Source organism: Marinobacterium iners DSM 11526 (genome assembly GCF_900107855.1).
In the GTDB taxonomy this organism is placed as follows: Bacteria; Pseudomonadota; Gammaproteobacteria; order Pseudomonadales; family Balneatricaceae; genus Marinobacterium; species Marinobacterium iners.
The window spans coordinates 1-115,343 of sequence record NZ_FNRJ01000010.1; the positions used below are offsets into that span (position 1 = coordinate 1).

The 115,343-nt window shown below is 55.0% G+C and carries 103 protein-coding genes and 1 pseudogene (1 of these 104 running past the window's edge); 66 read left to right on the forward strand and 38 right to left on the reverse strand.

The features are described from left to right. The 16 genes and pseudogenes from BLV48_RS19210 to BLV48_RS11415 form a co-directional block, all read left to right on the forward strand. A pseudogene (locus BLV48_RS19210) lies at positions 1-279 on the forward strand (IS91 family transposase); the annotation flags it as partial. A gap of 569 nt (positions 280-848) precedes the next feature. After that, positions 849-1,760 carry a restriction endonuclease gene (locus tag BLV48_RS11345; protein ID WP_091826906.1) on the forward strand — a complete coding sequence of 304 codons (912 nt, stop codon included), beginning with the start codon at positions 849-851 and terminating at the stop codon, positions 1,758-1,760. 77 nt (positions 1,761-1,837) lie between these two features. After that, positions 1,838-2,206, forward strand: a complete 369-nt coding sequence (locus BLV48_RS11350) for a hypothetical protein (RefSeq protein ID WP_091826907.1) — start codon at positions 1,838-1,840, stop codon at positions 2,204-2,206. A gap of 105 nt (positions 2,207-2,311) precedes the next feature. After that, complete coding sequence (locus BLV48_RS11355) at positions 2,312-2,797, forward strand: hypothetical protein (RefSeq protein ID WP_091826908.1); 486 nt, start codon at positions 2,312-2,314, stop codon at positions 2,795-2,797. Between the two features lie 87 nt (positions 2,798-2,884). Next, entirely contained in the window at positions 2,885-3,442 is a 558-nt protein-coding gene (locus tag BLV48_RS11360) for a potassium channel family protein (protein WP_091826909.1), read from the forward strand. Between the two features lie 92 nt (positions 3,443-3,534). Further along, a complete protein-coding gene (locus BLV48_RS11365) occupies positions 3,535-4,080 on the forward strand; it encodes a PIN domain-containing protein (RefSeq protein ID WP_091826910.1) in 546 nt (181 codons plus the stop codon). 101 nt (positions 4,081-4,181) lie between these two features. Then, on the forward strand, positions 4,182-4,613 hold the full coding sequence (locus BLV48_RS11370) for an acetyltransferase (RefSeq protein ID WP_091826911.1): 432 nt from the start codon (positions 4,182-4,184) through the stop codon (positions 4,611-4,613). A gap of 95 nt (positions 4,614-4,708) precedes the next feature. Then, positions 4,709-5,182, forward strand: a complete 474-nt coding sequence (locus BLV48_RS11375) for a L,D-transpeptidase family protein (RefSeq protein ID WP_091826912.1) — start codon at positions 4,709-4,711, stop codon at positions 5,180-5,182. A 100-nt stretch (positions 5,183-5,282) separates the two neighbouring features. Beyond that, positions 5,283-5,648, forward strand: coding sequence for a hypothetical protein (locus BLV48_RS11380; RefSeq protein ID WP_091826913.1), 366 nt, complete (start codon positions 5,283-5,285; stop codon positions 5,646-5,648). A 130-nt stretch (positions 5,649-5,778) separates the two neighbouring features. Further along, positions 5,779-6,060, forward strand: a complete 282-nt coding sequence (locus BLV48_RS11385) for a hypothetical protein (RefSeq protein ID WP_091826914.1) — start codon at positions 5,779-5,781, stop codon at positions 6,058-6,060. Between the two features lie 92 nt (positions 6,061-6,152). Beyond that, positions 6,153-6,632 carry a DUF3916 domain-containing protein gene (locus tag BLV48_RS11390; protein ID WP_175527651.1) on the forward strand — a complete coding sequence of 160 codons (480 nt, stop codon included), beginning with the start codon at positions 6,153-6,155 and terminating at the stop codon, positions 6,630-6,632. 64 nt (positions 6,633-6,696) lie between these two features. After that, positions 6,697-6,993: a hypothetical protein gene (locus BLV48_RS11395; RefSeq protein ID WP_091826916.1), complete on the forward strand. Its 297-nt coding sequence runs from the start codon at positions 6,697-6,699 to the stop codon at positions 6,991-6,993. A 651-nt stretch (positions 6,994-7,644) separates the two neighbouring features. Continuing rightward, positions 7,645-8,427: a class I SAM-dependent methyltransferase gene (locus BLV48_RS11400; protein WP_254775025.1), complete on the forward strand. Its 783-nt coding sequence runs from the start codon at positions 7,645-7,647 to the stop codon at positions 8,425-8,427. A 148-nt stretch (positions 8,428-8,575) separates the two neighbouring features. After that, positions 8,576-9,193 carry a hypothetical protein gene (locus BLV48_RS11405; protein WP_091826918.1) on the forward strand — a complete coding sequence of 206 codons (618 nt, stop codon included), beginning with the start codon at positions 8,576-8,578 and terminating at the stop codon, positions 9,191-9,193. 94 nt (positions 9,194-9,287) lie between these two features. After that, complete coding sequence (locus BLV48_RS11410) at positions 9,288-9,644, forward strand: hypothetical protein (RefSeq protein ID WP_091826919.1); 357 nt, start codon at positions 9,288-9,290, stop codon at positions 9,642-9,644. Between the two features lie 178 nt (positions 9,645-9,822). Next, the gene (locus BLV48_RS11415; protein ID WP_139253911.1) at positions 9,823-10,302 is read left to right on the forward strand and encodes a hypothetical protein; all 480 of its coding nucleotides are present in this window, start codon (positions 9,823-9,825) and stop codon (positions 10,300-10,302) included. 366 nt (positions 10,303-10,668) lie between these two features. On the opposite strand, the gene BLV48_RS19590 is transcribed toward BLV48_RS11415, so the two are convergent. Next, positions 10,669-10,998, reverse strand: a complete 330-nt coding sequence (locus tag BLV48_RS19590; protein WP_139253914.1) for a midcut-by-XrtH protein — start codon at positions 10,996-10,998, stop codon at positions 10,669-10,671. 235 nt (positions 10,999-11,233) lie between these two features. Between BLV48_RS19590 and BLV48_RS11420 the strand changes: the two genes are divergently transcribed. Genes BLV48_RS11420 through BLV48_RS11435 form a run of 4 tightly spaced genes read left to right on the forward strand, consistent with a single transcriptional unit; the run spans position 11,234 to position 14,989 of the window. Further along, the gene (locus tag BLV48_RS11420; protein WP_091826921.1) at positions 11,234-12,883 is read left to right on the forward strand and encodes an ABC-F family ATP-binding cassette domain-containing protein; all 1,650 of its coding nucleotides are present in this window, start codon (positions 11,234-11,236) and stop codon (positions 12,881-12,883) included. Between the two features lie 24 nt (positions 12,884-12,907). Then, complete coding sequence (locus BLV48_RS11425; RefSeq protein WP_091826922.1) at positions 12,908-13,540, forward strand: LysE family translocator; 633 nt, start codon at positions 12,908-12,910, stop codon at positions 13,538-13,540. A 40-nt stretch (positions 13,541-13,580) separates the two neighbouring features. Next, on the forward strand, positions 13,581-14,072 hold the full coding sequence (locus BLV48_RS11430) for a GNAT family N-acetyltransferase (protein WP_091826923.1): 492 nt from the start codon (positions 13,581-13,583) through the stop codon (positions 14,070-14,072). Positions 14,073-14,128: 56 nt separating this feature from the next. Further along, positions 14,129-14,989, forward strand: coding sequence for an AraC family transcriptional regulator (locus tag BLV48_RS11435; RefSeq protein ID WP_091826924.1), 861 nt, complete (start codon positions 14,129-14,131; stop codon positions 14,987-14,989). On the opposite strand, the gene BLV48_RS11440 is transcribed toward BLV48_RS11435, so the two are convergent. Then, positions 14,951-15,544: a LysE family translocator gene (locus tag BLV48_RS11440; protein WP_091826925.1), complete on the reverse strand. Its 594-nt coding sequence runs from the start codon at positions 15,542-15,544 to the stop codon at positions 14,951-14,953. The genes BLV48_RS11435 and BLV48_RS11440 overlap by 39 nt on opposite strands. Before the next feature lie 184 nt (positions 15,545-15,728). On the opposite strand from BLV48_RS11440, the gene rimO reads away from it, so the two are divergent. Both rimO and BLV48_RS11450 read left to right on the forward strand, forming a co-directional pair. After that, complete coding sequence (gene rimO, locus BLV48_RS11445; protein WP_091826926.1) at positions 15,729-17,060, forward strand: 30S ribosomal protein S12 methylthiotransferase RimO; 1,332 nt, start codon at positions 15,729-15,731, stop codon at positions 17,058-17,060. 101 nt (positions 17,061-17,161) lie between these two features. Beyond that, positions 17,162-18,379, forward strand: a complete 1,218-nt coding sequence (locus tag BLV48_RS11450; RefSeq protein WP_091827029.1) for an EAL domain-containing protein — start codon at positions 17,162-17,164, stop codon at positions 18,377-18,379. On the opposite strand, the gene BLV48_RS11455 is transcribed toward BLV48_RS11450, so the two are convergent. The 4 genes from BLV48_RS11455 to purM are packed head-to-tail and all read right to left on the reverse strand — an operon-like array spanning position 18,307 to position 21,015. Beyond that, a complete protein-coding gene (locus BLV48_RS11455; RefSeq protein WP_091826927.1) occupies positions 18,307-18,588 on the reverse strand; it encodes a YfcL family protein in 282 nt (93 codons plus the stop codon). The genes BLV48_RS11450 and BLV48_RS11455 overlap by 73 nt on opposite strands. After that, a complete protein-coding gene (locus tag BLV48_RS11460; RefSeq protein WP_091826928.1) occupies positions 18,585-19,295 on the reverse strand; it encodes a DUF3108 domain-containing protein in 711 nt (236 codons plus the stop codon). Before BLV48_RS11460 ends, BLV48_RS11455 begins: the two co-directional genes overlap by 4 nt. 14 nt (positions 19,296-19,309) lie before the next feature. After that, the gene (gene purN, locus BLV48_RS11465; protein WP_091826929.1) at positions 19,310-19,957 is read right to left on the reverse strand and encodes a phosphoribosylglycinamide formyltransferase; all 648 of its coding nucleotides are present in this window, start codon (positions 19,955-19,957) and stop codon (positions 19,310-19,312) included. 2 nt (positions 19,958-19,959) lie between these two features. Continuing rightward, positions 19,960-21,015, reverse strand: coding sequence for a phosphoribosylformylglycinamidine cyclo-ligase (gene purM, locus BLV48_RS11470; protein WP_091826930.1), 1,056 nt, complete (start codon positions 21,013-21,015; stop codon positions 19,960-19,962). A 183-nt stretch (positions 21,016-21,198) separates the two neighbouring features. On the opposite strand from purM, the gene hda reads away from it, so the two are divergent. The 4 genes from hda to tcdA are packed head-to-tail and all read left to right on the forward strand — an operon-like array spanning position 21,199 to position 23,663. Further along, entirely contained in the window at positions 21,199-21,885 is a 687-nt protein-coding gene (gene hda, locus BLV48_RS11475; protein WP_254775026.1) for a DnaA regulatory inactivator Hda, read from the forward strand. Further along, positions 21,882-22,613, forward strand: coding sequence for a TIGR01621 family pseudouridine synthase (locus tag BLV48_RS11480; protein ID WP_254775027.1), 732 nt, complete (start codon positions 21,882-21,884; stop codon positions 22,611-22,613). Before hda ends, BLV48_RS11480 begins: the two co-directional genes overlap by 4 nt. Positions 22,614-22,648: 35 nt before the next feature. Next, complete coding sequence (locus BLV48_RS11485) at positions 22,649-22,873, forward strand: hypothetical protein (RefSeq protein WP_242530158.1); 225 nt, start codon at positions 22,649-22,651, stop codon at positions 22,871-22,873. Then, positions 22,866-23,663, forward strand: coding sequence for a tRNA cyclic N6-threonylcarbamoyladenosine(37) synthase TcdA (tcdA, locus tag BLV48_RS11490; protein ID WP_175527653.1), 798 nt, complete (start codon positions 22,866-22,868; stop codon positions 23,661-23,663). The genes BLV48_RS11485 and tcdA overlap by 8 nt, the downstream gene beginning before the upstream one ends. A gap of 321 nt (positions 23,664-23,984) precedes the next feature. Here the strand turns inward: tcdA and BLV48_RS11495 are convergent, their stop codons facing one another. After that, on the reverse strand, positions 23,985-24,812 hold the full coding sequence (locus tag BLV48_RS11495; RefSeq protein WP_091826934.1) for a helix-turn-helix transcriptional regulator: 828 nt from the start codon (positions 24,810-24,812) through the stop codon (positions 23,985-23,987). 177 nt (positions 24,813-24,989) lie between these two features. On the opposite strand from BLV48_RS11495, the gene BLV48_RS11500 reads away from it, so the two are divergent. From BLV48_RS11500 to BLV48_RS11510, 3 genes are all read left to right on the forward strand, one after another. Then, positions 24,990-26,459 carry an alanine/glycine:cation symporter family protein gene (locus BLV48_RS11500; protein WP_091826935.1) on the forward strand — a complete coding sequence of 490 codons (1,470 nt, stop codon included), beginning with the start codon at positions 24,990-24,992 and terminating at the stop codon, positions 26,457-26,459. Between the two features lie 77 nt (positions 26,460-26,536). Continuing rightward, positions 26,537-27,940 carry an aspartate ammonia-lyase gene (locus BLV48_RS11505; protein WP_091826936.1) on the forward strand — a complete coding sequence of 468 codons (1,404 nt, stop codon included), beginning with the start codon at positions 26,537-26,539 and terminating at the stop codon, positions 27,938-27,940. Further along, positions 27,937-28,944, forward strand: a complete 1,008-nt coding sequence (locus BLV48_RS11510) for an asparaginase domain-containing protein (RefSeq protein WP_091826937.1) — start codon at positions 27,937-27,939, stop codon at positions 28,942-28,944. Before BLV48_RS11505 ends, BLV48_RS11510 begins: the two co-directional genes overlap by 4 nt. Positions 28,945-28,952: 8 nt before the next feature. Here BLV48_RS11510 and BLV48_RS11515 read toward each other — a convergent pair whose 3' ends face one another. Beyond that, positions 28,953-29,816: a prephenate dehydratase gene (locus BLV48_RS11515; protein ID WP_091827031.1), complete on the reverse strand. Its 864-nt coding sequence runs from the start codon at positions 29,814-29,816 to the stop codon at positions 28,953-28,955. A gap of 113 nt (positions 29,817-29,929) precedes the next feature. Between BLV48_RS11515 and BLV48_RS11520 the strand changes: the two genes are divergently transcribed. From BLV48_RS11520 to BLV48_RS11550, 7 genes are all read left to right on the forward strand, one after another. After that, the gene (locus BLV48_RS11520) at positions 29,930-32,002 is read left to right on the forward strand and encodes a sensor histidine kinase (protein ID WP_091826938.1); all 2,073 of its coding nucleotides are present in this window, start codon (positions 29,930-29,932) and stop codon (positions 32,000-32,002) included. Then, entirely contained in the window at positions 32,002-33,369 is a 1,368-nt protein-coding gene (locus BLV48_RS11525) for a sigma-54-dependent transcriptional regulator (protein ID WP_091826939.1), read from the forward strand. Before BLV48_RS11520 ends, BLV48_RS11525 begins: the two co-directional genes overlap by 1 nt. Before the next feature lie 184 nt (positions 33,370-33,553). After that, positions 33,554-34,582, forward strand: a complete 1,029-nt coding sequence (locus tag BLV48_RS11530) for a TAXI family TRAP transporter solute-binding subunit (RefSeq protein ID WP_091826940.1) — start codon at positions 33,554-33,556, stop codon at positions 34,580-34,582. A gap of 92 nt (positions 34,583-34,674) precedes the next feature. Further along, the gene (locus BLV48_RS11535) at positions 34,675-36,831 is read left to right on the forward strand and encodes a TRAP transporter permease (protein ID WP_091826941.1); all 2,157 of its coding nucleotides are present in this window, start codon (positions 34,675-34,677) and stop codon (positions 36,829-36,831) included. After that, on the forward strand, positions 36,824-38,023 hold the full coding sequence (gene lhgO / locus BLV48_RS11540; RefSeq protein WP_091826942.1) for an L-2-hydroxyglutarate oxidase: 1,200 nt from the start codon (positions 36,824-36,826) through the stop codon (positions 38,021-38,023). Before BLV48_RS11535 ends, lhgO begins: the two co-directional genes overlap by 8 nt. 129 nt (positions 38,024-38,152) lie before the next feature. After that, entirely contained in the window at positions 38,153-39,382 is a 1,230-nt protein-coding gene (gene alaC, locus BLV48_RS11545; protein WP_091827032.1) for an alanine transaminase, read from the forward strand. A gap of 340 nt (positions 39,383-39,722) precedes the next feature. Continuing rightward, positions 39,723-43,463: a GGDEF and EAL domain-containing protein gene (locus BLV48_RS11550; RefSeq protein ID WP_091826943.1), complete on the forward strand. Its 3,741-nt coding sequence runs from the start codon at positions 39,723-39,725 to the stop codon at positions 43,461-43,463. Between the two features lie 11 nt (positions 43,464-43,474). On the opposite strand, the gene BLV48_RS11555 is transcribed toward BLV48_RS11550, so the two are convergent. The 4 genes from BLV48_RS11555 to BLV48_RS11570 are packed head-to-tail and all read right to left on the reverse strand — an operon-like array spanning position 43,475 to position 50,587. Further along, positions 43,475-46,696 (reverse strand): efflux RND transporter permease subunit, encoded by a 3,222-nt coding sequence (locus tag BLV48_RS11555; RefSeq protein ID WP_091826944.1) that lies wholly within the window; start codon positions 46,694-46,696, stop codon positions 43,475-43,477. Continuing rightward, positions 46,693-47,742, reverse strand: a complete 1,050-nt coding sequence (locus tag BLV48_RS11560; protein ID WP_091826945.1) for an efflux RND transporter periplasmic adaptor subunit — start codon at positions 47,740-47,742, stop codon at positions 46,693-46,695. Before BLV48_RS11560 ends, BLV48_RS11555 begins: the two co-directional genes overlap by 4 nt. A 53-nt stretch (positions 47,743-47,795) precedes the next feature. Beyond that, a complete protein-coding gene (locus BLV48_RS11565) occupies positions 47,796-49,949 on the reverse strand; it encodes a putative bifunctional diguanylate cyclase/phosphodiesterase (RefSeq protein WP_091826946.1) in 2,154 nt (717 codons plus the stop codon). Positions 49,950-49,954: 5 nt separating this feature from the next. Continuing rightward, complete coding sequence (locus BLV48_RS11570; protein ID WP_091826947.1) at positions 49,955-50,587, reverse strand: histidine phosphatase family protein; 633 nt, start codon at positions 50,585-50,587, stop codon at positions 49,955-49,957. A gap of 132 nt (positions 50,588-50,719) precedes the next feature. Between BLV48_RS11570 and BLV48_RS11575 the strand changes: the two genes are divergently transcribed. From BLV48_RS11575 to BLV48_RS11585, 3 genes are all read left to right on the forward strand, one after another. Beyond that, a complete protein-coding gene (locus BLV48_RS11575) occupies positions 50,720-51,295 on the forward strand; it encodes a uracil-DNA glycosylase family protein (protein WP_091826948.1) in 576 nt (191 codons plus the stop codon). A gap of 78 nt (positions 51,296-51,373) precedes the next feature. After that, complete coding sequence (gene rapA, locus BLV48_RS11580; RefSeq protein ID WP_091826949.1) at positions 51,374-54,235, forward strand: RNA polymerase-associated protein RapA; 2,862 nt, start codon at positions 51,374-51,376, stop codon at positions 54,233-54,235. Between the two features lie 89 nt (positions 54,236-54,324). After that, positions 54,325-54,522 carry a putative motility protein gene (locus BLV48_RS11585; protein WP_091826950.1) on the forward strand — a complete coding sequence of 66 codons (198 nt, stop codon included), beginning with the start codon at positions 54,325-54,327 and terminating at the stop codon, positions 54,520-54,522. A 78-nt stretch (positions 54,523-54,600) separates the two neighbouring features. Here BLV48_RS11585 and hmpA read toward each other — a convergent pair whose 3' ends face one another. From hmpA to BLV48_RS11600, 3 genes are all read right to left on the reverse strand, one after another. Next, complete coding sequence (gene hmpA, locus BLV48_RS11590; RefSeq protein ID WP_091826951.1) at positions 54,601-55,785, reverse strand: NO-inducible flavohemoprotein; 1,185 nt, start codon at positions 55,783-55,785, stop codon at positions 54,601-54,603. Positions 55,786-55,869: 84 nt separating this feature from the next. Next, complete coding sequence (locus BLV48_RS11595; protein ID WP_091826952.1) at positions 55,870-58,800, reverse strand: transporter substrate-binding domain-containing diguanylate cyclase; 2,931 nt, start codon at positions 58,798-58,800, stop codon at positions 55,870-55,872. 91 nt (positions 58,801-58,891) lie between these two features. Next, entirely contained in the window at positions 58,892-60,082 is a 1,191-nt protein-coding gene (locus BLV48_RS11600) for an MFS transporter (RefSeq protein ID WP_091826953.1), read from the reverse strand. Between the two features lie 147 nt (positions 60,083-60,229). Between BLV48_RS11600 and BLV48_RS11605 the strand changes: the two genes are divergently transcribed. Then, positions 60,230-61,108, forward strand: coding sequence for a DMT family transporter (locus BLV48_RS11605; RefSeq protein ID WP_091826954.1), 879 nt, complete (start codon positions 60,230-60,232; stop codon positions 61,106-61,108). A gap of 73 nt (positions 61,109-61,181) precedes the next feature. Here BLV48_RS11605 and leuA read toward each other — a convergent pair whose 3' ends face one another. Then, entirely contained in the window at positions 61,182-62,918 is a 1,737-nt protein-coding gene (gene leuA / locus BLV48_RS11610) for a 2-isopropylmalate synthase (RefSeq protein WP_422730697.1), read from the reverse strand. Positions 62,919-63,104: 186 nt separating this feature from the next. Between leuA and BLV48_RS11615 the strand changes: the two genes are divergently transcribed. Together BLV48_RS11615 and BLV48_RS11620 are read left to right on the forward strand one after the other, a co-directional pair. Further along, positions 63,105-63,584: an Lrp/AsnC family transcriptional regulator gene (locus BLV48_RS11615; protein ID WP_091826955.1), complete on the forward strand. Its 480-nt coding sequence runs from the start codon at positions 63,105-63,107 to the stop codon at positions 63,582-63,584. Positions 63,585-63,662: 78 nt separating this feature from the next. After that, a complete protein-coding gene (locus tag BLV48_RS11620) occupies positions 63,663-66,167 on the forward strand; it encodes an APC family permease (protein WP_091826956.1) in 2,505 nt (834 codons plus the stop codon). Between the two features lies 1 nt (position 66,168). Here BLV48_RS11620 and BLV48_RS11625 read toward each other — a convergent pair whose 3' ends face one another. Both BLV48_RS11625 and BLV48_RS11630 read right to left on the reverse strand, forming a co-directional pair. Continuing rightward, complete coding sequence (locus BLV48_RS11625; RefSeq protein WP_091826957.1) at positions 66,169-67,029, reverse strand: LysR substrate-binding domain-containing protein; 861 nt, start codon at positions 67,027-67,029, stop codon at positions 66,169-66,171. 393 nt (positions 67,030-67,422) lie between these two features. Beyond that, positions 67,423-68,214 (reverse strand): AraC family transcriptional regulator, encoded by a 792-nt coding sequence (locus BLV48_RS11630; RefSeq protein WP_091826958.1) that lies wholly within the window; start codon positions 68,212-68,214, stop codon positions 67,423-67,425. A 161-nt stretch (positions 68,215-68,375) separates the two neighbouring features. On the opposite strand from BLV48_RS11630, the gene BLV48_RS11635 reads away from it, so the two are divergent. Then, positions 68,376-69,596: a YbfB/YjiJ family MFS transporter gene (locus BLV48_RS11635; RefSeq protein ID WP_091826959.1), complete on the forward strand. Its 1,221-nt coding sequence runs from the start codon at positions 68,376-68,378 to the stop codon at positions 69,594-69,596. 53 nt (positions 69,597-69,649) lie between these two features. Here BLV48_RS11635 and wrbA (BLV48_RS11640) read toward each other — a convergent pair whose 3' ends face one another. From wrbA (BLV48_RS11640) to BLV48_RS11650, 3 genes are all read right to left on the reverse strand, one after another. Beyond that, a complete protein-coding gene (gene wrbA, locus BLV48_RS11640) occupies positions 69,650-70,249 on the reverse strand; it encodes an NAD(P)H:quinone oxidoreductase (protein ID WP_091826960.1) in 600 nt (199 codons plus the stop codon). 18 nt (positions 70,250-70,267) lie between these two features. Further along, positions 70,268-71,251 carry a glutathione S-transferase family protein gene (locus BLV48_RS11645; RefSeq protein ID WP_091826961.1) on the reverse strand — a complete coding sequence of 328 codons (984 nt, stop codon included), beginning with the start codon at positions 71,249-71,251 and terminating at the stop codon, positions 70,268-70,270. A gap of 64 nt (positions 71,252-71,315) precedes the next feature. Next, positions 71,316-71,762: a DoxX family protein gene (locus BLV48_RS11650; protein ID WP_091826962.1), complete on the reverse strand. Its 447-nt coding sequence runs from the start codon at positions 71,760-71,762 to the stop codon at positions 71,316-71,318. 227 nt (positions 71,763-71,989) lie between these two features. On the opposite strand from BLV48_RS11650, the gene BLV48_RS11655 reads away from it, so the two are divergent. Beyond that, positions 71,990-73,939: a DNA topoisomerase III gene (locus BLV48_RS11655; RefSeq protein ID WP_091827034.1), complete on the forward strand. Its 1,950-nt coding sequence runs from the start codon at positions 71,990-71,992 to the stop codon at positions 73,937-73,939. Positions 73,940-74,031: 92 nt separating this feature from the next. Next, positions 74,032-75,465 (forward strand): aldehyde dehydrogenase family protein, encoded by a 1,434-nt coding sequence (locus BLV48_RS11660; RefSeq protein ID WP_091826963.1) that lies wholly within the window; start codon positions 74,032-74,034, stop codon positions 75,463-75,465. Positions 75,466-75,528: 63 nt separating this feature from the next. Here BLV48_RS11660 and BLV48_RS11665 read toward each other — a convergent pair whose 3' ends face one another. From BLV48_RS11665 to arsC, 5 genes are read right to left on the reverse strand one after another with little or no spacing between them, the layout of a single operon-like run. Continuing rightward, positions 75,529-76,443, reverse strand: a complete 915-nt coding sequence (locus BLV48_RS11665) for a LysR family transcriptional regulator (RefSeq protein WP_091826964.1) — start codon at positions 76,441-76,443, stop codon at positions 75,529-75,531. A 32-nt stretch (positions 76,444-76,475) separates the two neighbouring features. Next, positions 76,476-78,143, reverse strand: coding sequence for a SufS family cysteine desulfurase (locus BLV48_RS11670; protein WP_254775028.1), 1,668 nt, complete (start codon positions 78,141-78,143; stop codon positions 76,476-76,478). Beyond that, positions 78,140-78,526: a DUF2069 domain-containing protein gene (locus BLV48_RS11675; RefSeq protein WP_175527654.1), complete on the reverse strand. Its 387-nt coding sequence runs from the start codon at positions 78,524-78,526 to the stop codon at positions 78,140-78,142. The genes BLV48_RS11670 and BLV48_RS11675 overlap by 4 nt, the downstream gene beginning before the upstream one ends. After that, positions 78,526-79,128 (reverse strand): NAD(P)H:quinone oxidoreductase, encoded by a 603-nt coding sequence (wrbA, locus tag BLV48_RS11680; protein WP_091826966.1) that lies wholly within the window; start codon positions 79,126-79,128, stop codon positions 78,526-78,528. The genes BLV48_RS11675 and wrbA (BLV48_RS11680) overlap by 1 nt, the downstream gene beginning before the upstream one ends. Beyond that, a complete protein-coding gene (arsC, locus tag BLV48_RS11685) occupies positions 79,125-79,475 on the reverse strand; it encodes an arsenate reductase (glutaredoxin) (RefSeq protein WP_091826967.1) in 351 nt (116 codons plus the stop codon). Before arsC ends, wrbA (BLV48_RS11680) begins: the two co-directional genes overlap by 4 nt. An 82-nt stretch (positions 79,476-79,557) precedes the next feature. On the opposite strand from arsC, the gene BLV48_RS11690 reads away from it, so the two are divergent. Beyond that, positions 79,558-80,799 carry a YihY family inner membrane protein gene (locus tag BLV48_RS11690; RefSeq protein WP_091826968.1) on the forward strand — a complete coding sequence of 414 codons (1,242 nt, stop codon included), beginning with the start codon at positions 79,558-79,560 and terminating at the stop codon, positions 80,797-80,799. 2 nt (positions 80,800-80,801) lie between these two features. Next, the gene (locus tag BLV48_RS11695; RefSeq protein ID WP_091826969.1) at positions 80,802-81,080 is read left to right on the forward strand and encodes an acylphosphatase; all 279 of its coding nucleotides are present in this window, start codon (positions 80,802-80,804) and stop codon (positions 81,078-81,080) included. Here BLV48_RS11695 and BLV48_RS11700 read toward each other — a convergent pair. After that, positions 81,070-81,957: a LysR family transcriptional regulator gene (locus BLV48_RS11700; RefSeq protein ID WP_091826970.1), complete on the reverse strand. Its 888-nt coding sequence runs from the start codon at positions 81,955-81,957 to the stop codon at positions 81,070-81,072. The genes BLV48_RS11695 and BLV48_RS11700 overlap by 11 nt on opposite strands. A gap of 106 nt (positions 81,958-82,063) precedes the next feature. On the opposite strand from BLV48_RS11700, the gene trpB reads away from it, so the two are divergent. Next, entirely contained in the window at positions 82,064-83,278 is a 1,215-nt protein-coding gene (trpB, locus tag BLV48_RS11705; RefSeq protein ID WP_091826971.1) for a tryptophan synthase subunit beta, read from the forward strand. Positions 83,279-83,288: 10 nt separating this feature from the next. Next, positions 83,289-84,116, forward strand: a complete 828-nt coding sequence (trpA, locus tag BLV48_RS11710) for a tryptophan synthase subunit alpha (protein WP_091826972.1) — start codon at positions 83,289-83,291, stop codon at positions 84,114-84,116. Between the two features lie 70 nt (positions 84,117-84,186). On the opposite strand, the gene BLV48_RS11715 is transcribed toward trpA, so the two are convergent. Beyond that, complete coding sequence (locus BLV48_RS11715) at positions 84,187-84,828, reverse strand: glutathione S-transferase family protein (RefSeq protein WP_091826973.1); 642 nt, start codon at positions 84,826-84,828, stop codon at positions 84,187-84,189. Between the two features lie 114 nt (positions 84,829-84,942). On the opposite strand from BLV48_RS11715, the gene BLV48_RS11720 reads away from it, so the two are divergent. Then, positions 84,943-85,494, forward strand: a complete 552-nt coding sequence (locus tag BLV48_RS11720) for a TetR/AcrR family transcriptional regulator (protein WP_091826974.1) — start codon at positions 84,943-84,945, stop codon at positions 85,492-85,494. Positions 85,495-85,546: 52 nt separating this feature from the next. On the opposite strand, the gene dmeF is transcribed toward BLV48_RS11720, so the two are convergent. The 5 genes from dmeF to BLV48_RS11745 form a co-directional block, all read right to left on the reverse strand. Next, positions 85,547-86,515 (reverse strand): CDF family Co(II)/Ni(II) efflux transporter DmeF, encoded by a 969-nt coding sequence (gene dmeF / locus BLV48_RS11725; protein ID WP_091826975.1) that lies wholly within the window; start codon positions 86,513-86,515, stop codon positions 85,547-85,549. A gap of 123 nt (positions 86,516-86,638) precedes the next feature. Then, the gene (locus BLV48_RS11730) at positions 86,639-88,351 is read right to left on the reverse strand and encodes a proline--tRNA ligase (RefSeq protein WP_091826976.1); all 1,713 of its coding nucleotides are present in this window, start codon (positions 88,349-88,351) and stop codon (positions 86,639-86,641) included. A 76-nt stretch (positions 88,352-88,427) separates the two neighbouring features. Beyond that, on the reverse strand, positions 88,428-88,904 hold the full coding sequence (locus tag BLV48_RS11735; RefSeq protein WP_091826977.1) for a 2-thiouracil desulfurase family protein: 477 nt from the start codon (positions 88,902-88,904) through the stop codon (positions 88,428-88,430). A gap of 84 nt (positions 88,905-88,988) precedes the next feature. Beyond that, the gene (locus BLV48_RS11740; protein WP_139253912.1) at positions 88,989-89,222 is read right to left on the reverse strand and encodes a hypothetical protein; all 234 of its coding nucleotides are present in this window, start codon (positions 89,220-89,222) and stop codon (positions 88,989-88,991) included. Beyond that, positions 89,198-90,544, reverse strand: a complete 1,347-nt coding sequence (locus BLV48_RS11745; RefSeq protein ID WP_091826979.1) for a methyl-accepting chemotaxis protein — start codon at positions 90,542-90,544, stop codon at positions 89,198-89,200. Before BLV48_RS11745 ends, BLV48_RS11740 begins: the two co-directional genes overlap by 25 nt. A gap of 265 nt (positions 90,545-90,809) precedes the next feature. Between BLV48_RS11745 and BLV48_RS11750 the strand changes: the two genes are divergently transcribed. Genes BLV48_RS11750 through BLV48_RS11760 form a run of 3 tightly spaced genes read left to right on the forward strand, consistent with a single transcriptional unit; the run spans position 90,810 to position 93,698 of the window. Beyond that, positions 90,810-92,456, forward strand: coding sequence for an AMP-binding protein (locus BLV48_RS11750; protein WP_091826980.1), 1,647 nt, complete (start codon positions 90,810-90,812; stop codon positions 92,454-92,456). A 22-nt stretch (positions 92,457-92,478) separates the two neighbouring features. Next, complete coding sequence (locus BLV48_RS11755; protein WP_091826981.1) at positions 92,479-92,898, forward strand: PaaI family thioesterase; 420 nt, start codon at positions 92,479-92,481, stop codon at positions 92,896-92,898. After that, on the forward strand, positions 92,895-93,698 hold the full coding sequence (locus BLV48_RS11760; protein WP_175527655.1) for an alpha/beta fold hydrolase: 804 nt from the start codon (positions 92,895-92,897) through the stop codon (positions 93,696-93,698). The genes BLV48_RS11755 and BLV48_RS11760 overlap by 4 nt, the downstream gene beginning before the upstream one ends. Before the next feature lie 3 nt (positions 93,699-93,701). Here BLV48_RS11760 and BLV48_RS11765 read toward each other — a convergent pair whose 3' ends face one another. Together BLV48_RS11765 and BLV48_RS11770 are read right to left on the reverse strand one after the other, a co-directional pair. Next, on the reverse strand, positions 93,702-94,310 hold the full coding sequence (locus BLV48_RS11765; protein ID WP_091826982.1) for a response regulator transcription factor: 609 nt from the start codon (positions 94,308-94,310) through the stop codon (positions 93,702-93,704). Beyond that, positions 94,307-95,824, reverse strand: a complete 1,518-nt coding sequence (locus BLV48_RS11770) for a PAS domain-containing sensor histidine kinase (RefSeq protein ID WP_091826983.1) — start codon at positions 95,822-95,824, stop codon at positions 94,307-94,309. The genes BLV48_RS11765 and BLV48_RS11770 overlap by 4 nt, the downstream gene beginning before the upstream one ends. A gap of 155 nt (positions 95,825-95,979) precedes the next feature. On the opposite strand from BLV48_RS11770, the gene BLV48_RS11775 reads away from it, so the two are divergent. Continuing rightward, positions 95,980-97,617 (forward strand): acyl-CoA synthetase, encoded by a 1,638-nt coding sequence (locus BLV48_RS11775; RefSeq protein WP_091826984.1) that lies wholly within the window; start codon positions 95,980-95,982, stop codon positions 97,615-97,617. A gap of 136 nt (positions 97,618-97,753) precedes the next feature. Next, positions 97,754-98,113, forward strand: a complete 360-nt coding sequence (locus BLV48_RS11780; protein WP_091826985.1) for a hypothetical protein — start codon at positions 97,754-97,756, stop codon at positions 98,111-98,113. A gap of 37 nt (positions 98,114-98,150) precedes the next feature. Here the strand turns inward: BLV48_RS11780 and BLV48_RS11785 are convergent, their stop codons facing one another. Beyond that, the gene (locus BLV48_RS11785; protein ID WP_091826986.1) at positions 98,151-98,582 is read right to left on the reverse strand and encodes a MaoC family dehydratase; all 432 of its coding nucleotides are present in this window, start codon (positions 98,580-98,582) and stop codon (positions 98,151-98,153) included. 203 nt (positions 98,583-98,785) lie between these two features. Here BLV48_RS11785 and BLV48_RS11790 point away from each other — a divergent pair, with 203 nt between their 5' ends. Together BLV48_RS11790 and BLV48_RS11795 are read left to right on the forward strand one after the other, a co-directional pair. Continuing rightward, positions 98,786-100,564 (forward strand): acyl-CoA dehydrogenase C-terminal domain-containing protein, encoded by a 1,779-nt coding sequence (locus tag BLV48_RS11790; protein ID WP_091826987.1) that lies wholly within the window; start codon positions 98,786-98,788, stop codon positions 100,562-100,564. A 94-nt stretch (positions 100,565-100,658) separates the two neighbouring features. Beyond that, positions 100,659-101,867: a YbfB/YjiJ family MFS transporter gene (locus tag BLV48_RS11795; protein ID WP_091826988.1), complete on the forward strand. Its 1,209-nt coding sequence runs from the start codon at positions 100,659-100,661 to the stop codon at positions 101,865-101,867. 1 nt (position 101,868) lies between these two features. Here the strand turns inward: BLV48_RS11795 and BLV48_RS11800 are convergent, their stop codons facing one another. Then, complete coding sequence (locus tag BLV48_RS11800) at positions 101,869-103,071, reverse strand: multidrug effflux MFS transporter (RefSeq protein ID WP_091826989.1); 1,203 nt, start codon at positions 103,069-103,071, stop codon at positions 101,869-101,871. A gap of 205 nt (positions 103,072-103,276) precedes the next feature. On the opposite strand from BLV48_RS11800, the gene BLV48_RS11805 reads away from it, so the two are divergent. Together BLV48_RS11805 and fabV are read left to right on the forward strand one after the other, a co-directional pair. Further along, the gene (locus BLV48_RS11805) at positions 103,277-103,930 is read left to right on the forward strand and encodes a TetR/AcrR family transcriptional regulator (protein WP_175527657.1); all 654 of its coding nucleotides are present in this window, start codon (positions 103,277-103,279) and stop codon (positions 103,928-103,930) included. Positions 103,931-104,030: 100 nt separating this feature from the next. Further along, complete coding sequence (gene fabV, locus BLV48_RS11810; RefSeq protein ID WP_091826991.1) at positions 104,031-105,227, forward strand: enoyl-ACP reductase FabV; 1,197 nt, start codon at positions 104,031-104,033, stop codon at positions 105,225-105,227. A gap of 151 nt (positions 105,228-105,378) precedes the next feature. Here fabV and BLV48_RS11815 read toward each other — a convergent pair whose 3' ends face one another. Next, entirely contained in the window at positions 105,379-106,065 is a 687-nt protein-coding gene (locus BLV48_RS11815) for a M24 family metallopeptidase (protein ID WP_091826992.1), read from the reverse strand. Positions 106,066-106,262: 197 nt separating this feature from the next. Here BLV48_RS11815 and BLV48_RS11820 point away from each other — a divergent pair, with 197 nt between their 5' ends. From BLV48_RS11820 to BLV48_RS11850, 7 genes are all read left to right on the forward strand, one after another. Then, positions 106,263-107,324, forward strand: a complete 1,062-nt coding sequence (locus BLV48_RS11820; protein WP_091826993.1) for a GlxA family transcriptional regulator — start codon at positions 106,263-106,265, stop codon at positions 107,322-107,324. 314 nt (positions 107,325-107,638) lie between these two features. Beyond that, positions 107,639-109,843: a TonB-dependent siderophore receptor gene (locus tag BLV48_RS11825; RefSeq protein WP_217633005.1), complete on the forward strand. Its 2,205-nt coding sequence runs from the start codon at positions 107,639-107,641 to the stop codon at positions 109,841-109,843. Positions 109,844-109,846: 3 nt separating this feature from the next. Beyond that, entirely contained in the window at positions 109,847-111,007 is a 1,161-nt protein-coding gene (locus BLV48_RS11830; protein WP_139253913.1) for an ABC transporter substrate-binding protein, read from the forward strand. Then, the gene (locus BLV48_RS11835) at positions 111,004-112,071 is read left to right on the forward strand and encodes a FecCD family ABC transporter permease (protein WP_091826994.1); all 1,068 of its coding nucleotides are present in this window, start codon (positions 111,004-111,006) and stop codon (positions 112,069-112,071) included. The genes BLV48_RS11830 and BLV48_RS11835 overlap by 4 nt, the downstream gene beginning before the upstream one ends. Continuing rightward, on the forward strand, positions 112,068-112,865 hold the full coding sequence (locus tag BLV48_RS11840) for an ABC transporter ATP-binding protein (RefSeq protein WP_091826995.1): 798 nt from the start codon (positions 112,068-112,070) through the stop codon (positions 112,863-112,865). The genes BLV48_RS11835 and BLV48_RS11840 overlap by 4 nt, the downstream gene beginning before the upstream one ends. After that, positions 112,859-113,965: a hypothetical protein gene (locus BLV48_RS11845; RefSeq protein ID WP_091826996.1), complete on the forward strand. Its 1,107-nt coding sequence runs from the start codon at positions 112,859-112,861 to the stop codon at positions 113,963-113,965. The genes BLV48_RS11840 and BLV48_RS11845 overlap by 7 nt, the downstream gene beginning before the upstream one ends. Before the next feature lie 64 nt (positions 113,966-114,029). Then, positions 114,030-115,343 carry the 5' portion of an MmgE/PrpD family protein gene (locus BLV48_RS11850; RefSeq protein ID WP_091826997.1) on the forward strand. The gene runs 69 nt beyond the window's last position, so the window shows 1,314 of its 1,383 coding nt (coding positions 1-1,314); the start codon lies at positions 114,030-114,032; its stop codon lies off the right edge, out of view.

Sequence of the window (115,343 nt, forward strand, 5' to 3'; positions counted from 1 at the left end):
GGGCTATACGCCCCGGCAGCCAGGAAGCGGCACCAACGGATGTTGGCGCAGCACGGTAATCTGGCGCGGATGAAGGTTCGAGATGCTGAGCCCATGGAGCAGGTGTTGTTGTGTTGTAAGGCCTGTGGTGCGCACGCTGAGTTGCTGAGACGACGTTGTCGCAAGGCTGTAAAAGGAATTTCCCTTATAAAGAGGGACGGTGTGTTGGTAGGGGGCGGCTATGTCCAACAAGGCGTTGAACGTGACCTTGAAAGGGGGAATATCGGTGACTCATCATGAACTCTGTGCCAGCGTATATTTTTTTGCGCTTTCAGCGGCACGTTAACTAAACGTTAGCAGTCTTAACTGGGTTGAAAGCGATCATATGAAGGATTTACTACTTGTTTTGCCCGCATTGGCTGGATGTCTTAGTCTTGTAGCGTGGGGCTCAGAAAAAGCACGGAATATTGTTTTAAATGTTTCAATTATCTTTCAACGAATAAAAAATAAGATATCTGAATATAAAAATATATTTATTTCACTATCTGCGGCGATAAATATTTGTAGTGGAGTGTATGTTGCCTATATTCTATTGATGGATAAAGATCTACTATCATCCTATTTTATTCTGAGCTATGCTTTTCTGGCTAATCTCGTGGTTTTTATATTAGGAGTAATTCTTTACTTCTTAAACGTACCAATAAAAGTAATCCACGGTTTTCTATCTTGGACTATTGATCATAATTTCGAAAACAGGTGGAAATTAACGTGTGTCGTACTGATAGCAGTTCCAACAGCATATCAGGTCTTAGGAAATTAGTGATATACCGTAGCTGCAAAACAAATGTTAGCGGTAAGAGAAGGAAATAATGAGCTTTCCATCAGACATAAAAGGCGCGATGCGAGACTGTATTCTTAAGCTACTTTGGCCAAAAAAGGATATTGTACAGTTCTTCTCAGATAACGGCTGTACGAAGGCTGATATTACCGCCATTGGCTCCACGCAAGAAAGTCATCGTTCTAAGCTTGTTGATAATATGTTTGCGCATCTATCTTCGAAGTCGGATGGAGGGCTTGGGCCTTTCAGGGCTATGCTGCAAGCACTTACAAATTGGTCGCAGTTTGATCCGTATTACTTCGAAAGACTCGGCAAGCTTAATCGTGGCGAAGCGGAACGCTCCATTACACATTTAAAGCAACTTCAAGAAATAAGAGATCACAAGCTAAGAGAAGAAAAGAAGGCTCGTGAGGCAAAGGAAGCTGAGGCGAAAAACCCGAAGAAAACCCTAACTGATCTTAAAAATCGTTTTATTGAGTTACTACAAGGTGCTGCATCTCCAAACAGAAGGGGATATGAACTAGAAGAAATACTGCAAGAATTAGGAAAAATATCCAAACTTGAAATAACCGAGCCATACAGGGTCAATGGCGAACAAATAGATGGTGCTGTTAAATTTGAAGGTGAACATTATTTAGTTGAAGCCAAATGGCAGGATAAAGCGTCATCGAATGAACCAGTTTATCAATTTGCGGGAAAGGTTGAAGGTAAACTATACGGTCGTGGTATTTTTATTTCTGTTAATGGATTTAGTGAAAACGTTGTATCATCATTGGTTTATGGAAAAGCCATTAAAACGATCTTTGTTGATGGTGAAGACTTGATGATGGTTTTAGAAGGGCTACAGACGTTTTCAGATATGTTGGACAAGAAGGTTAAGGCAGCGCAAACTAAAGGCTTTATTTATATTAATGCGATTACATGTAAAAATAAAATAAGCTAACAAAATTATGAAATTGACCTCAATAAGCTACGCTTCTTTCGTCAATTTATAATGACGTTATATTTCACGGAGGTAATGTGCAAAGGAGAAGGATTGTCATTCTAGGCTCTATCGGAGTAACTGTAATAATTAGCTTGGCTGTAGCTATATACTTTTCGATAGCAATTGATAATCGAAAACAAATAGCAATAGACCTTTTAACTAAGCCAGACGGGAGTCTCAATTACAACAATTTAGAAATCCTGCTTAACGAAAAATATATGTCGAGTTCGGGTTTTGAAGGTGTTGTAGAGTTTGTAAAAAATTATGGTGGGGTCTGCACTGAGCATGTTTGCAGGTTGCCCGTAGCTGGTACTTTCTGTGTCATTGAAAACGCTATAATTACGTTACAAGCCACAGAGCATTCAAAATATTTAAACGTGGAGAGGCGCCTAGATGGGTGCTAAAAAATATAACAATCACATCAAAAATCGCTCCACTGCGTTTCGCTGGACGTCGCTGACGCTCCGCCTTTTATGTGAGCGTTAGGCTTTCAACTCAAGGAGATGCAAATGGCGACGGTGCCATCAAAAGAAGACACAGCACATGTAATCCTAGAAATATTTGTGGAGCACTTTAACTCCCGCCCGGGTCATGTCCTGAGAATCAATAACTTCACCTCAATTTGGCATTCTCGTGGACTCACATCAGAGGACTTTAATGTGGGGATGGAATATGCCGTTTCTCAAAATTGGGTGGAGGCAATGCCGTCCGGCGATTCATATAAGCTAACTGACACGGGGTACTCCAAAATGGCGACACTACCAACACCCGAAGAAACTGCTCGTGAAATACTAGGAATATTCGTGGGCAACTTCAACTCACGGCCTGGACATGTCCTGCGCATCAACAACTTCAATGCGGTTTGGCATTCTCGTGGATTGGCCTCAGAGGATTTTCAGTCGGGAATGGAGTATGCCGCTGCTCAAGGTTGGGTGGAAGTCCAGTCAGGTGGTGACGCATTCAAGCTCACGGATGCTGGGTTTGCAGAAGCCTAACAATGCAATTAAATTCGCTCCCTACGGTCGCCGGACGCTCGTTCCTCGCGCCGTTTATTGCAGGCGTTAAATTGAGTACCAAGATCCATGCTCTACGAGAAGTCTAAGAAAGCCATTTCGGTTTTGGCGTCACTCACCCCGAATACTCTGTTGCCGAAATTTGGCGCATGGGCTACCGCAGACAGGGTGGAGTTCTATGTTTGGGCAGAAATTTACCTGGTTTCGAGGTTTATTTTCTCGATTGTTGCAGCTCTATTGCTGCCGGTGAATCTGTTCCTTGGCTTTCTTGTAGCATTTATTCAGATAGGCTCCTTGATTTACCTTTTGAAAATCGTGTTTCCTGCTGAGAAGCGGGGACTCAGAGATTCCGGTAGATCGTTATTTTTCGCTCTGGGTCACTACTTGGAAATCGGGTTCTCTATGGCTTACGTCTATTGGTCATGGGGCGCATTTTCGGTGGAGGGGTTAAGCCGGGTAGATAGCATCTACTATAGCTTTGTAACTATGACAACGCTTGGATATGGAGATATATACCCAGCTTCAGATCTGACGAAAATGCTGGCAACTGGTCAGACCCTGGTTGGTATGTTCATGTTTGCAATCGTAATAGGGTTGTTCCTGTCTAAGTCGAGTCAGGACCACTGAAAATTTAACAAGTGGCTGTTGTCGGACGCACCTACGCTGGCGCTCCGGTGCGCCGCAAAGCCAAGCGTTAGCATTACCAAGGAGGTCACACAGTGAAGTGGGCATTTATCGACTACGAAAACATCGGGTGTCTTAGCAAAGTTGATCTTTCAGCTTATAGCAAAGTCGTTTTATTCCTTGGGGCGAAGCAGCCAAAAATAGATCTCGGTGAGAAAAAATACGACACGCCAATTAATCTAGTGTTAGTCCAACTTAAAGCCACTCAATCAAACAATTTAGATTTCCACCTTTCCTACTACCTCGGGAAGTATGACAGCGAAGCCCCATCGGGTGTCAGCTTTGATATTATCAGCAACGACAACGGTTTTTCCCCACTTATTGCCCATGTCAAAGTGAATGGCAGATCATGCAAGCAGGTCAAAGCGGCATCAGATCCGAGCGCCAAAAATAAGCTGATAACATTTTTGACATCTACCCCTAAAGACAAACGCCCGAAGAAGGTTACCAGCCTTCGAAATCATATTGCGGCACATATGGGTATCAAGGGTAACGAAGTGGCAATAAAAAACAATTTTAATCAATTAGTTAACGAAAAAATAATTCAGATTGTCGGAGATGACGTTGAATACAAATGCTAACAAGCGTTCAACTTCGGCCAGCAAGCTGGCCTGGACCTCCAAAACGCTGCGCGTTTTTCCGGCCCGTTAACGCAGCGTTAAATTTTCCATCGGATTTAGTGATGAATATTGAGATCGTAGAAAAAGCAGATCATCTTAAGCTGATAGAAGTCTGGGAAGCGTCGGTCAGGGCAACGCATGACTTTCTGGCTGAAGATGATCTACAGGAGTTAAAGCCGTTAATTCTGGAGCAGTATTTTGACGCAGTTGATTTAAGGTGCGCTAAAAACAGTAACGGTGAAATTCAGGGATTCTGTGGGGTGCATGACGGTAATATTGAGATGTTGTTCATCTCACCTGATGCACGCGGAAAAGGCATTGGTGCTATGTTGGCGGCCCATGCTATCAAAGAGCAAGGAGCATCAAAGGTCGATGTAAATGAGCAAAATGAGAAGGCGCTGGGTTTTTACCAACATATTGGCTTTAAAGTGATAGGTCGCTCACCAGTTGATGGTCAGGGTAAGCCATATCCACTGTTGCATATGGCGCTATAAAAATTTAACAAGGCACAGCAGTCGCTCCCATTGGTCGCAGGGGCCGCTAAAACGCTGCGTTTTTTTTCCGGCCCCTGTGTACGGCGTTATATGCTATGAAATATTTACTGATACTTCTCGCGTTGATTTCATTCCAAGCTAATGCAGATGTTGATCTAGTGCGGGTCGATAAGTCTGAGAGGAAAATGTATCTGCTGTCCGGCGGTAAAATAGTAAAGGAATACCATGTTGCACTTGGCGCTAATCCTAAGGGGCCCAAGGAACAAGAGGGTGATGAACGGACGCCGGAGGGTGAATACACCTTAGACTACAAAAAGGAAGATTCATCATTCTATAGAGCAATGCACATAAACTATCCAAATCAACAGGATATAGCGCATGCTGAGGAATTAGGCGTTTCTCCAGGTGGGTTTATCATGGTTCATGGTCAGCGTAACTGGCTAGGCTGGATTTCTCCAATTTCTCAGCGCTTCAATTGGACGAATGGGTGTATTGCACTGACGAACGATGAAATAGATGAGTTCATGGAGCTGGTTAATGTCGGTACAAAAATTGAAATTAAGTGGTAATGCAGATAACAAAGCGTTGAAAATCGTTCGCTTTGCTCACTGGGGCTTCAAAAGCTACGCTTTTTCGGCCCTTTAACTACGGCGTTATGAGTGATTTTCTATGAATGTGACAAGGAAGCCTGTTCATATATTTTTCATTGAGCACTTGCTGTATTCGGTGTATCTGTTCATTTGGTTGGTGTTGGCGGCTTTTGTCATACCAAAATTGTTGGTCCGCTACGCCAATGTCGTGCCGCCAGAGGTCGCAATTTGGGTTTTACCAGCGTTCATGATGATCCCAATAGTTGCAGTACTATACTTTTGGCTTCCTTATAGTGCAGTTCGGCTTTGGGTTGCTGCAGGTAACCACAATGACGGTATCGGGCAGTATGCGTGGCGTGTGTATGCTGCTGGTATCTTCTTAGTGTTTGGTTTTCATGGGGTGATGACGCTGTTTTCTGTCGGCGAATTTTTTGAACTCGTCTAGGCATCCCATAAGGCTAGGCGGTGTGTCATCCCATCATAACAAGACACAGCCGTTCGCGGCCGCCGGACGCCCGTTAGGCTGCGCACCATAGGCGCCGCTGAAAAATGGATTTATGATAAGAGGAATAGTGATGAAAAATTTTGAAGAAATATATATCAAGGATATTGAAAAGATATTTAGCACAGAAAAAAGAGTTAATGTTTTTCTGAGAATAGGTGCAGTAGTAATGACGCTTGGATGCTTAATTATATTTACTGAATCATTCTATGAAATCTTGCATGGGTCTTGGAAAGACGAAATATCTTTAGGTAATCTATTAGATATGCTCTTCATAGGCTGGCTATTTTGGCCGATGTCGTATGTTGCAATAAAAGGTAAAGGCCCTAAAAAATGGTCGCCATATTCTTATTAAAATCTCATAAATAGGATTTTAACTGAAAAAACATCATGCGAAGAATCAGTGTCAAGCGCCCAAAAGCAAAAGTACGTGGTGTAGAAAGGCGAATGAGAGCCCTGGATAAATGGGCGGACTCTTTTGATGGCTATTTTCCCTCCGAGTACTCACAAGAGAGGTATTGGAATTGGAAACTGCCCGTCTTGGATAGGTTAGTGGAGCCTCCGACGACAAGTGATGAGATACAGTCGCACTGTGCGCAGGCAATACTTAGAGCAGCCAAACACTTATTTGAGGCAAGGCCAAAAGAATATGACCAAGCGGTCGTTTCAGCCTTAATAACCTACCCAGACATGTTTAGTAGTGAGATTTGTATATTTTTTGACAGAGAGTATTTTGATTCGTTTTTTGACAGGAATAGTGAATGGCAGTCTTTAAGTCCCATCCCCGATAGGAAGCTCTCAAAATTGTTAAGCCTAGAAGTACCGTCTCCATTCATTCAGTCAGGCTATCTATACCAGATAAAAGACGAATGGGAAGGCGAAGTCACCACTTACGAGGGGGAGTGGTGGTCATTCTATGCTTTCTAGAACGGTTAACAAATCACAGTATCGGAGTCACTGACGTGGTTCCGGTGTGCTTGGTGTTAAGTGTATGAGCTACATATTTTTTTACATGTTGAGAGTTATAATATTCCTACTGTTTTTGGTGGGCACACTCGCAACAATAAATTCCTTGATTTTTCCGGGGGTAGGATTTTTTATTGGTCTTTCGGCTACTTGTTGGTTTTTGTGGAATATGACGATTTTGCTGCTTCCTAATAATAAAAAAGGTATTGAAGGCTTCGATAAGCTTCAATTTTTTAACTCAAACTTTAAACGCACCATACCATGGATGGCAGGGGGAGTAATATTGGCGGATTTTGGTGGAATTATATTTGGCACTTGGTAGGTCACTTCTCTCACGACACTCAGTGCTAATGGGGCTTTGGTAGCTGCGCTGCCTCCTTTGCATAAAAATATGGTGTTAGGTGTGTTTATGGAATGTATATCGATAGCTCCGATTATATTTGTTTGCTTGTTTCTATTAGTATTCGTTTTCTATCCAATATGGGGTGCTTTTGAGGGTTTTCTACCAAGCAATAGAATGTCGAAAGAAATTCGGTTAACATTTTCATCGGGTATAGATTTTATGCATAAAGAAATATCCGCTATGAGTTTAAGGTCATTATTTGTGCTACTGATCTATCCCTTCGCAGCACCTTGTATGGCGTCGGCAGCCTACCCAAAAACAGCGTTTTTATTAATTGTGGCGGTCATAATATCTGCGAATATATTGAGAGGTTACGTATGCACCTAACCAGCTGCATCAACTGTGCTGTACAGTTCCCCCGGTTCAGTGGACACCTCGATCAAATTCAGACGAGGTAAAAAATACCAGCGTACAATAAGCACAAGAAAACACAGTAGTACACGAATGAGTTCACGGCCTAAGATGTTAAGCTTGTGGTCTGGTCTATTTGATTCTGGCAGAGTATGAGTCAATACGCATAACCAAAATGTCTACTTTCTGTGGGTAGAACAAGCGATTTGGGAGAGGAAAGTGCAGGAATTTGATTACTTAGAGATGAACCGCGCAGGTTGGGATAGGCGTGCAGTAGTTCATTTCGGTTCTAGTTTCTATGACCTGCCGGGCTTTCTGGCAGGTGCAACCTCTCTTCGTGAAATCGAGTTGTCAGAGCTTGGGGACGTGAACGGCAAATCTTTGCTGCATCTGCAGTGTCACTTTGGCATGGACACGCTGTCGTGGGCTCGCAAGGGAGCAATTTGCACGGGCGTTGACATATCGCCGGTTGCCATTCAGAAAGCCCAGAACCTGGCTCAGGAACTCAAGTTGAATGCAGAGTTCGTATGTACAGATGTTTATTCTTTCAAACGCTCAGACTTAGCCCCATACGATATCGTGTTTACTTCATACGGCGCACTTTGCTGGCTACCAGATTTAAGCCGATGGGCTGAGATTGTCTCTTCAAATCTTGCAGTTGGTGGTTGCTTTTATATTGCGGAATTTCATCCTATCTATGACCTTTTGTCAGGATATTCGTATTTCACCCAAGTGCAACCTGATGTGGATGAAGAAGGTACGTACACAGAAAATGGCTCAGATGCGATAGTCAAGCTTGCGACTTGGGCACATCCAATGTCTAGCGTTATTAACGCATTGATTAATGTTGGCATTCAAATTGAGCGTGTAAGCGAGTATCCGTTCAGTCCATACAACTGTTTCGAGGGTATGATTGAGCGTGAACCGGGTCGTTTTTACCTCAGCCACAAGGGAAATGATATTCCAATTGTCTACAGCATAACTGGGCGAAAAGTCGCCTAACAACTGTTATATTGGGTTGATTATAAAAGTGGGCATTCGTCTTTGGATTATGGGGTAGAATAATCCCTCACATAATATATGATGAGCCGGGTGAATTTTTTGATCTTATAAATGGCCACGGTTATGTGATGGCGATATCAGGAATACTATGATATATATCATGCTTTTAACCGTGTTTGTAGCGTTACTTGCGATATTGGCTCTAGTCGTTTATGCCTTTAATAAATTGCCACGCTCTTATTTCTTCTTTTTATTTTTTACTCTTATCACAAGCCTTATTGTGGCCTTGAAAATATATGAGAGAAACTTCAAATTAAGTGTTGTTCCGGATGCTCTTCAGGTTAGCTCTATTGCTTATAGTAAGGAGGAATCTTGGGGTTTTGGCCCAGGTGGTAATGAGGCAGGTATAAGGGTTTATCCACTATCTGAAAAAATATCTAATCAAATCAAAGAGCGTGGTATTGATTATTTTGAAACTCTACCTGCAAATGAAAACCAGAAAAATAGGCGGTGGCGTGGGATATACGACTCATGGAGTGAAACGCCTGTAAAAGAGGAAAAGTATTGGAAATATGATGAAGGAGGGCGGCTTGACGTTTATGATTATATTTGCAGATATGGTTTTTGTATAAATATTGATGAAGATGTTTTGAGGCAAGCAACCGATATCATCAATAGTGAAGGTAGTTACTATGCCTATGGGCGTATTGGTTTAATTGTTATAAGCCCAAGAGAAAACATTGTTTTATATGTGTATAATGGGTAACAATATGCCTAATAATTCAAAAAGTCGATAACGCATATAATCAAAAATATTTTCATATAGGGCTGTATTTAAATTATATATTATGGAGAACAGTATGGATTCCAGGGATCTTAGTGACAAAGAAATACTCGATATTGTAAAGCCGTTGGCTGAGCATACCGAGAACGCATGGAATGAAAAGAACTATAATGATTTTATACGCTATTTCTACGAGGAAAGCCCCTCGGATACTTTCCCTGAAGAAGATTTTAAGCGGCAGATTGAAGAAAATTATGATATATATGGAAAGCACACAATAGCAGATTTGGTGGCTATACATAGAAATCCAGATCATGTGATTGTGCTGTGGAAGGTTGAACTGGAAAAGCGAAAAGAGCCAGGGCTTCTGATCTACGGTTTTAAGGAGCGTGCTGGACAGGTTTTAATTGAAGGCTGTGCATACCACGCGTAAGAATTAATAGTAACGGCGCTACCCAGAATTTTTAAAGGACTAACGTATGAAAATTGGTTCAACCATTGCAAACACCATTTCTTGTTTTTGTGTGGCTGGAGTTCTTTCTGTTCCTGTCTTTGCGGGGGATGGTGGAGCAGGTGCAACAGAGTGTAGCTATAAACAGGCCCAGGATAGCATGCTCCGGTTTAACAATGTCATGCAAGAGCTGAATCTGGAGATAGTAAAGCTGCAAGCGGCTGGAAAGCCTATTCCCGAGAGTCTACACGGAAAGTTGACTCAGATGGTGGATGAGTCCACGCCATTGAATGTGATGATGGGCGAGATACCCAGCCCTGAGTCGATACAGGCATCTACGGCGGTCGATCCGACCATCTGTCAGGGATACGAGGGACTGATTGAAGCCTATGGCGGGAATTCGGCCGGTGTCGTTCAGGTGCACAAGAATGCGGAGTGCGACCAAGGTTCGCTTTGGACTCGCTATGGTGAAGCGATGCAAGCGGTAACTCGCGCCTTTCAGGAGCAGCGGATCACACGTGAGGATGTTGATCAATTCCGGGTTATGGATGTTCAAATCGGGCAGTATTCCACGACGAACCTTGGCAAGGCCTGTGAGATTCTTGAAGAGTACGAGTCTCAGGTGAGCGCCATCCAGTAATGGTAATCTCGGCCAATCGGGGTCTCAATAGGCACTTATCCGTCGCTGAACGGCAAGGATAACTGCGAAGCACGCAGACAGGGCATGACCAAGAAGTTAATACTTATGGTCATGCCCAATCTTCGGGTTTAACTTATGGGCTGAGGACCTCCACCGCTACTGTGCCTGTACTGCTGCCTATACTGTTCTGTATGATAATCGAATGTGTATGTGCCAGGCACTGCAGGGTTCACAAGATCGAATGAGCCGTCTGAGTAGACGGTAATTGTACCTCTGGCAAACGGGCTGGAAGTGTTGGGTATAAGGTCTGCCGATACGCTTGCATCACCGCCCCCCTCCACTGGCTCAAGCTGGCTGCCGGCGTACCTAGGTCTCCGGTGCATTAACAGAGCGTATTTCCAGCGTAATACCACTGGTGTTGCGATAATCCTGTGGCCCGGTTGGCACTGCTACGCTGCCTCCCTGTTGCGCGGACAATTCTGTCGTTGCAGGGCTTGCCGTTGTTTCTTGAACGTATACGCCGCTGGATACCGCGGTTACGGTACCCCCCACTGTTAGTAACAGCCCGAGAATTTGTTGTGCGCGGTTGCGACTCAGTTGGCGCAAGCCAACAATCGCAAGGATGATTCCAAGTGGTAACAGCAGCAGCGAGGGAATCGGAATCGCATGAGCAGCCCTCCTGTGGCCTGCTAGGATATTTGATAGGTTTTTTTGTGTTTAGACTGACGCAGAAAGTTAACCAGCATACCCCCTGAGCCAGTAAGCTCGACTGCGTTATTGTTCATTTTCTTCGGTGTTGTACAATATATAGCCTGTTTATTCCAATATGAGGTGTTTGTCCAATGCGCCATTGATGCCGCCGTTGTTGTGACGGCCAGTCTCCATCAGCCCCTGAGAGCAGGGGGAGTTCTTGGCATCTTTGGAATACAGCATGACGAATATTAATCTCGTAGTGAAAGACATGTCTTTCGTTCTGCCGGACGGCAGGACCCTTTTCTCCGCTCTGAATGAACAATTTGATTTGCGCCCAACAGGACTGGTGGGGCGCAACGGTATTGGTAAAACTGTGCTGGCAAAGTTACTGGCCGGATTGCTGGAGCCCGGTACCGGTTATTGTCGGTGTGCCGGTAGCGTGCATTACCTGGCGCAACACGTGGGTTTTTCAAGGGGGTCTACAGTGGCCGACTTGGCAGGAGTCAGGCACCGACTGGACGCACTGTGTCGAATTGAGTCAGGCAGTATAGCCGCGGAAGATTTCGAAGCGCTGGGCGATCACTGGGATCTGTGCAAGAGGCTCCAGAATGAGCTTGAACGCAATCATTTGGGCTACTTGCATGCCGATACACCGGTCGACATGCTAAGCGGCGGTGAGGAAATGCGCGTTTCTCTGATTGGGGCCATGCTGTCGGATGCGGATTTCTTGATTCTGGATGAACCGAGCAACCATCTTGATCGTCCAAATCGGCAGGCGTTAATCGAGCAACTGCAGCGTTGGTCGCGAGGGCTGATCGTGGTGAGCCACGACAGGCAGTTGTTGGAGTCGATGGAACGTATCGTGGAGTTGTCCCCCCAGGGGCTGCGCAGCTATGGAGGCAACTATTCATTTTACGTCGAAACCCGTGCGCATGAACGACAGAGCGCCCAGCAAACACTTGATGAATGCAAGCTTGAACGGCAACGTCAGGAACGAGTAATGCGGAAGCACAGCCTGCGTCAGGAACAACGGCAGGCACGTGGCAACCGGCAAGGAAAAGAGTCGAACCAGGCTAAAATACTGCTGGATCGGCAAAAAGAGCGCAGTGAGGTGTCATCAGGTTCGCTACGCCAGAAACAGGCCATTACTCGAGCGCGACTTGATCAACGTGTACGGGAAGCGGCTAATCATGTTGAAGATGAATCGCACGTAACCCTGCATGCGATCCCCGTGACGCGGATTGCAAAACGCTGTGTGGCTGAGCTGGATAATGTGATATTGCCGCATTTGGAAGGGGATACCCGCACAATAAGCTTGACCATAGGCGGGCAGCAGCGTATCGGTATCATTGGCCCGAATGGTTGTGGCAAATCCACGTTGCTGCGAGTGCTTGCCGGTAAGGCTGTGCCCGTGTCTGGGACATGCCTTGTGACACCTGAGTATGCATATCTCGATCAACGGCTGGAGCAACTTGATTCAGAGAAAACTGTGCTGGAACAGCTTCAGATCGCCAATCCCACAGCGACGGAGAGTGATCTGCGTATGCGCTTGGCTCAAGTAGGGCTTGAAGCGCACAAAATCACGACACCCAGTGGGTTGCTCAGCGGTGGTGAGCGTCTCAAAGGAGCACTTGCCTGTGTACTTTATGCTGACTCGCCACCGCAGCTACTGTTACTGGATGAGCCAACTAACCACCTTGATTTGATGTCAGTACAAGCATTGGAAATCATGCTGCGGGGATATAAAGGCGCTCTGGTGGTTGTGTCGCATGATGATGTTTTTTTGAAAAACATTGAGCTGACGGATCACGTGTGTGCGACTGAGCATGGTTGGCGTTTGCAGTGCCCGTCATTGTCTGGCCTTCACCCATCTGAGATCGTGCATTAGGTTACGCCAAATAAGGTAAGCACCATGGATATTTCGAACATACTGCTATTTTTGTCGATTGCGTTTATCGCAACCATTACCCCAGGCCCGGCCATCCTGCTTGCGACTTCACACAGTCTTGCCTATGGGGTGAAGCGCTCGGTTTTCACGATACTGGGAAATATAACCGGTTTATTCATCATGTCGGCGATGTCTGTTGCCGGTCTCAGCGCAATTATCCTCGGATCGGCGCTCTTGTTCTCGGTTGTTAAATTTGTTGGTGCAATCTATCTCATCTACTTGGGAATCAAGCTTTGGCGAAACGGGTTCGCAACGGTCAAAAGCTCGGGCTCTGTAACATTGCAAAATGCCAGTCGCATGAAGCTGTACTCAAGTGGACTGGCTGTTGCGCTGAGTAACCCCAAAGCCATCGCATTTACAACGGCTCTGTTTCCCCAGTTCATAGCGCATGACCAGCCTGTGCTTTTCCAATTCAGTATTCTTGTCGGTACCTTCATGCTCTTGTCGTTCTGCTGCATACTTGGGTATGCGTATGCAATTCATACAACTCAGAAAAGGTATTTGGAGTCACGACACAATTACCTGGGGAAGGTTCTGGGGGGAGCGTTCGTTGCCTCTGGTATCGCATTGGCCTGCACATCACATAGAGCAGTATGACAGCCTGTGCTGCGTATTTTTAGGACAAACAGGATGGAAAATGAATATTGAAGTTGTACGGGCTGATTACGAGAACAGTCGACACCAGTTGGACATCCCGTTTCTGCTGAATGTCTATGCCTGCGATCCGATGGGTGGCGGCGAGCCCCTGAAGGATGATGTGATGTGCAACCTGGTGCCGGCGTTGTCTGCCATACCCCATGCGTTCAGTATACTGGCTTATGTGAATGACAAGCCGGCCGGTCTGGTGAACTGCTTTGAGGGGTTCTCAACCTTTGCCTGCAAGCCGCTGATCAATATCCATGATATTTGTGTACTCGGTGAGTACCGAGGCATGGGCTTGAGCCAAAGGCTTCTGGAGAAAGTTGAGGCAGTGGCGAAAGAGAAGGGGTGTTGCAAAATCACCCTGGAGGTACTCAGTAACAATACCGTGGCCAAATCAGCCTATGAGAAGTTTGGCTTCTCCGGTTACGAGCTGGACCCCAAGGCGGGGAGTGCCGTTTTTTGGCAAAAGAATCTTGAAGCTGTTTGATGTGTCTGCCATTTGGCATAGTGGTTGAGGAGTAAGGGCAGGAGTCCTGATTGCATATGACTGATTCAGAAAAGCCTGTTTTCTGGCGAGACAATCGCATGTCATACATTGAGCTGCGAAAAGTGCAGGCGGGCAGAAAGGTGTGTTATGCGCCTCACAGCCACAGGCAGTGGTCCTTGGGTGCCATTACGAGGGGGCAGAGTACGTTTCTGTACCGTGATGAGCAGTATCGAGTCGGTGAGGGCGATCTGGTTATCGTGAATCCGGAGTGGGTGCATGCCTGCAACCCAATCGATGATCAACCATGGGGCTATCTGATGCTGTATGTTGATACGGATTGGTTGGCTCGGTTGCGCCACGAGGCCGGCTTGCTGGGTCGGCCCGTCTGGGAAGATATTCCGACAGCAACACTGACGCATCAGCAGATATATGACGGCTACTGCATGATGGCGCAATGCCTGCTTGATCCAGACCGCGCGTTGCTGGAGAAGCAGACCGCCGTTGTTGAATATCTGACGGGATTTATGCAAAGCCTCGCTGGCCATACGGCTGCACCGCAGCCCAAGGCCCCGGACAATCTTCAAGCGGTGGCCGACTATCTCAAGGCGCATGCCGCAACCGCCGACGTGTCCCTCGACAGCTTGTGTGAATGTACGGGCTTTAGTGCCGGTTACCTGATTCGATCATTCAAGCGCCATTTTGGTCTTACGCCACATGCCTATCTGATCAACTGCCGCATTCAGTATGCACAGCAGGCGTTGAAAACGGGGGCGCCGATAGCCGAGGCCGCACTGGATGCCGGCTTTGCAGATCAGCCACATTTTCAGCGTACGTTTAAGCGTTTGCTGGCGGCAACGCCACAGCAATACCGCCGAGGATCAGTCGATCAGCAGATAGATGCAGCTGGCCGCAAGTAGCACGGCAAGTGCTCGATTGATCAGGACCAGTGTGCGGGGGCGCTGGATGAATCGGCGCAGATAGGCGCCGGTGTAGACCCAACAGCTTAACGACAGCCAGCAAATAGGCAGGTAAAGAGCTGCGAACAGGAAGACTTCTCTCACGTCCTGACCACTGGTGTAGGCACCGATGCCCGACGCCGAGGCCAGCCATGCTTTCGGATTGAGCCACTGCATGATGGCCCCGGTCATAAAGCCCGGCGCCTTGCTGGCATGTTCTTCCGGCAGTTGGCCGTTATCGCGAAACAGCTGAATGCTGAGGTACAGCAGAAAGGCGATGCCGGCCCAGCGCAGCAAGGTGGCAGCGCCCGGTAGCGCCAGGAGCGCGGAATAAAGCCCCAGGCCAATGGTCATAAATAGCGCTATAAACCCCAGAGTGGCACCGGTCACAAAGATCAGACCCCTGGAAATGGGGTAGCGGGTGCCGCTGCTCAGGCATACCAGGTTCACAGGGCCCGGTGAAATCGATGCGGCAAGCGCAAAGGCGGCCATGGGCAGAATCAATGTGAGTGTCATTACGGTCTCTCTACCAGTGCGTTCGACCAGAGTGTGCGATAGATGCCGCTTGGCGTATTGAACAAAATTGCACTGCTCGGGCCGATCGGGATAGGGATTCTTCCACCGCTTTGCGCTATAATTTCGACTTTCTTAACCCCTGTCGGCGTTCGCCCTCAGGCTCAATCCTGAACAGTTGATCCCTATGTCTGCACACACACCCAAAGTTGGTTTTGTCAGCCTTGGCTGCCCCAAGGCGCTGGTTGATTCCGAACGTATTCTCACCCAGTTGCGCTCCGATGGTTACGAGGTGGTGCCCTCCTATGATCAGGCGGATCTGGTGGTGGTGAACACCTGTGGCTTCATCGATGCAGCCAAAGCGGAATCCCTGGAAGCGATTGGCGAGGCCCTGAACGAAAACGGCAAGGTGATCGTGACCGGATGCATGGGCGCGCAGGCGGATGAGATTACCAATATCCACCCGCAGGTGCTGGCCGTGACCGGGCCGCAGCAGTATGAGCAGGTGGTGGGCGCGGTGCATCAGTACCTGCCCAAGCCCGAGCGCAAGCATGAGCCGTTCATCGATCTGGTGCCACCTCAGGGGATCAAGCTGACACCGCGTCATTATGCCTACCTGAAAATATCGGAAGGCTGTAACCACCGCTGTACCTTCTGCATCATTCCCTCACTGCGCGGCGATCTGGTATCGCGCCCGGTGGGCGATGTGATGGATGAGGCCGAGCGTCTGGTGAGTGCCGGGGTACAGGAGCTGTTGGTGGTGTCGCAGGACACCAGTGCCTACGGCGTAGATACCAAATACCGTACTGGCTTTTGGCAGGGGCGTCCGCTCAAGACCCGCATGAAAGAGCTGTGCGACGCGATGGGTGATCTGGGCGCCTGGGTGCGTCTGCACTACGTCTATCCCTATCCGCACGTGGATGATGTGATTCCGCTGATGGCCGAGGGCAAGATCCTGCCCTATCTGGACATCCCGTTCCAGCACGCGCATCCGGATGTGCTACGTGCCATGAAGCGTCCGGCCGCCAGTGAGAAAACGCTGGATCGCATCAATGCCTGGCGCGACATCTGCCCCGACATCACGCTGCGCTCCACCTTTATCGTCGGCTTCCCGGGCGAGACCGATGCGCAGTTCGAGTACCTGCTCGACTTCCTGGATGAGGCTCAGCTGGATCGTGTAGGCTGCTTCACCTATTCACCGGTAGAGGGCGCGACCGCCAATGCGATTCACCCTGCTGTACCTGAAGAGGTGAAAGAGGAGCGTCTGGCGCGCTTCATGGAGAAGCAGGTGGCCATCAGCGCGCGCAAGCTGCAACAGAAGATTGGCCGCGAGCTTGAAGTGTTGATCGATGAAGTCGGTCTGGATGGCTCCATTGGGCGTACGCAGGCGGATGCACCGGAAATCGACGGTCAGATCTATCTGCTCGATGACGTGAACGTGAAGCCGGGCGACCGGGTGCGTGTGCGCGTAACCGATGCAGATGAGCACGACCTTTGGGGCGAGCGCATCAAGCCCTGAGCTTTTTTTACCCTGATCCACGCCAAATCCGGGCGCGTAATATGATGGCCCGGGTTTTGCTTATGGGTTAGGCCACATCCCGCATGTTTATCGAGGTTATTATGCAGTATTCACTCTTTCCCTGGTTTCAGCCGATCGTGGAAATTGCCACCGGTCGTGTTGCAGGTTATGAGGTACTGGCCAGACGCAAGGATGAACAGGGTCGGGTTGTATCGGCGGGTGCCTTGTTTCAGGACTCGACGCTACCGGCTGCGGAGCGCCTTCAGCTGGACCGTGATGTACGCCGCCAGGCGCTGAATGCCTTTCTGTCCGCGCCGGAAGATACCTATTTGACCATCAACCTGTCGCCGGAATGGATTGATGCGCTTGATCCGCTGGAGCCCTTGCCAACGCTGGAGATGATGCGTGAGGCGGGTGTGGACCTGAGCCGTGTGATTGTCGAAATTACAGAGCATGGCGGTGGGATTGATCGCATTCACCACTTGGCTCGCCGGTACCGTGCTGAAGGGGTAAGGGTGGCGCTGGATGACTTTGGCACCGGTTTCCAGCAGCTGGATCGGCTGTTGGCCTTTACACCGGATCTGCTCAAAATTGACATGCGCATGTTCAAAAACAGTGCATTCGGGCACCAGGAAAGTGCCCTGTTGCACACTTTGGGTGACATGGCGTCGCGTTTGGGCAGCAAGCTGATTTTTGAAGGGGTTGAAACCGAGGAAGAGTTTTTCCTCGCGCTGCAGTGTAACGCCAGTTACGTGCAGGGCTTTATTTTTGATCCGGCACTGCCCGATTTTCTGGCACCGGATGCCTGCTATGATCGGGTACAGCAGTTGCTGCAGCGCTATCTGGAGCAGATGATCGAGCAGTCTGCGCGGCGGCAGTGGCACCTGGAAGGCATGCAGAGCCAGTTGTTGGCGTTGCGTGATCTGTTGCTGGCGGGTGAGGGGGTTGAGGCTCTCAAGCATTACTGCCCGGATGCGGCGATTCTACGCTGCTTCATCTGTGACCGTCAGGGGCTACAAGTATCACCCAACTATGAATATCGAGACGGCCAGTGGCACGAAGATGTGCGGGTGATTGGTCACAACTGGAGCTGGCGCCCCTGGTTCTATCAGTTGGTGGCGGCTGAGGATTATGAGCGGCGGATTCTGCGCTCGGCGCCCTATATGGACATCAGTGGCAACCAGCGCTGCTTTACCCTGACGCTGGCACTGGACCAGCAGCGGGTGCTGCTGGTGGATGTGCTGGATCAGCTGGCCAGCGGTGATCCGATTTCGCCGCAGACTTCGTTCCACAGTGACTTGATGCCGGACTTGTCCTGATCACTGAGCTGATCAACACTGAAGGCATTGTCGAGGCTTTCCTGTAGGTTGTGCAGGAAGGCTTCGCCTGATTCTGGCATTTCGGCTGCAACCAGATTCAAGTGGCTGATCAGGTAGCTGCAATAAAACAGCTCGTCAGGCTTGTCCAGAGCGGATTGCTCGCGTGCCAGAAGGCAGTTCTCGGTTGCGCTGATCAATGCTTCGCTCATGGTGTCTCCAGGTTTTTCAGCAGCAGGGCGTAGGTTTTGCCATCGGATTCGGTCTGCTGCAGACGTACGATCAGATAGTCCAGCTCCGGTGCAAACCAGATCAGGGTTTCGCGGTCGGCATCTTCGCCCCGGTCTCGCATGACACGCACCGTATTGAAAGTGCCGTAGGGCGTCTTGACTTCTTCTTCACCGGTCACCGCAAAGGCGTAGGTCTTCAGCTTGCCGCCATCCGCCACTTGATAGGACATGCTCTGCTGGCCGGCCTTCAGGTCGAGCCGCATCTGCAGCTGATAGCTAAGCTTGTCCTGCGTACCTGGGCCAATCACCATTTTCCAGGGTTTGTCCTTTACCACGGTTGTGACCTTACCGGCGGGCCAGTCAAAGTCGATGTGTGCGCTACGGCTTTTGCCGAGCACCTTGCGGTAGTAATCGTATTTAAGCGGGCGAATCATCTCGCCGCTGCGGTAATTGAAGGACGATGCTTCGCGGATGCCCGCCATCATGGCGGAGGCCTCTGAACTGAAATGCCAGAGACCACCGGTATCCTGCCGCAGCTCGCGCACCGCTTCACCGCTGAGTGATATGCCAAGGTCAAACTCGGTCGTATACACTGCCTTGAATGGCGGCAGAGGGTCGGTGTCGGCGAGAGCGGGTGTGCCCAGCAGTAACAGGGCTGACAGCCATGCTGCCTTGAATTGAAGAGTCATGCAGCCTCCATCGGTCAGATGCCGTATTGGAAACCCGTTATCGGAAGAGGTTCCCCATCAAGCGTAACGCCGGTATCGGTCAGTGCCAACCGGTTCAGACAAAACCACTCCACCGCCAGCGGGTAGATCCTGTGCTCCAGTGCATGTACGCGCTGCTGCAGACTGTCAGCGGTTTCATCCGCGGCAATCGGGACGCTGGCCTGTACGATCACGGGGCCTCCGTCCAGCTCCTCGGTGACGAAGTGAACGCTGCAGCCGTGCGCTTCATCGCCGGCGTCCAGGGCACGCTGGTGCGTATTCAGCCCCTTGTATTTGGGCAGCAATGAGGGATGAATGTTGAACAGGCGGCCATGGTAATGGCGGACCAGTTCGGGTGTCAGAATGCGCATGAAGCCGGCCAGTACCACCAGGTCGGGGCTGTAGCTGTCGATCAGCTCAACCAGCGCCTGATCAAAGGATTCACGGTCGGCAAACTGCTTGTGGTCGAGCAGGCGGGCATCGACGCCTGCCTGCTCCGCCCGGGTCAGGCCGTAGGCATCGGGGCGGTTGCTGATCACCGCCACGATGCTGCCGTTAATCTGTCCCGTGCGTGTCTGATCGAGAATGGCCTGCAGGTTGGAGCCGCTGCCGGAGATCAGTACAACGATGCGTTTGGACGCCATGTTCAGGCTCCCTGACGCAGCTCAACCTGTTCTTCGCCTTCGGCGGCCGCTTCGATCTGGCCGATCAGCCATGCGCTTTCACCTTCAGCCTGCAGCAGTGCAATGGCCGCGTCAGCCTTGTCGGCGGGAACAGCGATTACCATGCCAACACCACAGTTGAAGGTGCGGTACATTTCACGTGCATCCACGTTGCCTTCAGCCTGCAGCCACTGGAATACCGGCGGCAGGGTCCATGAGTCGATGTCGATGACGGCCTTGGCCGAAGCGGGCAGTACACGCGGAATGTTCTCCAGCAGGCCGCCACCGGTGATGTGTGACAGGGCGTTGACCTGAGATTCGCGGATCAGCTTCAGGATAGACTTGACGTAGATGCGGGTTGGTTCCAGCAGGGCGTCGGCCAGGGTCTTGTCACCCATTGGCTGTTGCATATCGGCATTGGCCACTTCCAGAATCTTGCGGATCAGGGAATAACCGTTTGAATGCGGGCCGGAAGAGGCAAGGCCGATCAGGGCATCACCCACCTGAACTTTGCTGCCGTCGATGATTTCGGACTTTTCAACCACGCCCACGCAGAAGCCGGCCAAGTCGTAGTCGTCGCCTTCATACATGCCCGGCATTTCAGCGGTTTCACCGCCGACCAGTGCTGCACCGGCCAGCTCGCAACCGGCGCCAATGCCAGTGACAACGTCAGCGGCCATGTCGACATTCAGATGGCCAGTGGCATAGTAGTCGAGGAAGAACAGCGGCTCGGCGCCGGCCACGACCAGGTCGTTGACACACATGGCCACCAGATCGATGCCGATGGTATCGTGCTTTTTCAGGTCCATCGCCAGGCGCAGCTTGGTGCCGACACCATCGGTACCCGATACCAGTACCGGCTGTTTGTAACCGACCGGCAGCTCGCACAGGGCACCGAACCCACCCAGTCCACCCATGACCTCAGGACGGGCAGTGCGTTTGGCGACACCTTTAATACGCTCGACAAGCGCGTTTCCGGCATCAATATCAACGCCGGCATCCTTGTAGCTCAAGGAAGTTTTTTCAGAACCTGTAGACATGGGTGAGTCAACCTTTAAAGCGGGTAAATAACGGTAAAAAATTATTGCGCTAGTTTATCAGGTTGCGGGCGCTCTGTGTTAGAGTTACGCGCGTCATTTACACGCCGTATGTTTTTCCTCGGTATCGCGAACCATAAGACGCTTGCAGTGATTCAAAAAGAGAAAAGCCGTTCTGCTGCACCTGTGCAGTTACCTCTGGGAATAACGCTGCGGGATGATGCCCGCTTCGAGAACTTCGTCTGTGGCCGCAATGGACTGGTGTGCGCTGCACTGGAGAAATCGGTGGCCGGTTTTGGCGAGCAGTATCTCTATCTCTGGGGACATACCGGTACGGGCTGCTCCCATCTGTTGCAGTCCTGTTGCCATGCCTCCGACCCGATCAAGCGCAGCGCCGTTTACCTGCCGCTGGCCGAGCTGAAACAGTATGGCCCTCAGCTGCTTGAAGACTTTGATCAACTGGATCTGGTATGCATTGATAACCTGGAGCAAGTTGCCGGTGACCCTGAGTGGGAAGAAGCGTTGTTCCATCTGTATAACCGGATGCGCGCCAACGGCCATGTGCTGATTATTGCGGCAAGCCTGCCGCCTGCAAAACTGGGGATTCGATTGGCCGATCTTGAGTCCCGCCTCAACTGGGGCATGGTATTTCAGCTCCAGCCTCTGGATGACGACACCAAGGTGGTTGCTCTGCGTGCACGGGCTCAGGCCCGTGGCTTGCAGTTGGGTGATGATGTGATTCGCTACCTGATGCATCACGGCAGCCGTAACATGGCCCATCTGCTGGTAACATTGGACAAGCTGGACGTGGCCTCACTCAGTGCGCAACGCAAGATCACCGTACCCTTCGTCAAACAGGTCATGAACTGGTGAGTCAGCCGGAGACCCTGCCTGCCTTTCGCATCATTGAACACAACGCCCGCTTTGTCGTTATCGACAAGGCACCGGGCATCAGCATGCACAAGGATGATCAGGCAGCCGGTCTGGCAATGCTGCTGGCACAAGAGTTGGGGCAACCGGTCTGGCCGGTGCACCGGCTGGACCGCATGACGTCCGGGCTGGTGGTGTTTGCGCTGTCTGCTGCGGTCGCCGCTGAGCTGTCGGCGGCCTTTGCTGCACAAAAAGTCAGTAAGTTCTATTTGGCGCTGAGCGATCACAAGCCGAGAAAAAAACAGGGCCGTATCGAGGGTGGAATGGTTCGCAGCCGTCGCGGCAGCTGGAAGCTTACGCGTACAGACGAAAACCGGGCGCGTACCGAGTTCTACAGTGCATCGCTCAAGCCAGGCCTGCGCGCCTTTCTGTGTCGTCCCTACACCGGCAAAACACATCAAATCCGTGTCGCCCTGAAAAGCATCGGTGCTCCGATTATTGGCGATCCGATCTATCATGAAAAAGCGGATGCGGCGAAGCCGAGCGTGGTCCAGCCAGATCGCGGCTATCTGCATGCCTGGCATTTGAGCTTCAGCCTTGCAGACAAGGCCTGTGCCTTTTGTGCTGACCCTGACCGGGGTGAGCTGTTCCGGTTGCCCGAGATGGCAGCGCTGCTGGCGGGTGAATGGCGTGATCCTTTTGCTCTGCGCTGGCATGGTACTGCCGGCTGATTTATCATGCGCCTCTTATGAAGACTGATCAAAAAATGAACGAAAATCGTGTGCAGCGGGATTTTTACGCCCGTGACTCTGAGGAACAGCAACTCTTCCTTACCGATACCTGGTGCGACAATTGCCAACAGTTGGGGCTGGGGATGTCCGACCCTGAGGAATACGAGCTTTATGGGCTGGTTTTTATTGAAGGCAAGTGCAATCAGTGCGGCGACACCGTTCTGACCGAACTGACCGAGGATGCGTTCGACGATGAGTGATGTGGCTCAGCAGCGTTTTGGTGGTACGGCCCGGCTCTATGGACTGGACGGGCTCGAACTGTTTCAGCGGTCCCATGTGGCGGTTATTGGCATTGGGGGCGTTGGTTCCTGGGTAGCGGAGGCACTGGCGCGCAGCGGCATAGGCGAAATTACGCTTATTGATCTGGATGATGTGTGTGTCACCAATACCAACCGTCAGATCCATGCCCTCAGTTCCACCGTCGGCCAGTCCAAGGTGGCGGTGATGGCGGAACGTATCCGAGATATCAACCCGGAGTGTCTGGTACATGAAGTAGAAGCCTTCGCGACCCGTGACAATCTGGATGAGTTGCTGCATGACGATCTGAACTACGTGGTGGATGCCATCGACAGCGTGAAGGACAAAGCTGCGGTGATCGCCTGGTGCAAGCGGCGAAAAGTGCCGGTGATCACGATTGGCGGTGCCGGTGGTCAGATCGACCCGACCCTGATTCGCGTTGCCGACCTGACCCGTACCCAAACCGATCCTCTGGCCGCCAAGGTACGCTCTTTCCTTCGGCGCCATTATCGTTTCAGCAGCAGCGGGCGCCGCTTTGCCGTTGAATGTGTCTACTCAGAAGAGCAGCTGCGTTACCCGCAGCCGGACGGCAGTGTCTGTCAGCAGAAGAGCGTGATGGAAAATGGCACACGACTGGATTGTGCCGGTGGTTTCGGAGCCACCACGGTCGTGACCGCAACTTTCGGTTTTGTGGCGGTGTCTCGGGTGCTGAAAAAACTGCAGGAACGTGCCGCCCGCGAGCAATCAGTCTGACATGTAACCCCTCTTGTGGCCGTTGCGTGTCACGTTTCTCGAAATTCAGTCAAAAAAAACCCCTCTTCATCTGAAGAGGGGCAGGCAAAGTGCAAACAACTCAAAACGGCCAGAGTTGGAAATGGGATGCGAGAGCTGAGGAAGAGCAACGACTCTCGCGATGCCCTGCGATGCAGGACAAATTCAATATGGCTCTTTTTTGTGCAATGCACAATAGTTTTTTTAGAATAAAATATTATAATAAATAATATTTTTGTGCAGTGCGGAATAAATATAAGCCCTTATATCACAATGATAATGCTCTGATATTGCGTTAAAGTGCTATCGGCCGGTGTGGTGTCTCGCCCGGAAATGCATCTCTTCATTTGTTATATTGTTTTGCACTGCAGCAGGAATGCTTGGATCAAGTTCATCACTGCCGGGGTCTAGCAGTCCGCACATCGCCAGCGCCTTGCGCACTCTGATGCTGGTGCCCAGATACTCATACAGCACCCGTGTGCAGCAGGGCATGCGTTCACTGTTATCAGACACGCCAATGCGCAGTCCTGTCAGCCGGGTAAGTCTGTTACGGAAACTGGGGAAAAGGATTGTCTGGGTCAGCTCATGTCGATTCAGCGTTTCATAATCAACCAGAAATAAACGATCACTGAGCATCACGGCAGCCCCTTGGTAGCGGTTGTGGCAGGCTGGTTCGCCCGGCTCCGGTTGCATCCGCTCGGTGCGCTGAAACAGGTAGCGCCCATCTCGCTCCTCGATACAGACCAGCGTACGGATCAATTTTCCCGGCGCTGACATCGACAGGTAATATTCGAAATAGTAGCCAACATAGCGTTCCAGCCCGTGGCTTCCGCTGCGGAAAAGGTGGCCCAGGTGTGCGCTGAGGTTATCAGCAGAAGGTTCGCTGGGTGGCAGGGCGCTGGGTCGTATCTGAACCAGACGCTGGAACTGGTCATGCGGCAGCATGATCTCATGTACCTCAACACCAAAGAAATCACAGATACGACGCAGGGTGCCCGCTGAGGGCTTGAAACGTCCGCCCAGGTAGCGGTTGAACTGCGGACGGTTGATATCGAGTCGGCGGCAGACTTCGGCGATCGATTTGTGATAGCTGCACAGAAGGCGCAGGTTCTGGGCCAGATCCTCGTTCAATCGCGTCACCTCCTGAAGGTTTGTCGTGGGCAGTGCACCAAAATGCGCTGGCACTTTTTGGTGTTGTATATGCGCCAAAATACGCCATTCTGTAGTCAGAGTGACAAATTTTATCAGTGCTGAATCATTGATTAAATGACCCACCGTCCTAAAACAAGAATAGAGTGGAGTGCAGTGATGTTGGAATTTCTCAACGAGCTTCTCTGGGGCAAGGTGCTGATCGGCCTGCTGATCCTTATCGGTGTTGGCTTTACGGTCGTTTCCCGCTTTGTCCAGTTTCGCTATTTCGGTCGCATGTTCCGAATTCTGAGCGCCAGTCAGGCGTTCAAGCATGATAAACATGGCTACCTGAGTTCGTTTCAGGCGCTGCTGCTGTCGGTGGCCGGGCGCGTGGGTGGTGGCAATATTGCAGGCGTTGCCGTGGCGATTACACTGGGTGGCCCAGGTGCCATTTTCTGGATGTGGGTGGTTGGTCTGATGGGCATGGCCACCAGCTTTCTTGAATGTACGCTGGCGCAAACCTACAAGCAGGCCGAGCCGGATGGCACCTACCGTGGTGGCCCGGCGCACTATATCTCCCGTGGGCTGGGCAAAAAGTGGAACTGGCTGGCTGCTATTTACTCCGTACTGCTGCTGGTGACCTTTGGTTTCTGCTTCACAGCGCTGCAATCTTATGCCGTTGCAACCTCGGTAGGGGACGCCTTTGGTGTGCCGGTGTTCTATACCGGGATCGCCATGGCGATGCTGGTGGGCATGATCATCTTCGGTGGCGTCAAGCGTATCGCCAAAGTCGCCGAAGTGCTGGTACCGATCATGGCCGGTGGCTACCTGCTGGTGGCGTTTGTCGTGCTGGGCCTCAATTTTGACCGTATCCCTGATGTTTTCATGTTGATCGTTAAAAGTGCGTTCGGCCTTGAACCTGCAGTCGGTGGCGGCATTGGTGCGGCGATCATGATGGGGGTCAAGCGTGGCCTGTTTTCAAACGAGGCCGGGCTTGGCAGTGCACCCAACGTGGCAGCCGTGGCCTATGTGCCGCACCCGGCCAATCAGGGCATCGTGCAGTCTTTTTCAGTCTTTATCGACACGCTGATTATCTGTTCGGCAACCGCATTTATCATTCTGCTCAGCGGAGTGTATGAGCCGGGCAGCGGTGTCGCGGTTGAGGGTGTTGCGCTGACACAGTCGGCACTGGCGGATCATGTCGGTGACTGGGGGCGTGCCTTTGTCAGCATCGCACTGGTGCTGTTCGGCTTCAGTACCATGCTCTACAACTACTATCTGGGTGAAAACAGTCTTAATTTCTTCAGCACTGAAAACCAGAACCTGTTCAATGGATTCCGGGTTCTGATCATTGGGCTCGTGTGCTGGGGCGCCACCACCGATTTGGGTACCGTATTCGGTTTTGCCGATGTCACCATGGGCCTACTGGCGCTGGCTAACCTGATTGCACTGCTGTTTCTGGTCAAGCCAGGTCTGCGCATTTTGCGTGATTTCGATCGCCAGATCGGCGAGGGGATCGAGCAGCCGGTTTTTGATGTCAGCCAGTTCCGTGACATGAATGTGGACCCGGTCGCCTGGAAAATTGAGCCGGAAGATCTGGAACGGATCAGGGCGCGTGAAACCGCTTCCGGCAAGACTGTCAGGTAAGGGCTTCTCCAATTGCTCCCGGGTTCACGACGAGCTCGGGGGTCTTTTTAATCTGTTTGCAAGGGTCTATGCATTCGATGAACATGCGCGTTGAACATGATCTTTTGGGTGATCTGGCGGTACCGGCTGAAGCCTGGTACGGCATTCAAACCCAGCGTGCTCTTGATAACTTTTCCATTACCGGTGTGCCCATCAGCCATTTCCCGGCGCTGGTACGTGCGCTGGTACAGGTCAAGTCTGCTGCCGCCTGGGCCAACCGTGAGTTGGGTGTGCTGCCGGCAGAAAAGGCGGATGCCATCATCGCCGCCTGTGACGAGATTGATGCCGGTCATCTTCATGATCAGTTCGTTGTCGACCTGATTCAGGGTGGCGCCGGCACGTCCACCAACATGAACGCCAATGAGGTAATCGCCAACCTAGCGCTGGAGAAGCTGGGGCATGGGCGTGGGGAGTACCGGTATCTGCATCCCAATGATGATGTTAACCGCTCCCAGTCCACCAATGATGCCTATCCGACAGCGGTCTGCCTGGCGATTCAGTTTGCGTCTGAACCGCTTGAACAGGCAATCCGCAGCTTGATCGAGGCGCTGGAAGATAAGGGGCGCGAGTTTTCCCATATCGTCAAAATGGGACGTACTCAGCTGCAGGATGCCGTGCCGATGACGCTGGGGCAGGAGTTTGAGGCCTTTGCCGTCAATCTGGATGAGGATATCGACCGCCTGCATGAGGTGGCGCGGCTGTTGTGCGAGGTCAATCTCGGCGGTACGGCTATCGGGACCGGTATCAATGCACCGCCGGGGTATCAGGCGCTGGCAGTGGGGCGATTGGCGCAGATCTCTGGCAAACCGGTGGTATCGGCCACGAATCTGGTGGAAGCCAGCTCAGACATGGGCGCTTTTGTCATGTTTTCCGGCATTCTCAAGCGCTTCGCCATCAAGCTGGGCAAGATGTGCAACGATCTGCGTCTGCTGTCCAGTGGCCCACGCACCGGGCTGGGTGAAATTCTGCTGCCGCCGATGCAGCCGGGGTCTTCCATTATGCCGGGCAAGGTCAACCCGGTGATCCCGGAGGCGGTCAACCAGACGGCGTATCAGGTAATTGCCGCGGACCTGGCGGTGACACTGGCGGCAGAAGCCGGGCAGTTGCAGCTCAACGCGATGGAACCACTCATCGTGTACAACTTGCTGAACTCCATCAAGATGCTTACCTCTGCCTGTACCATGCTGGAAAATCGCTGTATTCGCGGCATTCGTGCCAATGAAGAGCAGTGTGCCCGACATCTGGACAACAGTATCGGAATTGTCACGGCGCTGGTGCCGTATATCGGCTACAGCAATGCAACACGGATCGCTTCTACAGCGCTGAATTCAGGCTCTACCGTGCGTGAACTGGTGCTGGCCGAAGGGCTGCTGCCTGAGGCGAAACTGGATGCCATTCTGAGCCCGCATGCCATGTTGGCACCGGTTGCGGTAGCGCCATGATGAGCAAAATTCTGGTGATCTATACCGGTGGCACCATCGGTATGGTGGCCTCGGCCAAGGGGTATGTGCCGGAGCCGGGTTTTGACGTCCGGCTGAAGGCGGCGCTGGGGGATCGTACAGTGCCGGCGTTTGATCTGCTGGAGTTTGACCGATTGATCGACAGTGCCAGTGTGGTGCCGGCCGACTGGGCACAGATCGCCAGATCCCTGCAGGAAAAGTGGCATGATTACACGGGTTTTGTGGTGTTGCATGGGACCGATACCATGGCCTACACCGCGTCTGCATTGTCATTCATGTTGTCGCAGCTGGACAAGCCGGTGATTCTGACCGGTTCCCAGATTCCTCTCAGCCAAGTTCGAAATGATGCGCTGGATAATCTGGTCACGGCGCTGCTGTTGGCGTCGCGTACGGATCTTGCTGAGGTGTGCATCTGTTTCAATGGTCGTTTGCTGCGCGGCAATCGCAGCCGCAAGGTAAAAAGCAGCGGCCTGGATGCGTTTGATTCGCCGAATGCCTCTTGGTTGGGTAAGGCCGGCATTGACATTGAGCTGAGTGTAGAGCGACTGCCGCCACAACCCGTGCGCTTTGAAATACCCGCGTATGATCCTGATGCAGTGGTCATGTTGATGACATATCCGGGCATGCCGCTGCGGCTGCTGCAACAAGCGCTGGCGCCTGAAGCGGTAAAGGGAATGGTATTGCTCACCTATGGCGTTGGTAACCCACCGGAAACCGAGACCGGTCTGTTGGAGGTGCTGTCTCATGCAGGAGGGCGCGGGCAGGTGGTGGTGAATGTGACCCAGTGCCAGCAGGGAGCGGTCAGTCAGGGGGCTTATGCAACGGGTGCCCTGTTGAATCAGGTCGGTGTGGTGTCGGGGCTTGATCTGACCCCGGAAGCGGCCTTCGCCAAGCTGCATCATCTGATTGCGCTTGGGCTTTCACCGGATGCAATCCGCAAGGCACTGGGCTGTGCCCTGCGGGGAGAGTGTACGCCGGAACGTTGAGTGCCGGACTACAGCTCCAGACTCAGGTGGCTGAAGCGGAAAGGGTGGGCTGCATAAGTGCCGATCACGCGCACCTCTTCTGCGAAGAAGTTCAGTTCCTGTAGCGCGAACTTCATCGCCTGCTCATGCGGGTGACCTTCAATATCCAGGTGAAAGCTGGACACGGTCATGGTTTCAGAGGCCATGTAGCTTTCCAGCTTGACCATGTTCACTCCGTTGGTGGCAAAGCCGCCCAGTGCCTTGTACAGCGCAGCCGGGATGTTGCGCACACGGAACATGAGGGACGTGATGTAACGCACATCCTTCTCCAGCGGCGGCATCATCTGGTCGCGTGACAGAATCATGAAGCGGGTAGTGTTGCCGGTCTTGTCCTGAAAGTTTTCTCGCAGTACTTCCAGCCCGTACAGCTCGGCCGCCAGACTGGAGGCGATGGCGCCATGACCCAGGGTACGCTTTTGTGACAACTCATCGGCAGAGCCTGCGGTATCCAGCGCGGCAACCGGCTCAATTCCGAGGCTGCGGATGTTTTCGGCACACTGTGCCAGTGCCTGAGGATGCGACGAGACCGTTTTCAGGTCTTCGATGCGGGTGCCCGGCAGCGCCAGCAGGCAGTGGTTGACCGGCTCAAAGTGCTCGCCAATCACATGCAGGCGCGTTTTCGGCATCAGGCGGTAGATCTCTTCAACCCGGCCGGCGGTGGAGTTCTCCAGCGGAATCATCGCCAGTCGCGCTTCGCCGCGCTCGACCATAAACATCGCTTCAACAAAGCTTTCGCAGGCGCGGGGCGTCAGCTCCGGGTGCACGTGGCGGCAGGCAAGATGGGAATAGGCCCCTTCGTGGCCCTGATAGGCGATAATGGTGTTGGCGGTCATGGTATCCATACAGACTGAATAGAATGGGGCCGCTATTATGGCACAGGCGTTGATCGGCTGAAAAAAATATCTGCCTTTGCTAAGGTTCCGCGCCTGCCCAAGAGAGACTGCCAATGCCCGAACGTGCCACATCTTCAAAATTTCGCCTGTCGCTTGGCCTCAAAATTCTGCTGTATAGCCTGCTGTTTCTGTTGCTGGCCTGGTGGGGTGGTCGGGTTGCCTATGATCGGGCCATGCAGCAGTTGCATGTGGAAGGTTCCGATCGGTTGCTGAACAGCATCGGCCAGCTGCGCCGCAGTCTTGGTCAGTACAACTATTTGCCCTTTCTAGTTGCACAGAATCTGCAGGTCAGAGACTTTCTGCGCCAGCCGGATGAACATAACCGTACTTTGGTGAACCGGGTACTGGAGCAGTTCAACCTGGTGGCCGGCTCTACGGCTCTGTTTGTGCTTGACCCTACAGGCGAGGCGCTGGCATACAGCAACTGGCGTGATGAAAGTTCACAACAGTTGCGCTCTCAGTGGCAGCAGCACTATTTCCAACAAGCACTGGCGGGAGAGCAAGGGCAGGAACTGCAGTATCAAGAAGATCTGGAAACCGCGACTTTTTTCATGTCAGCGCCGATCTATGATGGCGGGCTGGTGGGGGTAGCCGTGATTCGGCTGGATGTACCCCGGCTGAGTGAACAGCTGACGACGGACCACCCGTTGCTGGTGGTGTCACCCACGGGAGAGCTGGTATTCAAGTCTGATCTGGGGTGGCCGCTGGGGCAGCTGGAGTCCCGGCTGTTGAGTGATGGTACCCGTCTGCAGCTTGTGCCGCATAAAGACTCCATGGCAATCATGCATCGAGTTGAGCTGGATGATCTGGGCTGGCAGGTGAGTACGCTGACCGATATCCGTCCGGCCAGGCAACGTGAGCAGTTGGTGGTGGCCTCGGTACTTTCCGGCGGGGTGGCGCTGGGTCTGTTGCTGCTGTACCTGCGTGAGTCACGCCAGAAACGTCGGCTCCAACTGGAGAGACTGCAGGAGCGGGCACGCAGTGAAGAACAGCAGCGTGACATCATCAATACCGCGCAGGTTGGTTTGATACACATTACGCCTTCGGGCCAGGTTGAGCTGGTCAACCCGATGGCGATGCAGTTGTTTGGCGTTTCGGCGGAACAGATTCGGCACCAGCCGGTGCTGAATCTGCTGCGGGCCGGCTTTTCGGCTCGGCCGCTGCAGCAGGCGCTGGGTGCATTGGGCAGCGAACGCTTTCAGCCGCTGACCGGGCTGGAAGTGGTCGGCCAGCGTGCGGATGGCAGTGAATTTCCCATGCTGATCTCGATTCGGCAGATGGATCGACACCCTGAGCTGGGCTATCTGGTCACTCTGATCGATATCAGCCGTCGCAAGCGGTTGGAGCAGGCGCTGCGAGAAGCCAACGAGTCGCTGGAGCAAAAGGTGGTTGCACGCACCCAGGCATTGCAGGAAGCTCAGGCGGAGCTGGTGCAGGCTGGAAAGCTGGCGGCGCTGGGGCGGATGTCGGCTTCTGTCGTACATGAGCTCAATCAGCCGATGACCGCCATGCGTACCTATCTCGCCATTGCTGAAAAGCAGCTGGATAATCCTGATGCACTGGTGCGTAACCTGCGCCAGCAACAGCAGCTGCTCGACCGCATGGCGTTGATTACCGGGCAGCTGAAAACCTTTGCCTATCGCAAACCGGAGCGTATCGATCCGGTGTCGCTGCAGCAGGTGATGGAACAGGTGCTGCAGCTGTTTCGTGGTCGCTTCGAGGAGCTGGATCTGCAATTGCATTTTGATCCGCCGCCGCCTGACATGAAAATTGCCGGTGATGCCGCACGCTATGAGCAAGTGATGATTAATCTGATCAAGAACAGCTGCGACGCCATGTCGACACGACCCGGTGAGCACCACCTTTGGATCAGTGTGCAGGCCATAGAGAACGGACAGATGCTGCTGGATGTGCGAGACAACGGCCCCGGCATTGAGCCCGAGCATCGCACTCAACTGTTTGAGCCCTTCTTCACCACCAAGGAGGTGGGCCAGGGACTGGGGTTGGGCTTGGCAATCGTACACAGTATTTTGCGTGACCTCGGTGGCAGTATCGAACCTGTTGATCAGGCTGAAGGTGCCTGTTTCCGGCTGAGCATGCCGCTTTACCAACCAAGGAGCGAATAATGATTGATCAGGGCCGCGTACTGCTGGTGGATGATGAGGCGATGGTGCGTGAAGCAACTGCCCAGTGGCTGGAGCTGTCCGGTTTCAGTGTGGAGTGTTTCAGCCGTGCCGAGCAGGCGCTGGAGCGGATAGATCCGTTCTGCCCCGGCATTCTGTTGACCGATGTGCGCATGCCCGGCATGGATGGCCTTGAGTTGATGACCGAAGCGCTCAAGCGTGCACCGGATCTGCCGGTGATTCTGCTCACGGCACATGGCGATGTGGATATGGCTACGGCGGCCATGCGCGAAGGTGCCTACGACTTTATCGAAAAACCCTTTGTGCCCGAGCGCCTGGTGGAGCGGATTCGCCGAGCCTGTGAAAAGCGACGGCTGATGCTGGAAAACCTGCGCCTGCAGCAGAGTCTGGCCAGTCGTTCGGTGCTGGAAGCGCGTCTGATCGGCATTTCACCGGCCATTCAGCGCCTGCGGCGAGAGCTGCTGGCGTTGGCCGAGCTGGATACCAATGTGATCATCTACGGTGAGACCGGTACAGGCAAGGAGCTGGTGGCGCAGTGTCTGCACGAGTACAGCATTCGAGGCAAGAAGCAGTTCGTGCCAATCAACTGTGGGGCCATTCCCGAAAACCTGATTGAAAGTGAGTTGTTTGGGCATGAGGCCGGTGCGTTTACCCATGCGGCCAAGCGCCGTATCGGCAAGTTTGAGTATGCCAGTGGCGGTACCCTGTTTCTGGACGAGATCGAGAGCATGCCGCTGCACCTGCAGATCAAGTTGCTGCGGGCGCTGCAGGAGCATGTGATCGAACGGCTGGGTTCCAATACATTGATTCCGGTCGATCTGCGTGTGGTGGCTGCTGCGAAGGTGGACCTGCGTGGCGACCCCAATTTCCGTGAAGACCTGTTCTATCGTCTCAGTGTCTCCGAGCTGCATATTCCACCGCTGCGTGAGAGGATCGAGGATGTGCCGTTGCTGTTTGCTCATTATGCCGGCCGCGGCGCTGATGAGCATGACCGTGAAGCGCGCCAGCTTAGTGATCATGATCTGGATGCGCTTCAGTCCTACGCCTGGCCTGGTAATGTGCGTGAGCTGAAGAACATCGCCATCCGCTACGCCGTGGACCCGCGTGCCAGCGTGGCCGAACTGCTTTCACGGCAAACGCCGCTGATCAGTGCACCGCTGGCCGGGCGACAGACCCTGTCGTTGGCTGTTCGAGTGGCTGAATACGAGTCGCAACTTATTCGTGAAGCGTTGGAGCGGCACCAGGGCAATATCAAGGCGGTCATGGATGAGCTGGACCTGCCACGCCGGACGCTGAACCAGAAAATGCAGCGTTATGGCCTGAATCGCAGTGATTTTACAGCGCAATAAGCGATTTTTTGCCTATGCTCAGAGGGCTTAATAGGCGAAATTTAGCTCATCAGGTCAATGTTGCATGCTGAATATATATGTAAAACAAAGGGTTGTAAGGATCGAGTGAGTTGGCCCGGTTCCTGCTTTGTTATTCAGGTCACTAACAACAACGACTGATGACATAACGATAAGGGATACCAAGATGAATCAGAGCAAACGCACCCTGATCAAGGCAATGGGTCTGACCCTGGCCATGGCAACCGTTGGCGGCGCTGCCGGTCTGGCACAGGCTGAAGAAAAACGTTCCTACATCATGGCAACTGCATCCACCGGTGGCACCTTCTACCCGGTTGGTGTTGCGATCGCGACACTGGCGAAGGTGAAGCTGGAGCCTACCATCGGCATGTCCGTTTCTGCCATCAACTCTGCCGGCTCCGGTGAAAACATCAAGCTGATGCGTGAAGACCAGGTTCAGTTCTCGATCCTGCAGGGGCTTTACGGTGCCTGGGCCTGGAACGGTGAGGGTGAGTTGAAAGAGTCCGGCAAGCAGGAGTACCTGCGCTCTGTCACCATGCTGTGGCAGAACGTGGAGCAGTTCGTGGTTCGCACACCCTATGCGAAAACCGGCACCATCATGGACCTGAAGGGCTTTGAGGGTGAGAAGTTCTCCATCGGGCCGAAAAACTCAGGCACTGAAGGCTCCGGCCGTACCATTCTGGGCAATTTGGGTATCGACCCGGACAGCTTCAGCCTGGCGTACATGGGTTATGGCCCGTCGGCTGATGCGATGCAGAACGGCACCATTGACGGCATGAACATTCCGTCGGGCGTTCCGACCTCAGCCATCACCCGAGCCTATGCCGCCATGGGTGGTGATATCACCACGCTGGATTTCACCGACGAGCAGATGAAGCAGGCCAACGGTCGCTATGACCTCTGGACCCGTTATGTCATTCCGGCCAACACCTATCCGGGCCAGACCAAAGAGATCAACACCATTGCCCAGCCCAACTTCCTGGCAGTGAATGCGGACGTGTCTGAAGAAGACGTTTATCAGCTGACCAAAACCATCTATGAAAACCTGACCTTCCTCAACGGTATTCATGCCGCTACCAAGGCGATGGCACTGGAAAAAGCGATCGCTGGCATGCCGGTACCGCTGCACCCGGGTGCTGTGCGTTACTACCGTGAAGCGGGCCTCGCAATCCCGGATCACCTGATCGCCGAGTAAGCCAGGCTTGCTCACCAGTCTGTCGATTGCACCCCCGTCAGAGGGCGGGGTGTGCAGTTGTGGTGAATACCGAATAACAGAGGACCGAGTCGATGACCTCAACGCAGCTGAATGATCAGCAGACCGCCGAGCGCCTCAAAAGCCTTGAGCTGACCAAGCGTGACGCAAACTCCCTCAGTGGGCGCTTCATTTACTGGGGCGGGGCACTGTTTGCGCTGGCCCACATCTATTTCAACACCTTGGGAACGCTGTCAGAGCTGTGGGTGGCGGCGATCCACTTTGCCGGTTTTGCATTGATCTGTGCATTGATGGTGCCGATGAGCCACAAGGCTGGCGACTCGAAGCTGATGCTGGGATTGGACCTGCTGATCGGTCTGGCGGCGGTGGGGACAACTGCTTATCTGATGCTGTTTGAAGATGCGCTCTATGCGCGTGGTGTCAACTTTATCACCACGGATTGGATCGTATCGATTATCGCCATTGCGATTGCACTGGAGTTGACACGCCGGACGACCGGCTGGTTCATTCCCTGTCTGATTTTGTTTTCCCTGACCTATGTGTTTTGGTGGGGGCAGTATGTACCGGGCATGTTCAACTTTCCGGGCCTGAACCTGGAAACCGTGCTGTACCGGAGTTTCTTCTCGTCCGAGGGGATGTTTGGTTCCATCGCCATGATCTCCTGGACCTATGTGTTCATGTTTATTCTGTTCGGTGCCTTTTTGGTGAAATCCGGTGCCGGTGACTTCATCATCGACCTGTCACGCGCCGTGGCCGGCAAGATGGTAGGTGGTCCTGGTCTGGTGGCCGTGTTTGGCTCGGGCCTGATGGGCTCGGTGTCCGGTTCATCCGTTGCCAATACGGTATCCACCGGTGTCATCACCATTCCGTTGATGCAGAAGGCCGGTTTTCCGCCGCGTTTTGCCGCCGGTGTTGAGGCAGCGGCCTCTACCGGTGGTCAGTTGATGCCACCGGTGATGGGGGCAGGGGCGTTCATCATGGCGTCTTACACCCAGATCCCCTATGTCACCATCATTGGGATAGCGGCATTGCCGGCGTTGCTGTATTTCCTGTCGGTCGGCTTCTACGTGCGGGTCGAGGCCAAGCGCAGCCATGCCCATGCGATTGAGATGGATGCACGCCCGGTGGGTGAGGTGTTCAAGGAAGGCTGGCACTGCCTGTTGCCGCTGGTGGTACTGGTTACCCTGCTGGTAAAAGGTTTTACACCTACCTATGCAGCCGGTATTTCCATTCTGTCCGTGGTAGTGGCGTCCTGGCTGTCGCCGCGCAAGATGGGACCGCGAGCGATTGTCGATGCGCTGGCGCAGGGCTCAAAAAACATGGCCACCACCGCCATGCTGCTGGTTGCGGTCGGACTGGTGGTGAATGTGGTCTCCATGACCGGCATCGGCAATACCTTCTCATTGATGGTGACCGACTGGGCCGGTGGCAGCCTGCTCATCACGCTGGTGCTGGTGGCGCTGGCATCACTGGTATTGGGGATGGGCCTGCCGGTCACGGCCGCTTACATCGTGCTGGCGACCCTGTCGGCGCCGGCACTGTATGGCCTGATGGCCGAGCGGGAACTGTTGCAGCTGATGGTCAGTGGCAATTTGCCGGAAGCGGCGCGTACCATTTTCATGCTGGTGGACCCTGCCAGTCTTTCCGCATTGGCCGCGCCTATGAGCGAGGCGCAGGCGATGGGCCTGCTGGAACAGGTGCCGGCAGACTTCAAGGGGCAACTGCTGGAGCAGGCGATGGCACCCGAAAGGCTGGCCATGATCCTGCTGGCGGCCCATATGATCATTTTTTGGCTGTCGCAGGACTCCAATGTGACCCCTCCGGTCTGTCTGACAGCCTTTGCGGCGGCGGCAATTGCCCGTACACCGCCCATGGCGACCGGTTTCACCGCCTGGAAAATCTCCAAAGGGCTGTATGTGGTACCTCTGTTGTTTGCCTATACCCCGTTTATTGGCGGCAGCTGGGTTGAAGTACTGACCATTTTTGCCTTTGGTATTCTCGGCATGTATGCCTTTGTCGGATTCATGGAAGGCTATCTGGAAGGGCGGCTCAATCTGGTGTTGCGTCTGTGCAGCGGTGTCTGCGCTATCGGTCTACTCTGGCCTCATGGCCAGCTGGCCTATGACTTGGTGGCTGCCGTGGCGTTTGTAGGCTTGTTTCTGTTCAGTCGTCGCTATGGGGAAAAACCGGCTACCGGTGCCGCTACAGAGGCGAGTGCGAACCATGCATGACTTTATTCTGATTGGTGGCGGAATTCTCGGGCTGGCAACCGCACTCGAGTTGCAACAGCGCTTTCCAGGCAAACGGGTACTGGTGCTGGAGAAAGAGTCAGGCCCGGCGCAGCACCAGACTGGCCACAACTCCGGCGTGATTCACGCCGGGGTGTACTATAAGCCCGGCAGCCTCAAGGCTCGCTTTTGCAAGGCAGGTAATGTCGCTACCAAGGCATTTTGCCGTGAACACGGCATTCCGTTCGATGAGTGTGGCAAGTTGCTGGTAGCGACCAATGCGCAGGAACTGGAGCGGATGCAGGCATTGATCGGCCGCTGTGCCGAAAATCAGCTTCCGATAGAAGTGCTCGATGCCGACCAGCTTAAGTCGCGTGAACCCAACATTACCGGAGTGGGGGCCATATTCGTGCCTTCTACCGGCATTGTCAGTTATAGCCGTATCTGCGAAAAGATGGTGGAGCTGGTAGAGAAAGCCGGTGGAGAGGTACGTTTCAACACCGAGGTGAAACGGATCGAAGAGCGCGAAGCCGATCTGCAGGTTGAAACTGAAACCGAACTGCTCAGTGCTGGCCACCTGATCGCGTGCGCGGGGCTCTGGTCGGATCGTATTGTAAAAATGCTGGGACAAACGCCCGATTTTCGTATCGTACCGTTTCGGGGCGAGTACTTTCTGTTGCCACCGGAGCATGACCGCATTGTGAACCATCTCATCTATCCCATTCCTGATCCCGAGTTGCCGTTTTTGGGTGTACATTTGACCCGTATGATCGATGGTACGGTCACCGTTGGGCCTAATGCGGTGCTTGCTTTTAAGCGCGAGGGTTATCGCAAACGGGATATCAGCCTGTCTGAATTGGCGGGTATGCTGAGCTGGCCCGGGCTGTTGAAAATGCTGGCTCGTAACCTGGGGCCCGGGCTTAACGAAATGAAAAACAGCCTGTGCCGCAGCGGTTATCTGCAGCTGGTGCGCAAGTACTGCCCACAGTTGAAACTGACGGATCTCAAGCCCTATCCTGCAGGGGTGCGGGCGCAGGCTGTGGCACGGGATGGCTCCCTGGTAGATGATTTTCTGTTTGTGAAAACCGATCGCGCACTGGTGGTGTGCAATGCACCTTCCCCAGCAGCAACCTCTGCCATTCCCATTGCGGCACATATCGTTGATCAGTTAAGCGCTAAATTGAATGAGTTGTGAAGCCTGCAGAGTCTTTGCAGAAGGGACTGGCGTCCGCGGCTGATTGCGGATAACCTCGGTGTCACAGCCATGCACACATGGCTGGCGTCGCTCGGACGGTTCCGGGCGCTGACGTTTATCGAGGCTTATATGACTGACAAGACCGGCGTGCAATCCGTACGCCATTTTTCCCGTATTGATCGTCTTCCCCCCTATGTGTTCAACATCACGGCTGAATTAAAGATGGCCGCTCGTCGACGTGGCGAGGATATCATCGACTTCAGTATGGGGAACCCTGATGGGGCCACACCTCCCCATATTGTTGAAAAACTCTGTGCCGTTGCCCAGCGTGATGATACCCATGGCTACTCGACATCACGGGGTATCCCGCGTTTGCGCAGAGCCATAGCCAACTGGTATCAGACGCGTTATCAGGTCGATATTGACCCTGAAGATGAAGCGATTGTCACTATCGGCTCCAAAGAGGGTCTGGCTCATTTGATGCTCGCAACCCTGGATCACGGCGATACCGTGTTGGTGCCCAATCCAAGCTACCCAATTCATATCTATGGTGCCGTAATTGCCGGGGCTCAGGTCCGCTCGGTTCCATTGGTGCCGGGGGTAGACTTTTTTGTCGAGCTTGAGCGGGCCATCCGCGAGTCGATCCCGAAACCCAAAATGATCATTCTGGGCTTTCCCTCCAACCCCACCGCACAATGTGTTGAGCTGGATTTCTTTGAGCGTGTTGTCGCGCTGGCGAAGCAGTATGACATTATCGTGGTGCACGATCTGGCCTATGCCGATATTGTCTATGATGGCTGGACCGCGCCTTCGATCATGCAGGTACCCGGTGCGCGAGATGTGGCCGTTGAGTTTTTTACGCTTTCCAAGAGCTACAACATGGCCGGGTGGCGTATCGGGTTCATGGTGGGTAACAAAGAGTTGGTACATGCGCTGGCACGTATCAAAAGCTACCACGACTATGGCACCTTCACTCCCTTGCAAGTGGCGGCCATCGCGGCACTTGAGGGCGATCAGCAATGTGTGCGCGATATCGCCGAGCAATATCGGCAGCGCCGAAACGTGTTGGTGAAAGGCCTGCATGAAGCGGGCTGGATGGTGGATAACCCCAAGGCGTCCATGTATGTCTGGGCCAAAATTCCGGATCACTATCGTGAGTTGGGATCGCTGGAATTTTCCAAAAAGCTGCTGTCCGATGCCAAGGTGTGTGTATCGCCGGGCATAGGTTTTGGTGACTACGGTGACGACTACGTGCGCTTTGCCCTGATTGAAAACAGGGATCGTATTCGACAGGCCGTCAGGGGAATCAAGGCCATGTTCCGTCAGGATGGGGTGTCGGGTAAGGATGAGACACCTTGACGTCAAGGTGACATATTCGGGCTCTTGAGGATTATGAGCCAGTGAACGAAGTCAGCCGCGGTATATTCAGCGATGCTAATACCTGATTATTATCAACGGCTGACCCGTATCTTGCTTGCGACAGCTTTAAACGCTTGTTGTCTGACCGTTAATTGGTTAGTTTGGATGGCCAAACGGATGGCAGTAGTTGGAGCGAGCCTTTAGATGGCGCTGTTTAAGACCATATCCGCAACCTCATTTATACGGCACGGATCGTGCTTGTTACACATATGTTCAAGGATTGAACACACTCCTCGCACCAGACGAAACTCGTTCGGGTCCTGCTGTTTTGGTACGGCTCATGATTGATATGTGGCAGCATCGTCTGTCGCTGCGTCAACTGAGCCGCCTGTTGATGGCTGTGGTCCTGTCCATGGTACTGGTGATGACAGGGCTTGCCTCCGTCGTTGCCAAGGGCCCCGAGTTTGAACGGGTATTCCGTGAGTCTGGTGTCATGATGCTGCTTATTGACCCTGACACAGGTAACATCGTTGAAGCCAATGACGCCGCAGCCGAGTTCTATGGTTATCCGATTGAACAGCTGCAGCAGATGACTATCCAGCAGATCAATACGTTCACTGCCGAACAGGTGGCAGAAGAACGGACTCTGGCGCAGGCCGAGGGTCGCAATTATTTTCTTTTCCGTCACCGCCTTGCCAGTGGCGAAATTCGAACCGTAGAGGTTCACTCCCGCCCTTACCGTTTCAACGAGCAGAACCTGCTGTTCTCCATCATCAATGATATTACCCCGGGCCGGCATGAAGCCCAGGATCTGTGGCACTACCAGGAGCGCCTGGAAGCGATGGTGGACGCTCAGGTAAATGAACTGAAGCGCAATCGCAAGCTGCAGATCTGGCTGCTGACGGGTGCCCTGTTGATACAGGCGGTGGTCATTACCGCCCTGGCTCTGAATATCCAGCGGCGACGTCAGTTGGAGCGGGAGCGACGCAGAACGACAGCGGCACTTGAGCTGAGCAGTGAGCGCCTCAGAGAGGCTCAACGCATTGCCAGGGTGGGCAGTTGGGAATTGAATCACATCAATCAGCGTTTCACCTGTTCTGATGAGATGTACCGGCTGTTGGACCTTGATCCCTCTGAGAGTGATTCCAGCTATCGCAAGGCGCTGTCGCGGCTGCACCCTGAAGACAGGCAGCGGATCCGGGCTGTGTACAGTGAGGCGCTTAGAAGTAGGAAAACCTACGAGATCAAGCACCGGCTGTTACTGCCGGGTGATATCGTGAAACATGTCAGTGTATGTGCTGAAACCCTGTACACCCCCGAGGGTGAACCCTTGCAGACGCTGGGGACAGTGCAGGACATTACTGAGCAGCAGCTCACTCAGCAGGCGTTGACAGCATTGGCAACCACCTTTGCGCCGCTTGCCGGTGACGCTTTTTATGAAGCGGTCTGCCGGCACCTGGTTGACGCTCTCGGGCTTGAGTATGCCTTTGTTGCGCGGTTTGAAAAAGACTGTGAGCGGGCCCAAGTACTGGCGGGCTGGTCTGATGAAGGCATTATCCATCGTTTCAGCTATGACCTGCACGGTAGCCCTTGTTCTGATGTGTTGAAACAGCACCAACTTGTTTGTGCCTCTGATATTCAGACGAAATACCCTGAAGATTACATGCTCACGGATATGGATGCACAAGCCTATATTGGCAGCGCGTTGCTTGATAAACAGCAGCAAGCGGTTGGGCTGATGGTTGTTATGAGTCGCAAGCCGTTGCTGCAGCCACAGATTGCAACCAACCTGATTCAGCTCTTTGTAGACAGGGTCAGTGCCGAGATGCAGCGCAATGAGGCGGAGCAGCTGATTGCACAGGCGGACCGCTATCGTCAGGTTGTGTTGAAGTTCTCCAGCCGATTCATCAACCTGCCACTGAATCAGATTGAATCCGCTCTTGATGATGCCCTGTGTGAGATTGGCAGCTTCTTTGATGCCGATCGTTGCTATCTGTTCGAGTATGATTTTGAGCGAAAAATCGCCTCGATGACGCTTGAGTGGTGCGCCGAGGGTGTGAAGCCAGGAGCACACAAGCTGCAGCAGCTCCCGATGAGTGAATTCCCCAACTGGATTGCTCTGCATGGAAGAGGCGAGCCGGTTGTCATAGCGGACCTGGAACAGGTTCCCGACCCTTTTATTGTCGAAATACTGAAATCACACGGTACCAAAAGCATGATCGGTCAGCCGTTGATGGTCAGGGGCCACTGCACTGGGTTTATCGGTATATCCTCGATGCGTCACCGAGACAAGTTTGGCAGCGAAACCGTAGCCCTGCTGAAACTGTTTGCAGAGTTGCTGGTGAGCCTGAGGCGCAGAGAGCTTCATGAAAGCCAGCTGCGCTTGTCTGCAAGCGTATTTGATAATGCCAATGAAGGCATCATGATTACCAACCCTGACGGCAACATTGTCAGCGTCAACAACGCCTTTACCCGCACAACGGGCTATGATGCCGACGAGGTGTTGGGGCGTACCCCCGCCTTCCTTAACTCTGACCTTCAGGGTAAGCACTTCCATGCCCGCATGTGGCAGGCTTTGCAGCGTGATGGCCATTGGAGTGGTGAGGTCTGGAACCGACACAAGGAAGGTGAGCTTTATGCCGTGCTGCAGAAAGTAAATGCTTTTTATGACGAGGCCGGTCGTCTGCAGGGGTATGTGGCGCTGCTCTCCGATATCACAACCCTGAAGCTGCAGCAAAAACAGCTTGAGCAGATTGCCCATTTCGACCCGCTGACCGGCTTGCCTAATCGTACGCTGCTGGCGGATCGTCTGCAGCAAGCCATGGCACAGGCCAATCGTCATGGCACCAGTATCGCGGTGCTGTTTATTGACCTGGATGGGTTCAAGGCAGTGAATGACACTCATAGTCATGCGGTGGGTGACCAGCTTCTGGTACAGGTAGCACGGCGCATGAAGCGGGTGATGCGTGATGAGGATACTCTGGCCCGCCTGGGCGGGGATGAATTTGTTGCCGTATTGCAGAACCTTGAGCATCCGGATGCGAGCACTCCGGTACTCGAGAGGCTTTTGCAGGCTGCCGCCGAGCCGGTCCAGTTGGATGAGCTTGAGCTGGCCGTTTCCGCCAGTATTGGCGTGGTTTTCTACCCGCAGCAGGAATCGCTGGATGCCGACCAGTTGCAGCGTCAGGCGGATCAGGCGATGTATCAGGCCAAGCAGGCGGGCAAGAATCGTTACCATCTGTTTGATGTAGAGCGTGATCGCGCAGTACGTGATCAGCATGAAAGTCTGGAGCGCATACGGGATGCCCTGTACAGCGAAGAGTTCAGGTTGTTCTACCAGCCCAAGGTCAACATGCGGACCGGTGAAGTAATTGGATGTGAAGCACTGATTCGCTGGCAGCATCCTGAACGCGGCTTGTTGCCACCGGCAGCCTTCCTTCCCGTGATTGAGAACCACCCCATGGCAATCGAGTTGGGCCACTGGGTGTTGTGTACGGCTCTGGATCAGCAGGTCAGCTGGAAACAGGCTGGCATGCGATTGCAGGTGAGTATCAATATTGACGCCATCCATTTGCAGCATGCCAGTTTTGTTGAGCGCCTGGACAAAGAACTGCAGCAGCGACCAACGATTCAGCCCGGAGATCTGGAGCTGGAAATTCTGGAAACCACGGCACTGGATGACGTGGTGCAGATATCGGATATCATTACTGCCTGCCAGCGCCTGGGTGTGGGCTTTGCTCTGGATGACTTCGGTACCGGCTACTCGTCGCTGACCTACCTTAAGCGTTTGCCGGCTGAGCTGCTCAAGATCGACCGCAGTTTTGTGCGTGACATGCTTGATGATCCGGATGACCTGGCAATCCTGGATGGTGTCATCCGCTTGGCTCAGGCCTTCCGACGTTCTGTTATTGCCGAAGGGGTCGAAACTCAGGCCCATTGCCAGGCGTTGCTGGAGCTGGGCTGTGAGCTGGGTCAGGGGTATGCCATCGCCAGACCGATGCCGGAAGATGAACTGCCGACCTGGCTGCTGAAGTGGTCAGAGCAGTGGCAAACTGAAGCTGAAACTGAATCTGCGCAGTGATTGCCGCCGCGTTATAGCCAGCGGCGGCGTGCAAGCACATAATACAAAAGCGGCACGACGATGATGGTCAGCAACGTCGACATGGCAAGACCAAACACCAGCGAGATCGCCAGTCCGTTAAAAATCGGGTCGCCAAGAATGAACCAGGCGCCCACCATCGCTGAAATGGCTGTTAGTGCGATGGGCTTGATTCTGACAGCTCCCGCCATCACTACGGCGTCTTCCAGTCCCATCCCTTCATCCTGTAACTGACGAATAAATACCACCAGCAGTATGGAGTTGCGCACAATGATGCCGGCCAGCGCGATCATGCCGATCATGCTGGTTGCGGTAAACTCTCGACCCAGCAGGGCGTGGCCAGGCAGAATCCCAATCAGCGTCAGCGGAATGGGTGCCATGATGACAAGTGGCATCAGGTAGGAACGGAACTGGGCCACCAGCAGCACAAAGATCATGAACACGCCGACACTGTAGGCCAGTCCCATGTCTCTGAACGTCTCATAGGTGATCTGCCACTCGCCGTCCCATTTCAGTGTGCCAAGCTCCGGCAGGTCGGGCTGGCGAATAAAGAACTGTTCCGGCGCATCCTCCTGCTGATTCAGTGCATTCACCATGCGGAACATGCCATAGAGTGGAGAGTCGATCTCACCGGCCATGTCCGCCGTGACATAGGTTACCGGCAGCAGGTCCTTGTGATAGCGCGCTGCGTCCCAGTCTGACTCAACAATCTGTGCGAAGCTGGCCAGTGGTATCAACAGACCTTCACGGTTGCGCAGTTGCAGCGAAAGCAGTGCCGACGGCTGTGCTTTGTCGCCTTCATGCAGAATGACCCGAATTGGGACCGGATATTTGGCGTGTTCGTCATGCAGGTAACTCAGGTTGTTGCCGCCAAGTGCTGTCTGCAATGCTTGCACTACCTGTGCCTGAGAAACTCCCAGCCGGGCGGCGCGAGCGCGATCAACCACCAGCTGCCACTGTTTCGCCGGAGCTTCCAGTGTTGAATCGATATCGACCAGTCCCTCGATCTGCTGCATCTGCGCCATCAACTGGAGCGACAGCTCCGCACGTCTGGTTGCATCAGCGGCGTATACCTCGGCCACCAGAGGTGACATGACAGGCGGGCCGGGCGGGACCTCGACAATTTTTACCGAAGCGCCAAAAGGCTCGGCGATGGCCTGCAGGGGGTGACGAAGCGATTGAGCAATGTTATGTGATGGGCGCTCGCGCTGACTCTCAGTAACCAAATTGACCTGCAGATCTCCCTGCCAGGGATCGCTGCGCAGATAATACTGGCGTACGAGCCCATTGAAGTTGATCGGCGCCGAGATGCCGGCATAGCTTTGCCAGTTTGCAACTTCAGGTACCGTCTCAAGGTGTTGCCCCAGTGACAGCAGCAGGCGTTGGGTTTCTTCCATAGGAGCGGTTTCCGGCATATCGACAACGACCTGCAGCTCCGACTTGTTGTCAAACGGCAGCATCTTCAGAATCACCAGCTGAAACACCGGCAGGGCGACGGCCAGTATGGTCAGGCCGATCACCACCATTGCCAGCAGTGCCCGGCGGCCCCGATGAGCCCCTAGAAACGGAGTCAGCAGTCGGCTGAAAAGCCGGAGTGTAGTCGGGTTGACACCATCACCCGAGCTGCCGGTTTCATTGGCCTGCGCGCCCCGGCGATGGTGCAGCAGACGCAGGGCCAGCCAGGGGGCAACCACAAAGGCAACAACCTGTGAAATCACCATGCCGGCTGATGCATTAATCGGGATAGGGCTCATGTATGGTCCCATCAGACCGCTGACAAAAGCCATGGGGAGCAGGGCCGCCATAATGGTCAGACTGGCCATTATCGTCGGCGCCCCCACCTCGTCTACAGCAACCGGAATGATATCCTTCACCGGATGCAGGGAGTTCTGTATGCGCCGGTTGATGTTTTCGGTGATGACGATGCCGTCATCCACCAGTATCCCGATTGAAAAGATCAGTGCAAACAGAGAGACCCGGTTCAATGTAAAACCCCAGGCCCATGAAAACACCAACGTCAGCAGCAGGGTTACCAGTACAGCAGCACCAACGATAGTGGCCTGGCGCCAGCCCATGGCGGCCAGCACCAACAACATTACGCAAAGAGTGGCTGAGATCAGGTCTGTAATCAGCTTGCGTGCCTTGACCGAGGCGGTCTCGCCATAGTTGCGTGTGATCACCACCTCAATGTCATCAGGCAGTGCGCGGTTTTTTAGCAGCTGTAGCCTTGCTTCAATGGCTTCGGTGATGTTAATCGCGTTTTCACCGGGCTGCTTGGCAATGGCCAGTGTTACAGCGGGATAGACCTGCCCGACAGTGCCGGACTTTGCCGCGCTTTTGCCCGGACCGAAGCCCAGCATGACGCTGCGATCGGGTACCGTACTGCCCCTGCTGATTTTGGCGACATCACGCAGGAAGACGGCGGCTCCCTGATGCATGCCGATCACCAGGCTGCGGATGCTTTCGACATCTTCCAGCAGCAGGCCTGCCTGCACCGGAATGGAGAGGTTGTCACGGGTAATTCTGACGGGCTGTGAGCTGCTGTTGGCGGCCTGCAGTGCAAGCGCGATATCATCCAGTCCAAGGCCATAGCCGGCCAACAGGGCAGGATCGAAGTGCACGTCAACCCGATCAGGCACACCGCCAACGGTGTAGATATCTCGCGTACCGGGTATCCGCTTCAGTGCCACCTCCAGCATGTGCGCCAGGCGGGTCAGCTCTTCGCCACCGTATCGCTGCTGCGGGTTGTACAGGGTCAGCGTCATGATCGGTACGTCGTCGATACTTCTGGGCTTGACCAGAGGCGGGCTGGCGCCAAGGTCGGCAGGCAGCCAGTCCTGATTGGAATACACCTGATTATAGAGTCGAACCAGTGCCTCCTGACGGCTGACGCCGACCTTGAACTGCACAGTGATCACGGCCTGCCCCTGACGTGATACCGAATAGACATGTTTGACGCCTTCGATCTCGCTCATCACCTGTTCGGCGGGCGTGGAAATCAGGTTCTCGACCTCTGCGGCACTGGCTCCGGGCAGGGCGACCAGAATATCGGCCAGTGTCACGTCGATCTGGGGTTCTTCTTCCTTGGGAGTGAACACCAGTACCAGAATACCGAGCAGTATGGCCAGCAGGGCCAGCAAAGGTGTCAGGCGCGAGTTCTGAAACACGCGGGCAATTGCACCCGAAGGGCCGACAGGAGGCAGTGAAGTGCTCAAGGCCGATACTCCTCGCCCATATTCAATGCAGGCTGTCCGCTGAGTTGCAACGGATTGGCCACTAAGCGCTCTCCCTCACTCAGGCCCGCGAGAATCTCGACCAGGCCACCGTTACGAACACCGGTGCGTATTTGACGCAAGCGAGGATTATCACTGCCATCGAGCACAAACACAGCCCTCAGCTCGCTGCGATGCAGCAGGCTGGTGACTGGAATCCAGAGCGCTTCACGAGTGGCAACCGGGAGGCTGACCTTGACCAGCATGCCCGGAAACAGACGTGCATCGGGTTCCTCCAGTGTCATGCGCAGGCGGAAGCTGTGGCTTGTCGGGTCCGCATAGGGGTAGAAAGTCATTTTGCCGGTAGACAGCATATCGCCATCGGGCAGGGTCACGCGGGCCATTCGTTGCTCGCGGGCAATACCGGCATATTGTTGTGGCAGGTCTACCGCTACACGCAGCTGTTCCAGTGAAAGTCCGCTAAGAAGAGGCTGACCAGGATTGACGCTTTCACCCAGTTCTACATGGCGCTCCGTCAAAATACCCCCATAGGGAGCGGTAACACGGGTATAGTCCAGTTGCTTGCGGGCTTCGGCAACTGCTGCCTGAGCACCAGCCAGACGTGCTTCGCTGGCGCTGAGCTGGTTGCGAGCCTGATCCAGTGCCTGGTCCGCGATCAGACGTCGTTCATGCAGCGAGCGGCTGCGACTGAACTGTTGGCGCGCATCGGCAAGGCTCGCTTCGGCTTCAGTGAGAGCAGCCTGGGCCTGCTGCAGCCGCGCCTGCTGCTCGTTGTCTTCGAGCTGTACGATCAAGGCTCCGGCGGGTACTGAATCGTCCACGTCATAGGGCAGAGCGATGACGCGACCACTGGTTTGAGCCGAAACCGTGCTCTGTTGCACCGCTTCAATAACACCATCGAGCTGAACTTTTTCCTCCAGGGCTCGTCGCTCGACTAAGACGGTCTCAATCGATTCGGCTGCGGTGACATGGCTTGCGAGGCCCAACAGCAGAACAGTAAGCAGGCGTTGCAGCGATGCAGGTAACATGAGAAAGCCCCTTTGATTATATTAGATAAATCTAAATACAAAGTGGCAGATCGTCAATGGACGGGTTTCGGTCCTGCTTGCAGGAGCTGTTCACATTCAGTCAGTGGCAGGGGGCGAGCAAACAGATAGCCCTGATAGTGCTGGCAGCCATAGGCTTCAAGGATGGTGCGCTGTTGCTCGGTTTCGACTCCTTCTGCGATAACGTCCAGGGACAGGGCGTGGCCCATGGCGATGATGGTCTTGATGATCATGGCATCGTCGTTGTCCGTATCTATATCACGCACAAAAGACTGATCGATTTTAATCTGGTCCAGTGGCAATCGCTTCAGGTACTGAAGTGATGAGTATCCCGTGCCGAAGTCATCCATCGAGAACTTAACTCCATGCTCTCGGAGCTGAGCCATCTTGCTGATGGTTTCCTCAACGTAGTCGAGAACGGTGGATTCGGTCAGTTCAATCTTGAGCTTGCCGGGCGGTACTGTACTTTGTGCCAATGTGGACTCAACCTCGTCTACAAAGTCGGGCTGTCGGAACTGGCGTGCGCTGACATTAACCGCGAGTTGCAGGTGAGCGGTGAGCGGGTTGCCTTGCCAGCGACAAAGCTGTTCGCAGGCGGTTTTCAGAACCCAGTTGCCAATCGGTACAATCAGGCCGGTTTCTTCTGCCAGAGGAATAAACTGTGCAGGAGAGACCAGTCCCTTTTCCGAGTGACGCCAGCGCAGTAGCGCTTCTGCACCGATTGGCTGGCTGCGATGATCGAACTGCAGCTGGTAAAAGAGTTCCAGTTCGTTGCGGTCGATCGCCTGGCGCAACTCGGTTTCAAGTTCGGCACGCTGGCTGATTTCGGCCTGAATCTGTGGGTCGTAAAAGCTGACGGTGTTGCGACCGGCAGCCTTGGCTTGATACTTGGCCAGCTCCGCCTGCCCAAGCAGCGCCTCACTCTCAAACTGGCGCTCGGTAAACAGCGCAATGCCGATGCTGACGCTGAGGAAATGATTGAAGTCCTCGATTGAGTACTCGCCCTCGAGGCCGCAGCGCAACTCCTGTGCGATCTGCTCCGCCTCCCTTGCCGCCAGCGAGCGATTGCTTTGTGGCAGTTCGACCAGAACGGCAAATTCATCACCGCCGACACGCGCCAGCAGGTCGCCTTCTCGCAGCAGGGTGCGAATCTTCCGTGCCAGCTCAAACAGAAAGTTGTCACATGCCTGGTGGCCGCGGATGTCGTTCAGGAGCTTGAAACGGTCCAGATCGATCCATAACAGAGCGTAGTAGTTCTTCATCCGCTCGCTGCTGGTCAAGTGTATCAACTGTTCCTGCAGCATGCGGCGGTTGGGCAGTTCAGTCAGTGCATCGTAAAAGATAAGACGATGATTGGCCTCTTCGGCCTGGATGCGCCTCACCAGATCATCACGAAAGCCCAGAAGCACGCCCGCAATGCGACCGAATTCGCCTTTGGACTTGCGCTGAAGGCGCTCAATGGCGGGGAGTTTCAGGTTGGCACTCTGGTTGTACGCCAGCTGGCTCAGAGCGTCGGCGATGTCCCGTACTCGGCTGCTGATCATGCGGGCCACCACAATCACGATCAGGGTAATTACCAGTGCCGCCAGCAAGCTCATGACCAGAATGCGCAGGAATGTCTGGTCGTAACGGGTTTGGCTTTCCTGCTCTCGCTGCAGGGCACGTTCCGTCAGCAGTACCGAGATTCGGCCGGTAAACTGGGAAAAGTCATTGTAGCTGTGCTGGGCTGTCGCAAAGAAGCGATTGGCGGTATCAGGATCAACGGCGGCAATCTCAGTGGCCATGATCATCATGTTGCGATAGGCCTCGAACTCTTCTGCCAGCCGAGTGACCGAATTGTGGTTGACCTCCTTGAGCAGGCTGGACTGTCGGAGGGTTTCAACCCGGGTGTTGATTTCGGCCAATTCATCCACGAAATCCCGGTGAGCGTAATACACTTCGACTTCCGTCAGTTCACCGTTGCGAGCCCCGTCCAGGGCCTTGATGACACGGCTGTGGAGGTGGGCGATATCACGATTAAAGCTAGCTTCCTGGTGGATGGTGGCAAGGTCCAGTGCCAGAGCTGCACTGCTGTCCTGTTGTTGCTGGCGCAGACTGTTCAGGGAGAGGTAGCCCAGCAGTATCCCCAAGAACAGTACCAGCAGGGCGGGCAGCAGGAACATCATCAGAATGGTTTTGCCCGCGCGCATGAGTTTCAGTCCGCCGTTTTCAGCAGGTGGGCCCAGTGGCCGGGTTCGATGCTGGCAACATAATCAAAGCCACTGCCATCGGCATGGGGGCGAATAATGACCAGGGTGCCTTCGACCGGGAAGTACTCCATTACTTCAACCATGTTCGGGCCGTGGGCAACCAGAATGCGGTTGCTGCCGGGCTCAACTGGTGTACTCAGAAGCTCAAGTGTGCGTGCAATAATCGGCTGTTTTTCACTGCTGGTCAGTGCCGCTACATACATCAGGTTAGGGTCTACACGATAACCGTCATCACCAAAGATGATGGCCGCTGTCTGGCAGGCTCGGCACATAGGGCTGCTGTACACCTCGCTGAAGGGGATATCGGCCAGATGAAACTGGTGGGCGACATCGCGCATGATGTCGCGACCAGCATCGGACAGCGGGCGCTGCGTGCTGCAGTCGTCAAGGTCAACCGGTACCTGATCAGGCTGGCTGGTGTCGGTGGGGCCGTGACGAATAAACAGGACATACCCACCCTCACGAATGGCCTGCAGCTGGGCCGGAGTGGCGGGGGAGGGAGTGAAAGGTTCGGCTTGTGACAGTGTGGCCAGTGCCACAAGTACAAGACCCAGCAGCCAGTGAACCTGCTGTTTCATGAAAGATCCCTCTCGACAGACATGTTTGTATTATCGGACAGTACAACAAAACCCATGTATTTAAAATGGCTTCTACACTGGTATCAATATGATACAACGGGACAGTGAAGAACAAAGTGGAGGACTTTGCTGATGTCACTGCCTGAATTGCTGCGGCAAGTGCGTGCCTGTCGTATCTGTGTTGACCAGCTGCCGCTTGGTCCCAGGCCGGTGGTGCAGGCTGACAGCAGGGCACGCTTGCTGATTGTCGGGCAGGCGCCTGGGGTGAAGGTGCATGAGACCGGTATCCCGTTCAACGATGCCAGTGGTGATCGCCTGCGAGAGTGGCTTGGCCTGAGCCGTGACCAGTTCTACGATCCATCCAGGGTGGCGATTGTGCCCATGGGTTTTTGCTATCCCGGGCGCGGCAAGTCAGGTGACAACCCTCCTCGACCTGAGTGCGCCCCGGCCTGGCGAGCACAGTTGCTGGCGGAACTGCCTGACATTGAGTTGACCCTGTTGGTGGGGCGCTATGCTCAGGAGTGGCATTTGGGCAAGGGTATGAACCTCACTGAGCGGGTCAGTCGTTGGCAGGAGTTCGGACCAGACTACATACCCTTACCCCACCCAAGCCCGCGTAATAATCTGTGGCTGCGGCGCAACCCCTGGTTCGAGCAGGAATTATTGCCTCAATTGCAGCAAAAGATAACCTTAATTGTGCCGGATTGAGCCACTTTGACGATCAGGCTTTGAGTCTTATCCGCCAAGCGCCTAAAATTGCCGACCTGAATTCAAGGGAGCCACATTTTGTCACTACCGCCATTTGTACCCGGACAGCGCTGGATCAGTAACAGTGAAGCAGAGCTTGGTCTGGGCATCGTCGTCGAATATGCCAACCGCCGTGTCGAGATCCGTTTTCCGGCTGCAGAAGAAACTCGTACCTATGCCGCCGATAACGCCCCTCTCAGTCGTGTTGCCTATGAACCCGGAGACCGGGTCTGCAATATGCTGGGAGATGCGATGGAGGTGGTTGAGCGGATGGAGCATAACCAGTGCTTCATCTACCGTGGCGTTGATGAGGCGGGCGAAGAAGTCATTTTGCCTGAACTGGAGCTTGACAGTGCCGTTCATTTCAGCCGACCACAGGAGCGGCTGTTTGCCGGTCAGATTGACCGCAATGGCCTGTTCAAGCTGCGCGTCGCAATACTTGAGCAACAGCATCGGCTTCGAGCTTCGGCTGCACACGGTTTGTTGGGTGCTCGTGTACAGCTGCTGCCGCATCAGTTCTATATTGCCAGTGAGCTGAGTCAGCGCCTGGCGCCGAGAGCGTTGTTGGCGGATGAAGTGGGGCTTGGCAAGACCATTGAAGCCGGACTTGTAATCCATCAGCGTCTGATCAGTGGGCGCGCCAGCCGTGTGTTGGTTGTAGTACCAGACTCACTGGTACACCAGTGGTTGGTAGAGATGCTGCGCCGCTTCAACCTGATGTTCACGCTGCTGGATGAGGCGCGCTGCGTTGATATTGAACTGAGCGGTCAGGCCAACCCGTTTGAGTCCAGCCAGCTGGTGATCTGCTCGCTGTCGCTTTTGACACGCTCGGATGCGCGCCAGCTGCAGGCCCAGGCGGCCGGCTGGGACTTGCTGGTGGTTGACGAGGCTCACCATCTGGGCTGGAGCCAGGAAGCGCCAAGCCATGCCTATCGTTCCATCGAAGCACTGGCAGAGAAGACGCCAGGAGTTCTGCTGTTGACGGCGACGCCTGAGCAGCTGGGGCCTGAAGGCCACTTTGCCCGTCTGCGCCTGCTTGATCCGGCCCGTTATCCTGATTTGCAGCAGTTTCTTGATGAGGAACACCGTTACCTGCAGCTGAACAGTCTGATCGAACCCTTGCTGGGTGATGACGGGGCCAGTGTCCTGCGGGCTGATGTGCACCTGCGTCAGGCTCTGGCTGAGCGCCTTGGCAACGCGGCGGTAGAGGATTGGTTGCAGCTGCCCGAAGCTCAGCAGTCACAGGCGCTGGATGGACTGATCCGTCAGTTGATTGATCGTCAGGGCACGGGGCGGGTTCTGTTTCGTAACACCCGCGATACTGTCAGTGGTTTTCCTCAACGCCAGTTGCAGGTGCATTCACTGGAAATGCCACCCGAGCTGGCCCTGTTTGATGAGGAGGTGGCTCCCGAGGCCTGGCTGCATCCGGAAAAAATCATCGGTAATGACTGGCTCGAAGTGGACTCGCGGGTTGAATGGCTGGTCGAGTGGCTGAGCCTGAATCGCAACCGCAAGGTATTGGTGATATGTGCTCATGCCGCTACGGCTGTAGCGCTGGAAGATCACCTCAATCTGCGTGAAGGTGTGCGTTCTGCCGTATTCCATGAAGGCATGAGTCTGGTCAATCGAGACCGTGCAGCGGCCTATTTTGCCGAAGAGGAATTGGGTGCTCAGGTGTTGGTCTGCTCTGAAATTGGCAGTGAAGGCCGCAATTTCCAGTTTGCCCAACATCTGGTGCTGTTTGATCTGCCACTGACGCCTGACCTGCTGGAGCAGCGCATCGGGCGTCTGGACCGTATTGGTCAGTGTGATGATATTCAGATCCATGTGCCTGTCTATACCGGTGGTACCAGTGAGGTGCTGCTGCGCTGGTATGACGAAGGACTCAACGCCTTTAGCCGTGTCTGTGCCGTGGGTGATGCACTTTACCGCCGCTTTGCTCCTCGACTGCTGCGGTGCCTGCAGCAGCCAGAAGATGCTGAGGCATTGCAGGCGCTGTTGGATGATACCCGACACGAACGTGAGTCAATGGAGCTCGACCTGTCGAACGGTCGTGACCGGCTGCTCGAGTTAAGCAGTTGTCGGCCGGAGCAGGCCCAGCAGCTGCTGGATGAAGTGGCTGCGGCAGAAAACAGTCGTGAGCTGCAGGCGTTTGCGGAAAAACTGTTTGACCGTTTTGGCGTTGATACTCAACCGCACGGGCCAGACGGGCTGGTGTTGCACCCTGGTGATCACATGCTGTGTCAGCTGCCGGGCCTGCCCGAGGAGGGACTGACCCTCACGTTCAGTCGTGAGCGTGCGCTGGCAAGGGAAGATATCCAGTTCATGAGCTGGGAGCATCCTCTGCTGACCGGCACCATGGAGCTGATCGGTCGTGGTGAGTTGGGCAACAGCGCGGTGTGCACCCTTAAACTGCCGCCGCTGCAGGCGGGCACTTTACTGCTGGAACTTGTATATGAGCTGAGCTGTCCGGCACCACGCCAGCTGCAGCTGGAACGTTATCTGCCCAGTGGCAGCGTGCGTCTGCTGCTGGATCAGGAAGGGCGTGATCTGGCAGGCATGATCGGACATCAGCCATTGAATCAGCTGCTGGAAACAGTGACCCGCAATACCGGTCAGAAAATGGTCCGCCTGGCGCGGGAACAGATCAGTGCCCAGTTGAAACAGGCCGACCCACTGGTAGCAAATGCGCTGGTGAAGCTGCGTGGCGAAGCGCTGGAACAGCTGAAACAGCAACGCAGTGCTGAATATCAGCGGCTGGCAGCCTTGGCAGAGGTCAATCCTATGGTGCGTCCTGAAGAGCTTGCCGCATTGCAGTCAGATACCGAGCAGATGGCTGCCGCGCTGGAAAGTGCCGAGCTAAGGCTGGATGCCATAAGGCTGATTCTTGTGCGTGAATAATCTTCATCAGCGGGATGGGCCCTAAGCTGTTATGTCACACACAGATGTCGTAGTATGGTGTCATATTCTTTAAGTAAAGGAGGGTATCCATGGATATCGCTTCAATGAGCACCGCCATGAGTAACATGCAGACTCAGGCGAGCCATGCCACCAAGATCAACTCGATGGTGAAGGACCAGATTGAGGCAACCGGGCAGCAGGCTCTGCAATTGATACAGAGTGCAGCACCCGTGCCTACAGTCGATCCGACCAGTTCAGTTGGACAGAATATCGATATTCGTGTCTGATTGCTGAATTGCCTCGCATCCAGCAATCAAGGCGCCCATGGGCGCCTTGATTGTTTCAGGGGGTAATGATACACGTCTTCAAAGTGCCTTGTGCGGGCCAAAGCACTCATAATGAATGCGGCTGTCATCCACCCCCAAGGCTTTCAGCTGGCCGGCAATATACTGCATGAAGCCAAGCGGACCACAGAAATAGAACTGCATGCGAGGGTCACTGATCGTGTCTTTCACGGCGTTCAAATCCAGCAGGCCTTCATGATCAAAGCGTGATTCGGCCTTGTCTGCCGCGTCTGGAATCCGATACCAGACCTGGCTGTTGAAATGCTCATGCTGCTTGCACAGCTGACTGACATGTTCTGCAAACGCGTGATGACTACCGTTTTCGACCGCATGGAACCAGTTCACACTGGCTCTCTGCTCGGTCAGGCTCTCCAGCATGGCCAGCATTGGTGTCAGGCCAACACCAGCTGAGATCAGAGTCACTGGAGTGTCTGCCTGTGCCTGCAGGTAGAAGTCTCCGGCAGGCGGCACCAGCTCCACGCGGTCACCTGTTTGCATATGATCATGCAAGTAGTTGGACACCTTGCCTTCCGGCTCACGCTTGACCGAGATACGGTAGCGGTCATTGGCCGGTGCTCCTGACAGGCTGTACTGGCGGATTTCCTGATACTCAAACCCTTCAGGCTTCAGGTAGATGCCCAGATACTGGCCGGGCTTGAATGGCATCACGGCGCCACCATCGGCAGGCTTGAATACGAAGCTGGTGATAACATCACTTTCACGGCTCTTTTCGACCAGCTCAAACATGCGCTTTCCACGCCAACCGCCGGTCTGTTGTTCACTTTCCTGATAGATGGCTTCTTCGCGGTCTATAAAAATACTGGCCAGAATTCCATAGGCTTCAGCCCAGGCATCAATCACGGCCTGGCCGGGGGAGAGCAGCTCATCGATGGTCGCCAGCAGGTGAGTCCCCACAATATCGTACTGTGCGGCCGTGATCTGGAAACTGGTATGTTTCTGCGCAATCTTCTCAACGGCCGGCAGCAGCGCTTCGAGGTTGTCGATGTTGGCGGCATAGGCGTGAACTGCATTGAACAGTGCTTCACGCTGGCGGCCTGACTGCTGATGCGTAAGATTGAAAATGTCTTTCAACTCAGGGTTATGGCTGAACATGCGCTCATAGAAGTGAGCGGTCATGGCGGGACCTGCTTCGGCAATCACGGGTGCAGTGGATTTAACGATCTCGATGGTATTTTGGCTGAGCATGATGCTTCCTTATAAATGTATAAATTTAACATCTTTATAAAGAGTATCTTGAAAGCATCTTTAATGCAAAGCGTTTAAGTCAGTCTAAAATTCATGGCAGACGCGGTCCCGGCCACTTTCCTTGGCGGCATAAAGTGCCGTATCAGCACGGATACTCATGCTTTTCTGACGATCACCGGGGCGCCAGACAGTGACTCCGATACTGGTAGTGCAGTGGCCAATCAGGGGAAAATTGTGTTCACGGATCGCACGACACAAGCTCTGGGCAAGTGTTTCGGCACTTTCGGCGTTCGTGTTGGGACAGATCACCATGAATTCTTCACCACCCCAGCGGGCAATGACATCATGTTCGCGGCAGTTGCCCCTGAGTATCGTAGCGAAATCGGTCAGGGTGGCATCCCCGGCGGCATGACCGAAGTGATCGTTGATGCGTTTGAAATGGTCGATATCCATCAGTAACACGGCAAAATCATACTGTCCGCCCTGTTCTGCGCGGGCGATCTCCTGGTCAAAAATCCGCTCTATATAGAGACGGTTTTTCAATCGGGTCAGTCGGTCAGTGACTGACAGCTGCTCCAGCATACGGTTTTTCAGCTTCAGCTCTTCATGTGCATCCAGCAGCTGAAGGTTGTTTTCACGGATGGTGTTGTTGAGCCGTGACAATTTGCGGTTCCAGAGCAGAATCAGTACAAGTGCAAAGGCTGTGGCAAGGGTGATCTGGCCAACCAGCGTGTAGTCGGTTCGTTCGGCATAGGTGGGTGCTGTCATCCAGCGGTTGCCGATCGATTCACGCTGATCGCCCGTGACCGACATCAAGGCCTTGTTCATAATCTGGTTGAGAGTTGCGTCTTCTGCGCGCATTGCAAATCGGGCGGTGTAGTTCGGCTCTATCTGGCCGGAGATCTTCAGATTGGCAAAGAAATTTTGTCCCAGCCCGCGGGCCATGGCTGGCAAGGTGTCTGCCACGGCAAAGATATCGCCTTCGTTCAAGGCATTCAGCGCTGTGGGCAGGTCCGGATAAGTATGCAACTGAAGTTCAGGGTAGGATTGCTGCAACCAGAGATGAGGGTCGTCATTCGTGACGACGCCGATGGTTTTCTGCTCAAGCTGTTCGGCACTGCTGACAAACACCTCGTCGAGCCGGGTGGCGATCACCAATGAGGTGTTGAACAGAGGCTGGGTGAAACTAAGGCTTTGCTGCTCGGGCAACAAGGGTGATTTGGAGATCAGATCACAGTGCCCCTGTTGCAGCGCGCTGAGGGCGGTAGCATAGTTGTCTACCGGCACCAGGCGGAAACTAAGACCCGAATGGTTGCGGATTTTTTCCAGCATGTCGGCAAAGGCGCCTACATGGCGGCCGTCTTCAGTGATCTGCTCATACGGCATTCGGTGGCGTTGAACGCAAATACGCAGTGCGGCTCTGGATTCGAGCCAAGCTAGCTCCTGGCCAGTCAGGTGAACATAGTGGGTTGGGTTGTTGGTGCGCGCAATCCACTCTTGCTGCAGTTCGCGCTTTTCTTTTTCGGTCAGGCTGTTCATCGCTTTCTGGAGAATATCGCGCAGCAGCGGCAGGTCTTTGCGCACAGCTAAATGCAGTGACAGCGGTTCGCCACCCTTGATGTTCAGGGTGCTGAGGGTTTTCAGGTTGGGAACACCATACTTCTGACTCAGATGATCGGCGACACTCATCAGCTCAATGGTGGCATCTGCCTGGCCTGTGCTGACCATCATCAGTGATTCAAGGCTGTCTGAAGAAGCAAGCAGGTTGACTCCGGGCACACGGCTGAACTGTTCGTACAGAAAGAAACCGTCGGGCAATACCAGTGATTTGCCTTTCAGCTCTTCCAGGGTGTTGATGGGGCGACTATCACTGTGCTGATACAGCGCCTGCGCAAGTCGCAGGTAAGGGGTTGTAAAATGCATGTACTGCTCACGTTCGGGTGAACGTACGATATTGGTCATGACGTCCAGTTCGCCGCTGCGGATCATCTGAAGGTAGTCGTCCCAGCGCTTGCCGCTGACGAACTCCACCTGCAGACCTGCCCGTTCGGCCAGCAGTCGAACCAGGTCAACCGAGTGCCCGCGGGGCTTGCCGTCTTCGTAAAAGCTGTAAGGTTCGAAGTTTTCTTCGTTATGAACCCGGATTACTGGCAATTGCTTGACGAATTCGCGCTCTTCAGGTGTCAGTGCAACGGTACGGGCATTTCGAATAAAACCAAGGGATTCACTGCCAACCCAGAGGTCAATCAGCTTATCCCATTCATTGTCAGTGATTGCGTCCATTCCTTTCTGCAGCAGTGAACGGATCTCCGGCCTGTCGACGCGGACTCCAAAGCGGAGGTCTTCGCGGCCCACGTTGCGCAACTGGAATTCGCCCGCCACCTTGATGTTGGTATAGGCGTTACGTGAGGCATAGTGGTAGCCGCTGGTCAGGTTCTGGATTGCCGCATCCACCTCGCCAAAGGCCAGCGCTCGTACAAGGCGCTCGTAATCATCAAATTCGACCACATCAATATCGTTGTGGGAGCGAAGCTCAGGCAGGTAAAAGATGTTCTGCAGTACACCAACACGCTTGCCGGACAGGTCGGCAAGGCTTTTGTATTCGCCAAAGTGTTTTTGAGTGAATACAACGGTGGGAATTTCAAAGTAGGGCGTGGTGTAGAGGGTGTAGGGGGTGCGCTCGGGTTTGAATGAGATATCGGCAATGACATCGATCTGCTGTTCGCGCAGCATGCGCAGGTTGTTGGACCACTCGCCGGTATGCACGTCGATGCGCATACCGGTTTTCTGTTCCAACAGCTTAGTCAGGTCAGCGACAAACCCCTTGTGTTGGCCATCCTCAATAAAGGAAAACGGCACAAAGTCATACATGGCGGCCAGTGTAATGGGCTCGCCGCTGTCAATAAGCGCTTGTTCATGCTGGTCCAGCGTCAGATTGTCAGCCCGTGCTGTCGATGCAATAAGCAGTGCCAGTAGAAACAGACTTGCCAGGCAGGCTGAAAGTGTACGCGTCACTGTTTCTATCCCTGTCAGTTCGTATCAGATATTGATCAAGTTGACATGATCAATCGACCTGAAGCAAGCATCCTTGCACTGAACGGATCGATTATTGCATAGGCTCTGGCTGTGAATGACGCAGTCGAGCCAGACTCCAAAGACCCAAAATCGGTCCGGGGAGCAGCAGCCAGGGCAGCCAGTGTACCGGGATCATGACCAGCAGTTGGCTGAGCAGTGCCACTGACAGTACCGAGAGTGTATAGCCCATGCAGTTCATCAGCGTCAGGGCGCTGCCTATAACCTCTGCCGGTGCATTCTGGGTGGATAGCGTCGATAGTTGAGGTGAGTCTGCGGATACGCTCAGGCCCCAGAGCAGCCAGAACACAAACACCAGCAGGAACGGCATTGCGAACATCAACGGCGAAAGCAGGCAGCAGAATCCTGACAGCATCAGCATGCCGCGGGCGACCGGGCCACTGCCCAAGCGGACAGACAGCTTGCCGCCAATAATGCAGCCGATACTGCCGGCACCCAGCACCAAAAAGCTGAGCAGGCCGATATTGAGATCGGTCTCATGCTCCCGGCTCCAGGCCAGTAGCCAGATTGGAGCAAAGGCCCAAACCGCATACAGCTCCCACATGTGGCCAAAATAGCCGCCGGCGGCAAGCCGCAGCGGACGATGGCGCAGGGCAAGACTCAGTGCATGCCAGCGCAATGGTGCGCCGCGATACAGTGCAGGGCCATCAGGTACCCCCAGCAAAATCATCAGCGCGGCGATACCGGAAGCAGCACCGGAAGCCAGAATAACCAGCTGCCAGTGATCGCCCAATACACCGGACAGCAGGTGCGGTGACGCACTGCCCAACACCAGTGCGCCGACAAGATAGCCGAGTGCACGCCCCAGTCCTTGTGGATACCAGCTGGCTGCCAGTTTCATGCCCACCGGATAGATTCCGGCCAGCATCACGCCGCTGAGAAAACGCAACAACAGTAGCTGGTCATAGCTATGGGTATGACAGCCCAGCAGGTAACCGATCAGGGCACTGCTGCCGGCACAAAGTGAAAACAGAATGCGCGGCGAGATGCGATCAGCCAGTGCGATCACGGCAAACAATAATGCACCGCTGATGAAACCCAGCTGTACCGAGTTGGTCAGGCTGGAGACCGCGCTGTCGGGCAAGCCCCAGGCCTTCTGCAGCGCCGGCATGATGGCGTTGCCGGCCAACCAGTTTACGGTACCCAGAAATTGCGCCAGTACCAGCAGCGGCAAAATGCGTGCAGGCCTTTGTATCTCGCTCATTGTGTAATATCCGTTATTTTTATGGCTTTTACTTTACCGGTGCCGTCGGTTACTGGAAAGAGGCTGCCACCGAGCTGGTACCAAAGTAGCGGGACATTCACTAGAATGCGTCTCCCTGTCTCTTCTGTCACATATAGGTGATGCCCCATGGGGCTCTGGATACCCTTTACCATTCTGGCCGCGTTTATGCAGGCCTGGCGCAACGCCTTTCAGAACCGCCTGAGCAAAGATGTAAGTACCGCCGGGGTTACGCTGGCACGTTTCATCTGGGCCAGCCCCTTGGCCGGGTTTTATCTCTGGCTGCTGTATCGCTGGGAAACGGCGCCCATGCCCGCGTTCACTGGATCATTCATACTGCTGATCGTACTGGCCTCCATTGCTCAGATCATTGCTACAGCCTTGATGGTGGTACTGTTTCGCAAGCGCAATTACGCCATCGGAGTCGGACTGGCCAAAAGCGAGGCCGTGATTGCAGCGGTACTGGGAGCGCTGTTTTTTGCCGCGCCGCTGTCACCGCTGGCCTGGGCCGGTGTACTGATCGGCGCGCTGGCATTCTGGCTAATGACCAATCCCGGTGCCCTTCGAGAGGTGTCATTTGGCACGCTGCTGACCGGGCTTGGCAGTGGGCTGGCATTTGCGTTGACCACTCTTTGGGTGCGTGAAGCCAGCCTGTTGCTGGGACTGCCGTTTCTGTACAGCGCAGCCTGGGTGCTGCTGTGTGTGATTGCGACGCAAACGCTTATGCTGTTGGCGTGGTTGCTGTTGCGTGAGCCGCATACGCTGATCGCGCTGTGGCAGAGGCCAAAGCTGGTGTTTGCAATTTCGCTGTTCAGCTGTATCGGTTCGTTGGGCTGGTTTACGGCCATGAGCCTTGAAACCGTGGCGCTGGTCAAAACGCTGGGGCAGATCGAGGTGCTGTTTACCTTGATGATTTCGGCGCGCTGGTTCCGGGAGAAACTCAATGGTCGTGATCTGGCGGGGCTGGGGCTGATCGTAGTCGGTGCCCTCTGCGTGATGCTGGCTTGATCGATCCTGCTGTGAGCAGATGTTCGTCAGTATGCAAGGGGAGGGGGCACCGATTGACGATGCCCCCTGAAAATCATGCCTGCTGAGTCTGCTTAGCGGTGGCAATCCGAGTTGCTTGACCACAGCTGTTCAGGCCGGATACCACTGCCTTGAGCGAGGCGCTGACAGTATCGGCATCCACAGCCATGCCGCAGACGCGCTGGCCTTCCACATTCAGCTGGACGTAGGCGGCGGCTGCAACGTCGGAACCTTCACCCATTGCGTGCTCGGCGTAGTCGACCACATGGATACTGAGCCCGGTGCGGGTCTGCCAGGCGCTGATGAAGGCCGCCATGGCACCCTTGCCCTTGCCCTCGATACACACCTGTTCGCCGTCGACGCTGATGTCGGCCGCCAGGGTTTCGGCATCTCCACTACGCTCGATGCGGTAGCCGTCCAGACTCACCGGTACCTTGTCCTGTACGAAGTGCTGGACAAGCAGGTCATGGATCACCTGACTGTCCAGCTCACCGCCTTGCTCCTCGGTTTTTTTCTGTACGATCGGGGCCAACTCCAGCTGCAGCCAGCGCGGGATGCTGATGCCGAAATCGCGCTCCAGCAGGAAGGTCATGCCGCCCTTGCCGGACTGGCTGTTGACGCGAATCACCGCCTGATAGCCACGGCCCAGATCCGCCGGGTCGATCGGCAGATAGGCGACCTGCCAGGGCTCGTCATCCTGCTGCTGCTTGAGTGACTTGCGGATCGCATCCTGGTGGCTGCCGGAAAACGCCGTGTAGACCAGCTCACCGATCCACGGGTGACGCGGATGAATTGGCAGGCCGGTGCATTCGGTGCAGACCTGAATGATCTCGTCCGGGTTGGACAGATCAAGCTGCGGGTCCACACCTTGGCTGTACAGGTTCAACGCCAGCGTGACGATATCCATGTTGCCGGTACGCTCACCGTTGCCAAGCAAAGTACCTTCCACCCGGTCGGCACCAGCCACCAGGGCCAGCTCAGCGGACGCCACGGCACCGCCACGGTCGTTGTGGGTGTGCACCGAGATGATGGCGCTGTCGCGGCGGCTCAAATGCTGGCAGAAATACTCCACCTGATCGGCAAAGTGGTTCGGCGGACCAACTTCGACGGTTGTCGGGAGGTTGAGAATGCAGCGCTTCTGTGGCGTTGGCTGCCATTCGTCCATCACCGCTTCACAGAGATCAACGGCATAATCCACTTCTGTGCTGGTGAAGCTCTCCGGTGAATACTGGAAGGTCCAATCCGTCTCCGGGTATTTAGAGGCATACTCTTTTACCCAGCGCGCACCGCGCACGGCGATCTGCTTGATCTCGTCCTGGCTCATGCCGAAGACACGCTCACGCTGGATGCGAGATGTAGAGTTGTAGACATGCACCACCGCCTGCTTCACACCCTTGAGTGCCTCGTAGGTGCGAGCAATCAACTCTTCACGCGCCTGCACCAATACCTGTACGCGCACGTCATCAGGGATCTGGTTTTCCTCGATCAACCAGCGGGTAAAGTCGTAATCCGGTTGACTGGCGGACGGAAAACCGATCTCGATCTCCTTGATGCCGAGCTTGACCAGCAAATGCCACAGGCGTTGCTTCTGGGCCACGTTCATCGGCTCCAGCAGGGCCTGGTTGCCATCGCGCAGGTCGACACTGGCCCAGATTGGGGCTTCGGTCACCTGACGGTCGGGCCAGGTACGGGTAAAGCCGGTGACGGGTTCAACCGGCTGATATTTGCGATGGTTAAAGTTGGCACTTGCCATGGTTTTGCTCTCCATTGGTTGTGGGGTGGGCCGCTGCATTAGACATTCCGGGTAGGACTGTCATCGCCGTCAGGGCTCGGGTAGAACCCGTTGGCGCCTGCGCGGACCGAAACTGAATATGGGACACATGATAGGGGATTTATGATGTCAGGCGATTGCTAAATTGCGCTATTTTGGTCTATTTTTGGCAATATAAATCTCAAATTTATTTTATAGAGCAATTTTATGTCGATACATGAAGAGAGGGCGACACTGGATCGCTATGATCATGCCATTTTGCGAATTTTGCAGCAGGAAGGCCGCATCAGTAATCAGGAGCTGGCCGACCGTATCGGTCTGTCGCCGTCACCCTGCCTGCGGCGGGTGCGGGCGCTGGAAGAGAATGGTCTGATTCGTGGCTATCGGGCATTGGTTGATGCCAAAAAACTGGGGCTGAACCTCACCGTAATCCTGCATATTTCCATGGATCGGCACACGCCAGAGCGGTTCGAGAACTTTGAGCGCACGATCGCCGAACTGCCGCAGGTGTTGGAGTGCCTGATCATCACCGGCCAGGATGCCGACTATCAGCTTCGGGTGCTGGTGGAGGACATGGACGCCTACCATGACTTGCTGCTGCACCAGATTACACGTATTGAAGGGGTTACGGGGGTGCACTCCAGTTTCGTGTTGCGCAAGGTACTTGAGCGTGGTGTTGCCTGTTGATACCGGGATGCTGTTAAGTCGCCGTTTGTCCCGTTATGCTGATGTCTTACATGGGCGCCATCCGACAGGAGTCTGACGATGCGAACCACCGAGTCACGTTCCGCGACAGAGACGGGCGGGCGCATGGGCACCTTTGCAGGCGTCTTCACCCCCAGCATCCTCACCATTCTCGGCATTATTCTGTTCCTCCGCCTTGGCTATGTAGTCGGAGCAGCGGGGCTTGGGCTGATGCTGCTGATTCTGCTGGCAGCGAATCTGATCTCGGTGCTGACTAGCCTGTCGCTGTCGGCGGTGGCTACCAATCTGCACGTCAAGAAGGGTGGCGACTACTACCTGATCTCACGCACGCTGGGACAGGAGTTTGGCGGGGCGATCGGACTGGTACTGTTTTTGGCTCAAGCAGTTTCGGTGGGGTTCTACTGTATCGGGTTTGCCGAGGCGGTGGTCGGGATGATCCCGGGTGCGCCGGGCTGGAGTGTTCAGCTGATTGCTGCACTGGCAGCACTGCTGCTGTTCGGCTTTGCCTGGAAAGGCGCCGACTGGGCCACGCGGTTGCAGTTCGGCATTATGGTGATCCTGGCTCTGGCATTGGTATCCTTCTTCATAGGAGGCGTAGAGCGTTTTGATGCCGAACAGCTGTCGGCCAACTGGTCAGTACCAGGTGAGGTTGATTTCTGGCTGCTCTTCGCAATTTTCTTCCCGGCTGTTACCGGCTTTACGCAAGGGGTCAGCATGTCGGGTGAACTGCGTGATCCCGGGCGCAGCATTCCCAATGGCACTTTGAGTGCTGTGGCACTGTCGATACTGGTCTATCTCTTGGCGGCCTTTCTCTTTGCCGGAGCGTTGCCGGCAGAGATTCTGAGCCAGGACTATGCCGCCATGCAGCAAGTGGCGGTGTTTGCGCCCTTGATTCTGGCCGGTGTGCTGGCGGCAACGCTCTCGTCAGCCATGGCCTCGTTCATGGGAGCGCCACGCATTCTGCAGTCGGTGTCGCAGGACCGGTTGTTCCCGCTGCTCAACCCTTTTTCCAAGGGCAGTGGTGCCAGTGACAATCCACGCCGAGCGTTACTGCTGTCGGGTGTGGTTGCGTTGATGACCATCGGCCTGGGTGAACTTGACCTCATTGCACCTGTGGTGTCGATGTTCTTTCTTATCTCCTATGGCTTGATCAACTACGCAACCTGGTTTGAAGCACAATCCGCGAGCCCATCGTTCCGTCCCCGTTTTCGTTTCTATCATCCCTTGCTCAGTCTGGCGGGGGCGCTGGCCTGTCTTGTGGCCATGCTGGCAATTGACCTGCTGGCCGGAATGGTGGCATTGGGTATCATGGCGCTGATCTATCGCTATCTTCAGCTGAAAGCGCCCCTGCCACGCTGGGCGGACGGACGGCGTTCGTATCACACCCGGCAGATACGTCAGCATCTGCTTGCGATTCGCAATGGCCCTGACAGTCCACGTGACTGGCGCCCGAATATTCTGCTGTTTTCTGACAGCAGTCATCGCCGCTTGCCACTGTTGAAACTGGCGGCAGGGCTGGAAGGTGGCAGTGGTTTCGTTACTGCCGTGAAAATGCTGGAGGGTGAAGGACTCCGGTTGCGCCGTCAGCGTGATGAAGTAGAAAAAGTGCTGGCTGACGATATCCAGCGTGCAAGGGTCGATGCCTGGCCGCTGGCGCTGACAGTGAATACATTCGATGCGGGGCTGCGGACCTTGCTGCAAGGCTTTGGTCTCGGCAGCCTCAGAGCCAACCTGATACTGCTTAACTGGCTGGAACATGATCCTCGCACGTTATCAGCTGAGGCTACACATATTTTTGCCCGTCACCTCTGGACCGCTTTCCATGAGGGCTGCAGCCTGCTGGTGTTTGATGGTGATGAAAATCGCTGGGCTCAACTGGAACAGATCCCGCCGGATCAGCGCCGCATCGATATATGGTGGTGGGGCGATGCGTCCAGTCACCTGATGCTGTTACTGGGCCATCTCATGTTGCGCACGCCCGAATGGGAAGGTGCCAGCCTGCGGATTCTGATCGCCCGCAGCGATGAGGACGACCCAACCGCGACACCGGATGATGTGCGCCACTACCTGGAGCAGAGTCGCATTGATGCCCGCGCGGTGCTGATTGATCATACCGACCCCGGCGCACGGGAACGCTATTCGCTGGATGCATCTCTGGTGTTTCTGCCGTTCAGGCTGCAGCGCAACGAACCGGTTGACTGTTACGGGCAGCCTCTTAATGTCGCGCTTGAACCCCTGCCGCTCAGTGTGGCGGTACTGGCCGCCGAGGATATTGATCTGGATGCCGAACCGGAAGAGGGGGAAGCGGCCGAGCGGGCTCGTGCTCTGGACGTCCTGAATGATGCGCGTCGCCTGGCCGAATTAACTGCCGGCGATCTGGAGCAGATGGAGGCCGATTTGGCTGCTGCTGAAGTCGATGCCACTCTGGATCAGGCTGAGTGGGCGCAACGGCAAAACGATCTGGAACAGGCTCGGCGCAGGGCGCTCAAGGCTCGTGCCCGAGTTGAGACAGCTCACCAACTCGCAGTACATGCGGGGGTGCCAGAAGAGATGTTGAAGGCCTGATTTACCAGGCCTGTAGCCGCTCGTGGCGGATCAGCTGTGCCAGCTGCTCGCAGCCGGGTACTTTGCTGCGATAGCGAAGCTCGATGTAGACCGGAGGCAATTCCGGCAGGCCAAGCTGTGAGCCAATGCTCTCCATCCCTTCTGCCAGTGCCCCCTGAGTTCTGACAGTCACACCCAGTCCGGCCCGCACAGCTGCCATCAGGCTGGTAAAGCTGGTGGTTGAATACACGGTACGCCAGCTGATATCGGTGGCATCCAGTGCCTGCAAAGTTGCCTCACGGAACAGGCAGGGCACATTCAGCAATACCAGTGGCAGAGGACGGTTCTTGGACCACTGATAGCCTGCCGGTCCGATCCAGATCAGAGGTTCATAGCCCAACAGTTCACCGCGAACCTGACTGCGGTCCCTGCGCAGAATCAGTGCCAGGTCGTACCGTTCGTCGTCGTAGTCCTGACAGACGCTGTTGCTGTAGTCGGTCTGCACATTCAGGCGGATGCCCGGGTTGTGTTGCTTGAAGCGCGCCAGAATGGAGGGCAGCATGCTTTCGGTCAGCGACAGCGACACTCCTATACGCAGCTCGCCTTCTGCACTTTGCTCGGTGATGGCGGCTAATGCGTCTTCCTGCAGCGCAAGCAACTGGCGAGCATAGCCCAGCATGGTCTCGCCGGTTGAGGTCAGCACGCGCTTGCGCCCCTCGGTACGGAAAAGCGCCACATCCAGTTCCTGCTCCAGACGGCGAACCTGCTGGCTGACGGTGGACTGGGTTTTGTGCAGGCGTTCAGCAGCGCGGATAAAACCATCTTCATCGACCACGGTGACAAATGTGCGCAGCAGCTCGGTACTCAGGTTAGGCTGGGGCATGATCTATCCATTATGAATAACGATCAATACGATCTAAATTAATCGCTATTCATAATACAAGGGCCGGCCTAAGCTGTCATCAAGGATCACAGGGAGGGTTTGATGATGGTTGCCGCTACAGATTCGCAAACACGCAAGGTTCGCCGCTGTCACAATGGCAGTATTGATATGTCATTCTACCTGCCACGAGGCCGTCGACTTCGCGCTGTTGCGTGCATGCGACTGCTTAAAAGCTGTGTACTGGGGGTGACAGGCATCTTTAAAGCAGTAAGCCGCACAGTGCCAGCCCCGCCTGACCGCTGGCGAGCACCTGCAGAAACAGTTAAAGCACCACCGGGTCGGTATAGCTCTTCTCGTTGATGTATGTGTGACAGTGTGGGGTGCTAAGTTCCGTTAACCTGGCTGCTTTTGGGTACGGTAACGGTTGGGGCTGACGCCCAAGTGTTCTCGAAACATCAGGATGAAAGGGGCTGGAGCACTGTACCCCAGCTCCAGCGCAATCCGGGTGACGCTCATCTCCGTGCCCAGCATCTCTATGGCCTTCATCAGGCGCAGACGAGCATACCAGCCTTGCAGAGTGAGTCCTGTTTCACGACGGAAGTGCCGCTCCAGTGTGCGGGTCGACATCGCCATTTCGGCTGCAATCTGATCCAGACCGGGTCGTTTTCCAGGGCGTGCATAGAGCCGAGTGCAGAGTTTGGCCAGTCGGGTATCGGCGGGCCAGGGCAGGGTGTGCCCGCGTTGTGGCAGGCGTCCCAGGGTTTGCAGCATCAACTGGATCAGATTGTGCTCATAACCGTGCAGCGGGTACTCCACCTCAAAGTCGGCCGCCGCCAGCATCAGTTCACGCATCAGCGGGGAGACCTCCAGTACCAGAGGGATCGCTGTGTCGAGTGCGTTAAACCCGGTTTGGATATAGAGGCTTTTCAGCTCGGCACCGAACTCGGTATAGGTACTGTGCTCGACCCCTGCCGGCAGCCAGACGGCCGTGCCGGAAGGCACGAAAAGGCGCTGTTCTTCCAGATTCGTCACCAGGGTGCCTGAGGTGGCATAGAGCAGCTGGTGCCAGTCATGTGTATGTGGCGGGAACAGGTGTCGAGGCGGCATCAGCTGCTGGCGAACGTAGATCTGACGTGGCAGTGAGTGCATCTCGGGCGGTGATAGTCGAGTGATGGCGTTATTCATCGATCAGGTCTGCATTCGTGGCCCATGCCTGTATTGAATGTTCAAGGTTGCATCAATCGATCATGCTTGTCGAGTTTCATATGTAATCTGTCATTTTATATGAAGAATAGACTGTCTCTGTCCTCTAATCTGATGAACATCAGAAAACAGGAGGGTGGAGAATGCTGACCGAGAAGGTAAAGGTCCTGATTGCCAGCGTGATGGCTGTGGTCATCACGGTAGGGATAGCACGTTTTGCCTATACCCCGATGATTCCGGAAATGATGTCAGGTGCCGGGCTGAACAATGCTCTGGCCGGTATGCTGGCCACGGCTAATTATGCGGGATACTTCAGTGGTGCCTTGCTGATCTCGTTTATCCGCTCGTCGGGCCTGAAAATATGGCTGTACAAGGCCGGCTTGTTGGGCGCGGTTCTGACCACTGGCCTGATGGGGTGCACAAGCCAGGAGTGGCTCTGGTATCTGCTGCGTTTTCTGTCAGGGTTGAGCAGTTCTGCTGGCGTATTGATCGGTGCTGGCCTGTTGATGAGCTGGCTTCTGCGACAGGGGCATAAGCCCGAACTGGGTATTTTCTTTTCGGGGCTGGGAATCGGTATTGTCATGACGGCACTGCTGGCGGAGATGATTCGACTCCGCTTCAGCTGGGACCAGCAATGGATGATCTACGGGTTTTCCGCCCTGATCCTGCTGTTGCCGGTTTGGTGGTGGAGCCCGGACTACCGCCGCTGCCTGCCCGCCAGTGCAGCCGCGCCAACTTACGAAGCACGAAGGATCAGTCCATTCATGTTGCTGCTTCAGTTGGCCTATTTCTGTGCCGGTGTGGGCTATGTGGTGACGGCGACGTTTCTGGTCGCCATTGCGGAAGCTTCGCCCCTGCTGGAAGGCCGTGGTTGGCTGATCTGGCTGGTGACCGGCATTGCGGCGGCGCCTGCGTGCTGGCTGTGGGATTTGCTGGTGCGCAGGCAGGGAGACTGGCTGGCATTGCTGCTGGCTTACCTGCTCAATGCGGCCAGTGTGCTGTTGTTGCTGATGACAACCGGGCTGGCAGGTGTCATGTTGAGTGCGATCATCTACGGCGTCAGCTTTATCGGTATTGTCAGTATGACGCTGGCAATGGTGGGGCGGCTCTACCCGGAGAATCCCTCGCGGCCGATGGGACGGCTCACCTTCGGCTACGGCATCGCGCAGATGCTGGCGCCCATGATAGTCGGTTATCTGGCGCAGTCGGAAGGCAGCTACAAGAGTGGGTTGCTCATCACGCTGGTGGTGATTATTGTCGGTGCAGTGTTGTTGACAGGGGCCTGGTTTGTGCAACAGCAAGGCATGGAGCCTGACGATACGGCACAGTCGTCCGTAGATGTCTTGGACTATGAGGGACTATGAAGGACTATGAGGGACGATGCGGGCGCCCTGTGGCAACCCGCAGAGATTCAGCTTCAGGCACTGAGTTTAGCTGAGATTCGGGCAACGTGTGCGCCCTGAAAGTGGGCCATGGTCAACTCTTGCTCTGAAGGTGTGCGTGAGCCGTCGGCACCAGCAATGGTGGCAGCCCCCAGCGGTGAACCGCCGTGTACGGAACTGATATCAGTCATCTCCGGCAGCGCATAGGGCAGCCCTACCACGACCATGCCGTGATGGAACAGGGTAGTGTGGAATGACTGGATGGTGGTTTCGTTGCCGCCACCAGTGCCGGTACTGGTGAAAACACTGCCCACCTTGCCGACCAGCGCTCCCTTTGCCCACAGCCCACCGGTCTGGTCAAGGAAGTTGCGCATCTGGCTGGCCATGTTACCGAAGCGGGTCGGCGTGCCGAAGATGATGGCATCATATTGGTCCAGTTCCTTGGGGTCGGCGATGGGAGCCGCCTGATCCAGCTTAACCCCAGCGTTGCGGGCAGCCTCTTCCGGCATCAGTTCGGGAACGCGCTTGATGACCACCTCGGTATCCTCAACTGACTGGGCACCTTCTGCAATGGTCCGGGCCAGGGTTTCAATGTGACCGTAGGATGAATAGTAAAGTACAAGAATCTTGCTCATGATTGCATCTCCTGAGTTTTATTGACTGACAGCTTTACGCTGATGTGGCTGGTTAAGGTTCAGAGTCGGGCCGACAGGCACCACACCGGTCGGATTGATGGTGTGATGACTGCGGTAATAGTGGTGCTTGATGTGTTGCATGTTGACCGTCTCGCTCACACCGGGCCATTGATAAAGCTCACGTACGTATCCCCAGAGGTTAGGGTAGTCGACGATCCGTTTCAGGTTGCACTTGAAGTGACCGTGGTAGACGGCATCAAATCGAATCAAGGTCGTGAACAGACGCCAGTCTGCCTCGGTGATCTGGTCGCCCAGTAGGTAGCGATGGGAGCCAAGCCGGGTATCCAGTGCGTCCAGGGCTTCAAACAGGGGGTGAACAGCCTGTTCGTAGGCTTCCTGAGTGGTTGCAAACCCCGCCTTGTATACACCGTTGTTGATGCGGTCGTAAATCTCACTGTTCAGCGTGTCGATCTCACTGCGCAGCAGTTGAGGGTAGTAATCCCCTGGGGCGGCACCAATCTCATCAAAGGCGGAGTTCAGGATGCGGATGATCTCCGCTGACTCGTTGTTGACGATGGTCTGACGTTGCTTGTCCCAAAGTACTGGAACGGTGACGCGGCCCGAGTAGTTCGGATCGGCTTTAAGGTAGAGCTGGTAGAGGTAATCCAGCCCATATAGTTCATCTCCGGTTGCACCCGGCTCCGTTGCGAAAGTCCAGCCGTGGTCACCCATGTAGCTGTGTACCACCGAAACCGAGATCATTTTCTCCAGTCCCTTCAAGTGGCGAAAAATCAAGGTGCGATGGGCCCAGGGGCAGGCGAGGGAGACATACAAATGGTAGCGGCCGGGTTCTGCCTGAAAACCGTCTTCGCCGCTGGGGCCGGGCTGGCCGTTGGCAGTAATCCAGTTACGAAACTGTGACTCCGACCGCACGAAGCGACCCTGATTGGATTTGGTGTCATACCACTGGTCAACCCAGCGGCCATCAAGCAGTAAGCCCATGAAAATCTCCTGATTGTCAGTGACGTCGGTTAATTGAAAGTCCTGGCTGGAGCGACATCAGAGCTTAGCTCTGACGCTGGTGCAACATTCGGTCGAGTGACAGGTTGCCGCCACCGCTGATTAACAGAGAAACGGCTATGGCCAGCAAAGAGAGAGCAAACTCGTAACCGTTGTTCGACATGAACAGTCCGTTACCGATATGCACGGCGAAAATGGCGACCAACATGGCAAAGGCCAGCGCTGCTGCCGCCGGGCGTACCAGCAGACCGATAAGAATCGCCAGACCACCGAAGAATTCAGCACTGCCGGCCAGCAGCGCCATCAGATACCCTGGCTCAAGGCCAATGGACGCCATCCACTGACCTGTACCTTCAAGACCGTAACCACCGAAAGCGCCGAACAGTTTCTGTGCGCCGTGTGCCATGAAAATAACACCTGCCGGGACACGCAGTGCCAAGGGAGCAAAACTGTCGGATGTATTCAGCAGGCGTGTGATCAGTGAGGCGTTCATCGTGTTTCTCCACGTGTTTGATGGCTTGAGTTAACTATAGTTGTCATGTGATTGATTAAAAATGGCTAAAATTAGCTCATATTGATCAGATTTATAGATTATTTGGTGGGCTATGCTGTCTCAGATTATGGCTAATATCTGAATAACTGTTTTTATATACAGTCTTTATCGACATGTGTTGTCTGATCTCTTACTCTTGGCATTCCCAAGCCAATGCCCCGAATATCATGAAGCTCTACATCGCCGAAAAACCAAGCCTTGCCCGTGCCATCGCCGCCGTACTGCCCGGGCCTCAGAAGAAAGAGGAGGGGCTGATCCGCTGTGGCGGTGATCAGGTGGTGAGCTGGTGCATCGGCCATCTACTGGAGCAGGCCGAGCCTGATGCCTACGATCCGGCCTACAAACAGTGGCGATTGGAACATCTGCCCATCGTACCCGGTGAATGGCAGTTGAAGCCGCGCAGCGGTGTGGCCAAGCAGGTGGCGGTATTGCGCAAGCTGGTGAAACAGGCGGACCAGATCGTCCATGCCGGTGACCCGGACCGCGAAGGCCAGTTGCTGGTGGATGAAGTGATCGACTTTCTCAAGGTACCGGCTACCAAGCGGTCACAGATGCAGCGCTGTCTGATTTCGGACCTGAACCCCGAGGCGGTGCGCCGTGCCATTGCGCGGCTTAAGCCTAATCAGGACTTTGTACCGCTGTCGGTGTCCGCATTAGCCCGTTCCCGCGCCGACTGGCTGTTCGGTATCAACATGACCCGGGCGCTGACCATCAAGGGTCGCAGTGCCGGCTATGACGGCGTGTTGTCCGTGGGACGGGTACAGACACCGGTGCTGGGGCTGGTGGTACAGCGTGATGCCGAGATTGCCGCCTTTGTGCCCAAGCCCTATTACGAAGTGGATGCTCATCTGCTCACCGAGCGGGGCGAGCGTTTTACCGCCCGCTGGCAACCCAGTGAAGCCTGCGCCCGTTTTCAGGACGAAGAGGGGCGGGTGCTGTCAAAGCCGCTGGCCGAAAACGTGGTGCAGCGCATTACCGGCCAGCCAGGTGTGGTCACCAAGGATGAACGCAAGACCGGCCAGCAGGCAGTGCCGCTGCCCTATAACCTGTCGTCGCTGCAGATCGACTGTGCCAAACGTTTTGGTCTCAATGCCCAGCAGGTGCTGGATGCGGCCCAGGCACTGTATGAAAAACATCAGCTGATCACCTATCCTCGGTCCGACTGCCGTTACCTGCCTGCCGAACACTTTTCCGAAGCACCTCGTGTCACTCAGGCGATCGCTCGTACCCTGCCGGAGTTGGCGGGAGCGGCACAGAAGGCCGATTTGAGCCTCAGGTCCAAGGCGTGGAACGACAAAAAGGTGGAAGCGCATCATGCGATCATCCCCACCAGCAAGGCGGCGGCTTCGGATCGGTTGAGCCGTGCCGAGCTGCAGGTGTACAGCCAGATCGCCCGTCAGTATCTGATGCAGTTCTACCCGCCCTGTCGCTATGCCGATCGGCGTGTCGAGGTGGAGGTTGCCGGTGGCCAGTTTGTGGCCAAGGTGCGTCAGATCACCGATCCGGGCTGGAAGGCGTTGATGGGCAAGGAGGCGCAGGAGGAGGACGAAGGTCAGCTGCCCGCGCTCACGGTGGGCGAGTCACTGCACTGTGAACGTGGTGAGCTGCTGGAAAAAATGACCCAGCCGCCCAAGGCGTTCACCGATGCCAGCCTGCTGGCGGCCATGACCGGCATTGCGCGCTTTGTGCAGGATGCAGAGCTGCGCAAGGTGCTGCGCGATACCGATGGCCTTGGCACCGAGGCCACCCGTGCCGGTATTATCGAATTGTTGTTCAAGCGCGGTTTTCTACAGCGTCAGGGCAAGCAGATTCACGCCACCGAGGCGGGCAAGGCACTGATCGCGGCACTGCCGGAGGAGCTGAGCCGACCGGACATGACCGCACACTGGGAATCGCAGCTGGATGCGATCAGCCGCAAGGCATTCAGCTATCAAGGGTTCATGCAGCCGCTGGAGCAGGCGCTACCGCAGCTGATCGAGCAGATCCGGCCCCAGGCAATGAACGGCATCAAGGCTCCGGCTGGACGCAAGGGTGGTGCAAACCGAGGCAAGCGAAGCGGCAGCCCGCGCAGGAAGGGATCACCCACTGCTCGGCGCAAGACGGCAAAAGCCGGCTGAGATTGAGAGAGCAGGCCGTGATTTTGTGTGCCCGAGCCGCTACCCTTAACAGATTAAGTATCAGCCACGTGATAACAAGAGAGACACAGAACATGCTGGAAAGACGCGACTTCTATATCAACGGCCAATGGGTGGCACCGACTCAGGCCAATGACCTTGAGGTGATTGACCCCTCCACTGAAAACGTCTGTGCCGTCATATCCCTGGGCACTCAGGCCGATACCGATGCCGCTGTGGCCGCGGCCCGCACCGCATTTGAAAGCTGGAGTCAGACCACCAAAGAGGAGCGGCTGGCGCTGCTGGAAAAGCTGTACAGCCGCTACAAGGCCCGTTCTCAGGAGATGGCCGAGGCGATCTCGCTGGAGATGGGCGCGCCGATTGCCCTCGCCCAGAGTGCTCAGTGGGGGGCGGGTGCCGGCCACCTGAAAAATTTCATTCGCGTGCTGCGCGAATATGAATTCGAGACCCCGTTGGGTGAGCATGCACCGGGCAACCAGATTCTTCGAGATCCGATCGGCGTGTGTGGTCTGATTACGCCCTGGAACTGGCCGATGAACCAGGTCACTCTGAAAGTGGCAGCGGCACTGGCAGCGGGTTGTACCATGGTGCTCAAGCCGTCCGAGATTGCGCCGCTTTCGGCCATGCTGTTTGCCGAGATGATCGATGAAGCCGGTTTACCGGCCGGTGTGTTCAATCTGGTGAACGGTAATGGTGCCGGTGTCGGGACTCAGCTGTCCGGACATCCCGATATCGATATGATCTCGTTCACCGGCTCGACCCGTGCCGGTATCGCCATCTCCAAAAATGCGGCTGACACGGTTAAGCGAGTCAGTCTTGAGCTGGGCGGCAAGGGGGCCAATATCATCTTTGCCGACGCGGATGAGAAGGCGGTAGTGCGTGGCGTTCGCCACTGCTTCATGAACTCGGGGCAGTCGTGCAATGCGCCGACCCGTATGCTGGTTGAGCGATCCATCTATGATCACGCGGTACAAACGGCCATTGAGGTGGCAGCCAAAACCGAGGTCAATCAGGCGTCACTGGAGGGCAAGCATATCGGACCGGTGGTCTCCAAAGCCCAGTTCGACAAGATTCAGGGGCTGATTCAGCAGGGCATCGATGAGGGTGCACGGCTGGTGGCGGGTGGTACCGGCAGACCGGACGGAATGAGCGAAGGCTACTTTGTGCGCCCCACCGTATTTGCCGATGTTACCAACGAGATGACCATTGCCCGTGAGGAAATCTTTGGGCCGGTGCTGTCGATCATCCCCTTTGACAGCGAAGAAGAAGCGCTGCGCATCGCCAATGACAGCCCCTATGGTCTGACGCATTATGTGCAGACACAGGATGCCGACAAGGCCAAGCGTGTGGCGCGCAAGTTGCGTTCGGGTATGGTACAGATGAACGGTGAATCGCTGGGTGGCGGAGCGCCCTTTGGTGGCTACAAGCAGTCCGGCAATGGTCGCGAGGGCGGCCCCTGGGGGCTGGAGGAGTATCTGGAAGTGAAGGTCGTGACCGGCTGGAGCTGATTTTTCTGGCCCCACTGGCCAAACGGTAGCCCTGTACCGGTAAGACGGAACAGGGCTGTTGTTTCAACCGTCCAGGTGTACCAGTCGATTCTGTACCCAGGGGTGATCGCGCAAGCGCTCTGACATATGGTCAAGAAATGCGCGCACCCGTGGGTTAAGGTTGCGGCGGCTGGCGTACAGTGCGTTGATCTCCAGTGGGTCTAGGGTGAACTCATCAAGCACGCGCACGATGCGACCGGTCTTGACCAGTTCGCCGCAGAACACCTCCGGCAGGCGTCCGATACCCATGCCCTGCAGAATCATTTCCCGCACGAAACTCATGCTGTTCGTTCTCAGTCGGCCGCCCATGGTGACCGGCTCGTTGTCATTCCAGTTGGTAAAGCGCAGGTGGTCAAAGGGCTTGAGCAGGCTGATGCACTGGTGATGAGCGAGGTCATCCGGTGTCTTGGGCATGCCGTGCTGTTCCAAGTATTCAGGCGTTGCAAAAAGTCCCCGGTGCAACCCGGCAATATGACGTGCAATCAGGCTGGAGTTGGGCAAAGGGCCAAGTCGCAGAGCCAAGTCGACCCCTTCCTCAATCAGGTCAACGGTCCGGGTGCTCAGCTCGACATCCACTTCCAGTTTTGGGTAGGTCTGCATGAAGCTGGTGATCACCTCGTTCATCATGAACACACCGATCTCGGTGGGCATGGTTAGGCGCAGACGGCCACGCAGCTCGGTTTTGGATGCACTGATGTCGTCCTGAACGGCTTCCAGATCGTCCACCAAAGGCTGCGCCCGGTTGAACAGCTCCTCACCTTCCGGCGTGAGCTTGAGTTTGCGGGTGGTGCGTTGTATCAGCCGGATACCCAAGGTGTCCTCCAGCTGCGCGATACGGCGGCTGATGGTGGACTTCTGTACATTCAGGCTGTCGGCTGCGGCGGTAAAACTGCCGGTTTCGACAACACGGATAAACAGGCTGAGGTCATTCAGATTCATCAAACTCTCCAGAACAGAAAAGAGACCCGGACCTAGCCTCGCGGATCACGCGCGAAGGCCTCGATGGCCTGAATAATGGCCGCCACTCCATTGCCGCGGGATGGGCTCAGGTGACGGCGAATATCCAGCTGATCCAGAACAGCACCGAGATCAGTGCTCAGCAGCTCGGCCGGTGTAAGGCCGTTGATACGGTCGAGCAGAAGCGCCAGCAAAGCTCGCAGAATACGGGCATCCGCATCGGCCTGACAGGCCAGCCGGCCAGTGTCATCCAGTGCCGGGACAAGCCATACACGCGATTCACAGCCATGCAGACGGTAGCAGTCCTGCTTGAGAGCGTCGGGGAGCCCCGGCAGGCTTTGACCAATGTGCATCAGAGCTTGATAGCGGGCGTTCCAGTCTGTTGCAGAGTATACCCTCTTAATCAGGTTTTGGGAGGTTTTTTGTTCGATAAATGCAACGGTGGTTGAGGTTGTCTGGCTCTGTATCAGCTGATCGAGGCAGCTGGCGAGCTGTTCGGCTTCATCCAGTCGGTTGTAAAAGGCAAAGGATGCACGCAGTGAACCCGGCAGTCCTAATGATCGCATCAGCGGCATGGCGCAGTGGTGACCGGCACGAATGGCAATACCGTGACGATCAAGCCAGTGGGCCACATCCTGCTGGTGGAAACCTTCAAGTTCAAACGACAGCAGACTGACTCGATCACTGCCAAAAGGCAGCTCACGGAAGCCTTTAAGTTGCGAGCAGCAGTCTCGTGCGTGCTGTAGAAGTGTCTGTTCATGCCGTTCCATAGCCGTACGATCCTGCTGCTGCAGGTATTCAATGGCGGCTGCCAGCCCTATGGCGCCCTCGATATTGGGCGTACCGGCCTCAAAGCGAAACGGCAGATCGGCATAGGTTGTTCCGCTGAAACTGACATCGCGGATCATCTCGCCGCCACCTTGCCATGGGGGCATCTGCTCAAGCAATTCTCGGCGTCCCCAAAGGGCACCAATGCCGCTGGGTCCAAACAGTTTATGGCCAGAAAAGGCGTAGAAATCACATCCGAGCCTGGTCAGATCAATATCAAAGTGAGGCAGGGCCTGCGCACCATCCACCAGCGTGACAGCACCGGCATCGCGGCCAAGCCTGCACAGCTGCTCAATCGGATAACGGGTACCTAGTGCGTTGGATACATGACTCAGTGCGATCAGCTTGGGTTGTTTCTGCAGCAGCAGCCGGTAGGCGTCAAGATCGAGATCACCGTCGGGCTGCAGTGGAATCACCTCGATACGGGCACCCACCGTTTCGGCCAACATCTGCCAGGGTACGATATTGGCGTGATGGGAACTCTGCTGCAGCAGAATCAGGTCATCGGCGCGCAACTGGTTACGGCCCCAGCTCTGGGCGACCAGGTTGATCGCTTCAGTAGTGCCGCGTGTCCAGATAAGACAGGCAGGATCGTCAATGCCCAGCCAGTTAGCCAAGGTGGTGCGGGCCTGCTCGAAGGCAGTGGTGGCCTGTGCTGACAGCGCATGGCTGCCGCGATGTACATTGGCGTTGCTTGTCTTGTAAAAGCGACTGATGGCTTCGATGACGACACGAGGCTTTTGGGTCGTGGCTGCATTATCGAGGTAGATCAGTGGCTGGCCATGTACTCGCTGCGACAGCAGCGGGAAATCCCGCCGCCAGCGCACAGGGTCAGAAGGGCGGGAATGGATCAAGCCGTTGCCTCTGCTGCCTGAGATCGGTCAAGCTGACTGCGCCAGCGCGCATATAGCATGGCCGCGTTAAACAGCGTTACCAGCAGTACACAGTCGATGATGCCGAGCCAGCGAGTGGGTGGCACCAATGCGGCAATTACGGCTTCAAGGAAGTAGAGCAGAAGCACAAAGCATAGCCAGGCATGACCACGCGGCTTTCCTGAAATCACAACCGGTGCAAAGGCTGCAAGCGGCAGAAAGTGCACCAGCCAGATAACCCATGGATTGTCGCCCTTTGAAGGTGACAGCCAGAGATACCAGAGAGTGAACAGCAACAGCAGGCCGAAATAGCTCAGTAGAACCAGTGTGCGGCTGATGCGGGTTTTCAGTTCCAAGGTGCTCATCAGACCTCCCGATGCAGTTTGAGTGCCAGCTGAGCCAGGCGTCGGCCCTGCTTGGCCGCCAGCGCCTTTTCATGTTCATCCAGTTCAGAGCGCTCACTCTGACCACTGACGTGGGTTGCCCCGTAGGGTGTGCCGCCAGTCTGAGTTTCCAGCAGCTCGGTTGCGCTGTAGGGCAGCCCAGCGAGCACCATGCCGTGATGCAAAAGAGGCAGCATCATGCTGATCAATGTGGTTTCCTGTCCACCATGCAGGCTGGCACTGGAGCTGAAAACGCAGGCTGGCTTGTCGATCAGGGCACCGGAGAGCCAAAGGCTGCTGGTGGAGTCGATAAAGTACTTGAGTGGCGCTGCCATATTGCCAAAGCGGGTGGGGCTGCCCAGCGCAAGGCCTGAACAGTGGGCGAGGTCGGCTTCGGTACAGTAGATGTCGCCACTGTTGGGGATGTCGGATGCAGTCGCCTCGCACACGGTCGATACAGGCGGGACCGTGCGCAGCCTTGCTTCCATCCCGGCCGCTTCAATACCGTGGGCTATCTGATGAGCCAGGGCACGGGTCGCGCCACTGCGGCTGTAATAGAGCACCAGAACGTATGGCTGACTCACGCCAAAATCTCCAGTACCGCTTCCGGCGGGCGACCGATGCGGGCGCGATCGCCGTTGATGACGATCGGGCGCTCAATCAGTTTGGGGTGCTGGGTCATCGCCTTGATAATGGCGGCATCATCCAGCTCCGGGTTGTCCAGACCGGCCTCTTTGTACTCGGCCTCTTTTACGCGTAGCAGCTCCCGCGGGCTTATGTTCAATGCTGCCAGCACTTGCTTCAATTCGTCAGCCGTTGGGACATCCTTCAAATATTCCCGCACCTCAGGCTCGATACCCTGTTCCTGCAGAAGTTGAAGGGTCTGGCGTGACTTGGAACAGCGTGGATTGTGATAGATGCTAATCGACATAAGGGCTCCGTTTCGGGCTTTCAATACAGTCTCTGGGGCCCTATTGTATAGGGCATAACCTTGTTTAGTTAAGAGAGAGTGTATGCAGAAGGGATCCCTGCCAGTGGTTTTGGTATTCATTCGTTCACTGGCACGTCAGTTTCAGGCCAATCAGGGCATCCTGAATGCGGCGGCACTGACTTATACCACGCTGTTTGCCGTTGTGCCCTTGATGACGGTGTCTTACTCGATGCTGGCAGCTGTACCGAACTTCAAAGGGGTTGGTGAGCAGGTTCAAGCTTGGATCTTCGCCAATTTTGTGCCTGCTACCGGTGAAGTGGTGCAGAACTATCTGGGTACCTTTGCCTCGCAAGCACAAAGTCTGACCGTAATCGGCATCGTGTTTCTGGTCATTACCTCAATCATGATGATGAAAAACATTGAGGCGGCCTTCAACCGGATCTGGCGAGTGGCCGAGCCGCGCAAGGGGCTGTCGAGCTTTCTGCTCTACTGGGCCGTGCTGAGCCTGGGGCCTGTCCTGATTGGTCTGGGACTGCTGCTGACCTCCTATATTGCCAGCCTGTCCATTATCACCAGTGCCACCGAGGTGGTTGGCCGGGCACGACTGCTGTCAGTCTTACCTCCGATATTCTCAGCGCTGGCGTTCATGCTGCTGTATGCGGCAGTACCCAATTGTCGCGTACCGTTGCGAAATGCGGCTCTTGGTGGTCTTTTTGCGGCTGTCCTGTTCGAAATCGCCAAGCGTGGCTTTGTCCAGTTCGTCACTCTATCGCCGTCCTATCAGCTTATTTATGGTGCTTTTGCGGCAGTGCCTCTGTTTCTGGTCTGGATCTATATCAGTTGGGGAATCATTCTGCTGGGGGCTGAACTTACACGGTTGCTGACGGTGAGTCAGGTCAATAAGTACCGGACCAATGAGCCTCACCTGTATACTATTTTGGCCGTGCTGCAGCGCCTCTGGCGCGCGCAGCAGGAAGGTGAGCCCGTACCTGATCGGGTGTTGCTCAAAGAGGTTCCCGGGCTTGATCAAGGGCGCTGGGATGATTACGTACAGTTGCTCAGTGGCGCCGGGCTGATTCGGCGTACAGAGGGTGGGCAGTATCTGCTCAGTCGTGATCTTGGCAGTTATACCCTGTTGCAATTGCAGCAGGAGCTGCCCTGGCCACTGCCGGACCCGTTGCCCGAAGAGGGTGAGCACTGGCAGCGAGAACTTCAGCTAAGGTTGCGTCAGTTGCAGGTGCAGCGGGGCGAAGCGCTTAACCTTAGCCTGCAGTCACTGTTTCGTGACAATGACAGACAACACGAACTGGAAACACGGGAGTGATGATGGCAAAAATCTGTGTGCATGCGCGGATAACCGGCCGGGTACAGGGTGTATGGTTCCGTCATTTTACCCGCGAACAGGCGGAGGCAAACGGTCTGACCGGTTGGGTCCGAAATCTGCCGGACGGGTGTGTCGAGGCACTGCTGTGCGGTGAGGAAAAGGCAGTACGTCACGTAGAGGCCTGGCTCAACACTGGGCCGGAATTGGCCAATGTGGCGGATGTCAGCTCTGATGATCAGTCTTTCGATGACAGCCTGCAGGCGTTCGAGATTATCGACTGAGCGCTTTCTTGAGCCATTGTGCCAGCTGGAGAGCCCGTGGCGATTCAGTCTCTCCGGGCAGCCAGAGGCTGAGTCTGGCTTCGGTCTCAATAAAGCCCCACGGGGCTGCCAGCCGGCCGGTTCGCAGATCCTCTTCCACCAGATATTCAGGTGCAATCGCAACGCCCAACCCCACCAGTGCGGCCTCTAGCATGTAGTTGAGATGCTCGAATGATTGCCCAATGGTCAATTCAGATACGGCCAGATTTTGCGCATGGCACCACAGCGGCCACGCCTGTGGCCGCGACAGGGTTTGCAGCAGTGGCAGCTGCAGCAGGGCGGCTGGGTCCGGCTGTGAGGTTGATGGTACCAGTTTGGGGTGCATCACCGGACCGATTCGTTCCGGAGCCAGATCAATCACCAACTGATCGGATGGCCAGGGCGGGCTGGCAAATCTCAGCGCTGCATCTATCCCGGGCCTCAGAGTCTGCTCTTCTTCACTGGCGGTCAGATGCAGCTCAAGCTCAGGGCAGTCCTGTTTGAGCTGATCAAGGCGCGGGATGAACCAGCGGGCGAGAAAACTGCCGCTGCAGCTGAGTACCAGTGGAGCGCCGGCGGCCTCACGTTGCAGCGCATTGCAGGCGCGTTCAAGCTGTGAGAATGACTCCTGCGTTGTACGGTAGAGGCGGTGTCCGCTGTCGGTCAGTTCAATGCCGCGGCCAACGCGCCGAAACAGCTGTACACCGAGTTGCTCTTCAAGTTGCCGGATTTGACGGCTGACCGCACCATGGGTGACGTGCAGACACTCAGCGGCGCGTGTGATACTCAACTCGCGTGCAGCCGCATCGAAGGCACGCAAGGCGTTGAGCGAAGGCAGGGAATGCAGGACTCGTGTCATTTTATCTGTTACTTTTTCTCACAAATATGTGTGATCTTATCGTTTTTTAATCGTCATTGCATGTACTAGACTTGCCGTCAAATCCAGGCTTTTTGGAGTAACACACATGAGCACAGACAACACTCTCAGGCAGGGGCCCGACGCCAGCGGCTTTTTTGGCCGTTTTGGTGGTCGTTTTGTAGCCGAAACCCTGATGCCGCTGATACTCGAATTGCAGGCGGAGTATGAGCGTGCCAAGCAGGACCCGGCCTTTCACGCCGAGCTGGAGAATTTGCAGAAGGATTATGTCGGTCGCGAAAGCCCGCTTTACCTTGCCGAGCGCCTGACCGAGGAGTTGGGTGGAGCCAAAATTTACCTCAAACGCGAAGACCTTAACCATACCGGCGCACACAAGATCAATAACTGCCTGGGGCAAATTTTGCTCGCCCGCCGCATGGGCAAAAAGCGCATCATTGCCGAGACCGGTGCCGGCATGCACGGTGTGGCCACCGCAACCGTTGCAGCCCGTTTCGGCATGGAGTGCGTGATCTACATGGGCAGCACTGACATTCATCGTCAGCAGCCCAACGTGCAGAGGATGAAACTGCTGGGCGCCAAGGTCATTCCCGTGACCAGTGGTACCGGCACGTTGAAAGATGCGATGAACGAAGCGCTGCGTGACTGGGTGACCAATGTCGACAGCACTTTTTATATCATCGGCACGGTAGCGGGTCCGCACCCCTATCCGGCTATGGTACGCGATTTCCAGGCTGTCATCGGTGAGGAAACCCGGCGCCAGGTCATGGAGAAGGAGGGTCGCCTGCCGGATACCTTGATCGCCTGTATCGGTGGCGGTTCCAACGCCATGGGACTGTTTCACCCGTTCCTTGATGACAAGTCGGTCAAAATGATTGGCGTGGAAGCCGGAGGCGAAGGGCTCGACAAGCGTCATGCGGCCAGCCTCAAGGGCGGTGAGCCGGGTGTGCTGCACGGCAACCGTACCTTCCTCTTGCAGTCCGAAGACGGCCAGATTCAGGATGCACACTCGATCTCGGCCGGTCTGGATTATCCGGGCATCGGTCCCGAGCACGCCTGGTTGCATGACATCAAGCGTGTTGAATATGTGGCCATCACCGACCAGGAAGCGCTGGAAGGGTTCAAGGCACTGTGCAAGTACGAGGGCATCATCCCGGCGCTGGAGTCATCCCATGCCATCGCCTATGTCACCAAACTGGCACCGACGCTGCCGAAGGACCATATCATCGTTATCAATCTCAGTGGACGTGGTGACAAGGACATGGCAACCGTAACCGAACATCTGGCAGCCGAGCTGGCACAGTAAGGGGTACAGAATGACAGCAAATAACATCGCCAGTCGCATGGAGCGCCGCTTTGCCGCGCTGAAACAGGAAAACCGTGCTGCACTGGTCACCTTTGTTACCGGTGGTGACCCTGACTATGACAATAGCCTCAAAACGCTGCTCGGACTGCCGGGCGCCGGTGCGGATATTATTGAGCTGGGCATGCCGTTCACCGATCCAATGGCAGACGGTGCGGCCATTCAGTTGGGCAGCCAGCGTGCGCTGGCCGGTGGCCAGAACATGGTCAAGACCCTGCAGATGGTACGCGAACTGCGTAAGCAGGATCAGGATACGCCGGTGGTGTTGATGGGGTATTACAACCCGGTCTACCGCTACGGCGTGGAAAAATTCCTGCAGGAGGCGGCTGAAGCCGGTGTGGATGGACTGATTGTGGTCGATTTGCCGCCGGAGCATGATGATGAGCTTTGTATTCCTGCCCGTGAAGTGGGTATCCACTTCATTCGTCTGGCAACACCGACCACCGATGCCAAGCGCCTGCCGGGTGTACTGAACAATACCTCCGGCTTCCTGTATTACGTTTCCAGTACCGGTGTAACCGGTGCCGCCGCTCCTACACCCGAGAAGGTGCAGAAAGAGGTGGAAGCAATCAAGGCACATACCGAAATTCCTGTGGCTGTGGGGTTCGGTATCCGTACACCGGAGCAGGCTGCGCGGATCGCAGGTTTCGCTGATGGTGTAGTGGTGGGCTCGGCACTGGTTGACTGCATCGCGCAGGCCGAAACGCCGGAAGCGGGTACTCAGGCCGTGCTTGCGCTGACACGTGAGCTGTCTACCGCCGTGCGCACAGCTCGACAGTAAAACGGTTTAACGGATCTTCAATCCCGGATCTGCAGTCAAGAGCTGCCGGTCCGGGATTTTTGTGTTTGGCTCACGCCATATTCAACACCTTCTGCCCCGAGGGGCGCTGACGCATCCGTTCCAGATATTCCTTTACTGCTCCGCTCCCGATCAGTTCGTCACCCAGCGGCAGCCTGGCGACATAGTCCAGAATCGGTGTCAGCAGTGCATCAGCCATGCTGTAGTCCCGACCGCAGATAAACGGGTTGTCTGCCAGCAGCTCGCGCACACGTTTAAGCACGGAGCGGGCAGCCGGCAACCTTTCCTGTACCTTGTCCAGGCGAATCTGGCCGTCTGCCCCCTTGGGAAATGCGAATTCCAGCACGATATCGCGTAACAGCGCCTGGTCAATATAAAGTGCAATTTCGGCACTGCGTTCATCTACACGTGCGCGCTCAAGAGGATCGGCAGGCTGCAGGGCAGGGCCATCAAAGCGTGCATCCAGGTATCGACAGATGGTACTGGTTTCTATCAGTATCTGACCGTCATGCAGCAAAGCCGGCAGCTTGCCGTAGGGATGGATTGCGAAATGCTCGGGACTTTTGGAACGGATCTCCGTGCCGGCGGGAGCCATGCCGCAGGTATAGTGGATACCTTTTTCCTCGCAGCAAAGCATGACCGAACGGGCAAAGCTGCTGAATGTTGGGGCAAAGATGTAGACGCTGCTTTCCATTGGGTGTCTCCTTCGTGTTGTGAAAGACTGCAGTCTGGTACGAACTCAAAATATGTTAAAGAACATATTGTTGTCCTGTGGCATGCTGTATCGGAGTCCAGCAGGAGAATTGACATGCCATGGCCTAGCACGCGCCGTGCCGAGAGTCGTGATCGGATATTATTCAGTGCCGAAAGGTTGTTCACCAAGTCCGGCTTTGACCAGGTCAGCATCGATCAGGTGATGCAGGATGCAGGTATGACCCGAGGTGCCTTTTATGCCCACTTTCGTTCCAAACAGGAGCTGTATTCCGAAGCGATTCTATCGGCTGCATGGCGTATGGGCGCTCAGCATCCGACCGATGTCGAGACGCTGATTCGGGCTTATCTGAGCCCCGAGCACCTTGGGCAGAAGAAAGGAAGCTGTCCGCTGGCGTTTCTGGTATCGGATATTGGTCAGCGCGATCAGCCGGTACGGGACAGCTACACAAAAGTATTCAGTGCATTGGCTACCAAGGTTTCTGGCGTACCTGATGCGGAGCCCGATGCAGCTGCGTTGAGGGCTTTGGTGCTGATGGTGGGTGGTGTGGCGGTTGCGCGGGCGCTGAACGATCCGATACTGGTGGAGAGGGTGCTGGCAGCCTGTCGTGAGGGTGCCTTGTCGGAGACGGCGTCCGTGCCGATCTAAAATGGTGTCCCCGGCTGGCTCCCGAAGGGCTCCGACCCGGGCGAATGTGGGGTCAGTCTACTGCGTGGGCACAGTTCCGGCAGTAGTTGACCTCGATAATGGGGTGGTACAGGTCTTCAATCGCGCACAAGTCGGCACGGTATTCTTCCGGCGTCGTATTGCCATGGGTCACCACGGCGGCAACCAGTGTCCATGCTCCCTGTCCGACCGACCAAACATGCAAGTCGACGATGGTGGTATCGTCGTGTTTGCGCAGTTGTTCGAGTGCTGCATGGCGGATCGTATCGGGACCTTCCCGATCCAGCAACACGCCGGAAGTCTGGCGCAGCAGCCCCCATGACCAACGCAGAATGATTAACGACGCGACCAGTGCAATTGCCGGGTCCAGCCAGGTCCACCCCCACAGCCAGGCGGCGGCCAAGCCCGCAATGGCGGCAACGGAGGTGAGGACATCGGCCATGATGTGTACCAGAGCCGCACGCAGGTTTGAGTCCTCATGGTGTTCGTGTGCATGTTCACTGTGGCCGTGATGGTGCTCGTGCTGGCCGGACAGCAGCCAGATAGAGAGCAGGTTTACTGCCAGACCAATGATCGCCACGATCATCGCTTCCTGGGGCATGAGTTCGGTTGGTGTCAGCAGTCGATGAATCGACTCGTAAATCAGCCAGAGTGTTGAGACACCCAGTAGCAAAGCACTGGTATAGGCGGCCAGGTCGGCAATCTTGCCGCTGCCCAGACTTAGACGGCGATCGTGAGCGTGGCGGCGCGATAGATAGTATGCGAGTGCAGCCAGGCCTAATGCCATTGCATGCCCAGCCATGTGAATACCGTCAGCAAGCAGTGCCATGGAGCCGGTAACAATACCGGCGATCACTTCTGCCAGCATGGTGATCAATGTTAGCAGAGTGACCAGAGTGGCGCGCTGTTCGGCCTTGCGCTTGTGTCCTTGACCGAAGTCGTGCGGATACTGAAGTTGATCTGCCGTCTGACATTCCAGGGAGGAGGGGGGCTGTTTGGACATGACAACTCCGAAAGTCGATTACACAGGTGAAGCTCACCAGTGTATCAAGGATTCGGGTAAAGCGAGAGGGGGGTAGCAGGAGGGGAAATCGGGTGCCCGAACGCAATTCGGGCACCCAAGGAATCAGCTCATGCGGCTGAGCAGGAATTCCAGCGCGGTATCGGCCGCAATATCCTGAGACTCGGCGTCACGGCGACCCTTGTATTCCAGGGTGCCATTTTTCAGGCCACGATCGGAGATTACCAGTCGGTGAGGCAGTCCCATCAGCTCCATATCGGCAAACTTGACGCCTGGGCGCTCCTTGCGGTCATCCAGTAGTACATCAACACCCGCCTTGCGCAGCGCATGGTAGAGCTCATCCGACTTGGCGCGCACCTCTTCCGACTTGTCGTAGTTCAGCGGAACCAGTGCCACACTAAAGGGCGCTAATGCCTCTGGCCAGATAATGCCGTTATCGTCATGATTCTGCTCGATAGCAGCAGCCACCACGCGCGTTACGCCGATGCCGTAGCAGCCCATGCTCATCACCGTGGCCTTGCCGTTTTCATCCAGCACGGTTGCGCTCATCGCTTCAGAGTATTTGCGCCCCAGCTGGAAAATGTGTCCGACTTCGATACCGCGACGGATCTGGATGCGGCCCTGGCCACATGGGCTTGGGTCACCTTCGACCACGTTACGGATGTCAGCCACCTGCGGGGTGGGCAGGTCACGCTCCCAGTTGATGCCGAAGTAATGTTTGTCGTCAACATTGGCGCCGGCGCCAAAGTCAGACAGTGTTTCAACGCTGCGGTCGATGATGCAGGGAATCGGCAGGTTGATCGGTCCAAGTGAGCCGGGCCCGGCACCAATGACGCCACGAATCTCGTCATCTGTGGCGAAACGCAGGGGAGCCTCAACGCCGTGCAGTTTTTCGGCTTTCACTTCGTTCAGCTCGTGATCGCCTCGCACCAGAAGTGCGACAAAGTCAGCATCAATCTCATCGCCTGCCGCCACGATCAGTGTCTTGACCGTCTTCTCAATCGGCAGGTTGAACTGCTCTACCAGCTGAGCAATGGTTTTGGCGTTGGGTGTATCGACCAGCTGCATCTCTTGCGTCGGGGCCTGACGCTGGCCCAGTGCCAGTGCTTCAGCCATTTCGATGTTGGCGGCATAATCACTGCTGTCGGAGAAGGCGATGTCGTCTTCTCCGGACTGAGCCAGAACATGGAATTCGTGTGACGAATCACCGCCAATAGAGCCGTTGTCGGCCAGCACCGGGCGGAAGTCCAGACCCAGGCGGGTGAAAATGTTGGTGTACGCCTGATGCATGATTTTGTAGGTATCGACCAATGAATCCATTTCGGCGTGGAAGGAGTAGGCATCCTTCATGATGAACTCACGCGAGCGCATGACACCGAAGCGAGGACGGATTTCATCACGGAATTTGGTCTGGATCTGATAGAAGTTCGCCGGCAGCTGTTTGTAGCTTTTGATTTCGCGGCGAATCAAGTCGGTAATCACCTCTTCGTGTGTCGGGCCGACACAGAACTCGCGGTCATGACGGTCACGCAGACGCAGTAGTTCGGGGCCATACTGTTCCCAGCGGCCTGACTCCTGCCATAGCTCAGCAGGCTGAATGGCGGGCATCAGCACTTCCTGAGCACCGGCAGCGTCCATCTCTTCACGCACAATGCGCTCCACCTTGCGCAGGGTGCGCAGGCCCAGCGGCAGCCAGCTGTAAAGGCCGGAGGCGACTTTGCGAATCAGCCCGGCACGCAGCATCAGCTGGTGGCTGATCACCTCGGCGTCAGAGGGAGTCTCTTTCAGGGTTGCAATCAGGTATTGGCTAGCTCGCATCGATATGCAGTCCGTTTCAGAATGAAAATGGCCCCCATTTTAGGGGGCCGGGCGCAGGCTAACAAGTGTTCCGGTGTCAGGCTGCCTGACAGTGTTGTTCGACAAACTGGATAAGAGCGTCAAGCTGGTGTTCGTTAAATACCGGCAAGCCGTTGCGAATCAGCTCATCGGCCGCCACACCGGGGGCATTTGTGAGCGTACCCGTGAAGCTGCCATCATAAATTTCCTGGTTGCCGCAGGAAGGGCTGCGGGCTTTCATCAAGGCGCAGCAACAGTCATGTTTGTGTGCCAATTCAAGCGTTTTCTCGGCCCCGCTGAGAAACTCGGGAGTTACATCGTCCCCGGTGCTGGTTGTGATCAGGATGGGAAAGCGGGTCTGGGTCTCAGCCGGGGGGCGGGGAGTGGGCAGGCCACCAAGGGTTTCTGGGCAGACGGTTACCAGTTTTCCCTGCTGTTGCCAGCGCTTGAGGATCGGGTGGTCAAGCAGATTGTCGCGGCCGTCATAGCGCACCTTGGCCCCGAGCAGGCAGGCGCTGATCAAAACTTTACTCATAAATACTCTGCACAATCGTGTTTATTGTTATTTTAGCGCGCGTATTTTACCGCTCTGTTGCAGTCAGGGCCAATACCACCAAAGTCAGGACTGCATGATGCAGTCCACCAGGTAGCGCTGTCGCTCCGCAAGTCTGACCGCATCGTTGTTCAGTTTCAGTGTTAGCGCGGCGTCAGCCACCGTACGTTGGGCGCCTTCACTGATAAGCTCGATCTGTTGGCTAACCTCACGCACGACACTGCTTTGCTCTTCGCTGGCACCGGCAATGCGAGTGGCCATATCACTGATCAGCTCTATCGCCCCAAGAATTTTTGCCAATACAGCACCGGTCCCTCGATCTGTTCAACACTCTGCTCCGATAGGGTGCGCTTTGCATCCATGGCGGAGACAATGGCGCCTGTTTGTTGTTGCAAAGCGCCTATCATTTTTTGAATTTCCCCGGTTGCCTGCTGGGTACGCTGTGCCAGCTGGCGAACTTCATCGGCTACAACGGCAAAACCACGGCCGTTCTCACCAGCGCGTGCGGCCTCAATCGCGGCATTCAGCGCCAGAAGGTTGGTCTGTTCGGCAATATCACGAATCACATTGATGATGGAGCCGATCCCTTGGCTCTGCTGCTGCAGGGCCGCTACAGAATGGGTTGTGTCCGCAATCGAGTCAGCCAGGCTGCGGATGCCGGAGACCGCTGCATCTACGACCTGTTGCCCCTGGCGGGCGCTGGACTGTGCAGCCTGGGTCTGATCGGCGGTGTTGGCGGTGCTGGTGGTCATCTCCTGAATCGTGGAGCTGATCTGATTCATGGCGGTTGCCAGTTGAATAAGTGAAGATTGCTGCTCCTCGATTTCATTGCAGGTGCGGCTCATCACATCAATACTTTGATGCGCTCCGCTGAGAACCTCACCCGACGCGTTCTGCATCCGCATCAATACCGAGTCCAGCTGAGACTGCAGCATCTGCAGGCTCAGACCCAGCTGACCAATATCGTCATGGGTGCCGGTATAGATCATCTGCTTGATGGGGTGGTTGACCAGTGTGCGACTCTGTTGCACCAGGGAGCGCAGCGGCTTGCATAGCCAGGTTGTGCTGATAAAGAGCACCAGCAGGGTAGTGGCGACTGCAGCCCAGTAGAGAGGCTCGGACATATCCTGCCAAAGCCCAAGCAGTAACATGGGCAACAGGCAAAGACTTTGTGCCATCCAAAGCCGTCCGCGCAGATCCGGCAGAGGCCAGCGCAGTGCAAGCGGCATTTTGCCCCGGCGGCGCAGGCGATAGATGGTGGCGGCTCGTTCGGTCGCGATTCTGAGCGGAATACGGAAAATGCATTGGCACTCGATAATGCGCCCCTGCTCTATGACCGGGATGACATAGGCATCGAGCCAGAGAGGGGAGCCATCACGGCGAGCCAGTTGCAGCATTCCCATCCAGGGCTTGCCTTTGCCAACGGTACTCCAGAGATCCTTGAGCGGTCCTTCGGGCATTTCACTGTGGCGCAGGGATTGCAGCATCTGCCCTGTTAATGATGGGCGTTCATGGCCACTGTATTCGATAAATGCATGGCTGGCTTCACGAATTTCACCCTCGGGGCCGGTGACGAGAATCAGGTTGCTGTCCTGGTGCCGGGTCTTATTATTCTGTTCCATATTGATCCGCTGTTGGCTGGTCGATTGGGGTACGGACCCTGCAAATTACAGGCCACCCTGAAGATCGATTTTGACCCTTGATTGCAACGAAAAATAGCCATTCAGTGCAGCATTTGGTCACTTCATGCAGTTGCATAGTGATGATTTGATCAATTTGGTCAGGAAGGTTTACGTCAACGACAAGCAGTTATATATTCGGGATATCCCTTAAGGGAAACTGCTGCTTCCCGGCTCCGATAATAAAGATAAAAAGAGGGGAATACCCATGAGTAACCAGGCTTACAAGCCATTCTATGACCAGTTTGATGCCCAACAGCTGGCCGCCCGGATTCTTCAGGGCGACTTGACCCAGGGGATCAATGTCTGTGTCGAAATCTGCGACAAATGGGCGTCTGATCCCAACCGAATTGCGCTGAACTACCAGGGTGTAGAGCGCCCCCCCGAAAGCTGGAGCTTTGCCAGGCTGAAGGCTGAGTCGGCCCGTTTTGCCAACCTGCTGTCGCAACAGGGTGTTGGCAAGGGAGACCGAGTGGCCGCGCTGTTACCGCGTACGCCGGAGCTGCTGGTGGTGATTCTTGGCACGCTCAAGGCAGGAGCGGTATATCAGCCGCTGTTTACAGCCTTTGGCCCCGGCGCCATCGAATACCGTCTGGACAAGGCCTCAACCCGTCTGGTCGTAACCGATGACCAGAACCGTTTCAAGCTTGATGACGTTAAAAACTGCCCGCCCATTGTGCGCGTAACAGCTGCCGGGCCAGACAGTCATCAGGATATTGACTATCACGGCAGCCTGGCGGCCCAGTCGGAGCAATTTGAGCCTGTGCTGGTGAGCGCCGACGATCCGATGCTGCAGATGTTTACCTCCGGTACGGTTGGCAAGTCCAAGGGGGTTGCTGTGCCGGCGCGTGCGCTGCTTTCATTTCATGTCTATATGACCTGGGCGATTGATCTGAAACCTGAGGATCAGTACTGGAATGTTGCTGACCCGGGTTGGGCCTATGGGCTCTATTATGCGGTAATCGGCCCACTGCTGTTGGGCGCGACCACGCACTTCAATGAGAATGGTTTCACCCCCGAGACCACCTATCGCATGATCCGTGAGTACGGCATCACCAATCTCGCGGCCGCTCCAACGGCCTATCGTATGTTAATGGCGAACGATCATGTCCTGGCCAAAGATGAGCAGCTGGGACTCAGGGTAGCCAGCAGTGCCGGCGAGCCACTTAATCCCGAAGTGATTAGTTGGGTGGGGCGCCGTCTGGGTTGCCCGGTAATGGATCATTATGGCCAGACTGAAACCGGGATGACCTGTTGTAACCATCATGCCTTGGAGCACCCGGTACGGGTAGGGTCCATGGGCTATTCATTGGCAGGCCATCGCGTGGTTGCACTCAACGGTGAGTATGAAGAGGTGGGGCAGGATGAAACCGGTCAGCTGGCCGTTGATGTTGAGCACTCCCCGCTGTTTTTCTTCCAGGGCTACACCTGGGGCGAGAAGGATCCTTTCCATGGTCGTTACTATCTGACCGGTGATGTGGTGATCAGCCACGGCGATGGCAGTTACTCCTTTACCGGGCGTGACGATGACATCATCACGACGGCTGGCTACCGTGTGGGGCCGGCGGATGTGGAGAGTACCTTGCTGGAACACCCAGCGGTGGCGGAGTCCGGCGTGGTAGGCAAGCCAGACAGTTCTCGCGGGTCCGTGATCAAGGCCTATGTGGTGATTAAGCCGCAGTACGACCCCGATGAGACACTGGCCGATGAGCTCAAGGAGCTGGTACGAAATCGGCTGTCGACCCATGCCTTCCCGCGTGAAATAGAGTTTGTGCAGGAGCTGCCGAAAACGCCCAGTGGCAAAATACAGCGCTTTATTCTGCGTAACCAGGCGCGGGAAGAGGCTGATCAATAAGAATATGATAAGGAGTGACCCGATGCAGGTCATGGATTTTGATGAGATGCAGCTGTTCCTGCGTGACCATTTTCCGCAGGGGGAGCAGTATGGTCGGTTGGATTCTTTGGGCGATGGTTGGGCCGAAATGAGACTGGCAGTGGGTGATGATCATTTGCGACCCGGTGGTACGGTTTCAGGCCCTACCATGATGGGATTGGCGGATGTGGCGTTGTATGCGGCACTGCTCAGCCGAATTGGCCCGGTCGCCCTGGCTGTGACCATCAATCTCAACATCAATTTTCTGCGCAAGCCCAAAGCCAATGTGGATCTGTTGGCCCGTGCCGAAATGCTGAAGGTGGGCAAGCGGCTGGGGGTGGGTGAAGTTTATATCCGCTCCGCCGGTGAAGATGACCCGGTGGCCCACGCGACCATTACCTACTCGATTCCGGAGGGGGCATGAGTTCAATTCAATGGCACGATGAGCAGGTCGAGCTGAGTGAAGGTGTGAAGCTGCAGCTGCGTTGGGGACGCCAGCCATCCGGTAAAGGAAGGCCTGTACTTGTGCTGCTGCATGAGGCGCTGGGTTGTATCGACATGTGGAAACGGTTTCCACAGCAGTTGGCTGAAGCGACGGGGCTGGATCTGCTGGTGTTTGAGCGTCGGGGGTATGGCCGCTCAACACCCATTACGTTGCCGCGCCCGGATGATTATCTGCTGCAGGAAGGACAAATATGGCTGCCGCAACTATTGGACCGGCTTGGGCTTGATCAGGTGATTCTGTTTGGTCACAGTGATGGCGGCTCCATTGCCATGATTGGTGCTGCCAGCTGTCCCGAGCAGGTAAAGGCAGTGGTTACGCTGGCGGCTCATATCTATGTGGATCACCTGACGCTGGCCGGAATAAAAGAAGCGGTGAAACGTTACCATGGCACCGATCTGCCGGAGCGCCTGGCGCGCTATCATGGTGATCGGACAGATCTTATTTTCCGCGCATGGTGCGAAACCTGGCAGCGCCTGTCCTGTTATCAGGCCTTGAATCTGAGACCGCAGCTGGCCGAGATCCGCTGCCCGTCACTGATCATGCAGGGCGATCGGGATGAATATGGTGTGCCAGAGCAGGTGACTGACAGCTGTGCGACCATTGGCCCGCAGGCCGAAGCTGCATTCATTGCTGACTGCGGCCATGTGCCCCACCTGGAGCACCCTCAGGCGGTGATCGATCGCACGCGCGTCTTTCTGGCTGAAGCTGGATTGGTCTGAGCCCTAGAGCGTCAGTCGGCTGTGCATCTGCACCAGCTGTGCCAGACTTTCTGCCCTCATCTTGCTCATTACACGGGAGCGGTGAACTTCTACCGTTTTCGGGCTGATTCCGAGGGTTTCGGCAATCTCACGGTTGGAGTTACCGGTCACCACCAGCTCCATCACCTCACGCTCGCGCCGGCTCAGCGTTTCATACAGCTCCTGCAGCTCTCGCTGTTCGTTCTGTTCGCTGAAACGCTTGCCGGCTTCGGCCATCGCCTTGTCGACCAGGCGTAGCAGCACCTCGTCATCGAATGGTTTCTCAAGAAAGTCGAGAGCGCCGTTTTTCATGGCGTTGACGGCCATGGGTACATCACCGTGGCCGGTAATGATGATGACCGGCAGACGAATGTCACGCTCCCGCATCAGTTGCTGCAATGCCAGACCGTTGATTTCCGGCATGCGAACATCCAGCAGCATGCAGCCGGAGCGGCCGTCGTACTGGTCAAGAAAGAGTTGCGCCGACGCGAAGCTCTCGACGTTGTATGGGGTGGACTCCAGCAGCCACTGCATGGAATCTCTGAAGTCCGCATCGTCATCGATGATAAAAACGGTTGCCTGTGAGTTGGTCATGCCTGCCCCTTGAGCGGGAGTTGAAAGTGAAACCGGGTGCCACTTTGACCATCGCTCTCAACCCAGAGCCGGCCACAGTGGCTTTCGATAATGGTATGTGAAATGGACAGCCCCATGCCAAGCCCGTTTTCCTTCGAGGTGATAAACGGCTCAAACAGGTTGTCCAACTGGGCTGGGTCGATGCCTGGCCCCTGGTCGATGACGCTGACCGTAATACGTTTGCCTTCGACTCGGGTCCGAATGGTAACCGGCTTGGGGCTGATGTCAGAGTCGCTGTAGGCTTCGATCGCGTTGCGAACCAGATTGAGCAAAACCTGCTCGATCTGCAGGCGGTCGGCTTCAAGTATGGGGCTGTCGGGGTCGAGGTCGAAGTCGAAGCGGATGCTGTTGTCGAGCGCTTCCTGATTGAGGAATCGAGTTACCTCGATGCAGGTCTCATTGACCGGGAAGCTGACACGCTGGAACTCGGTGCGACGGACAAATCGACGCATGCGCTTGATGATTTCGGAAGCGCGCCTGGCCTGGGCCGATATCAGTTCCATGGAGCGAGTAACCTGAGTCAGCTCTGTGATCTGGCCTTCTTCGAGCCTGCGGAAGGTGCCGTTGCAGTAATTGATAATGGTCGCCAGCGGCTGGTTGATCTCGTGAGCCAGCTCGGTGGCCATTTCACCGACCGACAGCAGGCGTGACATGTGAGCCATTTCCAGCTGCTGACGTTTTGCCTTTTCTTCCGCCTTGCGCTTGAGCGTAATGTCGCGGGCAATGATGGAGTAGTACTCCACCTGCATGTTTTCGGCACGGTTGCGGTGGGCAATGATTTCACGAATTTCGGCGATGCGACCGGGGTTGCCTGCCGGGTAAAGCGGGATGCTGCCGTACCAGGTCCCGTACAGGGCAGCATGTTGCAGCGCAGGCTCTACCAGTGTGTGCAGCACATCCTGCGGGAACAGCTGGTTAAGGTAGAACACCGCCAGATTTTCGCGTTCGGCACCGAAGGTGCGGTAGGCCGTTTCATTCATGTAGGTGAGTTGCAGCGTGCGGTGGTTGCAGAACAGGATCATGTCCGAGGATGCTTCCACGACTCGCGCCAATCGTCGGGTCGCTTGCTGTGCCAACTCACGCTCGGTGACATCGCGGGATACGCAGATAATCTCGACAGGGTGTCCAAGCTCATCACGAATGGTGCGACTGGTGGTTTCCAGCCAGATGTAGTGGCCGTCCCGGTGCTGAAAGCGGTATACATTGGTATACATGCCGCGGCGATAGCGAACTGAATCGGCTCGTTTCTTCAGGTTGTCGGCATCGTCCGGGTGAAACAGGTCATAACCCGAGGTGCCGATGATTTCGTCCGCACGGTAACCCAGCATGCGCTCGATGGCAGGATTAACATCGATGAAGGTCCACTCGGGCGTGGGGGTGTGGCGCGAAATCATGTCGGTGGACTGTTCGGCCAGCAGACGATAACGGTCCGCTTCCTGCAGACAGCGCTGCAGTTCCTGCTCAAGTGGTTGCATGCATTTACCTTATCATTTTGCGCATTTTGGCCGACACAATCTTATGATTTTAGGTCCTATTGTGTAATAAGGGAAAATACGTATCATGAGATGACTGGATGGAATCAAATCAACCGAGGATGGCTCCCCAAAGCACTGGTGGAGAGGAACCTATAATGACAATGAATAACCATAATCCTTACGCGCTGGGACTGGATCAAAACCCGGCCAACTACGCCACACTCAGCCCGCTGAGCTTCATTGCTCGCACTGCTGCAGTTTATCCAAACCGAACCGCTGTGGTGCATCATAGAGTGCGCCGCAACTGGGCCGAGACTTACAGCCGCTGTCGCCGTCTCGCTAGCGCACTGAGCCAGCGCGGCATCAGCAAGGGTGATACGGTTGCCGTCATGGCACCCAATCTACCGGAGGTGTTTGAAGCTCACTTCGGAGTGCCCATGTGTGGCGCAGTGCTGAACGCACTGAATGTTCGTCTTGATGCTGAAGCGATCGCGTTCATTTTGCAGCACGGTGAAGCCAAGGTGATCATCGTGGACCGTGAGTTCTCGGACGTCATTGCCAAAGCCATCAAAATCGCACGCATCAATCCGATCCTGATCGATATCGATGATCCTTCCTACGAGGGTGGCGAGTTGATCGGCGAATGCAATTATGAGGCTTTCATTGGCACAGGTGACGCCGAGTATGAATGGCAATTGCCCGCCGATGAGTGGGATGCCATCACGCTGAACTATACCTCTGGTACCACCGGCGACCCCAAGGGCGTGGTCTATCACCACCGTGGCGCCTACCTCAATGCGATCAGCAACGTGGTGTCATGGAACATGGGCGACCAGCCCATCTATCTCTGGACCCTGCCGATGTTTCACTGCAATGGCTGGTGTTTCCCCTGGTCCATTGCCGCGGCTGCCGGTGTCAGTGTCTGCCTGCGTCATGTACGGGCAGATGATATCTACCACTTTCTCAAGACAGAAAAGGTGGACCACTTCTGCGGCGCCCCCATCATATTGAACATGCTGAACAATGCCTCTGATGAGCTCAAATCCGGTATTGAGCATCAGGTGAAAGTGATGACGGCAGGTGCAGCGCCGCCTGCCTCGGTTATCGAAGGTATGGAAAACATGGGTTTCAGTGTGACTCATGTGTACGGTTTGACCGAAACCTATGGCCCCTGTGTGGTATGTGCCTGGCATGATGAGTGGGATGAAAAAACGGTTAACGAACGTGCCCGATTGAAATCCCGTCAGGGCGTGAAGGCACCGATGCTTGAAGGGTTAATGGTCGCCAACCCCGATACCCTTGAGCCTGTGCCGCAGGATGGTGAAACCATCGGCGAAATTTTCATGCGCGGCAACCTGGTGATGAAAGGCTATCTGAAAAATCCGACAACCACTGATAAGGCGTTCGAAGGTGGCTGGTTCCACTCCGGGGACCTGGCTGTCTGGCATGCCGACGGCTATGTCGAGATCAAGGATCGCTCCAAGGACATTATCATTTCGGGCGGGGAAAACATCTCCAGCATTGAGATCGAGGATGTACTCTACCGTCATCCTGCAGTGATGGAGGCGGCTGTCGTGGCGCAGCAAGACGAGAAATGGGGTGAAATTCCCTGTGCCTTCGTCACTCTTAAAGCAAATGCTGGTGAGCTTTCTGAAGCAGAACTCATTCAGTTCTGCCGTGACAATATGGCGCACTTCAAGGCACCCAAACGCGTGGTGTTCTGCGAACTGCCAAAAACCTCAACCGGCAAGATCCAGAAGTTTGTTTTGCGTTCACAAGCAAATCAAAAATAATGAGCAGGATCAAAAAGCTGTAGCAGATTGAAGCCGCCTTTTGGCGGCTTTTCTGATAATGTTGGCCCTTCCCTGAACCCGCCGTGCTCGGTAAGGTCCAATATGGCGATTAGAAAAGGGATTTTGGGAGTGCCAAATGAAGGAAAGAACCCGAGCTAAGGTTGCGGCAACCGTTGCCGCCGCCACTCTCAATACCCAAGTACTCAAGGTGACTGACTTGGATGAGGGGACTGTTTATCGCATTCGCGCCCTAATGCGCCATGGGCGTGTTGATGGGTTTGATTGCCACTCGGAGCACCATTTCAAGGGCATGAGCAGCCATTCGATGAATTTTTATGACTACGAGGCGAAGGCTCATGTGCATTTGAAATTGGTCGGAAGCAAGATACTCGGTTATGACCTCGCAACCGAAACCGCATTTAATGGCCAAGTGCACGGCCGTCTGATCAATCTGTATGACTATGAAACCGAGCAAACCTACCGTTTCACTGTTTAATAAGGGCGCCTGACTCTGATCAAGCGCCCTCATGTTTTCAGCTTTCCCGGCGATCGACCATGAAGGTGCCTTCGCCCGTGGCAACCAGTGTTTCGCCTACATGCACGTCAGTTCTGCACTTGACACGACGACGACGTTCATCAATTTCGGTTACAGTCAGGCTCGCACGCGCCGTGTCACCGATATGGACCGGCGCCTTAAACTTCAACTGTTGATCCACGTAGATCGCCCCTGGCCCTGGCAGTCGTGTGCCTGCTACGGTGGAGATCAGTGCTGCACTGAACATGCCGTGTACGATACGCTGCTTGAACGGTGTGGTTTTAGCGTATTCATCATTGATGTGAATCGGGTTGTTATCACCGGAAATACCGGCAAACAAAATCACATCCGCATCGGTGATGGTCTTGGCATAGGAGGCGCTCATACCCACTTCGAGGTCTTCCAGATAGTAACCGTGCAATTCCTGCATCTCATGATTCTCTTGTTGGCTTTTGGAGTGAGGCTGATTGTAAACCCGGCTTGATAGTATAAAAGGACCATATGAAAGTTTTCCTGCTTATCAAACCCGTGCTACATGCTAGAATAAGTGTATTCCCTTATAAGGACCGGTGCCACTGCCTGTGAGGCACAAACCGGTATGGCTGCTTCAAACGATTAACGAGAAGGTATCCAATGGCTGATTACAACGCACCACTGAAAGATATGAAGCTGACGCTTGACCATGTTGCGCGTATGCCTGAGCTGGCGCAGAAACCGGGCTTTGAAGATGCATCGGCCGATATGGTCGATGCAATTCTGGATGAGGCTGCTCGTGTGGCACGGGATGTTGTGGCTCCGAGTAACTGGGAAGGAGACCAACAGGGTGTGCAGCTGAAGGATGGAAGTGTCGTCTGCCCGGAATCGTTCAAGGAGGCCTATCAGCAATATGCCGAGGGGGGCTGGGGATCACTCCAGTTTGACCCGGAATACGGCGGTCAGGGCTTGCCGTTTCTTCTGTCTATTCCGGTGATGGAAATGTGGCACTCTGCCAACATGGCGTGGGGCCTGTGTCCGATGCTGAGTCAGGGGGCGGTTGAGTGTCTGGACCTGAACGGCAGTGATGAACTCAAGGAAAAGTACCTGCCCAAACTGGTTAGCGGTGAATGGACAGGTACCATGAACCTGACCGAGTCCAATGCGGGCTCTGACCTGTCGGTTGTTCGTGCCAAGGCGGAACCCGAGGGTGATCACTATCGCGTCAGCGGGGAGAAAATTTTCATCACTTGGGGCGACCACCAGATGGCTGAAAACATCATCCACCTGGTGCTGGCGCGATTGCCTGATGCTCCCGCTGGCGTGCGCGGTATTTCGCTGTTTTTGGTGCCCAAGTATCTGGTCAATGAAGATGGCTCCCTCGGGGAACTGAATACGGCTGGCCCTCTGTCTCTCGAGCACAAGTTGGGCATTCATGCCTCGCCGACTTGTGTCATGGGTTTTGATAATGCCGTTGGCTATCTGGTTGGTGAGCCGAACCGAGGTCTGGCCTGCATGTTTACCATGATGAACAACGCGCGTTTGAGCGTGGGGTTGCAGGGTGTTTCCATCTCGGAGCGCGCCTACCAACAGGCATTGCAGTATGCATTTGAGCGCATACAGGGACCGGCTGTCGGGACGAAAGAACCTGGCCCGATCATTCGGCATGCTGATGTGCGACGCATGCTCCTGACCATGAAGACCCTGACCGAAGCTGGTCGAGCCATTGCCTACGATGCCTGCGGCAGTCTTGATTTCGCGCTCAAGGCGGATACCGAAGAGCAGAAGGAGCTTGAAAAGGCTCGTGCCGCTCTGCTCACGCCCATCGTCAAAGGCTGGTGTACCGAAGTGGCTCAGGAGGTGACCTCGCTGGGTGTACAGGTACATGGTGGGATGGGATATGTGGAAGAGACCGGCGCCGCACAGCACTTCCGCGATGCCCGTATCCTGCCGATCTATGAGGGAACCAACGGTATCCAGGCACTGGACTTGGTGGGTCGAAAAACCTTGATGGACAAGGGCGAGGCACTGTCAGCACTGGTACAGGAGATGCGCAGTAGCGTGGCCGCATGTGACCCGTCTCTGACACCTCAGGCAAAACAGCTTGAAGAAGCGATCGCGGGGCTTGATCGTGCCCGTGAACAACTGCTCAAGGGTTCGGTGGATGACGAGCAGTGGGCCGGTGCCGTGGCGTACAACTTCATGATGCTGGCAGGCTACGTCTGCGGTGGTTGGCAGCTTCTGCGTCAAGGGAACGCTGTGGTTCGCCTGATGGCTGAAGGTGAAGACGACCCCTATCTGCAGGCAAAACTGGAGAGTGTCCGTTTCTACATGGCACAGGTGCTGCCACGCTGGAAAGGGCATGCCGACATGGTGGCTGACGGCAGTCGTTCCATCATGGCACTGTCTGAGGAGTTGTTCGCCAGCGCCTGGGAATAAATTTCATCCTGCAGCAAGAGGCAGATCCGGCTGGATCTGCCTCTTGCTGCAGGGCACAATCTGACACTTGTGGATATAACGATAAGGAACCACGATGTCGCATCAGGCCCAACGTCTGAAGGTTCTGTTTGCCGGAATTTTCAGTCAGATCCTCTGTATCGGGATTGCCCGATTCTCCTATACCCCACTGTTGCCCGTGATGCAGGAGCAGACCTGGATCGGCGATGCCGAAGGTGGCTGGATGGCTGCCATCAACTACGCCGGCTACATGTGCGGTGCCTTGATTGCGGCTTCATTGAGCGACCTTCAGCTCAAGGACAGACTTTACCGCATTGGCCTTGTCATGGCCGTTGTGACTACGGCAGCCATGGCATTGACAGAAAACATGCTGCTCTGGTCCTTGCTGCGTTTTCTTTCCGGTCTCAGCAGTGCCGGCTCCATGCTGATCGCATCCGGCCTGATTCTGAACTGGCTGATTCGCAATAACCATCGCAGCGAGCTGGGTATTCACTTTGCCGGTATTGGCCTGGGTATCATGTTCGCTGCCATAGTAGTGGAGATCATGCTCAGGCTGTCTCTGGGATGGAATGAACAGTGGCTCTGGTTTGCAGTGCTTGGGGTAGTGCTGGCTGCTCCGGCCTGGCACTGGATGCCAAGACCTGAACCCCTTGGCCTGGGCGGCAGTGGCCCATCAATGCTGGATCAGCCGCCGGGTAAACGCTTCATGTGGCTGATGATGATGGCCTACTTCTGTGCCGGTTACGGTTATGTGATCAGTGCGACCTTTATCGTCACCATTGTTGAGCGAGAGCCCGCACTGGCCGGCATGGGGCAGCTGGTATTTCTGGTGGTGGGACTGGCTGCGGCCCCTGCCGTAATGGTGTGGGACCTGATTGCGCGCCGAATGGGCTATCTGGGGGCGCTGTTGCTGGCCTACCTGATTCAGGTTGTGGGCATTGTCATACCGGCTCTGAGTGAGAGTCTGGCTGCTATTTTGCTGAGCGCAGTGCTTTATGGAGGAACCTTCATCGGTTGTGTCAGCCTGGTATTGACCATGGCGGGCCGGTTATACCCATCGAAGCCAGCCAAGTTAATGGGCAAGATGACCCTGTCCTACGGCGCAGCCCAGATTATCGCTCCGGCGCTGACCGGTATGCTGGCCGCGCAGAGCGGGGATTACAACACCGGCCTTTGGTTGGCCGGTGGGTTCGTAACACTGGGTGCCGTGCTGATACTGCTGTTGCGTTTCACCGATCGTACTGCCGCTGAGTTGGATCAGAGTAACAGATTGGTCCGTGGCTGATTCAGGCGCTTGTACTGTCGCAGGCGGACTGTCGCGGCAGCAGCCAACGGCCGAGCACAAAGCCGCTGACGGCGCCGGCAAACATGATGGACACCATGGGTAGGGGAGTGCCGTCCCCCAGCAACCCGGTCAGAATCCCGCCAACCGCGCCGGTCGCGAAACCGCAGGCGCCGATCAGAGCCGTAGCGGTTGCAGCCGTGTGGGGGAAAAACTCACTGGTACCCGCCATCGCATTCGACATCACAAATCCCTGCATGCCGATAAAGAGCATCACCAGGACCAACACCATCCAGACGGGGGCGGGTGTCAACAGATACCCCAGCAACAGAGCGGTCGCTGCCAACAGTTGAACCTTTTGTGCACCTTGCAGCAACTGCTGAGGGCTAAAGCGGTGCAGCAAGCGAATATTGATGCGATTACACAGCAGCAGAGTGACAATATTCGCTCCAAACAGAATTGGATACACGCTGGGTGATATGCCGTAGTAGCCGATATACATCCCGGGTGAGGCCGTGATGAAGGCAAACATGCCAGCGTAACTGGCCGCAACCGAACACAGGTAGCCCAGTGCATTTCGGTTTTGCAGCACACTCAGATAGTTGCGCAACGGGTTTGACAATGGGCCTTCGCGGGGTGCCAATGTTTCAGGCAGGCGCATGAACAGTGCCACGGAGAGAATCAGTCCATAACCAAACAAAAACATGAAAATACTGCGCCAGTCGCTGATCTTGAGAATCAGCGCCCCTATCACGGGCGCCAGCAATGGTGCCGCCATGATGATGCTGGCCATGCGGCTCATCGCCTGAGCGCTTTCGCGGCCGGAATGGCGATCCCGAATGATTGCCATTGAGTTGACCACGCTGATGCCGCCTCCAAAGCCCTGAAGAATCCTGGCCAGCCAGAGTGCATGCGCGGAATCTGCCAGCATGGCCCAGAAGGCGCCCAGCATAAAAATACTCAGGCCGGTAAAGACCGCTGTGCGCCTGCCGAAACGGTCAGAGTAGGGGCCGCCGAAGAGTTGACCAACGGCAAATCCTGCCAGGAAAAGACCGACGGTTAGTTCGATATCATGAACAATGACGCCAAGATCACTTGCAATCGCAGGAATGGCGGGCAGATAGGCATCCGTTGACAGCGGGGCGAGCGCAGTCAGTCCAGCAAGCATCAATATCAAACCCGGAATATGGGTGGTCTTGGGTGTCATTGAAGGTCCTCATAACTGCAATAGCGGCGTGTTTGCACATGGGTCTTAGTGAGATGTGAAACCGTGCAAGGAAAGCAATCCGTGTGTACTCGGAAAGTGTAGTGTAATATACATTACATAATATTGACCTGTCCATTGCGCTCGGTCGTGCTGACAGGGCAGCAGGCCTGATATAATGGCCCCACATTCAGACGCAGAATTTGCCATGAACAAAATGCAGCAGGATGAAAAAACAACGGCGTGCGGGCTGACCCCAAAAGGGCTGGAGCGACAGAAGCGCATTCTCGACGCCGCTCGGGAAGTGTTTCTGGAGCAGGGCTACGACAATGCCAGCATCAACGACATCATGTGTCGGGCCGGTGGTTCGTTGAGTACGCTCTACAGGCTGTTTGGCAGCAAACTGGGGTTGTTTGAAGCGATGATGGAACAGACTTCAAACCAGGTGTTTGCTGCCTTTCAGGCATTTGAATGCTCAATCAAACGGCAGGAAACTCCCGAACAGGCACTCAAGCGTTATGCGCGACTGCTGCTGGAGCGTGTTCTCTCACCTGAGGCTGTCGGCCTATACCGTCTGATCACCACCGACTGCAGTAGCGAGCGAGAGCAGATACAGCAGCTTTTCTATGCCCAGGGCCCCAAGCGTATCAACGAGAAGCTCGCCGGCTACCTGCGTGTTCAGGTTGAGCAGGGTGTGCTGCAGATTAATAATCCGGAACTGGCGGCCTTTCAGTTTGTAGACATGGTGAAGGGCCAGTTCCAGTTGAGAGCGATGCTGGGCATGACGATAACCGATGGCGAACTCGATGCAGCTGTAGAGCAGGCAGTGGATATATTTCTGCGCGGCACCACTCCGCGCTGATCCTTTCGCACAGGCCCGCCCTGATGCTGTTGCCAAAACCTCGAATAGGGTATCTTAGGCGCAATTTGTACCCGAACACAGATGGACACTGAATCCGCATATGATTATCAAACCGAAAATCCGTGGCTTTATCTGCACTACTACCCATCCTGTCGGCTGTGAGGCCAATGTACGTGAACAGATCGCATACACTCAGGCACAGGGCAAGATTGAGAGCGGCCCCAAGCGTGCGCTGATCATCGGCTCTTCCAGTGGCTACGGCCTGTCATCTCGCATCGCAGCGGCCTTTGGCAGTGATGCCGCGACCATCGGGGTGTTTTTTGAAAAGCCGGGCAGCGAACGCAAGACTGGCACGGCCGGCTGGTATAACGCAGCCGCTTTCGACAAGCTGGCCAAGGAAGCCGGACTCTATGCCAAGAGCCTCAACGGTGATGCCTTCTCACACGAAGCCAAACAGAAAGTGATCGACCTGATTAAACAGGATCTGGGTCAGATTGATCTGGTGGTGTACTCGCTGGCGTCACCGGTGCGTAAATTGCCGGATACCGGTGAGGTGATTCGCTCTGCGCTGAAGCCAATCGGTGAGCCTTACCGCTCGACCGCCATCGACACCAACAAGGACGTGATTACCGAGGCCGAGATTGAGCCGGCTACCCAGGAAGAAGTCGATAACACCGTCAAGGTGATGGGCGGCGAAGACTGGGAGCTCTGGATTAAAGCTCTGGAAGAGGCCGGTGTGTTGGCCGAAGGCTGCAAGACCGTTGCCTACAGTTACATCGGCACCGATATTACCTGGCCGATTTACTGGCACGGCGCCCTTGGCAAAGCCAAGCAGGATCTGGACCGCGCCGCTACCGAACTGAACAGCCAGCTTTCTTCGGCGCATCAGGGGCAGGCCAACGTGGCTGTGTTGAAGTCGGTGGTTACTCAGGCCAGTTCTGCAATCCCGGTCATGCCGCTTTATCTGTCCATGGTGTTCAAAGTGATGCGTGAGCAGGGTGTGCATGAAGGCTGCATGGAGCAGGTGCATCGCCTGTTCAATACCGGCCTGTACGGTGACACTGCCCAGATTGATGAAGGCAACCGTTTCCGCATGGATGATTGGGAGCTGCGTGAAGACGTGCAGCAGGCGTGCCGTGATCTTTGGCCGCAGGTCACCTCCGAGAACCTGTTTGATGTGACCGACTATCAGCTGTACAAGGATGAATTCCTGAAGCTGTTTGGTTTTGGTATTGATGGCATAGACTACGATTCAGACGTGAATCCCGATGTTCAGTTTGATGTAGACGATATCTAACCTGTAAAGGTATCTGCGAGAGGACATTGCCCCCCGTTACGTGTGATCGTAACGGGGGTATTTCACCATAAGATCCCCCCGATCTTGGGCGAATGAAAGTCCGGGATGTGAAACGGGACGAAGTTGGTATAGTGCCTTGATAAAGGCCTTTTTAAGTATAGTCCTTGTCGTCAAGGAGCATATCTTCGTAAAAGGCACCGAAACGCTGCTGCGGATCTCGTAGATGTATTTCCAAAATCCAACGCATCGCCGATGGAGTGATTTCTAGATCAGCTAATGATCCTGAATATTTTGTAGCATGCGGAAAATCCGAAATCCTATGCCCGGGCAGATCAAAATTGAGCTCCCACCCCATTTTTTTCGCAGTTAATTCTGCATACTCATAAAGTGCTTGTCCGGTTAAGTGCTGAGTACTCCAGATTTTACGGACATCGTGAAAAAGGCTCTCCGCATCCTTTGTGCAACGAAGATAATCGGCGTTTTCACCAACTACGAAACTTGCCCCCCCGTCGCCTTCCCAAGTATTTACACGAGGCGCAATATCAATGAAAAATATATCATTGTTCTGAAGGATAACTCCGGGTTCTGATTTGATTTTCATCGGTTTGATCGTGTTTCGGCCAAAACGGACGCGTGTCGGATGCCAGCTTAGCGCCATGCCCGCATCGACTTGCACTTGTTTTGCCATCGCAACAGCGTCTTCCTCCAACATTCCAGGCGTAATCCGGTTTGCGATGTTTGTAATGGCTTGCCGAGTTTTCTGACGTGCCAATAGCATGCCATCTACTGAGAAAGTGGGTCCTACACATTCTGCAGCGTGTGTGGTGAATGAGCTCATAGAAGTCTCCTTGTTGGTTCAGTAGGTGAGCATTCATTATTCGCGTTTGGCCTAGATACGCCCAGCGATGAATGAGCGTGATTCAGGACAATGTGCGCGTGATCTGTGCCAAGATCTTCGGATTTCGTCGGATAAGGTAGGATTCGCTCTATCCTAGAGAAAGAAGAACCCATATCGTTGAGACGGAACTGTTAACCATGATTCATCACGTAGGCATCGTCGTTCCACCGAGCGCACAAGCGCTGGACATATTTGGGCCGCTTGATGTTTTTGCTGAGGCAAACAGATTTCTTCCGCCGAGCTCGCATTACCAATCGACGGTTATTGGTATTGAGCCGTCATCCATTCGCTGCTCCAATGGCGCGCTGTTGCAACCTCATAGGCATTACTCCGAAGCAAACGAGGTGTTTGATCTTCTGTTGGTAGCGGGTGGGCCCTTGGTTCCGAATCAGGAATTGTCGGCGGACTTTAATAACTGGTTACGCCAAGCGGCGAGTCGGGCTACACGATTTGGGTCCATTTGCAACGGAACATTTATTCTTGCTAGAGCAGGTTTGCTGGCTGGAAAAACGGTGACCACTCATTGGAATGATGCTCAGGCGCTTGCAGAGCTGTGCCCGGATGTGAATGTTCAGCCGGATCGCCTCTATGTGTGTGATAAGAAACTGTACACCAGTGCTGGAGTCACTGCGGGCATTGACCTTGCGCTCTTCCTGGTAGCCATTGACCAGGGGCAGGATATCTCCCTCAATACAGCAAAAAGACTGATTGTTTTTACCCAAAGAGCTGGAGGGCAGTCACAGTTCAGTCCTTATCTAATGCCATTTCTCGATACAAACTCACCTATGGGAGCAGTTCAGCAACATGTTTTAGCCAATCTTAACGGAGATCTTAGAGTCCAGACTCTCGCACGGGTGGCTAGTATGAGCCCACGGAACTTTACTCGCGTATTTTCACGGGAAACTAGGGTAACGCCTGCGGAGTTCGTCGAGCTCGCCAGAGTGGATGCTGCACGTAGCCTCTTGGAACAAAAAAGCAAACCCCTTAAGACCATTGCCGTTGACTGCGGATTTCGCGATGGACAGCACATGCGCGACGTATTCTGGCGTTGTTTAGGTGTATCGCCTCAACAATACAGACAGAGCTTCGGAATGCTGGATGCAACTCATGCGGATATCGAGCAGTCGCCGCTATCGCGCACTATCAAAGAGCTGGAAAAAGAGAATGTTGCATCTGAGGGCCGGACAGGGAATGTCTGAGCGATGAGGAAGTGTGCCATGCCCACGTGCGGGCATTTCAGCATGGTAGATTTGGCATTGGATCAGCGTACTTCCCTGAAAGACGGTTATTGAGCAGCATCAGGGATAGCAGCTTGTCGTAACGATACACGGTAATGTAGTGTCCGGCAGCACAGGCTGTTTATTTCGTAGTCGATGCGGTAGAGCGGGTCGTACACAGCGTAAATTTGGCTTCTAATACAAACAATTCTCATTTATATTGACCGTCGGTCGGTCGATAGTTATGATGTTTGAGAATACCTCCCGCAATGCTATGTATTAGAAGGACTTCATGTATGACGCATCATTCAAATGCTGAAATACTTTCGAGCCAATTCCAGCCGAGATTATCTCTCTCTTGTGTAGTAGCCTTCGCAGGGCTGGCCGTTGCCAACGCCGTGCCAGTTTATGCCGAAGACACATCGCACGTAGAACTTATGGAGGTCATAACAGTGACCTCTGAGCGACCTAGGGACTACGTTGCGGAAGAAGCTGGTATTGGTACAAAAACTCAAACGTCCATTCTTGAAACTCCTCAGTCGGTTTCCGTTGTTACGCGGCAGCAGATCGAAGTGCAACGGCCGTCCAGTTCTAGCCAGGCATTGCGGTACACAGCCGGGGCAAACAGTGAGCGCTTTGGTGGGTTTGGTGGCCAGCTGGATATCACACGCATTCGCGGCATAGACGCTGACTACTATCTTGATGGACTACGGGTTATCAGCAACGCATCCACATGGTCTACCCAAGTAGATCCGTACACACTTGAACGAATCGAAGTTTTGCGCGGCCCATCTTCATTCTTATATGGACAGGGCACAGGTGGCGGTGTCGTGAATCAGATCAGCCGCCGGCCCCAGCGGGATTCATCCCATGAAATATTCATTCAAGGAGGGAGCTTCGATCGCCGGGAGATTGGTTTCGACAGCACAGGTGCCCTCAATGATGAAGGCACACTGCTGTACAGATTTACGGGCACCGGGCTTGACTCGCAAGGCCAAGTGGAAGACGTACGCCACAAACGAGTATATCTGGCACCCGCCTTGACTTGGCGTCCTGACGTAAACACGTCATGGACTCTGTTAGCAACGCATTCCCGGGAACCTGACATACCTGACTACAACAGTTTGCCGGCGGTGGCGCTGGGTTTGAATGGAAGTCGTTTTCCCCAGGTTGATCGCCGGCGGAATTATTCCGATATGGATTTTCAAGGCTCATCCCGAAAACAAGATTCGATAAGCTCGTTGTTCGAACACACTTTTGACAATGGATGGACGCTGAGCAGCAACCTTCGCTACATGTACATCAACTCGGATATTCAGCGCACGTCAATATATGGTTTTCAGAACAGGGACGGGAATTTATGGCTGGAAGGGACTTATGGTTTGGCTCCATCCCGTTCCCATACTTTCCAGGCCGACAATAACCTGTCTGGAAAGTTTGATTTAGGGCCGACGTCTCACTATGTACTTGCGGGCGTCGACTATGCGCGGGGAAGTATTAACAACGACTCTTATCGGATGGATCCCGTTGCGTTCAATCCTTTCGACTCCACGAATTATCGTCCTCGTGCCGATCCCGATTTCACTGACAGTATGACCAATTGGCCCTACAACGTACGCCAGGATTTCAACCGTTTGGGTATCTATCTTCAAGATCAGATTTCTTACGATCAATGGCGATTGACACTTAGCGTTCGTCACGACTGGTCCAAACTTGATGACGAGTCGCGAAGCTATTCAACCGAGTGGACCAAGACACAGCAGAGTGAAAAGAAATGGAGCGGACGGGCAGGCTTGAATTATATTTTTGATAATGGCATAGCGCCCTACATCAGCTATGCAACGTCCTTCGATCCCGTGCTGGGTAATGATTTCCATGGCAGCGCGTTCGTACCAACGGAAGCCAGTCAGAGCGAACTGGGCATTAAATATCAGCCATCTGGATCCGCTACCTTACTAAGCGCCTCTGTATTCCAGCTTGACCAGACTAACGTGAAAACGTCCGACACCCGGCATCTGGGATTCTGGACCCAATCGGGCAAAGTACGTTCTCGTGGTTTTGAGGTGCAAGCAGCCACCGAGATCAACTATGGCCTGAATCTACTGGCTAACTATGTTTATCTGGATAACACCCTGGTCAGGGATGCCACCTATGAGGGCAAGAGTCTGACACAAACGCCACGCCACAGCGCGTCGGCATGGCTGGATTATCGACTGCCCTCTGGCCCCCTGAACGGTATGCAGTTAGGGATGGGCGTGCGCTACCTCGGATCTACATGGGGTAATCCGGCCAATACCTTCAAGGTGCCAGCGGAAATCCTGGTGGACTTGGCCGCAAGCTACGATCTGGGCTTGTTGTCTCCCTCATTGAATGGCGCTGTGATGTCGGTGAATGCCAGTAATCTTGGCAACAATAAATACGTAGCGAGTTGCACCTCCGATATGTACTGCTTCATTGGGCAGGATCGTTCGGTAACGGCAACCTTGTCCTATTGGTGGTGATATATGCGCGTTATAAAGAAGAGTCGCCGCGCGTTTCTGCGTGGCTCGGCGTTAGCGGGCGGGGCTTTGCTTGTGGGACATCCTGCTTTCGCTTCAACCAACCGTGTTACTTCTCTCATCGACATTGTCGGACGTCATGTAGTGTTGCCGCTACCTGCACGGAGGATCATCCTGGGCGACGGACCGTTGGCTTACGTCATAGCGCTGCTGCAACCGGGTAAACCCTTCGCTAATGTCGTTGGCTGGGGTGATAACTTTCGTTCGGCCGACCTTGGCGGGTACGAAGCCTATCGTCGGCGCTTTCCCGAAATTGGGCAGATACCGACATTTCGCGGATCGGCTGTCGGAGCCATTGACGCCGAGCTGGCGATTGCACTGGCACCTGACGTCGTTATCCTCAATCTCAGCTCCCGTGCGGCCGCTGAATCATCCGGGCTGATGAATCACTTGACCCAGGCGGGCATTGCGGTGGTGTTCGTTGATTTTCGCACCAGCATGTTCGGCAATACCGAGCGCAGTATTCAGATCGTCGGCGAATTGCTGGGCCAGCAAGAGCGCGCCGATGCGTTTTTGCAATTTCGGCAAACACAGATCGAGCGAGTGACATTGCCGCTGAAGCACGTTCAATCCAGGCCCAGTGTCATGATCGAGCGGGCAGCGGGGCTGTATGACGATTGCTGCCTGAGCTATGGCGATGGAAATTTCGGCGAACTGGTCGCGGTGGCTGGTGGTATGAACCTTGGGACACGTTTCCTGCACGGCACTTTCGGCACGTTACATCCCGAACAGGTCATCGAGTCAGATCCCGATGTGGTTCTGGTAACGGGGGCCAATTGGTCGCTTTATTCACCAGCGGGCAACTGGGTTAACCTTGGCCCCGGTGCCGATCTGGCGGAAGGACAATCCCGCCTGCGCAGATTGATCAGCAGGTCTGCTTTCCGGTCATTGCGAGCTGTGAAGCAGAGTAGGGTGTATGCAATCTGGCACCCGTTCTATGACAACCCTTACTACTTTATCGCACTACAGCGTGTCGCCAAGTGGCTGCACCCGGAGCTCTTTGCGTCGTTAGACCCTGACGCCACCTTCCGCGAACTGCATGCTCGCTTTCTTCCTGTTCCTTATCAACCGGGCTACTGGTTGAGCTTGGACGGAGCCTCTACATGATCAAGTCAGCTACTGATAACGCCGTTGCGCTCGAACAGGGTCGACATCTCTACTCTAGTCTTGCCACGCGACGATTGCTATTGCTCATCGCCATCGGGGGGCTGGCTATCGTCTGCTTCATCGCCGATCTTTCCATCGGGCCGGCACATTATAGTTCGTATGATGTGCTGTCGGCACTATGGGATTCTGATACCGCCCTTCCTATCCAGGTCATTCTGTGGGAAATCCGATTGCCGGTGGCGCTGACCGCACTTGTGGTAGGGGCTAGCTTGGCCGTTGCAGGTGTGGAAATGCAAACTGTACTGGGAAATCCCCTTGCCAGCCCCTTCACATTGGGGCTGTCTGCCGCTGCAAGTTTTGGAGCCGCGCTTGGCTTGATCCTGGGCGTCAGTGTTTTGCCTGCATCGGCTGTGGCTTTTGCCATTCCAGCCAATGCTTTTCTGGTTTCGATGGTCGCGGCGTTGTTCATCCACCGGTTGAGCCAAAAGCGCGGTATAACCACTGAGATGATCGTGCTGCTTGGCACAACACTGGTTTTCACATTCACCGCTTTGCTGGAGGCATTGCAATACATCGCACCGGACCAGGCGCTTTCTGCCGTGGTGTTCTGGACGATGGGCAGTCTTTCTCGTGCAAGCTGGCTCAAATTGGCGATCATGAGCACCGTGTTGCTGGTCGTCACACTGATGTTTGCGCGCCAAGCCTGGGCGCTGACGGCGTTGCGGCTCGGAGAGGCACGCGCCACGAGTCTAGGTGTTCCCGTGGGTCGATTGCGACTTCGAGGAATTTTGCTGGGCAGCCTGCTGGCCTCGGTTTGCGTAGCATTCGTTGGAACGATTGGATTCGTCGGTCTCGTAGCGCCTCATATCGCCCGCATGCTGGTGGGTGAAGACCAGCGCTTCCTGCTGCCCACATCCGCGCTGTGTGGGGCGCTCATGCTGTCAGCCGCTTCGGTATTGAGCAAGACGTTGGTGGCTGGGCAGACATTGCCCATTGGTATCGTCACCTCATTGGTCGGTGTGCCACTGTTTTTCACTCTGATTTTACGGACGAGGCAGCCATGACCGCGTCGATGAATGTCTCAGCTGTGTCCATCTCTTTCGATGCTCGCGTGGTGCTTCGGGAGCTCAGTTTCGGGCCATTGATGGCCGGTCGTGTTACGGCCCTTCTCGGTTCCAATGCCGCCGGAAAATCGACCTTGCTGCGCCGGATGGCGGGTGAAATTACGGGACCGGGCCGGGTCGAAATTGCCGGAGAGCCGGTAGAGATCTGGCCTGCCTATCATCGCAATCGGCCGGCTCATGTTCCCCAGGATATTTCGATGCGATCCTCCTTGCGCGTATTCGAAGCGGTGTTGCTGGCAAGTAAGCAGGGCAGTGGATGGTCCGTGGATAGCGATGAGCTGGACGCGGTGACCAAAATGCTCCAACTGCTAAAGATCGACGCACTCGCAGGGCGGGCGCTGGCGAGACTCAGCGGTGGGCAGCGTCAGTTGGTTTCCATCGCACAGGCTTTGATTCGCGAACCATCCGTTCTCTTGTTGGACGAGCCAACGAGCGCCCTGGACCTAAAGAACCAATTTGATGTTCTCGACCTGATCAGACAACTGGCGCGGGAGCAATCCATGTGTGTGATCATGGCGATTCACGACATCAACCATGCCCTGCGTTTTGCCGATGATATTGTCGTCTTGCACAACGGTGCTGTGCAGGCGTGGGGCCCGGCGTCAGAGGTGGTGACGCCTGCGTTGTTGGCTCAAGTCTACGGTGTCGAAGCTCGGGTTGAACGCTGTTCACGGGGCTATACGCAAGTCATTGTCGATAACTCATTGTGCGCCGGGAGCGATGCCACATGGTGACAATCATTATGCGCAACGCCTTGCGCGATCAGGTAGAGCGGGCGTCCGAAGGACGTCAGACGGTCCTTTATACGACGAAAGGGCAACCAAGCTATATGAATGTGGTTCCGCTGATGACGAACGACAGTCTCGGGGTAGGTGGCTGCGACCCTCATTGTGCGTTTATTGTCAGTGGCAGGGTGTGCAAGGAGTTCTTTTACGGAAGCTATCCAGGCGTGATCAGAGCTGGTGAATTGCTCAGCCTGCCTGGCGTAGCGCCAGGCGCCGCCATGAACTTTGAGTGCGCCAGCCATGCCGCCCGCTCCTGTGGGCCAGGCTGGCATCTGAGCACCAATGCCGAACGCGCCGCACTGATGTTGTGGTGTCAGCAGCAGGGGGTTCTCGTCCAGGGGAATACCGATGCCGGCCGCTCCATCACAATGGCAAGCGAACATGGCTGCCGTGTGGATGGTGGTCAATTGGGAGATACGCAAGGTAATCCGGCGACGCTGACGGGCAGCGGGCCGCTGAGCTGGCGACATGACCACACGCGTTGGGGAATTGCGGATCTGTGCGGAAACCTCTGGGAGTGGCAAGCGGGTTTGCGGTTGGTCGATGGGGAAATACAGATCATTCCAGACAATGATGCAGTGCATGCTGATTTGTCTCGGACCTCCGATGCTTGGACGGCGTTGCGCCTGAGCAATGGCGAAGCAGTGTCTTCCTGCAGTCACGACAGTGCTAAATTCGATGCCTCGGTTCATTGCACAGAGGGAAACGCCGGCACGCCTATCTTGCGCACACGAGTGTTCCATCGTAGCGGACCGATAGCGGACGATACCAACCATCCGGGGCTGATGGATGCTCCGTTCAAATGTGTTGGTGCTGAAGCGGATATCAGGGTCCCTTCGCGCCTGCATGCCTTGGGTTTGATGCCCGTGGCTACGCAAACAGGTAGCGCGCAAGTGTATCTGCGCAACTACGGCGAACGAATATTCATGAGTGGTGGCGCATGGTATTCCGGATACGACGGGGGATTGGATGCACTCTGCCTTAGTCATCCACGAACGCATGCCAGCAGTACAGTGGGTGCACGCCCGGCCTTTATCAGCCTGCGGTAGTTGAAACTCTTTTTTACCGGCTTCAGGCAATCCAGTTTTATTGAATATTTCCAGGCGGTTTGGAATGCAGCCCATCAATGACCCGGTCGATATACTTCTAGAAGCGACACAGAGGATAGACGCAGCGATGCTGCCCGCGAAGGTGCTGGCTTTTCAACGCATGCGTATTCTCGACAATCTGGCATGCCTTGCTGCTGGCTACGATGCGGCAGGTACAGATGCGGCCCTGGCGTTGGCACGTCAATGGAGTGGTTGTGACCAGGCCTGCGTAATTGGCTCCAACCTGCGTTTGGCTGCGCCCCAGGCGGCGTTTGTTAATGCGGTGCGTTCGCGAGCATTGGACTATTGTGATGTCGTTTCACCAGGTTGGCATCCGAGTTCATCGGATGTTCCCGTTGCGCTGGCGTGCGCTCAATTGGGAGGCACTACTGGTCGGGATATATTGGCGGCGCTGGCTGTGGGCCAGGATTTTGCTCAGCGAATAAACCAGGCTGCGCAGTCGAATGGATTCTTCTATAAAGGCTTCGATTCCAACATTCTTGGCCTGTTTTCCGGGGCAGTCATCGCCGCACGTCTCTTACGACTGGCACCAGCGGAGTGTGCGCATGCAGTCGGTCTGGCGTTTGATTTTGGTATCGGTACTTTCCAACACTATCAGGACAAAAGCTTGGCTGTGCGTATCAGCCAGGGGTTGGTGGCACGGCATGCTATTGAAGCGGCTCAATTGGCTGCTTTAGGCATCAGCGGGCCGCGGAGAGTATTGAATGGCGAGAACGGCTTTTTCAATCTTTACGCGCCGGAGGACGCTGATCTATCAAAACTAACGGAAGAGTTGGGAGTGAGTTTCCTCGGCGAGGAGGTGACTTGCTTCAAACGTTACCCTCACTGCAGCATTCTTTTGGCATTGACCGATGCTGTCCTTGCGGCAAGAGGCGAGCTGATGACTATGGATCTCGAGCGTTGTGATGTGCGTTTGGAAATGTCACCCGCCATGTATATGGTGTGCGGCGCGCGCTATGTGCCGACAGACACCGCTCAGATCGACGCGCAGTTCAGCGCTTGTTACATTGCAGCCAATGCTTGGCTTCGCGGGCAGGCCACTCCTCGCGAGTTCAGCGCCGAGTACGCATGTGACCCCGCGGTCGTCAACTTGGCTCAACGCATACAGGTTGAGAGAGTGGACAACTGGGAACGCTTCGACCAGTGCCGGCTGACGGTGAGCAGGCCCGGATACACGCCCAAGATCATTGAGGCTGCCTATGGAAAAGGCTGGCCGGAAAATCCGCTTGAACCCGCTGATTTAGTGGTTAAGTTCAGACAGTGCCTAAGGCAGTCGGCATGTGAGCCATTACGCTGTAACACGAATGAGATTATTCAG

Coding starts and splice junctions, on each gene's coding strand:
- BLV48_RS11345 (WP_091826906.1), top strand. CDS start 849: ATGAGCTTTCCATCAGACATAAAAGGCGCGATGCGAGACTGTATTCTT.
- BLV48_RS11355 (WP_091826908.1), top strand. CDS start 2,312: ATGGCGACGGTGCCATCAAAAGAAGACACAGCACATGTAATCCTAGAA.
- BLV48_RS11360 (WP_091826909.1), top strand. CDS start 2,885: ATGCTCTACGAGAAGTCTAAGAAAGCCATTTCGGTTTTGGCGTCACTC.
- BLV48_RS11370 (WP_091826911.1), top strand. CDS start 4,182: ATGAATATTGAGATCGTAGAAAAAGCAGATCATCTTAAGCTGATAGAA.
- BLV48_RS11375 (WP_091826912.1), top strand. CDS start 4,709: ATGAAATATTTACTGATACTTCTCGCGTTGATTTCATTCCAAGCTAAT.
- BLV48_RS11380 (WP_091826913.1), top strand. CDS start 5,283: ATGAATGTGACAAGGAAGCCTGTTCATATATTTTTCATTGAGCACTTG.
- BLV48_RS11385 (WP_091826914.1), top strand. CDS start 5,779: ATGAAAAATTTTGAAGAAATATATATCAAGGATATTGAAAAGATATTT.
- BLV48_RS11390 (WP_175527651.1), top strand. CDS start 6,153: ATGAGAGCCCTGGATAAATGGGCGGACTCTTTTGATGGCTATTTTCCC.
- BLV48_RS11395 (WP_091826916.1), top strand. CDS start 6,697: ATGAGCTACATATTTTTTTACATGTTGAGAGTTATAATATTCCTACTG.
- BLV48_RS11405 (WP_091826918.1), top strand. CDS start 8,576: ATGATATATATCATGCTTTTAACCGTGTTTGTAGCGTTACTTGCGATA.
- BLV48_RS11410 (WP_091826919.1), top strand. CDS start 9,288: ATGGATTCCAGGGATCTTAGTGACAAAGAAATACTCGATATTGTAAAG.
- BLV48_RS11415 (WP_139253911.1), top strand. CDS start 9,823: ATGCTCCGGTTTAACAATGTCATGCAAGAGCTGAATCTGGAGATAGTA.
- BLV48_RS11420 (WP_091826921.1), top strand. CDS start 11,234: ATGACGAATATTAATCTCGTAGTGAAAGACATGTCTTTCGTTCTGCCG.
- BLV48_RS11425 (WP_091826922.1), top strand. CDS start 12,908: ATGGATATTTCGAACATACTGCTATTTTTGTCGATTGCGTTTATCGCA.
- BLV48_RS11430 (WP_091826923.1), top strand. CDS start 13,581: ATGAATATTGAAGTTGTACGGGCTGATTACGAGAACAGTCGACACCAG.
- BLV48_RS11435 (WP_091826924.1), top strand. CDS start 14,129: ATGACTGATTCAGAAAAGCCTGTTTTCTGGCGAGACAATCGCATGTCA.
- BLV48_RS11440 (WP_091826925.1), bottom strand. CDS start 15,544: ATGACACTCACATTGATTCTGCCCATGGCCGCCTTTGCGCTTGCCGCA.
- rimO (WP_091826926.1), top strand. CDS start 15,729: ATGTCTGCACACACACCCAAAGTTGGTTTTGTCAGCCTTGGCTGCCCC.
- BLV48_RS11450 (WP_091827029.1), top strand. CDS start 17,162: ATGCAGTATTCACTCTTTCCCTGGTTTCAGCCGATCGTGGAAATTGCC.
- BLV48_RS11455 (WP_091826927.1), bottom strand. CDS start 18,588: ATGAGCGAAGCATTGATCAGCGCAACCGAGAACTGCCTTCTGGCACGC.
- BLV48_RS11460 (WP_091826928.1), bottom strand. CDS start 19,295: ATGACTCTTCAATTCAAGGCAGCATGGCTGTCAGCCCTGTTACTGCTG.
- purN (WP_091826929.1), bottom strand. CDS start 19,957: ATGGCGTCCAAACGCATCGTTGTACTGATCTCCGGCAGCGGCTCCAAC.
- purM (WP_091826930.1), bottom strand. CDS start 21,015: ATGTCTACAGGTTCTGAAAAAACTTCCTTGAGCTACAAGGATGCCGGC.
- BLV48_RS11485 (WP_242530158.1), top strand. CDS start 22,649: ATGAACGAAAATCGTGTGCAGCGGGATTTTTACGCCCGTGACTCTGAG.
- tcdA (WP_175527653.1), top strand. CDS start 22,866: ATGAGTGATGTGGCTCAGCAGCGTTTTGGTGGTACGGCCCGGCTCTAT.
- BLV48_RS11500 (WP_091826935.1), top strand. CDS start 24,990: ATGTTGGAATTTCTCAACGAGCTTCTCTGGGGCAAGGTGCTGATCGGC.
- BLV48_RS11505 (WP_091826936.1), top strand. CDS start 26,537: ATGAACATGCGCGTTGAACATGATCTTTTGGGTGATCTGGCGGTACCG.
- BLV48_RS11510 (WP_091826937.1), top strand. CDS start 27,937: ATGATGAGCAAAATTCTGGTGATCTATACCGGTGGCACCATCGGTATG.
- BLV48_RS11515 (WP_091827031.1), bottom strand. CDS start 29,816: ATGACCGCCAACACCATTATCGCCTATCAGGGCCACGAAGGGGCCTAT.
- BLV48_RS11520 (WP_091826938.1), top strand. CDS start 29,930: ATGCCCGAACGTGCCACATCTTCAAAATTTCGCCTGTCGCTTGGCCTC.
- BLV48_RS11525 (WP_091826939.1), top strand. CDS start 32,002: ATGATTGATCAGGGCCGCGTACTGCTGGTGGATGATGAGGCGATGGTG.
- BLV48_RS11530 (WP_091826940.1), top strand. CDS start 33,554: ATGAATCAGAGCAAACGCACCCTGATCAAGGCAATGGGTCTGACCCTG.
- BLV48_RS11535 (WP_091826941.1), top strand. CDS start 34,675: ATGACCTCAACGCAGCTGAATGATCAGCAGACCGCCGAGCGCCTCAAA.
- lhgO (WP_091826942.1), top strand. CDS start 36,824: ATGCATGACTTTATTCTGATTGGTGGCGGAATTCTCGGGCTGGCAACC.
- alaC (WP_091827032.1), top strand. CDS start 38,153: ATGACTGACAAGACCGGCGTGCAATCCGTACGCCATTTTTCCCGTATT.
- BLV48_RS11550 (WP_091826943.1), top strand. CDS start 39,723: ATGATTGATATGTGGCAGCATCGTCTGTCGCTGCGTCAACTGAGCCGC.
- BLV48_RS11560 (WP_091826945.1), bottom strand. CDS start 47,742: ATGTTACCTGCATCGCTGCAACGCCTGCTTACTGTTCTGCTGTTGGGC.
- BLV48_RS11565 (WP_091826946.1), bottom strand. CDS start 49,949: ATGCGCGCGGGCAAAACCATTCTGATGATGTTCCTGCTGCCCGCCCTG.
- BLV48_RS11570 (WP_091826947.1), bottom strand. CDS start 50,587: ATGAAACAGCAGGTTCACTGGCTGCTGGGTCTTGTACTTGTGGCACTG.
- BLV48_RS11575 (WP_091826948.1), top strand. CDS start 50,720: ATGTCACTGCCTGAATTGCTGCGGCAAGTGCGTGCCTGTCGTATCTGT.
- BLV48_RS11585 (WP_091826950.1), top strand. CDS start 54,325: ATGGATATCGCTTCAATGAGCACCGCCATGAGTAACATGCAGACTCAG.
- hmpA (WP_091826951.1), bottom strand. CDS start 55,785: ATGCTCAGCCAAAATACCATCGAGATCGTTAAATCCACTGCACCCGTG.
- BLV48_RS11600 (WP_091826953.1), bottom strand. CDS start 60,082: ATGAGCGAGATACAAAGGCCTGCACGCATTTTGCCGCTGCTGGTACTG.
- BLV48_RS11605 (WP_091826954.1), top strand. CDS start 60,230: ATGGGGCTCTGGATACCCTTTACCATTCTGGCCGCGTTTATGCAGGCC.
- leuA (WP_422730697.1), bottom strand. CDS start 62,918: ATGCAGCGGCCCACCCCACAACCAATGGAGAGCAAAACCATGGCAAGT.
- BLV48_RS11615 (WP_091826955.1), top strand. CDS start 63,105: ATGTCGATACATGAAGAGAGGGCGACACTGGATCGCTATGATCATGCC.
- BLV48_RS11620 (WP_091826956.1), top strand. CDS start 63,663: ATGCGAACCACCGAGTCACGTTCCGCGACAGAGACGGGCGGGCGCATG.
- BLV48_RS11625 (WP_091826957.1), bottom strand. CDS start 67,029: ATGCCCCAGCCTAACCTGAGTACCGAGCTGCTGCGCACATTTGTCACC.
- BLV48_RS11630 (WP_091826958.1), bottom strand. CDS start 68,214: ATGAATAACGCCATCACTCGACTATCACCGCCCGAGATGCACTCACTG.
- BLV48_RS11635 (WP_091826959.1), top strand. CDS start 68,376: ATGCTGACCGAGAAGGTAAAGGTCCTGATTGCCAGCGTGATGGCTGTG.
- wrbA (WP_091826960.1), bottom strand. CDS start 70,249: ATGAGCAAGATTCTTGTACTTTACTATTCATCCTACGGTCACATTGAA.
- BLV48_RS11645 (WP_091826961.1), bottom strand. CDS start 71,251: ATGGGCTTACTGCTTGATGGCCGCTGGGTTGACCAGTGGTATGACACC.
- BLV48_RS11650 (WP_091826962.1), bottom strand. CDS start 71,762: ATGAACGCCTCACTGATCACACGCCTGCTGAATACATCCGACAGTTTT.
- BLV48_RS11655 (WP_091827034.1), top strand. CDS start 71,990: ATGAAGCTCTACATCGCCGAAAAACCAAGCCTTGCCCGTGCCATCGCC.
- BLV48_RS11660 (WP_091826963.1), top strand. CDS start 74,032: ATGCTGGAAAGACGCGACTTCTATATCAACGGCCAATGGGTGGCACCG.
- BLV48_RS11665 (WP_091826964.1), bottom strand. CDS start 76,443: ATGAATCTGAATGACCTCAGCCTGTTTATCCGTGTTGTCGAAACCGGC.
- BLV48_RS11675 (WP_175527654.1), bottom strand. CDS start 78,526: ATGAGCACCTTGGAACTGAAAACCCGCATCAGCCGCACACTGGTTCTA.
- arsC (WP_091826967.1), bottom strand. CDS start 79,475: ATGTCGATTAGCATCTATCACAATCCACGCTGTTCCAAGTCACGCCAG.
- BLV48_RS11690 (WP_091826968.1), top strand. CDS start 79,558: ATGCAGAAGGGATCCCTGCCAGTGGTTTTGGTATTCATTCGTTCACTG.
- BLV48_RS11695 (WP_091826969.1), top strand. CDS start 80,802: ATGGCAAAAATCTGTGTGCATGCGCGGATAACCGGCCGGGTACAGGGT.
- BLV48_RS11700 (WP_091826970.1), bottom strand. CDS start 81,957: ATGACACGAGTCCTGCATTCCCTGCCTTCGCTCAACGCCTTGCGTGCC.
- trpB (WP_091826971.1), top strand. CDS start 82,064: ATGAGCACAGACAACACTCTCAGGCAGGGGCCCGACGCCAGCGGCTTT.
- trpA (WP_091826972.1), top strand. CDS start 83,289: ATGACAGCAAATAACATCGCCAGTCGCATGGAGCGCCGCTTTGCCGCG.
- BLV48_RS11715 (WP_091826973.1), bottom strand. CDS start 84,828: ATGGAAAGCAGCGTCTACATCTTTGCCCCAACATTCAGCAGCTTTGCC.
- BLV48_RS11720 (WP_091826974.1), top strand. CDS start 84,943: ATGCCATGGCCTAGCACGCGCCGTGCCGAGAGTCGTGATCGGATATTA.
- dmeF (WP_091826975.1), bottom strand. CDS start 86,515: ATGTCCAAACAGCCCCCCTCCTCCCTGGAATGTCAGACGGCAGATCAA.
- BLV48_RS11730 (WP_091826976.1), bottom strand. CDS start 88,351: ATGCGAGCTAGCCAATACCTGATTGCAACCCTGAAAGAGACTCCCTCT.
- BLV48_RS11735 (WP_091826977.1), bottom strand. CDS start 88,904: ATGAGTAAAGTTTTGATCAGCGCCTGCCTGCTCGGGGCCAAGGTGCGC.
- BLV48_RS11745 (WP_091826979.1), bottom strand. CDS start 90,544: ATGGAACAGAATAATAAGACCCGGCACCAGGACAGCAACCTGATTCTC.
- BLV48_RS11750 (WP_091826980.1), top strand. CDS start 90,810: ATGAGTAACCAGGCTTACAAGCCATTCTATGACCAGTTTGATGCCCAA.
- BLV48_RS11755 (WP_091826981.1), top strand. CDS start 92,479: ATGCAGGTCATGGATTTTGATGAGATGCAGCTGTTCCTGCGTGACCAT.
- BLV48_RS11760 (WP_175527655.1), top strand. CDS start 92,895: ATGAGTTCAATTCAATGGCACGATGAGCAGGTCGAGCTGAGTGAAGGT.
- BLV48_RS11765 (WP_091826982.1), bottom strand. CDS start 94,310: ATGACCAACTCACAGGCAACCGTTTTTATCATCGATGACGATGCGGAC.
- BLV48_RS11770 (WP_091826983.1), bottom strand. CDS start 95,824: ATGCAACCACTTGAGCAGGAACTGCAGCGCTGTCTGCAGGAAGCGGAC.
- BLV48_RS11775 (WP_091826984.1), top strand. CDS start 95,980: ATGACAATGAATAACCATAATCCTTACGCGCTGGGACTGGATCAAAAC.
- BLV48_RS11780 (WP_091826985.1), top strand. CDS start 97,754: ATGAAGGAAAGAACCCGAGCTAAGGTTGCGGCAACCGTTGCCGCCGCC.
- BLV48_RS11785 (WP_091826986.1), bottom strand. CDS start 98,582: ATGCAGGAATTGCACGGTTACTATCTGGAAGACCTCGAAGTGGGTATG.
- BLV48_RS11790 (WP_091826987.1), top strand. CDS start 98,786: ATGGCTGATTACAACGCACCACTGAAAGATATGAAGCTGACGCTTGAC.
- BLV48_RS11795 (WP_091826988.1), top strand. CDS start 100,659: ATGTCGCATCAGGCCCAACGTCTGAAGGTTCTGTTTGCCGGAATTTTC.
- BLV48_RS11800 (WP_091826989.1), bottom strand. CDS start 103,071: ATGACACCCAAGACCACCCATATTCCGGGTTTGATATTGATGCTTGCT.
- BLV48_RS11805 (WP_175527657.1), top strand. CDS start 103,277: ATGAACAAAATGCAGCAGGATGAAAAAACAACGGCGTGCGGGCTGACC.
- fabV (WP_091826991.1), top strand. CDS start 104,031: ATGATTATCAAACCGAAAATCCGTGGCTTTATCTGCACTACTACCCAT.
- BLV48_RS11815 (WP_091826992.1), bottom strand. CDS start 106,065: ATGAGCTCATTCACCACACACGCTGCAGAATGTGTAGGACCCACTTTC.
- BLV48_RS11820 (WP_091826993.1), top strand. CDS start 106,263: ATGATTCATCACGTAGGCATCGTCGTTCCACCGAGCGCACAAGCGCTG.
- BLV48_RS11825 (WP_217633005.1), top strand. CDS start 107,639: ATGACGCATCATTCAAATGCTGAAATACTTTCGAGCCAATTCCAGCCG.
- BLV48_RS11830 (WP_139253913.1), top strand. CDS start 109,847: ATGCGCGTTATAAAGAAGAGTCGCCGCGCGTTTCTGCGTGGCTCGGCG.
- BLV48_RS11835 (WP_091826994.1), top strand. CDS start 111,004: ATGATCAAGTCAGCTACTGATAACGCCGTTGCGCTCGAACAGGGTCGA.
- BLV48_RS11840 (WP_091826995.1), top strand. CDS start 112,068: ATGACCGCGTCGATGAATGTCTCAGCTGTGTCCATCTCTTTCGATGCT.
- BLV48_RS11845 (WP_091826996.1), top strand. CDS start 112,859: ATGGTGACAATCATTATGCGCAACGCCTTGCGCGATCAGGTAGAGCGG.